Genomic DNA, 115,343 nt, shown 5'->3' on the forward strand with positions numbered 1-115,343 from the left:
GGACCCGGGACCGGTCGACCTCGGCGAGCACGTCCGGGAACCGGCCGCCCCAACCGAGGTGGGTCAACCGGAGGATCCGCAGGCGCTCGCGGGCGTCCGCGCCGACGAGGGTCATGGCCTCGTCGACGACGGTGAGCGCGAGGTCGACGTCGTCGTCGTGGAACTGGAGCAGGTTCGCGAGGACCTCCGCGGCCTCGACGACCAGCGCGTCCTCGACGGCCGGCGTGTCCTCGACGGTCCCGGCGGCGGACTGCGCCGCGGCGGCGCGGGCGACCCGCCAGGCCTCCTCGGCGTCGTGTCTGGCGGATTCCCGGCCGGAACTGAAGGTCAGCGCGACCGCCCGGGCGCACCGGGCCGCGACGGACACCCGGGTCGGGACGTCCACGCTCGACAACGCGGACGACGCCAGGGCGATGCCGCTCTCGTACTCCTGCATCCGGACGGCGGCCTGCGCGGCGTCGAGCAGCTGGTCCGCCGGCGGCAGCACGCCGCACTCGAGGGCCCACAGCGCGGCACGGAGCCGAGCGGCGGGTGGCGCGCCGACGGTGGAGTCGGCGCGGAACGCGTTCGCGCGCTCGAACAGCCGGCTCCGACGAGCGATCGGCACGAGCGTCCGGATCACCTCGCCGATGAGCGGGTGCGACGGGCGGACCATCGGCGTGCCGTCGCTGGCGGTCTCGACGTCGACGGTGACGAGTCCGAGCGCAGCGACCCGGTCGACGTCGCCGTCCCCCACGAGCCGGAGCAGTCGGGACAGCGGGATCGGGTCGGCGAGGGCGACGATGTCCACGACGTCGCGGAGGTCGCCGGGCAGCTTCGCGAGCTCCGTCCGGTACATGTCGGCGAGGCTGTTCGACGCACGGATCCTTCCGGGCCAGTACCAGCCCGAGGTGGTCCGGTCGAGGGCGCCGGACGCGATCGCGGCACGGACGACCTCGCGGAGGTAGAGCGGGTTGCCCTGGGTCGCGCGGTGCACCCGGTCGATCGACACGGACTCGACCGGGCCGTCGAGGGCGAGCACCAGGAGCTGCTCGGTCTCCGCCCGGTCGAGGGGCGCGAGGTCGATCCGTTCGAGCAGGTCGTCCTGCCAGAGGCGGCGGAGCGGCTCGGCGAGCGTGGTGAAGTCGCGACAGGTCACCACGATGCGGGTGCCCTGGGTCCGGACGAGCCGGGCCACCTCGTGCGCGGCCACGAGGTCGAGGCGGTCGGCGTCGTCGACGTGGAGGACGACGTCCGGGCCGACGTCCGCGCCGACCTCCGCGGCGTCGAACGGGGCCCCGGACCCGATGCCGGTCGCCGTGACGTGCAGCACGCGCGGTCGCTGGGGGTCGGTGCGGAGGACCCGCTCGACCACGCGGTCGGCCATGGTGCTCTTGCCGAGTCCCGGGGACCCGACGATCGCGACGCTCCATCGGTGCTCGGCGACGACGGCGACAGCTCGCCGTTCCTCGACACGGGCGACGACCGGCCACGCCAGACGGGCAGGGACGTGGTCCCGGTCGGCCTCGTCGAGGCGCGCGGACATGGCGTCACGGCGTGCTTCGTGCACCGGTTCGACCACGACCGCTCCTCCCTGTCAGCGCGGACCTGCATCCCGGTCGATTCTCCTCTGCGGATCGGGCCCGCGACAGGTCGGGGGACGTCCCAAGGTGGGGGACAATGGGAGCGTGAGCACCACCGATGGACCCGACCTCCCCGGCGCGGAGAACCGTCCCGTGACGCCTGCCCCTGCTCCGGCGGAGTCGGCGTCCGCACGCGAGATCTCGATCCGTCGTGCCCCGAAGTTCGGCGTGTTCATCCTGGGCGGTGGGGTGCTCGGCCTCGTCGCGACGATCGTCGTGGTCGCCGCCACGATGGACCTCGACCGTGGTGCCGCGGCGACGAACGACGGCACGACGACCTCGGCGGACGTCGGGTTCTGGGGTCTGGTGGGGTACTTCGGGCTCTACGGCGTCACGGCGGGACTGGTCGTCGGGGCGATCGTCGCGGTCGTCCTCGACTGGCGCCTCTCGAAGCGGGCGGCCCGCCTCACGGCCGAGCACCTCGACATCCAGATGCCGGGCGACACGGTCGACGGCGATGCCGATCCGGCGGACGACGACCGTCGGTAGGCCGGAGGTCGCCGGCGCGAATCCCTGACGGACTGGAGGCACGGCCCGACCTGGTGCCGCGCCTCCCGTCACCGGCATGGCCGGGCCAGCGCTGGCGCGTGGTCCCGGAACCGGCCGCGAGGGCCCGGCCCGGCGTCAGCTCAGCTGGTTCGCCTCGACCCAGGCGAGGTACTCCGGGCTCACCGTCCCGGTGACGTAGTCGCCCGTGAAGCAGCTCATCTCGAGCTCGGTGACGTCGGATCCCTCGCAGATGGCCGAGCGCATGTCCTCGACCTCCTGGTAGATCAGGTGGTCGCTCCCGAGCACCTGGTTGATCTCCGGGATCTTCCGGCCGTGCGCGATGAGCTCGGCGCGGGTCGGCATGTTGATGCCGTAGACGTGGGGGTAGCGGACCGGAGGCGCGGCGGAGGTGAAGGTGACCTCGTTCGCTCCGGCCGCGCGGGCCATCTCGACGATCTCCTTGCTCGTCGTGCCGCGCACGATCGAGTCGTCCACGATGAGGATGTTCTTGCCCTTGAACTCCGACGACATCGCGTTGAGCTTCTGCCGGACGCTCCGCTTGCGCTCCGCCTGCCCGGGCATGATGAAGGTGCGACCCACGTACCGGTTCTTGTAGAAGCCCTCGCGGTACTCGATGCCGAGCTTCTGCGCGACCTGCATCGCCGCCGGTCGTGAGGAGTCCGGGATCGGCATGACGACGTCGATGTCGCCGGCCGGTGCGTGCGTCGCGATGGTGTCGGCGAGACGGTTCCCGAGGCGCAGACGAGCGTCGTACACCGAGATGCCGTTCATGATCGAGTCCGGACGCGCCAGGTAGACGTACTCGAACGAGCACGGGATGAGGCGCGGGTCCGCCGCGCACTGCCGGCTGACGAGTTGTCCGTCGAGGGTGATGAACACGGCCTCGCCCGGGGCGATGTCGCGGACGATGTCGTAGCCGCCGGACTCGAGCACGAGCGACTCCGACGCGACGATCCACTCGCTCCGGTCCGGGTGGGACTCGGCGAACCGGTGTCCGAGGATGAGCGGCCGGATGCCGAACGGGTCGCGGAACGCCAGGAGCCCGTGCCCCGCGATCATCGCGATCGTCGCGTACGACCCCTCGACGCGCTCGTGCACGCGTTCGACGGCGTCGAACACCTGCTCGGGGTCGAGGTCGGTGCCGCGGACCTGCGCCTGCAGCTCGTGCGCGAGGACGTTCACGAGCAGCTCGGTGTCGGAGGACGTGTTGAGGTGCCGGCGATCGACGTCGAACAGTTCGCGCGTCAGTTCCCGCGTGTTCGTCAGGTTGCCGTTGTGCACGAGGACGATCCCGTACGGCGCGTTGACGTAGAACGGCTGCGCTTCTTCCTCGTTGCTCGCGACGCCCTTGGTGGCGTAGCGGACGTGTCCGAGGCCCATCGTGCCGAGGAGCGACCGCATGTCGCGCGTCCGGAAGGCCTCGCGCACGTGGCCACGGGTCTTGTGGGCGTGGAAGACATGGCCTTCGTTCGTGGCGATGCCGGTCGAGTCCTGTCCGCGGTGCTGCAGCAGGAGGAGCGCGTCGTAGATCGATTGGTTGGCGGGACCCTGCGAGACGAGACCGACGATGCCGCACATGCCGACGTGGCTCCAGACCGTAGAGTGTGGGGGTACCGAACAAGTCTGCCATGCCCGCGGAGGATGAACGAATGGTGAACCCGTACGCCGAGGCCGGCGTCGACACGGCGGCGGGCGACCTGGCGGTCGAGCTCATGAAGTCGGCGGTGTCCGCGACGCACAACCCGTCCGTCCTGGGCGGTGTGGGCGGGTTCGCCGGGCTCTACGACGTCTCGTTCCTGCGGGACTTCTCACACCCGCTGCTCGCCACCTCCACCGACGGGGTCGGCACGAAGGTCGCGATCGCACAGGCCATCGACAAGCACGACACCATCGGACTCGACCTCGTCGGCATGGTCGTCGACGACATCGTCGTGGTCGGCGCGACGCCGCTCTTCATGACGGACTACATCGCGTGCGGACGCGTCGTCCCGTCGCGGATCGCGGACATCGTCGCCGGCATCGCCCGTGGCTGCTCGGCGACCGGGACCGCGCTCGTCGGCGGCGAGACCGCCGAGCACCCGGGGCTCCTCGGCCCGGACGACTACGACGTCGCCGGTGCGGCCGTCGGCGTCGTGGAGGCCGACCTGCAGCTCGGTCCGCAGCTCGTCGAGGACGGCGACGTCGTGATCGCGATCGCCTCGTCCGGTCTGCACTCCAACGGGTACTCGCTCGTCCGGCACATCCTGAGCGGCCGCGGGATCGCCTTCACCGACCACTCGGACGACCTCGGCGGCGTCGTCGGCGAGGTCCTGCTCGAGCCGACCCGCCTGTACACGACGCCGCTCGTCGACCTGCTCGCCGACCCGGTGTTCGCGGGGCAGGTGCACGCACTCTCGCACGTCACCGGTGGCGGCATCGCGGCGAACCTGGCTCGGGTGCTGCCCATCGGGTCGTGGGTCGAGGTCGATCGTGCCTCGTGGACGCCGCTGCCGGTGTTCCAGGTGCTCGCGTCGATGAACGGCACCGCGATCCAGGACACCGAGGGCACCTGGAACCTCGGCATCGGGATGTTCGCCGTCGTCGCGCAGGGTGCTGCCGAGGCGGTGGTGGAGGCCCTCGGTCGCTCAGGGCTCGCCGCGTGGCCGGTCGGCGAGGTCTCGACGGCAGCGCACGACCTGACCGGGTTCGAGCAGGGTGCGAAGGGCGTCGACGGCGGGGCCGTGCGCCTCGTCGGGACCTACGCGGCGTAGCGCGGGCGCCGCGGCCGCGGCCGCGGGCGCGCCGCACGCGAGCGTGCGATTCCGCCCCGTCCGGACCGCAGGTACGGGGCGAAACTGCACTCTCGCGCCCGGCCGTCCGGCCGCTCGCCCGCGGGCCCGCGTCCCCCTTCGAGCACGCGAGCGTGCGATTCCGCGCTGTTCTCGGCGGAGATACGGGGCGGAACTGCACGGTCGCGGCCGCCCGGCCGCCCGGCCCCGGGCCGGCCGGGCGGCCCAGTGGCCCCGGGCCGGCCCGGGCGCAGGCCGGGCCCGCGCCCGCCCCGTCCTCCCTACGAGTTCGCGAGCGTGCGATTCCGCCCTGTTCTCGGCGCAGGTACGGGGCGGAACTGAACGCTCGCGTCCGCCCGGCCGCGGGCCGCTGTGCGGCCGCGCGGCCCAGCGGCTTCGGGCCGGCCGGGCGCGGGCCGGGCCCGCGTCCGCCCCGCCCGGAGTTCGCGAGCGTGCGATTCCGCCCTGTCGCTTGCCGAGGTACGGGGCGGAACTGCACGGTCGCGGCCGCCAGGCCGCGGGCGCGGGCTGCGGCCGGGGCCCCGCCCGGCCCCGCGCACGGCCGAAGGGCCCGGCGCGCGCCCAGCAGGAGGTCGAGCGTGCATTTTCGCCCCGTTCTCGCTCGGTCCACGGGGCGGAACTGCACGCTCGGGGGCCGGGGGGCGGGGGCCGGAGGCCGGGGCCGGCGCCCGACGCCGCGAACGCAGCAGAGCGCCGCGTGGACGATGTCCACGCGGCGTCGGCGCCGGGAACCGGCTGGGGAGTCCGCCTACGCGGACTTGTCGTGCTGGTCCACGTCGGACTCGTCGTCCTCGTACTGATCCGCCCACTTGTCCACGTAGTCGTTCTCCGACTCGTGACCGGTGGCCAGTTCGCGCTCGAGCGCACCGTAGTTCGTCTCCGGGCTGAAGTACTTCAGCTCCCGAGCGACCTTGGTGTGCTTCGCCTTCTGACGGCCGCGCCCCATGCGTGACCCCCTCGTGTGATCGGCCCGGCGGAACTGGCGAGTCCGAGCGAACGGGCTGGAGACAGGTCAACCGATGCGGTGCGTGGTTTGAAATCTGCCGATCACTTTACCATGTACCCCGATTCCCTCACGTCTAGAACGCTCCGCGCACAGCACAATTGCGAGCGTGTTGCACCCGACCGATGACACCCACGCGCGTGTCGTCGTCGTCGGTGCCGGTCAGGCGGGGTTGTCGGTCGCCTACGAACTGCAACGGAGGGGGCTCCGGACCGGTTCCGACGTGATCGTGCTCGACCGGGGACCGTCCACGGGCGGCGCCTGGCAGTTCCGGTGGGAGGCGCTCCGGCTCGGTCTCGCGCACCGGGTCCACGACCTCCCTGGGATGCACGCGCTCGGGCTGCGGTTCGACGACGCCGATCGGGACCGGCCGGCTCGGGAGGTCGTCGAGGAGTACTACCGCCGGTACGAGGAGGGCGCGGACATCGTCGTCGAACGACCGGTTGAGGCTGTAGCGGTCCGGGAGGACGGCGACGGCCTCGCGGTCGAGGTCCGGGTCGGCGACGACCGTCCGACACCGGCCGTTCCGCTGGTCCGGACGTCCGTGCTCGTCAGCGCCACCGGGACCTGGGGGATGCCCTTCGTACCGTGGTCGCCCGGCCACGACACGTTCGCAGGCCGTCAGCTCGACACCACCGGCTACCGGAGCGCGGAGGAGTTCCGCGGCCAGGACGTCGTCGTGGTGGGTGGGGGTACGAGCGCGATCGGCTTCGTGCTCGAACTCGAGGGCATCGCCGCCGCGGTCACGTGGGTCGCGCGCCGGCCGGTGCGGTGGCTCGACGAGTCCTCGCTCGACCTCGAGTCCGCAGTCGCTGCGGTCGCGGCGCAGGACGACGCCGCACGGGCTGGACTGCCCCTGCCGAGCATCGTCAGCGGGACGGGGGTGCCGATGACCCCGCGCATGCGGGCTGCCGAGGAACGTGGTGTGCTCGTCGCGCAGCCGATGTTCACCGCCGTGGAACGGGACGGGGTCCGGATGGCGGACGGCTCGCACCGGCAGGCGGATGCGATCATCTGGGCGACCGGGTTCCGGCCGGAGCTGCGCTTCCTGGCTCCGCTCGGGCTCCGCGAGCGGTCGGGCGGGTACCGCGTACACGACGGTGCGACCAATCGGGACCCGCGCGTGTTCCTGGCGGGCTACGGACCGCAGGCGTCCACGATCGGGGCGAACCGAGCGGGTCGGCTCATCGCGCGCCAGGTCGTCGAGCGCCTCCGCACTGGAGGGACGGCGCGCGATCCCGAATGAAGCGCACCTGTTCGTGGTGTCGGGACCGCGGCGCTGCGGCCCGGATCGAACCGGCTACGGGCGCATGCCGCGACACGGCCCGGGATGCGGGGACGAGGATCGGGCTGTCGGAGCAGGGCGCCGTGCCGTGACACGGGCCGGGTGTGCCGCGACAGACCACCGGCGCACCGCGGAGCCCGGGTCGGGACCGTGATGCGCCGGAGGTGCGGCGGTCGAGGCTCAGCCCTGGCCGCGGCCCGTCTTCGCCTGCAGTCGCTCGATGTGCTCGGACGCCTCGGCCTTGGTGAGGTCCGCGGACAACTCCTCGCCAGCCTCGCGCGCCAAGGTGTCGAGGTAGCTCCGCTGCGCACCGGTCATCGGCTCGTCACCGGTCACCCACTGCTCCGGGTCCTTGCTCGCCGAGGTCGACGGGTCCGGACGTGCACCGCCGAGGGTCTCCCCGGTCGGCTCACCGGTGGGCTCGTCGGGCGCGACACCGTTCGAGCCGGCGCCGTCGTTCGAGCCGGCGCCGTCGTTCGAGCCGGCGCCGTCGTTCGAGCCGGCACCGTCGTTCGAGCCGGCACCATCCGCTGCGCCGTCGTCCGAGCGGGCATCGTTGTCCGAGCCGCCGCCGGTGTCCGAGCCGGCGCCGTTCGCCGCACCGTCGTTCGACCCGGCAACCGTCGACCCGGCTCCACCCACGCCGAGCGGCTGGTCGTCCGCGGGCGCGTCCTCGGGCAGCACGTCGCTCGGACCCGCACCGGCCGGGTCGATGGTCTCGTCGAGGGGAGCCGCGCTGCCGTCGCTCGTCGGGAGCTGTTCGCTGTTCGTCATGTCCCGAACCGTACGCGGCAGCACCGACAGCCCCGGCCGTCACGGGGTACAGGTCGCCACTCAGCGCACAGCCGAGCGCACGACGGGAGCAGCAGTCGCCAGATCGACACGACCAGGTGCCAGATCGACACGACCAGGTGCCAGACCGACGCGGCCAGCCCTCAGACCGGCACGACGTCGTAGCGCACGAGGTCCGCGTCGATGCCGTTCGCAGCGACCGGCCGGAGCTCCGCCCCCGGGACCCCGACCCACGCGGTGTTCGCTGCGGCGTCGACCCGGTCGATCACCACGCGCTCTCCGTGCACGATCCACGAGGCCCGGACGACGACGCGCGCCCCGGTGTCCCGGGGTGGCAGCCCCACGACGTCGGCCGAACGGTCCGGGTGCTCGCCGGGAGCGAGGATCGGCAGCACCGGCACGGAGCGGATCGCGACCCCGGCGGCACCGGTGTCGGTCGTCGCGTCGGTGTCGACCTCGACCAGGCGGACGACCTCCTCCCGGGGGAGCGGTGCGTCGACCCGGACGTCGTCGGTGCCGACCAGCGTGCGGAACGCGGGTCGGCCGTCGGGCGCGATGTGGGCCTCCAGGCCGTCGATCCGGACCCGACCGCGGGTCCTGGTGTCCGCGTAGGTGCCGGCGGTGAGGCCGGCGACGCGGGCCTCCGAGCGGGGGACGACCACGCGGTCGGGTCGGTACCAGTCGCGCAGCTGGGCGGGGGAGACGTACCCGATGCTCTGGTCGCCGCGCGCCAGCGCAGCTCCGGAACCAGACCCATTACCTGAACCGGACGCAGCACCGGGGCCCGACGCAGCACCCGGGCCGTGCCGGGTGTCCGGACCGTCGTCGGGCCGCGGGTCGATCGCGCCGGTCGGGTGTTCGCCGCGGACGACCACCATGCCGTCGTACCGTCCGTCGGGAGTGCTCGGCGGATCGAGCGGGAGGACCTCGACACGTCGTGAGACCTTGCCGCCGTGACTGTCGATCGTCGCGAAGGTGCGGAGGTCCGCCGTGGCGGTCGTCGGGTCGTCGCTCATGTGGCGATCATCCTACGACCGGGGTCGGACACCGATCGCGACGACGGCGCAGGTCGGACCGCCGACACCGCCCGGCCGGACCCGCACGCGGCGGACGCCGCTTCCGCGGGCCCGCACATGGCGCAGGCCGCCGCCCCGGACCCGCACATGGCGCAGGCCGCCGCCGCCCCGGGCACTCAGTCGGCGGACGCCGTATCCCGCCCCGCTGCCCGCCCCGGCGCGGGAGTCGGCGTGAGCACCGGCACCGCCCCCGTGCACAGCGCCGGGTCCGACCCCTCGGCGGGGCCGGCCGGACGGGTCGCACGCCGTGGCTGCAGGCTGTTCCGCTGTGCCGAGCGGTACAACCGGTCCTCGGGGGTGTCCGGACCGGTGCGGCCCATCGCAGGACGCACCGGCTCGCCGCGCCGGTCCTGCCCGGGGAACGGTCGGGACCGGCGGCCGTACAGCAGCTCCGACGAGTCGAGGAGCCACGGCACGAGCGCGACCGTCACACCGTGCACGAGCAGCAGCTTCTTGCGGATCCGGCGTCCGCGGTGGTTGTGCAAGAGCGTCTCCCACCAGTGTCCGACGATGAACACCGGCGTGTACACCGTGACCACCTCGGACCCGTGGTCCATCCGGTGCGCCTTGATGTACTTGATGAGCGGCATCGAGATGTCGCGGTACGGGCTCGAGACGATGGTGAGTGGCACGTCGATCCCGTACTCGGCCCACTGGGTCCGGAGCGCGGCGGCGTCGGCTTCGTCGATCGCGACGTGCACCGCCTCGAACGATGCGTGCTTGGCGGCGATCGCGTAGTCGAGTGCCTTCAGCACCGGCTTCTGCAACTTGTTGACGAGCACGATCGCGTGGTCCCCGGTCGCGCCGAACTTGGTCGACGAGTCGGCCTCGATCTCGTGCGAGACGTCGCGGTAGTACCGGTTCACCCCGAGCATGAGGGTGAACAGGATCGGCATGATCACGAAGACGAGCCACGCGCCGTGGGTGAACTTGGTGATGGTGACGACGACGAGCACGACGAACGTGAACGACGCGCCGGTGGCGTTGATCGACAGGCTGCGCCAGACCTGCCCGCGGTTGACCGGTTCGGAACCGGGGTCCCTCGTGCCCTCGCGGTCGGCGCGGAGCAGCCCCAGCCAGTGCCGGACCATGCCCGTCTGCCCGAGCGTGAACGACACGAACACGCCGATGATGTAGAGCTGGATGAGGCTCGTGACGTTCGCTCGGTACACGATGAGCAGGGCCGCCGCGACGAGCGCCAGGACGATGACGCCGTTCGAGTAGATGAGCCGGTCGCCGCGGGTGGACAGCGACTTGGGTGCGTACGAGTCCCGCGACAGGATCGAGCCGAGGAGCGGGAACCCGTTGAACGCGGTGTTGGCGGCGAGGAGCAGGACCGCGGCCGTGGTCGCCTGGATCACGAAGAACAGGATCGTGTCGTTCCCGAACGTGGCCGCGGCGATCTGCGCGATGAGGGACCGCTGCGGCGTGGTGGTGCAGTCGGCGAACCCGCGGAGGTCGCACGGGAACTCGGCGTAGTGCACGCGGGCGATGAGCGCGACCGTGATGAGCCCGACGAACAGCACGATCGCGATGCCGCCCATCGCGACGAGTGTCAGCTGTGCGTTCCGGATCTTCGGGCGTCGGAACGCCTGGACGCCGTTCGCGATCGCCTCGACGCCGGTGAGCGCCGAGCACCCGGACGCGAACGCCCGCAGGAGCAGCAGGATGAACGCTGCGTGGGTCAGGTCGGACCCGTGCGTGACGAGGTACCCGGCGGACTCCGCGACGGGTGCGTGCCCGACGAACGTTCGGACGATCGCCGTGACGACCATCACGAACACGCTCGCGACGAACAGGTACGTCGGGATCGCGAACGCCTTGCTCGACTCGGCGACACCGCGCAGGTTGACGCCCGCCAGGACCACCACGAACAGCAGGGCGAGCTCGACGCGGAACTCGTTGAGGAACGGCAGCGCGGAGATGATGTTGTCGACGCCGGACGCGACGGACACCGCGACGGTCATGACGTAGTCGACGAGCAGGGCGGACGCGACGACGAGCCCGGCCTTCTCGCCGAGGTTCCGGTGGGCGACCTCGTAGTCGCCGCCGCCGGAGGGGTAGGCGCGGATGAGCTGGCGGTACGACGCGACGACGACGACGAGCAACAGGACGACGAGCGCCGCCACCCACGGCGCGAACGTCAGGAACGACATCCCGCCGAGCAGCAGGATCATGAGGAGCTCCTGCGGCGCGTACGCGACCGACGACAAGGGGTCGCTGGCGAAGATCGGGAGCGCCAGGTGCTTCGGCAGCAGTTGCCCCTCGAGCTTCTCCGACGGGAGGGGGTCCCCGATCAGGCGCGCCTTGAGCGACCGGATCTCGTTCGTCACGAGGGGCAAACCTACTCAGTTCGCGGCGCAGCGCAACACGGTGCACCAGCTCGGCATTCCCTGGACGTCGGATCGCGCCGGTCGTCGGGATCGCAGAACGCGCCGTCCCCGCGCCATCGAGAGCGCAGAACACGCCGCGTTCCGGGCGGGGGACGCGGCGTGTTCTGCGATCTCGGACGCTGCGGACGGGCGCGTGGAGCGGGCCGACGGCCTGGAGGCACGACCCGCGCCGTGCCTCCAGGCCGGCGTCCGTCAGGTGGTCGGGTCCTGCAGCGCGGCGCGCAGCGCGACGAGGCGCTCGCGGAGATCCGTGACGTGCTCGTCCGTGAGCCGGCCCCGGTTCGCGAGCCGGCGCATGTCGGTCCGGACGTCCTGCCGGAACCCGGCGAGGAGCATCTCGACCTCGCGGAGCTGCTTGCCGGCGTCCGTCGGGGTCGACGTGGGCGTCGGGCCGGGCCCCGCCGTGGCGTGTCGGGCGGAGGCGGCGAGGTCCGCGCGGAGCGTCCGCATCGCTTCGCCGACCGACGCTCGGACGCCGTCGGCGAGGGACCGGACCGAGTCGGACACCCCGGCCTCGAGGTCCGCGACGTCGTCCTGGCGCCGGGCGAGCTCGTCGCGGCCGGCGTCGGTGATCGCGTAGACGGTCTTGCGGCCGTCGGCGGTCTTGGTGACGAGCCCGTCGTCCTCGAGCTTCGCGAGGCGCGGGTAGACGGTGCCGGCACTCGGGACGTACGTGCCGCCGAAGCGGTCGCCGAGCGCCTGGATGATCTCGTACCCGTGCATCGGGTGGTCGGCGAGCAGGACGAGCAGGTACAGGCGGAGGTGCCCGTGGGCGAACACGGGGCTCACGAGATCACCTCGGTCGGGTTCACCGGCGCCGTGGGGGCCGTCGGCGAGGTCGGGCTCGACGTGTCGGCGGCCGGCGGTGTCGCGACCGGTCCGGCGTGCACGATGGCGACGTCGCCGGACACCGAGCTCGCCGCGACCTCGAGCCAACGCGAGTCGAGTGCGCCGAACCGCTTGGTGTGCTTGCCGTGGACGCCCGTGATCGTCTCGTCGTCGAACTGGAGCGTCCCGGAGGCGGTCGCGATCTCGCTCGAGTACGCGACGCCGTCCCCGAGCCGGATGCTGAGGTCGCCCGACACGGTCTTCGTCCGGATGCTGTCCGGGATCCCGCTGACGTCGAGGAGCACGTTCGCGGAGATGCTGTCGCAGGCGAACCGCTCGATCTCGCCGGTCGCGACGACGTCGCCGGACCCCGTGCGCACCGCGATCTCGCCGCGGTGGTCACGGACCGTGACGGTCCCGGACACCGCGTTGACCTGCAGGTCGCCGGCGATGCCGTCCGCGACGACGTCGCCGCTCAGGGTGTTCAGCGTGGCGTCCCGGACCAGACCCGAGACGAGTGCGCCCGCCGAGACAACCCCGAGGGTGACCGTGGCGTCGCGGGGGACCAGGATGCTGACGTCGGCCCTGGCGTTCCCGCGGAACGACTTGAGGAACCCGACGGGGTCGTCCCAGCGGATCTGCGGGTGGTCGACCGTCAGGGTGTCGCCGTCGATCTCGACCTTCAAGGGTCTGCCGGACACCGAGTGGATCTCGACCCGGGCGGTCGGCTCGTCGTGCGCGATGACGTCGACCTGGCCGCCGACCAGTCCGACGCGCAGTCGACGGACGATGCCGGTGTCGATCGTCTTGGGCTCCTCGACGAGCCACTTCTCCTGGGCCATGTCGTGCCTTCCTCGTCATGACGCGATCCATCGCGTCCTCACGAATCACGATATGTCGCGTTTGCCGTTCCCGCAAGTCCCTCCGCGAGTTCGACGACGCCCGGGACGGCGTCGACCGGGACGGCGTCGACCGGGCTGCCCTGCTACTGGACATGACGGGCTGATGCATCCGCCGAGAGTCTGATCTTCTTGCGGACGGATCGTGCGCACGCATCTACCGTGGAGGCATGGCCAGCACCCGCTCGACAGCCCTGATCGCTCTGATCGGTGTGCTCGCTCCGATCGTGGTCGTCGGGTCCGTCCTGTCGCTCGCCGACGGCGACTCCGGGACGGCGGCCCGGGCAGCGGTCGCGTCGGGCCCGTCGGCATCGGCGTCGACCCCGGTGCCCGAGACGAAGGTCGTGACGATCGGCGACTCGATCATGTCCGGCCACGGGCTCGGCAGCGAGAGCGAGGCATGGCCGACCCTGCTCGGCTTCTCCGGTCACGGCCCGGTGGTGAACCTGGGGTGCAGCGGTGCCGGGTTCATCGCGGTCGGTGACTGCGGAACGGACTACCAGGGGCTCATCAGCCAGGCGGTCGCCGCGCAGCCCACCCTGGTGATCATCCAGTCCTCGGACAACGACAACGGGGAGGACGCGGCGGAGCTCGACAGTGCGACCATGACGACGGTCCGAGCCCTGCGCGCCGCGCTGCCCTCGACCGAGATCGTCGGGTTCAGCACGCTCTGGGACCAGCCCGGCGCGGTCCCCGCCGAGGTCGCGCAGAGCTCGGACGACCTCCGCTCGGCGGTCGCGGTGGTGGGCGGCAAGTACATCGACGTCGGGCAGCCGATCGCCGGGCAGCCGGCACTGTTGCAGTCGGACAACGAGCACCCGACGGACGCGGGCCAGAGCGTCCTCGCGTTGGCCTTCGCCCGCGACCTGCATCGCGCCGGCGTCCACTACTGACCCGGCCCGCCCGGGACGGCCGCGAGCCGTCAGGAGGAGGCCGGGTGCGCCTCCAGTCCGTCCGTCGGGGTGGACCGGCCGTCCGCAGCGGCGTCCGCAGGTGCCGCGGTCCCCGTCGTCGGCCCGGGCGACCAGGGGAACCGCGCGAACCACGGCATCAGCCAGCCGACGATCGGTCCGATGAGGAACGCCGCAGCGACCGTGCCGACCCCGACGTCGCCGCCGAGCAACCAGCCGACCACCACCACCGTGACCTCGATGAGCGTGCGCGTGAGCCAGATCGGCCACCCGGTCCGCTCGTGCAGCCCGACCATGAGACCGTCCCGGGCGCCGGCACCGAACCGGGCCCCGATGTAGCACCCGGTCGCGATCCCGAGCAGGAGCATGCCCCCGACGAACACCAGGACCTGCACGACGAGCGACGACGGCGACGGCAGGACCCACAGCCCGAAGTCCGCCGCCGGACCGATCAGGAGTGCGTTCAGCAGCGTGCCGATCCCCGGCCGCTGGCGGAGCGGGATCCACAACAGCAGGATGACGCCACTCGACACCACGGTGACGACACCGAACGACCACGGGACGACGTTCTCGAGCCCCTCGGTCAGCACCGTCCACGACGACACACCGATCACGGCGCGCACCATCATGGCGGTCGCGAACCCGTAGAGGAAGAGGCCGACGAACAGCTGCACGAACCGGAGCAGCAGGGCGGTCGAGCGTGTCATGCTGCCATGGAACGGCCGAAGTGGACTGGTTGACAAGAGCCAATCCGTCTACGGTGGACCCATGACCCCCATCGTGCTCAGCGCCCGTGCCGCTGGAGTCCTCCTCGCCCACTGGCGTGACGGAGCCGGCGGGACGGCGTACGACGCGCTCGCGGACGCCCTCCGGATGCTCGTCATCGACGGACGCGTCACCATCGGCGCGCGGCTCCCCGCCGAACGTCGACTGGCGGAGACCCTCGGGATCAGCCGGACCACGGTCGCGACCGCGTACGCGACCCTCCGCGACGACGGGTTCATCGAGAGCATGCGGGGCTCGGGCAGCGTCGTGCGCCTGCCGCGGGGTCTCGACGGGCGGCCGGACCCGGAACGGCTCGCCGCCGTCGACCCCATCGGCCGCCACGACCCGTCCGGTGGTGTGCACGGGCCCGACGACGCCCGTGCGGGGACGAGGCCCCGTGCCGCGGCGGCCCCGGCGCCGCTCCTCGACCTCCGCAAGGCGGTCGTGCATGCCGCCCCCGGGATCGCGGAGGCCACCGAGCGCGCGATGCGGCACCTGCCGGCCGCGCTCGCCGAGGTCGGGTACGACACCGTCGGCGACCCGGGCCTCCGCGCGGCGATCGCGGATCGGTACGCGGAGCGCGGGCTCCCCACGCGTCCGGAGCAGATCCTCGTGACGCTCGGCGCCCAACACGCGATCGCGCTGCTCGCCCGCGTGCTCGTCGGCCGTGGCGACACCGTGCTCGTGGAGGCGCCGACCTACCCGCACGCGCACGAGGCGTTCCGTGCTGCGGGCGGTCGGCTGGTCCCCGTGCCGGTCGACGCCCGCGAGGGGTGGGACGTCACCGCGATGACGACCGCGATCCGCCGCACTGCACCAGCGGTCGCGTACGTGATGCCCGACCTCCACAACCCCACCGGGGCGACGATGTCCGGCCCGGCCCGTGACGCGCTCCTCACCGCGGCACGGGACGCCGGCACCGTCGTCGTGGCCGACGAGACGATGGGGGAGCTGCGGATCGACGGTCCGACCATCCCGCCGCTCGGCACGCGCGGTCCCGTCGTCCACATCGGCTCCGCGGGGAAGGTGTTCTGGGGTGCGCTCCGCATCGGGTGGATCCGCGCCGACGCCGACCTGCTGCAGCGGCTCGTGCTCGCGCGGCCGACGGGGGACCTCGGGACGCCGGTCATCGAGCAGATGGTGGTGCGGGAGCTCGTGCCGCACACCGCGAGCGTCCTGGAGGAGCGCCGTCGGCACCTCCGCGAGGGGCGCGACCACGTCGTCGCGGCGCTGCGGACGCGGATCCCGGAGTGGGACGTGCCCTCACCGGACGGCGGGCTCACCACGTGGATCGGTCTCGGCCGACCGGTGTCGAGCGCGCTCGTGCTCGCCGCACGGTCCGAGGGGGTCGCGCTGGCCTCCGGGGGCGTGTTCGGGCCGGACGGCGGGTTCGAGCGGTTCCTGCGTGTGCCGTTCTCGGGGGCGGCGGCGGACCGTACGCGGATGATCGACGTGCTCGCATCGGCCTGGCGTCGGGTCGGCGGGGTCGAGGCGGGTACGGTCCGGTCGATGGCCGCCGTCGTGTGACCGCTGCCGACTTCATCCGTGCGACGGATGCTTGCCGTCGGCGCGTGCGTCATGCTGTGAGCATGGAATCGCCCGTGCTCGACCGGTCCGCCTCGCCGCCGGTCCGTCCGACGCACACCGCGCATCGTGGCCTGCCGGTGCCCGCTGCGGTGTCGATCACCCTGCTCGGCGCGTTCCTCGTCGGGATCCTGACGAGCGTCGGACAGGGCGGACCGGACTTCCTGTCCTCGCTCTCCAACTCCGCGGGGTCCTGGTTCCTCGCCACCGTGCTGCTCTTGCTGGTCGTCCGACCGCGGATGCGCTGGGCACTGCCGCTCGGCGTCGTCGTGCTCGAGCTCATGCACGTCGGGTACACCGTGGCATCGAACCTCCGCGGGCACCCGGACTTCCTCGCGATCACGAACTTCTGGGTGCTGATGGCCGTCCCGGCGGGGTTGCTCGCCGGTGCGGTCGCGAACTGGGTCCTCCGCGGCGGGCCGCGACTGCGCGCGTTCGCGTCCGGGCTGGCCGGTGCGGTCCTCGTCGGTGAAGGCATCAGCGCCCTCCTCCGTGTCGCCGCGACCACGAGCGTCGCGTTCTGGATCGCGGAGATCGTCGTCGGCGTGCTGGTCGTCGTCACCGGTGTCGTCGCCGGACGCACCCCCGCCGGACGCGTGGTCGGTCTCGGCACCGGCGTGGTCGGTGCCGCCGCGGTGTTCACCGCGTACATGGTCGTCGGCTGAGCTCCTCCTCCCCAGACCGGTCGGACCTCGGTCCCGTCCCCATCCCGGCGCCGGGGTCATCCGACGTCAGACCGCCCTGCGATGCTTGACGCGTGTACCTCCTCTCGGTCTTCAGCCTCCGCAACCGCGCGCTCATCGCGCTCGTCACCGTCGTGGTGGCGATCTTCGGCGGGATCGCGCTGACGCACCTCAAGCAGGAGCTGATCCCGAGTGTCCAGTTCCCGCAGGTCGCGATCGTCAGCGTCTACCCCGGGGCCACCCCGCAGGTCGTGTCGAACGACGTCTCCACCAAGATCGAGCAGGGCATCCAGGCGGTCCCGGACCTCAAGTCGACGACCGCGACCTCCTCGACGGGGCAGAGCGTCGTGTCGGCCGAGTTCGACTACGGCTCGAACCTCGCGAGTGCCGAGGACAAGATCCAGACGGTCGTGAACGCGCTCACCCTGCCGGACTCGGTGCGCACGCAGATCGTCACCGGCTCGTTCGACGACATCCCCGTCCTGCAGCTCGCCGTGTCGGACCCGGGTGCCGACCAGGAACAGCTCGTCGACACGCTCGACCAGACCGCGGTGCCGGACCTCGAGAAGCTCGACGGCGTGCGGGCGGCCGACGTCTACGGCAACCCCGGTCGTCGCGTCGTCATCACCCCGAAATCCGGCGCCCTCGCGCAGCGCGGACTGTCGCAGACGGCGATCTCGGACGCCCTCGACGACAACGGCACGCTCATCCCCGGTGGCACCGTCACCCAGGACGGCAAGACACTGTCCATCCAGTCCGGTTCGCGCCTCACCTCGACGGACGACATCGCGAACCTCCCGCTCACGGGTGCCAAGGACGCCTCCGGCCGGCCGGAGACGACGACCATCGGCGACGTCGCCACGGTCCGGCTCACGGAGTCCCCGCGGACCTCGATCAGCCGCGTGGACGGCAAGCCGGCGCTCACCGTCGCCATCACGAAGACGCAGGAGTCGAACACCGTCGACGTCTCGAAGACGGTTCGCGACGCCCTGCCCGGCATCGAGTCCAAGGTCGGCGGTCACCTGACCTTCACCGTGGTGTTCGACCAGGCGCCGTACATCCAGCAGTCGATCGACTCCCTGGCAGAAGAAGGCCTGCTCGGTCTGCTGTTCGCCGTGATCGTCATCCTGGTCTTCCTGCTGTCCGTCCGGTCGACGATCGTCACGGCGATCTCGATCCCGGTCAGCGTGCTCCTGGCTGCGGTCGGCATGCAGGCGGCCGGGTACACGCTGAACGTCATCACCCTGGCCGGACTGACGATCGCGATCGGTCGGGTGGTGGACGACTCGATCGTCGTCGTCGAGAACATCAGGCGGCATCTGCAACCCGGGGTGGACCGACGCACAGCGGTGCTCGACGGCGTGCGGGAGGTCGCGGGGGCGGTGACGGCCTCCACCCTGACCACGGTCGTCGTGTTCCTGCCGGTGGCGTTCGTGCAGGAGCTCGTCGGCGAGCTGTTCCGACCGTTCGCGCTGACGGTGACCATGGCGCTCGTCGCGTCGCTCCTCGTGGCACTCACCATCGTGCCGGTGCTCGCCTACTGGCTGTTGCGCGCCCCGAAGCCGGCGCCACACCACGGGGCGCACCTCGCCGCGTCCGGCGGGGCAGGGTCGTCCGTCAGCTCCGGTCCCGGTCTGGAGGCCCGCGGTCCGTCCGCCTCGTCCGGTGCGCTCACGAGCGCGGCGGACCTGCACGACGCGTCCGCGCCCGACCGACTCCGCCGGGGGTACCTCCCGGTCCTCCTCTGGGTGCTCCGGTTCCCCTGGCTCGTGTTGGGGCTCGCCGTGCTCGTGCTCGGCGGGACCGCCGCTGCGGTGCCGTTCGTCAGCACGAACTACCTCGGCGACTCCGGACAGAACACGTTCACGGTGACGCAGACCCTGGCACCCGCGACGAGCCTCGCCGCACAGTCGACCGCCGCACGCACGGTCGAACGCACCCTCCGTGACGTCCCCGGGGTCGACACCGTGCAGGTGACCATCGGATCGACGGGCAACTCCCTCCAGGCCGCGTTCGCGGGCGGTGCCGGCGGGTCGATCACCTACTCGGTGACGACCGACCAGTCCCGCGACCAGACGGCGCTCCAGTCGACCGCACGCGCTCGCCTCAAGGCCCTCACCGGCAGCGGGGACATCGCGATGTCGTCGTCGTCGAGCTTCGGGTCGGACTCGAACATCGAGGTCGACGTCACCGCGCCGACGCAGGCGCAGCTCCGGACGGCGGCGCAGCAGGTCCTGACGGCGATGCGGGACGTCCCGAACACCATCGGGGCGACGAGCAACCTCTCCGCGGCGGAGCCGTACCTCGCCGTCGACGTCGACCGGGCCAAGGCCGCGGCCGTCGGCTTGACCGAGACCGAGGTCGGTGGGATCGTCGCGGCATCCGTGTCGCCGCAGGACAAGGGCACCGTGGAGTTCGGCGACGCTACGCTCGACATCTACATCGAGAACCCGGACCCGCCCACGACGGTCGATGCCCTGCGCGCGCTGTCGATCCCGACCGCGACCGGCTCGAAGCCGCTCTCCGACCTCGCCACCGTGCAGCAGTCGGACGGACCGACGACGGTCACCACCACGAACGCCGTGCGGACCGCGACGATCTCGGTCACGCCGTCGGCGACCAACCTCGGTGCGGCGACGACGTCGGTGACGAAGGCGGTCGACGACCTCGACCTGCCGCGGGGGGCCTCGGCGTCCATCGGCGGTGTCGCATCGAGTCAGACGAGTGCGTTCGGGCAGCTGGGACTCGCGGCGCTCATCGCGATCCTGATCGTCTACGTCGTCATGGTCGCGACGTTCAAGAGCCTCTACCAGCCGGTGATGCTCCTGATCTCGATCCCGTTCGCCGCCACCGGCGCCGTCATCCTGCAGATCGTCTCCGGGATCCCGGTCGGCGTCCCGTCGCTCATCGGTCTGCTCATGCTGGTCGGGATCGTGGTGACGAACGCGATCGTCCTCGTCGACCTCGTGAACCAGTACCGCCGTCGGGGACTCCGTGTGCGCGAGGCCCTCATCGAGGGAGCGACACGACGACTCCGACCGATCCTGATGACGGCGCTCGCGACGGTGTTCGCACTCGTGCCGATGGCGATCGGGCTGACCGGTCAGGGCGGGTTCATCTCGCAACCGCTCGCGTTGATCGTGATCGGCGGGCTCGCGTCGTCGACGCTGCTCACGCTGGTGGTGCTGCCGGCGCTCTACTTCGTGGTGGAGCGGCAGTTCGAGCGATGGGCAGACGGGCATGCTCCGGCGGCGGATGCGGCCTCCGGCCGGGCGGCGGACGCGTCGCCCGGGGTGTCGCCGTCGGCCGCAGCGTCGTCGGGAGGCGGCCTCGCAGAGCGCTGATCACGTCGGATGCCGCACGTCGCAACGGGTGCAGGTGTCGACCGATCCGGGACGTGCTGGATGCGGGGGTCCGACCTGCCGGTCAGGACTCCCAGCCGCGCCGGTGTTCGTCCGTGGCCGGTGCGGTGAACCAGTTGACGAGCACGCAGAGCAGCGAGCAGACGAACGCGATCGCACTGAGCTGCGCGACGATCGACGTCTCGCCCTGCACCGCACCGATCGCGCCGAACGCCATGGTCACGAAGAACGACAGCCCCAGCGTGAGTTCCGCGCCGGCCCGGAGCCAGGTCATGCCGCTCCATTCGGGCGCGACGGCCCGCTCGACGTCGTTCAGCTGCTGGATGCTCACGGTGATCAGTCTCCGGCGGTGGTCACGCCCGGGCCAGTCCCGAGTGTGGGTGCCGCCAGAACGGGGGTCCCGGACAGCACCACACCATCGTATCTGATATACGAGCCGACGACCAGTGGTCATCCGCGCGCGACGGTCCGCCTCGCCTCCGCGACGGCCTCCGCGACGGCCGCCTCGAACCCGGATGCGGGGTCGTCCATCAGCCGCGCGATCGCGAGCGCGTGTGCCCGGACCACGTCACCCGACGAGCGCGCCGCACGGTCGACGACGCCTCGTGCCGGCTGCCCGAGCACGGCGAACGCGCGTCCGAGGCTCACCTGAATGTCCGGGCCGCCCCTCCCGAGCTGCGACACCAGGAGTTCCGCGAGCGCGGACTCCTGACCGACGGGGACGAGACCGGCCGCGGCCCGCCACGCGGCGCGGGCCACCTCGTCGTCCTCGTCGCGGAGCAGCGCCGGTGTGATCGACCGCCAGACGGTGCGGTCGCCGATCTTCGTCAGGGTGTGGAGCGCCTGCGAGCGAGCCTGGGGGACGGCCGACCGCAGTTCGCGGAGGAGCCGATCGACAGTGGTCTCCGCGTCGTGCCGCGTGAGCGCCCAGGTGAGCATGTCGCGCACGAAGAAGTCCGGCTCGACGGCGCACCGACGGACGAGGACGTCGATGTACTCCGTCCGCGGCGTCGTGCCCGCCGCGAGTGCGGTCCGGAAGCGTGTGGAGGAGTTCGGGGCCTCGAAGGCGTCCCGCAGCTCGGTCGCCGACAGCTGCATGCTCATGGCGACCATCTCAGCATCATCACCGCAGCCGCGCGCGGAAGAACGCCACCACGCGCCTGCTCATCCCCTCGTCGAGCTGCGCGATCGAGTGCGCCGTGCCCCGCACCATGACCAGTGTCACGGGCACGTCGTGACGACGCAGTTCCGCCGCGAACCGACGGGACTCCCACTGCGGGATGAACTCGTGCGTCGACTGCCCGATGAAGAACGGCGGCGTGTCCTTCGTCACCTGGTGGACCGGGGACGCTCGTTCGGCGGCCGGGCAGTCGGCGTACGCGGTGCAGTCGAGGTAGCGCAGTTGCGTGCGCTGGAAGCGGGGTGTCACGCCACCGGCCTCGGTCGAGGCGGTCGTCAGGTCGGACGGGCCGCTCAGCTCGGCGACGGCCCGGATCCGGTCGCCGTCGGCGTAGGCCGCGGACTCGTGGTCCTCGAGCCCGAGCAGCGACGCGAGGTTCCCGCCCGCGCTCCCGCCGAACACCCCGACCCGCTGGGCGTCGACGTCGTACCGGTCGAGCGTCGATGTCCGGAACACCCAGTCGAGCGCGCGGCGGACGTCGTCCAGCCCCGCCGGGAACGGGTCCGTGGGCGCGAGCCGGTAGTCGACGTTGAACACGACGAACCCCTCGGACGCGAAGTACTGGCAGACCGCGTGGTACGCCGCCGTGGCCTTGTCCCCGTGGGTCCACGAACCGCCGTGGATCATCATGATGGCCGCACGCGTCCCTCGGGCACGTGGAGTCGCAGCACCTGACGGGACCGCGGCGGCGCCTCCGGACGTCTCCGGCGGGGTGGACGCCGATGTCGCGACCGACGCTCCGGCCGGCAGGCACACGTCGAGCTGCTGCAGTGGCGCCTGCCCGTACGGGACGTCCGACACCGTCCTGATGCCGCGGTACTGCAGGGAGAGGGGGTAGATGACGGGATCGGCGGACACGGTCGCGTCCGAGTCCCCGGTCGGCGTCGACGTGCACGACGCCACACCGACGACGAGCGCCGACGCCAGGACCGCGACGACGAGACGCCGGAGCGGCCTCGGGTCGAGTCGGCGCGGCGCGCTCCGCCGGCGCGGTGGTTCGGTCGTCATCGCCGACAAACCTAAACCGTCGGTCCGGGCGATCCGCTCGGAGTCCGTCGCGTGCCTCGGTCGGCGGCCCGGCGCGAACAGCGCTTCCGCCCGCGCGCGCCGGGTGGGAGGATCGAGCGGACATCGACGAGGAGGCGGCGTGAGCGGACGCGGTGCATGGTCGGAGGACCCGGAGCCGCTGCTCCGCGTGGGCGACGGCTTCCGGTTGGCCGACGTCGACCCGGACGGCACGCCGGGCTTCCGTGGTCGCAAGATAGACGGTCTCGAATCACTGGCATCGGGCGCGTCCCGTCTCAGCGCCATGCAGGAGCGGCTCTGGGCGGCCGCCACGGCGGGCGACGACCGTCGCGTGCTCCTCGTCCTCCAGGCGATGGACACGGCCGGCAAGGGCGGCATCGTGTCGCACGTGGTGGGCGCCGTCGACCCGAACGGTGTCCGGTACGCGGGGTTCAAGGCGCCCACGGCCGAGGAGCGCGAGCACGACTTCCTCTGGCGCATCGAGAAGGCGCTGCCCGGCGCGGGACAGCTCGGTGTCTTCGACCGGTCCCACTACGAGGACGTCCTCATCCAGCGCGTCCGGGCGTTCGCCCCGCCGGCGGAGATCGAGCGGCGATACGGCGCGATCGTCGCGTTCGAACGGGCGCTCGCCGCATCCGGGACCACGATCGTCAAGGTGATGCTGCACATCTCGACGGAGGAGCAACGTGAACGGCTCGGTGATCGACTCGACCGGCCGGACAAGCACTGGAAGTACAACCCCGGCGACATCGACGAACGGTTACTCTGGGACCAGTACCAGGACGCGTACCAGATCGTGTTCGACCGCACCTCGACCGACGTGGCACCGTGGTACGTCGTGCCCGCGAACCGCAAGTGGTACGCACGGCTGGCCGTCCAGCAGCTCCTGATCGGTGCACTGCAGGACATGCACCTGGAATGGCCCGCGGCGGACTTCGACGTGGCCGAGGAACGCCGGCGGCTCGCCGCCTCCTGACCCCGGGTCCCGGACTGGAGGCCCGGGGCTGGTGATCGCAGTGAGGGTCGCGTAAGGTGGGTCGGTCGGCTCTCGACACGCGGCAGGTGGCCGCGACAGGTGTGTGTGTCTCGAGGGCTGGAATCACGTCGACGTCCGACGGGAAGAACCCCCTCCGCATCGCACCCCGGCCGATGACTGCCCTGGGTGTGCAGCGGCATGTCTCCACACCGGAAAGAACCTCATGTCCTCGTTCAACAAGGGCGGGCCCTCGCGCGCCCGCACCGACCGTGCCCACACCGACCGTGCCCGCAACGACAACGGCACGCCCGCGTCCCGCAGCCCGAAGCACCGCGGCTACCGCGCCGAGGAGCCCGGTGCGGCACGGCCGAAGTCCCGATGGAACGCCTCCGAGCGTCGGGATCGTGCCGGTTCCGGTGAACAGCGCAGCGAGCGCCCGAACTGGGAGCCGCGCTCGAACAGCGACAGTCGCGGCCGTGGGCGCTTCGAGCGTGACGACCGCCGCGGTGGGCGTGACGACCGTGCACCGCGTTCGTTCGACCGCAACGACCGCAATGACCGGGGCCGCGACGACCGCGCTCCGCGTTCGTACGACCGGGGCCGCGACGACCGCGCTCCGCGTTCGTACGACCGGAGCCGCGACGACCGCGCTCCTCGTTCGTTCGGCCGGAACGACGGGAGGCGCGACGACCGCGCTCCGCGTTCGTTCGACCGCAACGACCGGAGCCGCGACGACCGCGCTCCCCGTTCGTTCGACCGCAACGACCGCAATGACCGGGGCCGCGACGACCGCGCTCCTCGTTCGTTCGACCGCAACGACCGGGGCCGCGACGACCGCGCTCCGCGTTCGTTCGACCGCAACGACCGCGCTCCGCGTTCGTTCGACCGCGACGACCGCGCTCCCCGGTCGTTCGACCGCAACGACCGCACCGACCGGGGCCGCGACGACCGCGCTCCCCGTTCGTTCGACCGCAACGACCGCAACGACCGCGGCCGCGACGACCGCACCCGCACCGACCGTGCACCCCGCCGCGACCACGACGACCGCAGCGGGTCGGGCCGGTACTTCGGCGACGCGCGCGAGGACCGTGCCCCCTTCAAGCCCGGCGACGACGTCAAGCTCGAGAAGCTCCAGGCCGAGGCCACCGTCGCCGCCGACGTCGAGGGCGTGACGTTCGCCGACCTCGGCATCGGCGGCAACATCTCTCGCGTCCTCGCCGAGATGGGTGCCTCGAGCCCGTTCCCGATCCAGGCGGCGACGATCCCCGACGTCCTCGCCGGCCGTGACGTCCTCGGCCGTGGCAGGACCGGCTCGGGCAAGACCATCGCGTTCGGTGCGCCCCTCGTCGAGAAGCTCATGGAGCACGGCGGCGGCAAGGACCGACGGATGGGCCGGAACCCCCGCGCCCTGATCGTCGCGCCGACCCGCGAACTCGCGCTCCAGATCGACCGCACCGTGCAGCCGATCGCCCGTGCCGTCGGCCTGTTCACCACCCAGATCTACGGCGGCGTCCCGCAGGGCCGACAGGTCGGGGCCCTCGAGCGCGGTGTCGACATCATCATCGGCACGCCGGGTCGCATCGAGGACCTGATGGCGCAGGGCCGACTCGACCTCAGTGAGGTGACCGTCACGGTCCTCGACGAGGCCGACCACATGTGCGACCTCGGGTTCCTGGAGCCCGTCGAGCGCATCCTCGAGGCCACCGCGACCGTCACCCCGCACGGCGACCGCGCGCAGAAGCTCCTCTTCAGCGCGACGCTCGACACGCAGGTCGCCTCGCTCGTGTCGAAGTTCCTCGTCGACCCCGCCGTGCACGAGGTCCTCGGCGAGGACCAGTCCTCCTCGACGATCGACCACCAGGTGCTCCTCATCGAGCAGCGGCAGAAGGACGAGATCATCGAGGAACTCGCGAGCGGCCCGGGCAAGACGCTCGTGTTCGCCCGGACCCGCGCCTACGCGGAGCGGATCGCCGACCAGCTCGAGGACGCCGGCATCCGTGCCACCAGCCTGCACGGCGACCTCAACCAGGCGCGTCGGACCCGGAACCTGTCGCTCCTGACGACCGGACGCGTGAACGTCCTCGTCGCCACGGACGTCGCAGCGCGCGGCATCCACGTCGACGACATCTCGCTCGTGATCCAGGCCGACCTGCCGGACGAGTACAAGACGTACACGCACCGCGCGGGTCGGACGGGTCGAGCGGGCAAGGAGGGCACCGTCGTCACGCTCATCACGGCGAACCGCCGCCGCAAGATGGAGGACATGCTCGGCCGTGCCGAGATCGAGGCGCCGATGGTGTCGGTCGCCCCCGGCGACTCGTTCCTCAAGGAACTCGCGAACCGGTAGTCCCGGACCGGACCGGACCGGACCGCGCGACGGACGGGAGGGGCGGTGCCAGCCGGCACCGCCCCTCCCGTCTGCTCGTGGTCGCCGACGCGCCCTAGAAGAACAGCAGCCCGCGGACGTAGCCGGCCTGCCCGGCGTGCTGCGTGCAGTCGTTCAGGATGCTGACGAGTCGGGCACCGGCGGTGACCGGCGGGTCCCAGGCGTCGTCCACGACCGCGTCCAGATCCGACTCGCCCATGCCGGCCAGCACCGCGACGGTGCGGGCGTGGACCGCGTCGAGGTACCCGGTCAGCAGCTCGGCGGACGCACGGACCCGGCCGACCTCGTCGCGGGACATCCCGTACCCGAGCGCGTCCGCGGGGAACGGCAGGTCGAACCGGTCGTACCAGCCGTCCGCCGTCCACACCTGCTCCGTGCCGGCGAGGTCGGCGACCTGCACGTCCTGGCCGCGGGCGATGTGCCACGCCAGCCACGCAAGGGTGTTCGCCCCGGCGGACGGACGCGTGGCGAGCTGGTCCTCGGAGAGCCCGGTGACGGCGCGCTCCACGGTCGACGGGATGCGGGAGAACGCTTCGGTGAGGAGCTCGCTGGGGGTCATGTGCCCACGCTAGACCCGTCCGTCACCCGCGGGTCAGTCCGTGCTGCGGGCCACGAGTGCGTCGTCCACCGCGGCGAGCATCGTGGTGAAGTCCTCCATGCGGTCGGCCGGGATCGCCGTCGCGAACGCGTCGCGGAACATGTCCTTGACGTCCGCGACCATGACGCTGCCGTCGTCCGTGATCGTGACGTAGACACTCCGCCGGTCGTCCGGGTTCGGGACGCGTCGGACGAGTCCGCGGTCCGCGAGTCGGTCGACGAGACTCGTCGTCGCGCCGGTGGACAGGCCGAGGTACCGGGTCGCCGTCTTCGGCAGGATCCCGCCGTCGGGCTGCACGGCCAGGTAGAAGAGGAACCGCAGGTCGGTGTGGTTCACGCCGCGGGCACTGGCCAGTTCGTGGGTCAGGCGTGCGTGATGCAGCTGCAGCCTGCGGTACACCTCGATCGCACGGTCGAGTGCGTCCTCGCTCACGGGAGCAGCGGCGCGGTGACCGTGACCCTGCTGAGCGCGGCGGACATCTTGTCGAAGCCCTGCGCGAGGGACAGCAGGTACTCGGCGGGGATCGACTCACGGAACACCGATCGGTAGACCGCCCCGATCGACGACGCGACCTCCATCCCGGACCCGGTGAGCCGCACGATGACGCTGCGCCGGTCGTCCGGGTTCGGGTGCCGTTCGATGTGGCCGCGGCGCTCGAGCCGGTCGATCAGGCTCGTGACCGCGCCGGTCGAGAGCTCGAGGTACTCGCCGGCCTGCTTCGGGGTGATCCCGGTGTCGTTGTTGACGGAGAGGAAGAACACCAGCCGGATGTCCGTCTCGTTGAGACCGCGGACGGCGGCCTCGTGGTGCAGGACGTGGGCGTGGTGCAGCTGCATCACCCGGAACGACTGCAGGAGGTGGTGCAGCGCGTCGAGTGTGGTGTCCTCAGCGGTGTCGGGGGCGAGCAGCGTGTCCGTCATGGGCATCTCTTCGGGTCGGATCGCATCCTGCGATCAGGTGGCGGGTGCAGCACAGCGTGGCGCACGGTCAACGTACTGCTCATTGAACAAGCAACTCGATCATGAAGATACCCCCACCAGTGGGGGTGTTGCACGTCTTGCGAGCAACTCGACCGAAAAGTAACTTGATCGTCGTAGCAACACCGGCTCTCGCCGCACGGCGCCGATCTGGACCGCCACCCGAGCAGCCCCACGATCCTCATCAACCCACCCCCTCTCGTCAGGAGTTCCGTCATGCCCCGTGTCACGCCCCGCGCCGCCAAGCTCGCCGCCTGGATCGCCATCCCCGCCGCGCTCATCGCGTCCGGCGTCGTCGTCTCCACCGCGTCCTACTCGGCGTTCTCGGCCACCACGGTGAACCCGACGAACAACTGGACCGCCGGCACGGTCGCGCTGACCGACGACGACTCGAACACCGCGATGTTCGCCGCGACCGGCCTCAAGCCCGGTTCGACCGGCTCGAACTGCATCACGGTCACCTCGACCGGCTCGCTCGCGTCGGCCGTCAAGCTGTACGGGACGAACTCGGCCACCACGAACGCCTTCAACACCTACATCAACGTCACGGTGAACCAGGGCACCGGCGGCGGCTTCGGCTCCTGCTCCGGCTTCACCCCGCTGTCGACCGGCGGCACGCTCTTCACCGGGACGCTCGCGAACTTCGCGTCCACGTACACGAACTACAGCAACGGCCTCGGCACCTGGGCCCCGACCGGCACCGCGTCGGAATCCCGCGTCTACCAGATCACCTACACGGTGTCCTCGACCGCGCCGAACTCGGCGCAGGCCGGCACCGCGGCCCTCGGCCTCACCTGGGAGGCCCAGAACAGCTGAGCCGTCCCCACCTGACCACCCCGCGTCGAGGAGACCGTCATGACCACGTCCCGCATCGAGTTCCCCACGGCATCGCCGTCGTCGAGCTCGATGCGGGACGTCGCCGACTGGGCGCGGATCGTCATCGGGACCCTCGCTCGTGGCGTGATCGCGACGATCCTCGGCCTGGCGCTCTGGGCCGCGGCGCCCGCCGTCATCGGATGGCACCCGACGACCGTGATGACCGGGTCGATGGAACCAAGGCTCACCCCCGGGGACGTCGTCGTGTCGCGGCCGGTGGCGGAGACGTCCCTGCACGTCGGTCAGGTCATCCTCTACGACGACCCGGACATGCCGGGCGAGCTCCGGCTGCACCGGTTCCACGCCGCCGGCGAGGACGGTCAGATCATCACCAAGGGCGACGCGAACCCCCAGCCGGACTCGACGCCGATCGTACGGAGCGCGGTCCACGGGGTCGCGTTCATCCGGGTGCCGTACGTCGGTACGCCGATCGTGTGGCTCCGCGAGGGGGAGTGGCAGAAGCTCGTCGCCCTCGTCGTCGCGCTCGCCGGCCTCGCGCTGCTCGCCACCGTCGACGCGTCGCTGCGCCGCGACCCGTCCGACCCGTCCGACCCGTCCGACCTGTCTGATCCATTGGACTCGGTGGGTCCATCGGGTGGGTCCGGCCCGTCCGACCCGGACGCGACCGGAGGCGGACAGGAGGCGCGGCCCGCGCTCGTGACGAGCCTCCCGTCCGTCGTCGTGGCCGTCGCGACGCGTGCCCAGGTCCGGCGCACGCGCCGCGCCCGGCGGCTCCGCACGACGGGAGTCGCGCTCACGGCGGTGCTCCTCGTCACCGGCGCCGGCCTCCTGCTCCCGGGCAGGGCCTCCGCGGCACCGTTCTCGGGCACGACGAAGACCACCACCTCCTTCGCCGCCACCTCGGCCGTCGCGCCGACGTCGTTGACGTGCACGACGAACACGAACAGGAGCGTCACCGTCGGGTGGTCGTACGGCAGCAGCGACACACCCGCGTCCTTCGACGTCCTGAGTGCCGGCAGCTCGGTCTCGAACGTCGCGGGGACGGCGCGGTCGGTCAACCTCACGGGCTCCGGGTCGGGGACCTACACGCTGTCCGTCCGGACGAACCTCACGACGTCGTGGACGGCGACGTCGTCGACCACGGTCACGGTGACCGTGACGAACTCCACGGCGCGCTGCTCCTGACGGAACTCCCGCACGGACGGACCTCCAGCCGTTCCCTCCACAGGGCGGGCGGGTCGACTCGGGATGTCCTCGGTGCGAGCTACCGTTGCTGTCGTCCGGGAGGTCCGGGCCTCGTCGAACGGGGGTGGTGCGGTGCGGATCCTGCACACGGGGGACTGGCACCTCGGCCGGACCCTGCTCGGCGCGGACCTCCTCGAGCACCAACGGGCGTTCCTCGACTTCCTCGTCGACACGGTGCGTGACCGGGCGGTCGACCTCGTCGTCGTCGCCGGGGACGTCTACGACCGCGCGATCCCCCCGGTCCCCGCGGTCCAGATGCTCTCCGACGCCCTCCGCCGCCTGGCCGAACTCGCTCCCGTCGTCATCACCCCCGGCAACCACGACTCCGCGGTGCGGCTGGGGTTCGGAGCGGGGGTGATGCTCGAGCGTGTGCGGATCCTCGCGGACGTCGCCGCGCTCCGGACACCGGTGCTCATCCCGGACGCCGACGGCCCCGTCGCGGTCTACGGCATCCCGTACCTCGCACCCGACATGGTCCGGCACGCGCTCGCGGACGACCCGGCAGCGCCGCTGGCTCGCTCGCACCAGGCGGTGATGAGTGCGGCGATGGACCGTGTCCGCGCCGATCTCGCAGCCCGACCGGGCACCAGGAGCATCGTCGTGGCGCACGCGTTCGTGGGTGGAGCCGAGCCGAGCGACAGCGAACAGGACATCCGGGTCGGGGGCGTCGACCGGGTCGCCGCCTCGGTGTTCGCCGGCGTCGACCTCGTCGCGCTCGGACACCTGCACGGCCCGCAGCGCGTCGGCGACGGCGATCGGATCCGGTACGCCGGATCACCCCTCGCGTTCTCGTTCGGTGAGCGGCACCAGCACAAGTCGGTCACGATCACCGAACTCGCCGCGGACGGCACCGTGACGGCAGCGCTCGTCCCGACACCGGTCCCGCGGCGACTCGCCGACGTCCGGGGCAGTCTCGCCGCGATCGAGCAGGGTGCGTTCGACGCCGACGCGGACGCCTGGGTGCGCGTCACCGTCACCGATCCGGTGCACCCGGACCGGATGTACGCCCGGGTCAAGGAGCGGTTCCCGTACGCGCTGTCGATCCTGCACGAGCCGGACGGCGGCAGTCGGACCGTCCTGGCGGCCGCGGTCACCGCGACGTCCGACCCCGTCGAGGTCGCTGCCGACTTCGTCGCGTACGCCACCGGCGGTGCGCCGTCCGGACTCGAGCTCGACATCCTCCGTGACGCCACGGAGTCGGCACAGGCACAGCTCGCGGAGTCGACGTCCGGCGGTGGGCGCTGATGTACCTCCATCACCTGACGCTCCAGGCGATCGGCCCGTTCGCCGACCGGGTCGACATCGACGTCGCGCAGCTCGGCGCTTCCGGGGTGTTCCTGCTCGAGGGCCCGACCGGCTCGGGCAAGTCCACCATCATCGACGCCGTCGTGTTCGCGCTGTACGGATCCCTCGCGGGGGACGCCGCCGGCACGAGCAAGGACCGTCTGCACAGCCACCATGCGGATGCTGCCACCGAACCCTTCGTCGAGCTCGTCTTCGAGACGGGTGCGGGCATCCACCGCGTCCGACGCACGCCGGCGTACGAGCGGCCGAAGCAGCGCGGCAGCGGCACGGTCAAGCAGCAGGCGTCCGCGCGACTCTGGCGACTCGCCGCGGTCGACGACCCGGTCGGTGAACCCCTGTCCGAGACGACCCAGGAGATCGGCGCCGAGATCGCGCGCGTCGTCGGGCTCGACCGCGCGCAGTTCGTCCAGACCGTCGTCCTGCCGCAGGGTGAGTTCGCGCGCTTCCTCCGTGCTCCGGGCGAGGTCCGGCGCGAACTCCTGCAGTCGTTGTTCGGCACCGAGGTCTACGTCCGCACCGCCGACGAGCTCGCCGCCCGCCGTCGTGCCGCGGTCGCGTCGGTGGAGCAGGCCGAGCGGGCGGTCGCCGACGCGCTCGGTCGGTTCGAGGAGGCCTCGGGGACGGCCGACCTCGCCGAGACCGACGCAGCCACGATCGTGGCGGGACTCGAGTCGGCGTCCGCGCTCGCCGAGCAGCAGCGGGCCGATGCCGTGGTCGCCCGTGCGCAGAGCGCCGACGCACTCGCCGACGCCGTCCGTCGCTCGGCGGCCCTCCGCCGCCGCGATCAGTTCGTCGCCCGGCAGGTCGCCCTCGCCGCGACGACGGACGACGTCGCCCGGACCAGGACCCGACTGGCCGATGCCGAACGTGCTGGGCGGGTGCTCGCACTGCTCGTGGGCCTCGACACCGCGCGTTCGAGCGCGACCCGCCACGACGACGCCCGGACGGCGGTCCTCGAGCAGCACGGGTCCTCGGTACGCCGGTTGGTCGACCGGGTCGTCGTCGGCGGGTCGGCCGGGGTTGCCGGTGCGTCCTGGCACGACGGTGTCGACCCGGCTGTGCTCCTCGACCGGGTCGACGGCCTCCGATCCGCGGCGTCCGGGGCGAGACACCTCGTCGACGCCGAACGACGACGAACCGAGCGGCTCCGAGCGTCCGAGCGGCTCGCCGATGAACTCCAGGACGGCCGCGATCGCCGTGCCGCGCTCGACCGGACGCTCGGGTCGCGGGATGCCGACCGCGGCGAACTCGTGGCGGCGGCGGAGCGGCTCGCCTCGGGCGCAGCCGACGCGGCGCCGGCCGATCGGGCCCTCGCGGACGCACAGGCCGCGGCACGACGGATCGTGGCACTCGACGCGGCACGGGAGCGTCTGGACCTGGCGGAGCGCGCTCGGACCGCGGCGGCGGACGCGGCCCGAGCAGCGATCGACCACGAGTCGGCCCTCCGTCGTCGTCGGACCGCCGGCCTCGCGGGTGAACTCGGAGCCGCGCTCGCCGCGGACGACGCCTGCCCGGTGTGCGGATCGCACGAGCACCCCGCGGTCGCACGCCCGCTCGACGACCATCCGGACGCCGACGCGGTCGACGCCGCAGCGGACGCCCGTGCGGCGGCGGACGTCGCCCTCGCACTGGCGGCGACGGAGCACGCCCTCGCTTCCGGCGACCGGGATCGTCTCGCGATCGACGTCGGCGACGCCACCGCGCAGTCGGTGCTCGACGAGATCGAACGGGCGGGCATGCGGGTCGACCGGGCACGGGCTGCCGAGTCGGAGCACGCGACCGCGATCACCGCCGTGTCCTCGTTCGACCGGCAGTCCGCGGCGCTCGAGTCCGAACGGACCGCCGTCATCGCTCGGGTCGCCGCGGCCGACGCGACCCTGCAGGCGGAGCGCGCCGCGATCGAGATCGAGGACCGCGCGATCAGCGAGTGCGTCGAGACGCTGCGGCGACTCCGAGCCGGAGACCCCGAGGCCGCTGTCGACGCCGCGGACGCCGCTGCCAGCGGTGCTGACGCGGTGCGGCCACTCGCGCACGTCGTCGAACTCGTCGAGGCCGATGCCGCCGTGCTGACGGCGGTCGCCGAGGTCCTCGCCGCCGCCCGGACTGCGGAGCACGAGTTCGAACGCCGGGCCATCGAGGTCGCCGACGCCCTCGCCGAGCAGGGGTTCGTCGACGCCGACGGCGCCCGGGCCGCAGCGCTCCGACCGGCGGACGGTGCTCGACTCCGGGAACTCGTCGCCGCGGCGGACCGGGAGTCCGCGGTCGTCGCAGCCGTCCTGCAGGAGCCCGAGATCGTCGCGGCGGCGGACGACACCCTGGCCCAGATCGACCACGACGGCGTCGAGGACCGCGACCGTGTCGCCGCGGAGTCCCTCGAACGGACCACCGCAGCAGCGGCGACGGCCGCCGAGCGGGCGGCCAAGAGCGTCGCGCGGGCCTCCGACCTCGCCCGGTCGATCGCCGCCCGGGAGTCGACCTCCGCCGCGAGCCGCGCCGTGGTCCGCCTCGCCGACATCGCCGCAGCGGCTCCGGGCGTCAACCCGACGGGGATCACCCTCGCGACGTACGTGCTCATGCGTCGGTTCGAGGACGTCGTCGCCGCCGCGAACAGTCGACTCGGGGCGATGCTCGGCGGCCGGTTCACCCTGCAGGCGTCGGACGAGCGGGAGTCGTCCTCGCGAGCTCGGCGGACGGGCCTGGCGCTCGCGGTCCTCGACCACGAGACCGGTCGGAGCCGCGACCCGAAGAGCCTGTCCGGCGGCGAGACCTTCACGACGTCGCTGTGTCTCGCGCTCGGCCTCGCGGACGTCGTCCAGGCCGAGGCCGGCGGCGTCGAGCTCGGGACGCTGTTCGTGGACGAGGGCTTCGGGACACTCGACTCGGAGACGCTCGACGGCGTGATCGGGCAGCTCGGGCAGCTCACGGCGGGCGGCCGGCAGGTGGGGATCGTCAGCCACGTCGAGGAGCTCAAGCAGCGAATCCCGGACCGCATCGAGGTCCGCCGGACCCCCGGCGGCGGCTCGCGCGTCACGACGACGCTCTGACCGGTCGCGGGCCGAGCCCGACCGGACACGACTGCCGAGCTAGCCGTCGAGGGACCCCCGCGTCCGCGCGAAGCGCCGGTTCAGCAGGCCGTTGAGCACCGCCACGACCAGCCCCACCACGAAGATGAGCGTCCCGAAGCACAGCACCTGCGGCGGCATGCCGGCCTTCGCCGCGCCGTAGACGAACAGCGGGAACGTCACCGAGGGCCCGGCCACGAACGATGTGATCACGTAGTCGTCAATGCTCATGGCGAGCGCCAGCAGCCCCGCGGCGAGCATGCCCGGGACGAGCAGGGGCAGCGTCACGAGCCGGAACGCCTGGAGCGGCGTCGCCCCGAGGTCGCTCGCCGCCTCCTCGAGCACGTGCCCCATGCCGGAGATCCGTGCCCGGAGCACGACCACCACGTAGGCGACGTCGAACGCGACGTGCACGATGAGGATCGTCAGGACGCCCGTCCCGACGCCGATCGACAGGAAGAACGACAGCGAGGCCGACCCGACCACGATCGACGGTGCGGCGATGTCGGCGAACACCATCGTCGACACCGCGCCCCGACCGAACCACCGGTACCGCTCGAGCGACAGTGCGAGCGGCAGCCCGATCGCCACGGAGACCACCGATGCGACGAGCGCGACGACGACGGAGGTCCCGAACGCGGATCCGAGCCCGCTGACCTGCGTCAGGTTCGCGTACCAGTAGGTCGTGAATCCGTTCCAGGCGAACGTCAGCCGGTTCGTCGGCGCGTCGTTGAACGAGTACACCACCATGTAGACGATCGGCACGAGGGTGATCCCGATGACGACCCAGTAGACCAGGGGGAGCACCCACCGTCGCCCGCCGCGACCGCGCCTGGCGGGGCCGGGGCGGCTCGTGCCTCCCGTCCGTGCGCTGCTCGACGCGTCGGCCGTCGCGACGGCGGCGGTCGTGGGCGGGGCCGTCGCGGTCATACGAGGTCCTCGATGTCGTCGGTGCCCGCGACCCGGGCGTAGAAGAACAGGATGATGCCGAGCACGACCATGAGCACCGTCGACAGGGCCGCCGCGACGTTGTACTGCTGGTTGCCGGAGTAGGTGTCCTGGATCGCCTGGCCGATCGTGTAGGTGTTCGTGCCGCCGAGGAGCGATGCGTTCACCGGATCGCCGACGGTGTCGATGAACACCAGGAGCACCCCGGCGAAGATCCCGGGGCGCGACAGCGGCAGCGTCGTGTGGAAGAAGACCCGGACCTTGTTCGCGTAGAGGTCCGACGCCGCCTCGGACAGCCGGGGATCGATCCGTTCGAGTGCCGCGTAGATCGGCAGGACCATGAACGCCAGGTCGTTGTAGGCGTCGCCGAACACGACCGCACCGGACGTGCCGAGGATGTGGAAGTCCTTCGACACCAGGTGCAGGGCGCGGAGCGTCGACACCACCGGTCCCTGCGAGGCGAGCACGAACGCCCACATGTCGGTCCGGATCACGAACGAGACGAGGAAGCTCACGAACACGAGCATGAGGAGCGGGCTCTTCCAGCGGTCGGACACCCGGAACGCGATGAAGGCGGCAACCGGGTAGCCGACGATGATCGTGATGGCGGTCGCCGCGGCCCCGTACCAGAGGGACCGCAGGAAGAACGTCAGGTACGGCACCTGCGGGTCGACGAACAGCGCCGAGTACACCCCCCAGTTCCACGTGAACGTGTAGCCGTCGTCGGGGTTGCCCGACATCAGCGACACGATGAGCCCGGAGACGAGCGGCACGACGAAGAACACGGCGAGCCACGCCGCGCCGACGACGGCGAGCAGGTACGGCGTGCCGCGACGCCGCGGCCGCCGGCCCGGCACCACCGGCGCCGTCCCGGCCACCCCCGTCGCGGCCGTCATGACTGGATCACCGCGTTGAACAGCGCGTTCCACTCGGCGTACTGGTCGTAGTTCCGGAACACCGGGAACTCGTGCGACGCCGCGAGGACCGCCTCGGACGGGAACACGAGCGGGCTGTCGGCGACCGTCGGGTCGCCGAGTTCGTCCCGCACGTAGTCCTGCGCGTCGGGGACCGGGCAGACGTAGTTGACGTAGTCCTCGATGATGCCGGCGATCTTCGGCGTGTAGGAGAAGTCCATCCAGGCGAGGGCGGCGAGGGGGTTCGCGGCCTGGCGTGGGATCATCATGTTGTCGTGCCAGGTCATCTGCCCCTCCGTCGGCGTCACGAACCGCAGGTGCGGGAACCCGGACTGCTGCGCCTGGAACACGTCCCCGGACCAGGCCTGCGTGATCCACGTGTCACCGTTCTCGAGCCGGTTGATGTAGCTCTGGTCGTAGTATCCGGCCACGAGCGGACGCTGCTTGCGGAGCCACGCCTGGGCCCTCCGCCAGTCGGCCGGGGTGGACGTCGACGGGCCGGCTCCGATGGCCAGGAGCGCCGCGCTCCCGAGTTCGGTGTTGTCGCTCATCATGCCGATCCGACCGCGGAACGCCGGGTCGAGCAGGTCCTCGAACGAAGTGATCTCGCGGTCGATGTACTTCGGGTTGTAGGCGATCCCGGTGAACCCGGTCTGCCACACCACGGAGTGCGCGTTGCCCGGGTCGTAGTTCGGGCTCGTGACGGCCGGCGACGCGTACTTCGCGAAGTTCGGCAGCCGGGAGTGGTCGAGTTCGGCGACGAACCCGTTCTTGATCATCTCGGTGAGCTCCCACCCGTTCGTCATGACGACGATGTCGTACCCGGTGGCGCCCTGGGCGCGGAGGATCGGGGACACGGTGGCGTAGAAGTTCGCGTTGTCCTGGATGACGGGCTGGTAGTCGACGTGGATCCCGGTCGCCTGCTCGAACAGCGCGATCGACTCCGACTTGCCGTGCGAGGAGTCGATGTAGAGCGGCCAGTTCGCGAAGCTCAGCGTCGTCGTCCGCTTCGCGTCGGCCCAGTAGGCGGTCCAGTCCACAGGGTGCTCGGCCAACGACGCGGCGGAGCCCTGGATGCTGCAGGCGCTGAGGAGTGCCGCCATCGCGGCGGCCCCACCGACGGCGGCGCCGGCCCGGAACAGCTGCCGCCGGCTCAGCCGGGCCTCGGTCGTCCCACGGACGAGGTCCGGCTGCCCGCCGGGACCTGGGGGACGGGCCGTGTCGGTCACGCGACGGCCCGCGCGGTCGCGTCGGCGCGCGCGGCCGGCTCGGCGGACGCGGTGACGGCTGTGTCGGACGGGAGGTCCGTGGCCGCGCGCTCCGGGACGGTCGCGTCCGTACCGGGCCCGGGTTGCGCCTCCAGGCCGAACCCGTGCTCGACCTGCCACGTGACCCAGACCTCGGCGCCCTGCTGGACCACCGGTCCGAACGCCAGGTTCTGGGCGAACACGACGACCTCGCCGACGCCTGGGACGGCGACGAGGTACTGGGTGCTGACCCCGGAGAACGCGACGTCGACGACTCGGCCGGGGCCGAGTGCGTTCCGGCCAGCGGTCGTGGACGGGGCCTCGGTCCAGAGCAGCAGCTTCTCCGGGCGGATGCCGACGGTGATCCCGGACCCGGGGGTCGTGCGGCCGGCCGCTGCCGCGCGGTCCGCGGGGATGCCGATGCTGCCGGCGGGGGTCTCGACGATGCGCAGGTCGCCGTCGTCCCCGCGGACGGTGCCTGGGATCAGGTTCGACTGGCCGAGGAAGTTCGCCACGAACGCGGTGCGGGGCAGTTCGTACAGTTCCTCGGGGGCACCCATCTGCTCGATCCGACCCCGGTTCATGACGGCGACCGTGTCGGCCATGGTCATCGCCTCCTCCTGGTCGTGCGTCACGTGCAGGAACGTCAGCCCCACCTCGCCCTGGATCGACTTGAGTTCCAGCTGCATCTGCCGCCGGAGCTTGAGGTCGAGCGCGCCGAGCGGCTCGTCGAGCAGGAGGAGCGCCGGACGGTTCACGACGGCACGCGCGAGGGCCACCCGCTGCTGCATGCCGCCGGAGAGCTGCGCCGGGCGTCGGTTCGCCACGTGTTCGAGTTCGACGAGCGCGAGTGCCTCGCGGGCCTTGCCCATCGGGTCGCTGATCCGTCGGCGTCGGAGACCGAAGGCGACGTTGTCGAGGACCGACATGTGCGGGAACAGCGCGTAGCTCTGGAACACGGTGTTGACCGGGCGCTGGTAGGGCTTCGTGTCGGTGACGTCGGTGCCGCCGATGAGGATGCGGCCCGCCGTCGGACCCTCGAGTCCGGCGACGAGTCGGAGCGTCGTGGTCTTGCCGCAGCCGGACGGGCCGAGCAGGGCGAAGAACGACCCGGCCGGGATCGTCAGGTCGAGCTCCTCGATCGCGGTGTAGGCGGCAGTCCTGCCGGAGCCGGGGAACTGCTTGCGGATCCCCTCGAGCCGGAGGTCGGCGCCGGACTCGGCGAAGGTCCCTGCTCCAGTCACGTTCGTCCTCCTCGTTCGGCGGACCGGGTGGTGCGCTCCGCGTTCGGTTGCCCGATACTGGCACTCCAGGCGACGAGATCGAAACCCCCGTACCGTGATGTTCGCGGAATCAGTCGTGCATGTACGCCCGGGCAACGGAATCCGTCGCGATGATCGAGACTCTGCTCGGCGCCGGGTGACGTCGCACATGACCCTGAACGAACGCGGAACGCAAACTGGGAATACGTTCGGTGTCAGGCCGCTCGCCCGGAGCGGCGCCGAAGGGGTTCCAGCATGAGCAGCAACACTGCATCCGGTCGTCCGACCACCGTCACCGTCTCGTTCATCATCTGGTTCGTGGTGGTGGTGGTGAACATCATCTCCGGCATCATCGGTCTCCTGAGCGGCAACAGCGCGGCCGCGCAGGACAACGTGGGCGTCGCGGTCGGCGGAGCCGTCGTCGCGTTCATCATCGCGATCCTCGAGCTCATCGTCGTCTTCAAGATGCGCGACGGCCGGAACTGGGCCCGGATCGTCCTGCTCGTCCTCGCGATCTTCCAGCTCATCGGCGTCGGCGTCGGCGCTGCGAGCGGTGGGAACGCCTTCGGGTGGATCGGCGCCGTCGCGGTGATCGTCGCGACCATCCTGATGTTCGTCGGCACCCGCGGGTACTTCACCCGCCGCTGACCCCGGCTCCGGCCGGTTCCGCCCCGGTGAGAATGCACGAACACGCAGTGCCGAACCCTCGGCACTGCGTGTTCGTGCATCCTCGGCAGCCCTCCCTCGCCGACGGGTGCCCCGGGGTGGCCCGGGTCAGCCGATGTAGGACATCACGTGCTTCAGGCGGGTGTAGTCCTCGAACCCGTAGGCCGACAGGTCCTTGCCGTAGCCGGAGTGCTTGAACCCGCCGTGCGGCATCTCCGCGACGAGCGGGATGTGCGTGTTGATCCACACGCACCCGAAGTCGAGGTCCCGCGCGAACCGCATCGCGCGACCGTGGTTCGTCGTCCACACCGAGCTCGCCAGCCCGTACTCGACGCCGTTCGCCCACCGGAGCGCCTCGGCCTCGTCCGTGAACCGCTGCACCGTGATGACCGGCCCGAAGATCTCCTCCTGCACGGCGTGGTCGTCCTGCCGCAGCCCGGAGACGATCGTCGCCTCGTGGAAGTAGCCGACGTCGCCCTGCCGGTGGCCGCCGAGCTGCACCGCGGCGTGGTCCGGCAGCGAGTCGATGAACGACGAGACCCGCGACAGCTGCGCAGCGTTGTTGACCGGGCCGAAGAGGACGTCGGGCTCGGACGGGGCACCGGTGCGCGCGTTCGTCGAGGCGTACGCCGTCAGGGCCGCGACGAACTCGTCGTGGATGCCGTCCTGGACGAGCAGCCTCGTGGCCGCGGTGCAGTCCTGGCCGGCGTTGAAGAACCCCGCGGCGACGATGCCCTCGACCGCGGCGTCGACGTCCGCGTCGTCGAACACGATCACCGGCGCCTTGCCGCCGAGTTCCAGGTGGACGCGCTTGAGGTCCGAACTCGCCGCGCGCGCGACCTCCATCCCGGCGCGCACCGAGCCCGTGATCGACACGAGCTGCGGCGTCCGGTGGTCGACCATCGCGGCGCCGGTCGAGCGGTCCCCGACGACGACGTTGAGCACGCCGGCAGGCAGGAACTCCGCGGCGACCTCGGCGAGCAGGAGGGTCGACTGCGGGGTGGTGTCGGACGGCTTCAGCACCGTGGTGTTCCCCGCGGCGATCGCCGGTGCGGCCTTCCACACGGCCATGTTGAGCGGGTAGTTCCACGGCGCGACCTGTCCGACGACGCCGATCGGTTCACGGCGGATGAACGAGGTGTGGTCCGCCATGTACTCGCCGGCGGACTTGCCCTCGAGGTTCCGTGCGGCGCCGGCGAAGAACCGGATCTGGTCGACCGACAGGAGGATCTCGTCCTCGACGAGTGACCCCCGCGGTTTGCCGGTGTCCTGGGATTCGAGGTCTGCGAACTCCTCGGCCCGTGCCTCCATGGCGTCGGCGATCCGGAACAGCGCGAGCTGCCGTTCGGCGGGCGTGGCCGATCGCCACGCGGGGAACGCGGCGGCGGCCGCGCCGTAGGCCGCGTCGACGTCCGCGGCGCTCGACACGGGGGAGGACGCGTACACCTCCTCGGTCGCGGGGTCGATGAGGTCGATGGCGGACGACGCGTCGGCGGCGACGGCAGCACCGCCGACGAAGTTCTGGAGAGTGCGCATGGCCGCGATCCTAGGTCCAGGAGCTTCGTGGACGCAGCCCTGACCACGAAATCCGTTGCCGGATGCTGGAATGGCAACGGATTCCCTTGCAGCGGTGCCCGAACACCTGTCATGCTGTCCGGCATGGCAGTGGCACCACGGCGACCCGGCCCGCTCGACGACATCTCGAAGCGCATCATCGAGCAGCTCCAGGCCGACGGCCGACGCTCCTACGGCGAGATCGGCCGGGCGGTCGGGCTGTCCGAGGCGGCGGTCCGGCAGCGCGTCCAGAAGCTCACCGACACCGGCGTGATGCAGATCGTCGCGGTCACGGACCCGATGCAGCTCGGGTTCAACCGTCAGGCGATGATCGGCATCCGGGTCAGCGGCGACACCCGGACCGTCGCGGACGCCCTGGAGCGGCTCCCGGCCGTGGACTACCTGGTCCTCACCGCGGGCAGCTTCGACATCATGATCGAGGTCGTCTGCGAGAGCGACGACGACCTCATCGAACTGCTCAACAGCCAGATCCGCGCACTCCCGGGCGTCGTCTCCACCGAGACGTTCGTCTACCTCCAACTCCGCAAACAGCTCTACGACTGGGGAACCAGATGACGATGCAGCAGCCCACCCGTCTCGGCTCGTACGACCCGTTCGCCGCCGTCGACAACGACGCGCTCCAGCAGAAGGCGCGCGATCACCTGTGGATGCACTTCGCCCGGCATGGCGGGGTGCAGGCCGGCGCCGAGGTGCCGATCATGGTGCGCGGCGAGGGCCACCACGTCTACGACTCCCACGGCAAGGAGTACATCGACGGCCTCGCGGGGCTGTTCGTCGTCGCCGCGGGGCACGGGCGGAAGCGGCTCGCCGAGCAGGCGGCCAAGCAGGCCGAGACCCTGAGCTTCTTCCCGATCTGGTCGTACGCGCACCCCGCGGCGATCGAGCTCGCGGACCGCCTGGCGGACCACGCTCCCGGCGACCTCGACAAGGTGTTCTTCTCCACGGGCGGTGGCGAGGCCGTCGAGACCGCGTTCAAGCTCGCGAAGCAGTACTGGAAGCTCCGCGGCATGCCGATGAAGCACAAGGTCATCTCCCGTGCGGTCGCGTACCACGGCACCCCGCAGGGCGCGCTCGCGATCACGGGCATCCCGGACATGAAGAAGGCGTTCGAGCCCCTCGTGCCCGGTGGCTTCCGCGTGCCGAACACGAACTGGTACCGCGCGGCCGAGATGGGCTTCGCGGGGGAGACCGAGGAGCAGTTCGGGCTCTGGGCCGCCGAGCGCATCCGCGAGATGATCGAGTTCGAGGGCCCGGAGACCGTCGCGGCGGTGTTCCTCGAGCCGGTGCAGAACTCCGGCGGCGCGTTCACCCCGCCGCCCGGGTACTTCCAGCGCGTCCGCGAGATCTGCGACGAGCACGACGTCCTGCTCGTGTCGGACGAGGTCATCTGCGCGTTCGGCCGCGTCGGCGAGATGTTCGCGTGCGACCGCTACGGCTTCGTGCCGGACATGATCACGTGCGCCAAGGCGATGACGAGCGGGTACTCGCCGATCGGCGCGACGATCATCTCCGACCGGATCTTCGAGCCGTTCGCCACGGGTGACACGACCTTCTACCACGGCTACACGTTCGGCGGGCACCCGGTGTCCGCCGCCGTGGCCATGGAGAACCTCGACATCTTCGAGGAGGAGGGCCTGCTCGAGAACGTGCGGACGAACGCCCCGCTCTTCAAGACCGAGTTGGAGACGCTCCTCGACCTGCCGATCGTCGGCGACGTCCGCGGCGACGGGTACTTCTACGGCATCGAGCTCGTCAAGGACAAGGCGACGAAGACGACCTTCGACGACGACGAGTCCGAGCGCCTGCTCCGGGGGTTCCTGTCGAAGGCGCTCTTCGACGCGGGCCTGTACTGCCGGGCCGACGACCGTGGCGACCCCGTCGTGCAGCTCGCCCCGCCGCTCACCGTCGGCCCCGCGGAGTTCCGCGAGATGACGAGCATCCTGCGGAGCGTCCTGTCCGAGGCCTGGACGAAGATCTGACCGTGGCGAGGCCCTACCGGGACCTCTCCTTCTGGTTCGACGCCCTCGTGACGGCCGGCCGCGACGACCTGACCCCGAGGCCGCCCCTCGACGGCGACACCACCGCCGACGTCTGCATCGTCGGAGCGGGACTCACCGGGCTCTGGACTGCCTACGCCCTGACGGAACGCGACCCGTCCCTGCGGATCGTCATCGTCGAGCAGGAGATCGCCGGCTTCGGCGCCTCGGGGCGGAACGGCGGCTGGTGCTCCGCCCTGTTCCCTCGGTCGGGAGCGGCGCTGGAACGCATGGCGGGCCTCCCGGCCGCGTCAGCGATGCGCGCTGCGATGCGCGACACGGTCGACGAGGTGGGTCGCGTCGTCGCTGTCGAGGGCATCGACTGCGACTTCGTCAAGGGCGGCACCGTGCTCTACGCACGGAGCGCGGTGCAGGACCGCGCCGCGCGCGCGGACGCCGACGGGGCCGCCCGGTACGGCGACCGCATCTCGTACCGCCCCGCGCGGGACGGGGACGCCGCCGGGAGCGTCGGGGTCGCGGTCGACCCGGACTGCGCACGGGTCCAGCCCGCCGCGCTGGCTCGCGGACTCGCGACCGTCCTGGAGGCACGGGGCGTCGTGATCGCGGAACGCACGCCCGCCTCGTCCTGGGCGGAGGCGTCTGCGGGGTCCGGTGCGCGCGTGGTCACCACGAACGGCGTGGTCACCGCGGGCGCGGTGGTGATCGCGGTCGAGGGGTACGGATCGCAGCTGCCGCAGATCCGCCGGAGCGTGCTCCCGCTGTACTCGCTGATGATCGCCACCGCACCGTTGCCGTCCGAGGTCTGGGACCGCATCGGACTCGAGCACGGGCAGACGTTCTCGGACTACCGGCACCTGCTCGTCTACGGGCAGCGGACGGCCGACGACCGCTTCGCGTTCGGTGGCCGTGGTGCCCGGTACCACTGGGGTTCCACGATCGACCCCGCGTACGACCGCGTCCCGCAGGTGTTCGCGCACCTGCGGCAGACCCTCGGCGAGATGTTCCCGCAGATCGGCGACGTCCCGGTGACGCACACGTGGGGCGGGCCGCTCGGCGTGCCGCGTGACTGGTGCGCCTCGGTGACGTGGGACGGCTCGGTCGGACGTGCCGGCGGCTACGTGGGTGACGGGCTGTCGACGACGAACCTCGCCGGGCGGACGCTCGCGGACCTCGTGCTCGGGGTCTCCTCGCCGCTGACCGGGCTGCCGTGGGTGCACCACCGGTCGCCGGAGTGGGAGCCCGAGCCGCTGCGGTTCCTCGGGGCGAACGCCGGACTCGTCGCGACGGGGATCGCCGACCGCGAGGAGTCGCTCACCGGCCGCCGGTCCGTGGCCGCGCGGCTGCTGGGCCCGCTGACCGGCCACTGATCCGCCGGCTCGGTCACAGCGCGCCGAACTGCGCCCGGAGCTCCGCCACGGTCAGGGTCCCCGGCGCCACGTGGTCCCGGGCAGCGACCCTGGCGAGCCGCTGGACGAGGGCGTTCCGCGGCGCGGCGACCCCTGCCGCCCGGGCGATCCGCACGATCTCGCCGTTGAGGTAGTCCGTCTCGATCGACCCGGATCCGCGCGCCATCGACTGCCACGACGACCCGCCGAGCTCGTGCCCGACACCCGGCACGGGCCGGCTGTCGAACATGTCCCCGCGGCGCGCCCGCTCGTCCTCCTCCGAGGTCCACACGATGCCGGCCGCCCGGTACACCGTGACCGCCTCGTCCCGGAGCGCTGCGGACAGGTCCCGGAACGACGCGTCGGGTCCGAGGAGCGCCTGGAGCCCGTTCGCCAGGTTCGACAGCAGCTTGAAGTACTTCCACGGCATGACGTCGTCCTCGAGGTACACGTCGATGCCCGCCGTCCCGAAGTCGTCGCGCAGCGTGCGGAGCAGCAGGTCGTCCCCGACCGACCCGGGGGACGCCGCGGGGACCGGCCCGATCGTCAGGATGCCGATCGTCGGCCCGATCCGGACCACCACCTCTCCGGGCTCGAGCGACACCGCCGGCATCCACACCGTCACGCCGAACACCCGGGCGAAGTAGCGCAGGGCGATCCGCTCCGCCTCGACCCCGTTGAGCGCCGTGAACACCGGCAGGAGGTCCCCGGCGTTCCCGACGACCGTTCCGGACCCGTCGCGGACCGGCGCGTCAGACCACTCGCGGAGGGCCTCGTCCGCCTGGTGGGTCTTCGTCGCGAGGAGGAGCACGTCGTCCGGACGGAGGCCCGCCTCCTCGGGAGCGGTCACGACGGTCAGTGGCACGGTGGTGTCCTCGTCGGGCGTCCGGAGGCGCAGGCCACGGGTCCGGAGGACGTCCGCGCGGTCACCCCTGGCGACGACGAGCGGCGCCTGCGGACCCCGCAGCGTGAGCCGGGCCGCGATGGCTCCGCCGATGGATCCTGCTCCGATGACCACGTACCGCATGCCGATCCTCATCGTGTTCCTGGTGTTCCTGGTGTTCCTGGTGTTCCAGCGGTTCTTCGTGCGGGGGTTCGCACACGGCGGCATCAAGTGACCGGGGGAGGCCCCACGCCGAGGCGGCCGCTGAGCCCGACGGTGGTCAGTCCCGCGCGTTGATGAGGTCGAGGTACCGACCGAAGTGGGGCGTCGGCTCGTCGCGCAGGGCTCGCTGCGCCGGCCAGCAGTCCTGCTCGTCGATGGTCGCGGATGCCCGGTCGAGATCGTGGCTCATGGGTTGCTCCTCCAGATGTGGTGAGGAGTACGACGCCGCCCAAGGCCCGGCCATTCCCGGCGCACCGGGACGAGCAGTCCGCGGCGCGGTCTCCGGCTAGCGTTGGACGATGGACCACGCCGACATCGCCCTCCGCACCTTCGAGCCCGACGACACCGAGTCCGTCGTCGCCCTCTGGACCGAGTGCGGTCTCGTCCGACCCTGGAACGACCCGCGCCGTGACATCGCGCGCAAGCTCACCGTGCAGCCGGACCTGTTCCTCGTGGCCACGCCGTCCGATGCCCCGGAGCGCATCATCGGCGCGGGCATGGCCGGCTTCGACGGGCACCGCGGCTGGGTGAACTACCTCGCCGTGTCGCCGTCGCTGCAGCGTTCGGGCCTCGGCCGCCGCTTCATGGCCGAGTTCGAGCGGCTCCTCACCGAACGGGGCTGCCCGAAGCTGAACCTCCAGGTGCGTGCGGGCAACGAGGCGGTGATCGCGTTCTACGAGACCCTCGGGTACGCCGACGACCGGACGGTGTCGATGGGCAAGCGGCTCATCTCCGATGGCGTCGACCGTCCGGCCTGACCTCGGATCACGACAGCGCGAGCCCGACCGACGCCGCGACGGCCAGGACGATCCCGGCGAGCTGCACCCGCGTCAGGCGCTCCCGGAGCACGACCCCGGCGAGCACGACGGTCCCGATCGGGTAGAGCGCATTGAGGACGCTCATCGTCGGCAGGGTCGACGGGTCGGTGCTCGAGTGCAGCCCGGCCTGGATGAACACGTTGGCGCCGGCGTCGCAGATCCCGCAGAGGGCGATCGACGCCACGAGGAGCGGCGCCCACCTCCGGCGGTCATCCCGCACACGGACTGGAGGCACGGCAGACCCCGGAACGGCACCCGGCATCGCGGGGTCTGCCGCGCCTCCCGACCGCCGGAGGCGTCCCGCGACCACCCCGGTGGCGATCGCCGCGCCGCCCATCAGCACCGCCTGCAGGACGCGCGCGACCACGAGCGGTGCCACGCCGGAGGACGCCGGCGTCTCGTTGAACGCGAGGACCAGTCCGCCGAACGCGGACCCGGCGGCGACGGCGCTGACGATCCCGCGCGCGGTCAGTCGCGCCCCGGAGGTGTCCCGGACCGCCGCGACGAGCACGACCGCGAGCACCGCCACCGCCACCGCGACGATGCCGAGCGCCGAGAGCGGGATGCCCCGCGCGAGACCGACGACCACCGGCACGATCGCGGAGAACACGGCGGTGAGGGGCGAGAGCACGCTCATCGGTCCGATCGCGAGCGCGGCGTAGAGCAGCAGGACGCCGACCGCTCCGCACGCGCCACCGACGAGGCCCCACGTCAGGGCCGACCGGGAGAACGCACTCGGCACCACCGCGAGGCCGACGAGGAGCGGCACGATGCCGACGACGGCGGCCAGCGCCGTGACGACGACCGGTCGGATCCGGCGCGAGGCGAGGCCGCCGAGGAAGTCGGCGAACCCGTAGACGAGCGCGCCGGAGAGTCCGAGGACGACCGTGAGCATGGCACCATCCTGCCGGAGTCGGCGCTCCGGCTCGGGGACCGCCCCCGAACTGGTTCAGGTGCTCCCGCCCGCACCCCGGTACGCTCCGACCGTGAGCGTTCCCTACCATCGCCTCTTCCGGGTCCATCCGCGCTGGCGATGGTGGCGCCCGCTCGTCGCGATCGCGATCTTCCTCGGGCTGTACCTCGTGTCGCAGGTGCTCGTGTCGGTCGGGTTCTTCGCGCCGATCGTCGCGACGTCGGGCATCGAGGGGCTGCGGAAGTTCTCCACGACGTTGCAGAAGGACGCGCTCACGTCGACCGACCCGGTCGTGATCGGTCTGACGCTCGCCTCCCTCGTGCTGCTGCTGCCGGCGATCATGTGGGCGGTGAAGCTGGCGCGGCTCGGCCCGTTCGGGCAGTTGTCCTCGATCCGGCTCCGGATCCGCTGGCGCTGGCTGGCCGCCTGCCTGCTGCCGCTCCTCGTCCTGGCGGTCGTCACGGTCGGGATCCAGTCGTTCGGGTACTTCGCGTTCGACGGCGGACTGCACTGGAACCACGCGGCGATCGGGCAGTCGACCGTCACCATGCAGACGCTCGTCGTCATGCTCGTGATGGTCATCGTGCTCGTGCCGTTCCAGGCCGCGGCCGAGGAGTACATATTCCGCGGGTTCGTCATGCAGGCCATCGGCTCGTGGACACGCACCCCGTGGGTCGGCATCGGCGTCTCGACGATCGTCTTCGCGCTCCTGCACCTGCCGAACGGGTACGACATCTGGGGCATCCTCGACGTCGGCTCCTTCGGGCTCATCGCAGCGCTCATCGTCTGGCGCACCGGCGGGCTCGAGGCGGGCATCCTCGCCCACGCCCTGAACAACACGGTGATCTTCGTCCTGCAGGCACCCGGGTGGTCGCGGGTCGACCGTTCGTCGAGCGACAGCACGTGGCAGGGCGTCCTCGTGACCGTCGGCACGCTCGCCCTCTACTGGCTGATGATCGAGGGCATGGCGCGGTGGACGAAGCTCGAGCGTCGTCGCCCCGGGACCGAGGCGCCGCGGTTCGTCGGACCCGTCCCGCCGTGGGCCGGATCGGCGACCGGCGAGACCCCCGCGGACGGCTGGGACGGCGCGCCCGAGGCCGCCGGTGCTCCCCGCCACGACGCCGGACCCCTGCAGGACGCCGGACCCGCGCGGACGGTCCACAGCGGTGCTCGGGCGGACGACGCGGTCGGCGGTCGCCCGTAGGCTCGGTGCATGAGCTCTCCGGTTCCTCCGACCACCGAGCCCGGCGGAGCCTCCGCGCTCGAGGTCCTGCACCGGGTCTTCGGGTACGACGCCTTCCGTGGGCAGCAGGCCGCGATCATCGACCAGGTCGTCGGTGGTGGTGACGCCCTCGTGCTCATGCCGACCGGTGGCGGCAAGTCCCTCTGCTACCAGATCCCGGCGCTCGTCCGGAGCGGCATCGGCGTCGTCGTCTCGCCGCTCATCGCCCTCATGCAGGACCAGGTCGACGCGCTCGCCGCGAACGGGGTCCGTGCCGAGTTCCTCAACTCCACGCAGGGGCCCGACGAACGACGCCGCGTCGAACAGGCCGTCGTCGCGGGGGACGTCGACATGCTCTACCTCGCCCCGGAGCGACTGCGGCTCGAGTCCACGCGCTCGTTGCTCGACCGGGCCCGGATCAGTCTCTTCGCGATCGACGAAGCCCATTGCGTCGCACAGTGGGGCCACGACTTCCGCCCGGACTACCTCGAGCTGAGCATCCTGCACGAGCGTTGGCCGAGCATCCCGCGCATCGCCCTCACCGCCACCGCGACACCGCAGACCCACCGCGAGATCGCCATGCGACTCGGGCTCGACGACGCCGCGCACTTCGTGGCGGACTTCGACCGACCGAACATCCAGTACCGGATCGAGCCGAAGGCCGCCGCGCTGCAGCAGCTCCTCAAGTTCATCCGGACCGAGCACGCCGGCGACGCGGGGATCGTCTACTGCCTGTCCCGCAACTCGGTCGAGCGGACCGCCGCTGCGCTCGTCGACCAGGGCATCGCCGCGCTCCCGTACCACGCGGGACTCGACGCCGCCGTCCGGGCCCGCAACCAGTCCCGGTTCCTGCGCGAGGACGGCATCGTGATGGTCGCGACGATCGCGTTCGGCATGGGGATCGACAAGCCCGACGTCCGGTTCGTCGCCCACCTCGACCTGCCGAAGTCGGTGGAGGGCTACTACCAGGAGACCGGACGGGCGGGCCGCGACGGTCTGCCGTCGACCGCGTGGTTGGCGTACGGCCTGAACGACGTCGTGCAGCAGCGCCGGCTGATCGACCAGTCCGAGGGCGACGCCGCCCACCGTCGCCAGCTGAGCGCACACCTCGACGCCATGCTGGCGCTCTGCGAGACCGTCGAGTGCCGACGGGTCCGACTCCTCGCGTACTTCGGGCAGCCGTACACCGGCGGGAACGCGACCGCCGGCAGGACCGCGCCTCCGGGCGAGCAGGATCCGCCGGCGTGCGGGAACTGCGACACGTGCATCGCGCCGCCGGAGTCCTGGGACGGCACCGTCCCCGCCCAGAAACTGCTCTCCACCATCGTGCGACTCGACCGTGAGCGCGGGCAGCGGTACGGCGCAGGACACCTCGTCGACATCCTCGTCGGCAAGCGGTCGCCGCGTGTGCAGGAGCTCGGGCACGACTCCCTGACCACGTTCGGGATCGGCGCCGACCTGAGCGAGAACGAGTGGCGCGGGGTCGTTCGGCAGGTGCTCGCCCAGGGCTTCGCGAACGTGTCCGGCGACGGCTACGGCACGCTCGTCCTCAGCCCGACGAGCCCCGACGTCCTGAGCGGTCGGACCACGGTCCGCATGCGCCGCGAACCGCTCCGCACCGACCGACCAGCCCGCGCGACCCGTCGAGCGGCGGCGCAGGTGGACATCCCGGCCGGAGCGCTCCCGGTGTTCGAGTCGCTCCGCGTCTGGCGGAGCGCGCAGGCCAAGGAGCAGAGCGTCCCCGCGTACGTCGTGTTCAGTGATGCGACCCTCCGGGGGATCGCCGCGACACGGCCGTCCTCCCTCGACGAGCTGTCCGAGGTCAGCGGTGTCGGTGCGGCCAAGCTCGAGGCGTACGGCGCCGCAGTGCTCGAGGTGGTCGCCGCGACCTGACCCCGTATGCCCATGCCGGCATGTGGTCGTCGGCCGCGTCGTACACTCGGAACACCCGTCGACCAGCCCGCGACGCGGCGCACGGAGGCAGGCACGGATGACCACGACGACGTTCCTCGGGCGGGCCGTGATCAGCCCGCTCGGCCGGGTGGTTTGGCGACCGGAAGTCATCGGGCGACGCAACGTCCCGACACATGGTCCGGTGATCTTGGCGAGCAACCACCTCTCGTTCATCGACAGCCCCGCGATCACGCTGGTGGCACCGCGCCAGGTGTCGTTCCTCGCGAAGAACGACTACTTCACCGGTACCGGCCTGCGGGGTGCCGTATCGCGGGCGTTCTTCGGCGGCATCGGTGCGATCGGCGTCGAACGCGGCGCCGGGGCTGCGGCCCAGCAGGCCCTGGACCTCGGCCTCGACCTGCTCCGGCGCGACGGCGCGTTCGCGGTCTACCCGGAGGGCACGCGGTCCCTCGACGGCCGGCTGTACAAGGGCAAGACCGGTGTCGCGTGGCTCGCGCTGACGAGTGGGGCACCGGTGGTCCCGGTCGCGGTCACGGGCACCCAGGACGTGCAGCCGGTCGGTGCCCGGTTCCCGAGGCTCGCCCGCGTCCGGATCGAGTTCGGCCGACCGATGGACCTGTCCTCGTTCGGGGAGGCGTCGTCCGGTCGGGCACGACGGCACGCGACGGACGCGGTGATGGCGGCGATCCGCGCGATGAGCGGGCAGGAACTCGCCGGGACGTACAACAACCCGCCGGCGACGTCGATCGTGGAGCGGGTGAAGCGGCTGCTGCCGCACGAGGAACGCGCCTGACGATCTGGAACATGTTCTGCTTGCGTGTGGAATATCAGTTGGGATAGGATCGATCCGAGCACACGACGCTCGCAATCCGACATCCGAAGGACCGTCCATGACCACCACACCGTTGTTCGACGCCATCGCCCGCCGCTCCGACCGCTCCGTCGTCCCCCCGATCGTCCCGTCCGGGTACCGGCCCGCACCGAAGGCGCTGGACGCACCAGCTCGCCCGTCCCGGCCAGCCCTGCTCGCGGCAGCAGTCCAAACCGCCGCCGCGCCGAGGTCACTCGCGCTCTCCGCGGCACTCGTCGCCGAGATCGACGCCATCCCCGCCGTGGTGCGGTGCCCGGATGCGCGGGCCTTCGACGCGGGCGAGGCGGACTCCGCGCGCTTCGCAGGTGCCCCAGGCTCCGCAGGTGCCGCCAGCACGCAAGCCGTGGCCCAGCCCCCGGCACCCGGGTCCGTGTCCACCTCGACCGAGCCCCTCATGCTCTCGAGTGCCGACCGGGTCGTCGTCGCCGCCGCCGGTGACGCCGTGATCCGCCGAGTCGTCCGCTGCATCGACGCCGAGCTCCTCGGTGTCCATCGTCGCCGGGCCGTCGTCGACGCGCTCGGCGATCGACTGACGCAACTCGTCGTCGACACGATCGCGGACGAACTCGACCGCATCGACGACGCCCGCGCCATCCGCCGGTCCTGACACCGACGCGGAGCAGCCGCATGTCGAATCGCCACGCGGCACCCGACCGCGCCCCGGGGAGGAGCGGACGCGACCTGAGAACCTCCGGACGCGCCGGTTCGGAGCGTCGCCGAGCCCTCGCGGCGGAACGACGACCCCGTCCCCGACGGCACCGTCCACGTCGTCGTCGTCCGGGGCTCGCCCCGACCCGGTCGGGTTCGGCTCTCCACGTCCGTCGTGTCCCGGGCACCCGCGGTCTGCCCGCGTCCTCCAGTCGTGGCCGAGCGCTGACCACGGCGGTCGTCACCGTGTGCCTCGTCGTCGGCACGGCATCGCCGCAGGCCGCCCTCGCAGCCCCGGTCCCGGACGTCGGTCCCGATGCCACCCGGCGAACCACCGTGGCGACCCAGTCGTTCACGTCGTCCGCGCCCGGTCCTGCCGCGCCCGACCGCGGCGCCTTCGGGATCGCGGTGCCCGTGGAGCGCCGAGCCGTGGTGCGTCCCGTCGACGGCGCCGTCCCGGACCAGGGCAACTTCGGCACGCGCATCGTCGTCGGCTGCGGCGCATGCTCGACCGACCACCAGGGGACCGACTTCGCCGCACCGACCGGCACCGCGATCCGGTCGGTGCTCGACGGCGTCGTCGTGTCCGCCGGACCGGCCGGTGGGTACGGCAATGCGGTCCTGGTCCGCCACACGAGCGGCCTCGAGACGCGCTACGGCCACATGTCGACGATCGACGTCGCTGTCGGCGAGCGGGTGCGCGCGGGGTCGCGGATCGGTGCGGTCGGCAGCACGGGGATCTCCACGGGCTCCCACCTGCACTTCGAGGTGATCGTCGAGGGCCGGCAGGTCGACCCCGCCCCGTGGCTGCGGGCGCGCGGGGTCGAGTGACCTGGCCGGTGCCGCGCGGGGTCGCGTGACCGGACCGGAGCCGCGCGGCTAGCGTTGTCCGTGACGAGCTCGCAGCGGCGCGCTCGACACGGATGAGAGGACGACGACGCATGCGCGTGACGGTGCTGGGAACTGGTGCGATGGGGACCGGCGTCGCCGGCTCACTCCTGCGGGAGGGGCACGACGTCACCGTCTGGAACCGGAGCACGGAGCGCGCTCGTCCACTTGGCGCGCACGGTGCCGTCCCCGCCGACACCCCGGCCACCGCCGTCGAGTCCGCCGAGGTCGTGCTCCTCACCCTCTTCGACACCGACGCGGTGGTCGACGTCCTCGAACAGGCCGCGGGCGACGCCCCGGAGTCGGCGATCTGGGTCCAGTGCTCCACGATCGGCCTCGAGGGGACCGCGACCGTCGTACAGCTCGCCGCCAAGTACGGCATCACCCTGGTCGAGGCGATGATGCTCGGCACGAAGGGCCCCGCCGAGCAGGGTGCACTCACGATGCTCGCTGCCGGCCCGGCCGAGACCGTCGACGCGATCGGCCCCGTGCTCGACGCGATCGGGGTCAAGACCGTCGTCGCGGGCGAGGAGGTCGGTCAGGGCACGGCGCTGAAGCTCGCCGCGAACGCGTGGATCGCGTCGATCACCGCCGCGACCGCGCAGTCGCTGACACTGGCCGGGGCGCTCGGCATCGACCCCGAGCTGTTCCTGCGCGCCATCGACGGCACCGCTTCGGACTCGCAGTACGCGCACATGAAGGGTGGCGCGATGCTCGCCGACCGGTTCGAGCCGCAGTTCGCACTCGACGGGGTCCGGAAGGACATCCGACTCATGGTCGAGGCGGCCTCGGGCGTCGGGGTGTCCACGACGCTCCTCGATGCCCTGACGACCGTCTACGGCTCCGCGAGTGCGGACGGTCACGGCGACGAGGACATCGCGGCGGTCGTCACGGCGTTCCGACCCGCACGCTGACGTGACGCCGGGGCGCGGGCACCCGACGCGCCAACAGAGCCCCGGTCGGCCGCGGACCACCGGACGGGTGGCCCCGCGCGGGTCGTCCCCGTCCGTCGCGGTGCGCGCTCAGTCGCGTCGGAACCACCGGATGATGGTGGCGCGGATGCGGGAGACGCTCTCGTCGGTGAACGCGTTCGCGAGGTCGAAGGCTTCACGGCCGGGATCGCTCCCCGCGGCGATGCGACGGATGGCGGCGTCGGCCCGTGCCCTCGCGTCGAGCTCGGCGAAGGGCATGCCGTCCTCCGGGTGCATCGACCCGGCGACGTCGGACGCGTCGGACGCGGCGGTGTCCTCAGCGGGTTCGTCCGGCATGCACCGACGATACCTCCGGACCTTCCGGCGTCGCTGACCGTGCCGGACGGGACCGGGGTCGAACGGGACGTCCGTGTCGGAGGTGCCGTGTCCCTCCGCTCCGGATCGGTCAGGCCTGTGGCGCGACGGCGTCGCCGGCGTCCTCGACGACCCGCGTCATCGTCTGCAGGAAGGCCACGACCACCTCGAGGGACTCCGGGGGCATCGCCGCGGCGGCGCGGAGGGTGCGTGTCTCGAGGTCGCGCATCGCGCGCAGGGCACGACGGACCGCGATGCCGCGGGTCGTCAGGGTGACGCCTCGGCGATCGTGCGGGTCGGGGTGGCGTACGACGTGTCCGGCGCGGACGAGGCGGTCGACGAGGGTCGAGGTGGACGCCGCCGTGATGCCGAGGTGCTCGGCCAGCTCCTTCGGAGCGACGCGGTGGCCGGTGCGTTCTCCGTCGCCGATGAGGCGCAGTGCCATGAGGGCCGACTCGCCGACCCCGAGGCTCGTCCTGGCGCGCAGGCGGGCCTCGGCCTCAGCTGCGCGGAACGCCCGCAGCGCGTCGAGGACGTCGGTCCCGGTCACGCGCGCACCCTGGTCGGACCAGTACCCCGGGACGGCGGTGACGGCCTCGGATGTCATGGATCCCATGGTAGACGATCTCGCTAGGCTGTCTAGCAATTCGGCGAACCGCCCCAGTCTCGCTGGAGGACGACGCCGTCAGCTGGTGCGGTCCGCGACCACCTCGTCGCGGGTCAGATCGGTACGGATCTCGGCGCGCGCCCGCCGGGTGCCGACGATGGGGATCGCGTGCGTGATCGCGAGGTGGAGCAGGGTGTCCGGCTCGTACCGGACCCGCAGGTGCTCCCAGCGCAGGAGCCACACGACCGCGATCGCGAGCGCCACGAAGCCCGAGGCCGCACCGACGCCGAGTGCCCAGCGCGGCCCGAACGAGTCCGCGACCCAGCCGACGATCGGCGCGCCGATGGGCGTCCCACCGGCGAAGATCGCCATGTACAGCGCCATCACCCGGCCGCGCATCGCTGCCGAGGTCGTCGTCTGCACCATCGCATTCGCCGTGGTCATGAACGTGAGCGAGCACAGCCCGACGAAGACCAGCACGACCGCGAACGACCAGTAGGTGGGCATCACGGCGGCGACGGCGCAGGCGACACCGAACCCGAGGGACGCGATCACGAGCAGCCGCATCCGGGGCTTGTCCCGGCGTGCGGACAGGAGCGCCCCGGCCACCGAACCGATCGCCATGACCGTGTTCAACAGCCCGAACTCGCCGGCACCGCGGTGGAACTCCACCCGCGCCATCGTCGAGGTGAAGATCGGGAAGTTCACCCCGAACGTGCCGACGACGAAGATCATGCAGAGGATCACGACGATGTCGGGGCGGCCCCGGACGTACCGGAAGCCGTCGCGGATCTGTCCCTTGGCACGGGGTGGGCGGACGCGTTGCCCGAGCTGCGCCGGGTCGACGAACTTGAGTGCGATGAGCACCGCCGCGAAGGTCAGCGCGTTGATGAAGAACACCCATCCGGTCCCCACCACGGTGATCAGGACGCCGGCGACGGCGGGTCCGATGAGCCGGGCTCCGTTGAACGAGGCGGAGTTCAGCGCGACCGCGTTCGAGACGTGCTCGCCGGTGACGACGTCGGACACGAACGACTGGCGGACCGGGGCGTCGAACGCGGCGACGACGCCGAGCGCGAGCGCGAACCCGTAGACGTTCCAGAGGTTCGCCTGTCCCACCAGCACGACGATGGCGAGCCCCATGCCGAGCAGGCCCATGAGCGTCTGCGTGAGCATCAGCATGCGACGGCGGTCGAACCGGTCGGCGACGAGTCCGGTCCACGGCATGAGGAGGAGCTGCGGACCGAACTGCAGGGCCATCGTCACGCCGACCGCGACGGCGTCGTCGTGGGTCAGCTGCGTCAGGACGATCCAGTCCTGTGCGGTCCGCTGCATCCATGTCCCGATGTTCGACACGAGGGCACCGGCGAACCAGATGCGGTAGTTGCGGCCCGAGAGGGACCTGAACATGGCGGTCACCGGTCGGTCAGCCCCCGCATGATCTCGGTGGCCTCGGCCAGGGTGCGACGCTCGGACGGGGTCAGCTCGGCCAGGCGCGGCGCGAGCCAGCCGTCACGTCGGCGTCGGGTCTCGAGCACGAACGCGCTCCCCGCCGCGGTGGCGCTCAGCAGTACCTTGCGCCGGTCGAGGTCATGGTCCGTCTTCACGACGAGGTCGCGGTCGAGGAGCACCGCGACCGTCTTCGTCATCGAGGGTGGGGTCACGCCCTCGGCGCTGCTGAGCTCGGCGAGCGACATCGGGCCCCGTCGGTGCAGCTGCGCGAGGGCGGCGAACTGCCCGTCGGTGACCGACGTGTCGGCTTTCTGGTTGCGGAGCGTCCGGGAGAGGCGGTTCACCGCGATCCGGAGGTCGGTGCTGAGGCTCGCGTGCGGGAGCGCGCGGTCTGTCCGCGCTCCGGCTCGCTGGTCAGTGGTGGACATATCGTTAGCCTAACAAATGAGTTGGGCGAACGACACCATGGCGGTCGTACGAGGTCGGGGGACCCGGGGAATGTCCGGATCCCCGGCGTCAGTGGAACTGCGGGATGGTCAGCCAGATGCCGAACAACACCGCCGCGGCACCGACGGCGAAGCAGAGCCCGGCACCCGCGAGGGCGATCGGTGGGGTCTTCCCGGTGCGGGCGGACTCCTCGGCGTACTGCGTGTGCTCCCCGTTCGGGTCCGCCGGCTGCCCGAGCCCGAGGAGCCGGAGGCCGAGCGTGTAGACCACCACGAGGCCGACGGCGGCGACGAACCCGACGAAGAACACCTCGGCGATCGCGCCCCAGTCGATGGTGAAGCCGTTCATGGTCAGCGCTCCTGTCCTGCCGCGGCGGTGCCGGTGGTGGCGCTGGCGGCGACGGGCTCGCGCTCGTCGTCCTGCGCCGCGACGTCTGCGCCCGTGATCGGCTTCCGGCGGGACAGCATCCAGAACGTCAGGCCCGCAGCGAGCGCGAGCACCGCGACGACGACGAGGCCGATGGTCGACCCGGAGGCGATCCACGTCGCGAGCCCGCCGACGAGCGCCGCGGCCGGCAGGGTGACCACCCAGGCCACGACGATCCGGCTCACGACGTTCCAGTGCACGTCCGCGAGCTTCTTGCCGAGTCCCGAGCCGATCACCGAACCGCTCGTGACGTGCGTGGTGCTGAGCGCGAAGCCGAGATGGCTCGAGATCAGGATGGTGGCGGCGCTCGACGTCTCCGCCGCGAAGCCCTGCGGGGACTGCACGTCGGAGATCCGCTTGCCGACGGTCTGCATGATGCGCCAGCCGCCGAGGTACGTGCCGAGGCCGATCGCGAGGCCGCATGCCAGGATCACCCAGAGGTCGGGACCCGTCCCGGACTTCTGGTAGCCCGCGGCGATCAACGTGAGGGTGATGACGCCCATGGTCTTCTGCGCGTCGTTCGTGCCGTGCGCCAGGGACACCAGCGACGCCGAGATCGTCTGCCCGTGCCGGAACCCCGTCGCGGCGCCGTGCGTCGTCGCGTTCCGGGTCATCCGGTAGGCCAGGTACGTCGCGACGAGGGCGATCACACCCGCGATGACCGGGGAGAACAGCGCCGGGAGCACGATCTTCGACAGCACCGTCGTCCAGGACACCGCCCCGAACCCGGACCCGATGATCGCGGCGCCGATGAGCCCGCCGAACAGCGCGTGCGTCGAACTCGACGGCAGGCCGAAGTACCAGGTCGCGAGGTTCCAGAGCACCGCTCCGACGAGCCCCGCGAAGATCATCGTCGGCGTGATCTGGACGCCGCTCCCGCCCTCCTTGATGATGCCCTGCGACACCGTGGACGCGACCTCCGTCGAGAGGAACGCACCGACGAGGTTGAGGACGGCCGAGATGAGGACGGCGGTGCGGGGCTTCAGGGCCCCGGTCGCGACGGACGTGGCCATCGCGTTGGCGGTGTCGTGGAACCCGTTCGTGAAGTCGAAGACCAGAGCGACGACGATCACGAGGGCCACGATGACGAACACGCTCATGCTGCCTCCGATCGGGTCCGGCGTCCGCGTGTCGGGCGGGTCGGCCGGTCGAGCGCCACGCTAGGCCGGTCGTCGGCCCGCCCGGGTGAACGGGGGATGAACAAGCCCGGGAGGCGCGGATCGCGACGTTCCCGTGCCGCGCGACCACGGGCCTCCAGTCCGGCGTGAGCCGTGCGATTGCCGGGCCGGGGTCGGGCTGCGAGGATGGCCGCGTGTCGACCTTCTCCGCCGCCCGAGGCGACTCTTCGTTCGTCGACGCCCACGGCGTCGAGATCGTCTACTCCACGTGGCGCGCCGCGGCGCCGCGGGCGATCGTGCAGATCGCGCACGGTGTCGGCGAGCACGGGCTGCGGTACGAGCCGCTCGCGCAGGACCTCGTGCGGGCCGGGTACACCGTGCACGCGAACGACCACCGCGGGCACGGGCGGACCGGGATGCGGCAGTTCTCGGACGATCGTTCGCAGCTCGGGCACCTCGGTCCGGGTGGGCTCCGAGCGGCGATCGACGCCGTGCGGATGATGTCCTCGGTCGCGCGGTCCGACGACCCGGGCGTGCCGCTCGTGCTGCTCGGACACTCGTGGGGCTCGCTCATGGCCCAGCGGATCGTGAACACGCACAGCGACGACTACGACGGTGTGGTGTTGTCCGGCTCTGCGTACCGGGTGCCGGGTTTCATGAACGGCGGTGACCTCAACAAGCGGCACGCGTCGCTCGGACCGACGAGGTTCGAGTGGCTGACGCGCGACCGGGCCGCGATCGAGCGGTTGGCCGCTGATCCGCTCGCGGTGGAGGCCGACGTCATCGGGCTGTTCGGGCTCGCCGACACGCTGCGGCTGCTCGGGGTGCCGCGCCGGGGGATCCCGCACGACGTCCCGATGCTGCTGCAGGTCGGTGGCGACGATCCCCTCGGCGGGCCCCGATCCGTGTCCCGGCTCGCACGTGCCTACCGGGGGCGCGGGGGGCTGTCGGACGTGACCGTCCGGGTGTACGAGGACGCCCGGCACGAGGTCTACAACGAGATCAACCGGGACGAGGTCGTCGGGGACCTGGTGGCCTGGCTCGGCGCCCGGTTCTGAGGCCGGTCCAGGGTCGGCGGTTCCGGGGCGGGTCGGCGGTTCCGCGGTTCGGCGGTTCGGCGGTTCCGCCGAGAATGCGCAAACCCGGAGTGGGACCGGCCCCGGACTCCTGGATTCTGCGTTCTCGGCGGGCACCGAGTCCTCCCCAGGGGCGTCCGAGGCAGTCGCCGTCCACAGCTCGAGCGGATCGCTCCCCACGGCGACCCGCGAACGTCCAGCCTGTCCGGATGAACACTCGACGACCCCTCCCGCCCCGACTCGCCGCGGAGCCGTTCCGTGTGGCCCGCGCACGAGACCTCGGGGTCCGACCGTGGCGGCTCGACGCCCTGGACCTCCGCGCACCGCATCACGGCGTCCGCGTCCCGGCCTCGATCTCGGACGATCGGGATCACCGACTCCGGTCCCTCCTGCCCGTGATGCGCGCCGACCAGTGCTTCTCGCACACGACCGCCGCGTGGGTGCTCGGGCTGCCGGTGCCCGAGCGCTGCCGCTCCGACCCCGCCGTCCACGTCTCGTCGATCGGTGCGACCAGCGCGATGCGGCGTCGGGGGGTCGTCGGGCACACCGCCACGGCGACGCGGATCGTGGTGCGTCGTGGCCTCCCGGTCAGTGCGCCGATCGACACCTGGCTGGCGCTCGGCAGCATGCTGTCGGTGACCGAACTCGTCGTGGTCGGGGACGCCCTCGTCGGGGACTCGATGGCGGTGGCCGAGCCGAGCGACCTCGCGGACGCCGTCGCGACCGGGAGTCCTCGTGGTGTGACCCGGTTGCGCGCTGCGGCCGACCAGGTGGTCAGCGGGTCCGAGTCGCCGAAGGAGACCGAACTCCGGCTGGCCCTGCCGGAGCACATCCGATCGCGGTTCGGGCCGAAGGTGCGGGTGTTCATGGCTGGCCGGTATCTCGGACGGCCCGATCTCGTGGCGGCGTCGGCGTTGCTCGCGATCGAGTACGAGGGCGACCACCACCGGACCGACACCGCGGTGTTCCGGCAGGACATCGCCCGGCGGGAGCGCTTCGAGGACGCGGGCTGGCGCGTCGTCCGGGCCACACAGCGGGACCTCGACGCGGGCAGGGCGGAGTTCATCGCCCGCGTGCGGTGGCTGCTGTCGACGAGATCGTCCGGGCACCGGCTGGCCGAGGAGCACCGTCGAGGCCGGCTGTGGGCCGTCCGGGGCTGACGTCCGTGGCGAACAACCGTGGCCGACGTCCGTGGCCGAGGACGCGCGATCTCGGGGTGGACCGGTCCCGTACGCCTCGAACGTGCAATCTCGAGGCACAGGCGGGCGGCGGGACGGCGGACTGGAGGGGCGGCCCGGGTCCGGCGGACCGGCCTAGGGTGGAGCGGTGCACGGTGAGTACAAGGTCCCAGGCGGCAAGCTCGTCGTCGTCGACCTCGACGTGGTGGACGGCCTGATCGCCGACTTCCACCTCGCGGGCGACTTCTTCCTCGAGCCGGACGACGCCCTCCCGCTGATCGACTCCGCGGTGAACGGCCTCCGCGCAGACACCGACGCGGCCGGGATCGCCGCCGCGGTCCGTCATGCGCTCCCCGAGGGAGCTCAGCTGCTCGGGTTCACGCCCGAGTCCGTCGGCATCGCAGTCCGCCGCTCCCTCGCGCGGGCGAGTTCGTGGAAGGACTACGACTGGGAGGTCGTCCATGAGGGCCCGATCAGCCCGAACGAGCACCTCGCGCTCGACCAGGTGCTGACCGAGGAGGTCGGTGCCGGCCGACGGGGTCCGACGCTCCGCATCTGGGAGTGGGACCAGTCCGCGGTCGTGATCGGCAGCTTCCAGTCCCTCAAGAACGAGGTCGACCCAGAAGGCGCCGCGAAGCACGGGGTCGAGATCGTCCGTCGCATCTCCGGCGGCGGAGCGATGTTCATGGAGGCCGGCGCGATCATCAGCTACTCGCTCTACGTGCCCGCCGACCTCGTGCAGGGCATGACGTTCGCGGATTCCTACGCCTATCTCGACGAGTGGGTCATCGAGGCACTGAAGTCACTCGGGATCGAGGCCTACTACCAGCCGCTCAACGACATCTCGTCGACCAAGGGCAAGATCGGCGGTGCTGCCCAGAAACGACTCGGCACCGGTGCGATCCTCCACCACGCGACGATGAGCTACGACATGGACGGCGAGAAGATGGTCCAGGTCCTCCGGATCGGCCGGGAGAAGATGAGCGACAAGGGCACCGTGTCGGCGGCCAAGCGTGTCGACGCGCTCCGATCGCAGACCGGCCTCAGCCGCGCCGAGATCATCGATCGACTCATCGCGACGTTCACTCGGCTCTACGGTGCGCACGAGGGGCACATCTCGACCGCGGAGCGGGAGAAGGCGCAGGACCTCGTCACGGCAAAGTTCGCGACGGAGGCATGGCTCGAACGCGTTCCCTGACGGATTAGTGCATCCCGCGCCGGAGCATGCCGGGACACGTCGGCATGCATCGAGGCAGGTCGGCGTGCATTGAGGCAGCCGGCGCGCCTTGCGGCACGTCGACGCGGGACGTTGGTCGGCGGCCGGAGAGGGGCGCTCCGACCGCCGCTCTTCCATGGTGATCGCCGAACCGATGAACAGCATCCGACCATCGTGAGAATCACCCGCGCGGATGATCCGGATCCGCGGTGAGCGACATAGCCTCGACGACGTGAACTGGTTGATCCTGCTCGGGGTGGTGGGCGCTGCGATCGTCGTGACGTGGGTGCTTGACCGTCTGGGGATCGTCGACCTCTCGAACAAGACCGATCGCGGCGGGTCCTCCGGTGGTGTGATCACCATGATGGACGAGGTGTTCGCGCCGACGCGCCAGGAGACCCAGGCCGAGTTCGACCGGCAGACGTCGCTCCCGGCACCGGCGCCGACCCCCGCCGACGTTGACCACGACCTGCTGAGCGGAGCGGTCCTCATCCGGGTGCCGACGACGCGGAACCAGGACCGGGGTCCGGCGCGCATTGGGACGCACGACCGCAGCTACTAGCTCCTCCGGTCACGCCTCCGGCTCAGCGCGAGACGAGTTCCTGGTAGTCCGGGTGGCGTTCGATCCACGCCTGCACGTAGGAGCACTGCGGTACGACCCGGCGCGAGGAGTTCGCCCGGACATCGTCGAGCGCGGCCTGCACGAGCATCGACGCGTGCCCCCCGCCCCGGTGCTCGGGGTCGACCTCGGTGTGGACGAACCGGATCTCCGCGTCGTCGAGTTCGTAGGCGGCGAACCCGATGACGGTGCCGTCTTCGACGAGGGAGTACTGGCGCTGGTCGGTGTCGTTGCTGACGTCGGTGCTCACGAGGCGAATGTACGCCCGCACATGAGGTTGCTCCTGCGAGCGCGCTGGGTGCCGGTGGCGGTCTGCCGGGAGGCTCGGTGTCTGTCGGCAATGCAGGACGGTGCAGTGCGGAGGGGCCTGGGTCCGGCAGTGCGGGGCGGTGTTCCTGCGGACCCGACGCGGTCTGCCGGGAGGGGCGGTGCCGGCCATGTTCGTGCCGTGAGGGGCGCGGTCGGCGCGGGACGAGCCTCCAGGCCGATGCGCGCGCCACAATGAGCGGGTGCACCCCGTTCCGCAAGTGGCGCCGAACCGCGTCGTGCACGGCGACAACCTCGACGTGCTCGCGACGCTCGACGACGGTTCGTTCACCCTGGTGTACCTCGACCCTCCGTTCAACACGGGCCGCGCGCAGACCCGCCGGAGTTCGACCGCCATCCGGGCCGTCAACGGCTCAGTCCTCGGGTTCAAAGGCCGGACCTACGAGCGGATCCGCGGGGACCTGATGCGGTACGACGACCGCTTCGAGGACTACTGGTCGTTCCTCGAGCCGCGGATCGTCGAGGCATGGCGGGTCCTCGCTCCCGACGGCACCCTCTACGTGCACCTCGACTACCGCGAATCGCACTACGCCAAGGTCCTGCTCGACGCACTCTTCGGTCGAGACTCGTTCCTCAACGAGATCGTCTGGGCCTACGACTACGGCGCGAAGTCCAGGACCCGTTGGCCGACGAAACACGACACGATCCTGGTGTACGTCAAGGACCCGGCGCGGTACCACTTCGATTCTGACGCTGTCGACCGCGAGCCCTACATGGCGCCGGGACTCGTGACACCGGAGAAGCGGGAGCGGGGCAAGCTGCCGACGGACGTCTGGTGGCACACCATCGTCTCGCCGACCGGACGTGAGAAGACCGGTTACCCGACCCAGAAGCCGGAGGGCGTGCTGCGGCGGATCGTGCAGGCGTCCTCGCGGGAGGGGGACTGGGTGCTCGACTTCTTCGCGGGGAGCGGGACGACCGGAGCCGTCGCGGGAGCGCTCGGGAGGCGGTACCTGCTCGTCGACGACAACCCCGACGCGATCCGGGTCATGCGGGGTCGACTGCCCGGGGCATCGTTCGAGCGCCTGGAGTCGGTGGCGGCCTCCGAGGAGCCCCCGGCCGTCTGACGGTGGCTGGTCTGCCCCACGCTGGACTCCCGGCCGCGCGCCGGTGCCGAGAATGCAGAGGTGCGGGGTCCCGGGAAATGCGGACTCCGAGACTGTGCATTCTCGATCAACCGGGGCGGGTGGGGCGGTCCGGGGCCGGTGGGGAGGACCGGGGCCGGTGGGGCAGACGGGGAGGACCGGGGCCAGCTGGGAGGAGCCCGGGACGGCTGGACACCGCCGGGCCGGAACGGACGACGCCCCCGGGATCGGATCCCAGGGGCGTCGGCCGTCGTGCCTCAGGAGGCGCTGTGCCTGCCGTGGTGCTCGACTGTCGTCGACGACGAGCCAGATCCGCCCGACGCGCCAGATCCGCCCGACGAGCCAGATCCGCCCGACGAGCCATGTCCGCCGGTTGAGCCGGACCCGTCGGCGGAGCCCGACGAGTCGGCCCTGCCCGCAGGTCGCTCGGCCTCGAGCACCGGCGCAGCATGCTTCGGCTGCTCCGAGGCGGTCTGGACCGAGCTCGGGGAGTCGATCATCGCCGCCGCCGAGTGGGCGCCGTGCGTCGGGGCGTCGTTCAGCGGGGCACGGGTTTCCCCGGTGTCCACGGAGACGTCCGGGGAGGTCGGCGCGACGGCCCGCATCGAGCCGGTGTCGGGTCCGACGAGCGACCCCGAGTTCGCGGCTGCCCGGCCTGCGTCGGCGACGAGACGGTCCTCGTCGGCATCCGATGCAGCCGCCGCCGAGGCGCGACCGGCATCGGCCTGCTCCTGCAGCGCCGACGTCTTGCGGAGCGGCGGGGTGCGGAAGAACCACGTCAGGATGAACGCGAGCAGCAGCACGCCGAGGCCGACGTAGTAGATCCCCACCGCCGACTGGTTGAAGCCGGTCAGGAACGCCTTGGACAACCGCGGGTCGGCACCCTTCAGGAACGAGGTGTCCGTCGTGTCGCTCGCCGACGCGCTGGCCTTCGAGGAGCCCTTGTCGAGCTCCTTGATGATGGTCGGCGCGACCTCGTTCACGACGTTCTCGCGCTGGGTGGCGTTCGAGTAGTCGACGGACACCGTGTCGCCGTTCACCGACGCCTTGGCCTTCTTCGCGACGGCCTCGAGCACCTGCGTGCGGGCCAACGCCGGAGCGCCCTCGGTCGCCTGCGCGACGGCCTGGTCGAGCCCGTTCTGGACGTTCTTCTTGATCGGGGTGACGATCGGCGTCCAGATCTGCTTCATGATGCCGGCGTTCGCGGAGGCGTTCGCCACCGACGGGGTGAGCGCGGCGTTGAGTCCGTCGGTGAGGTCGTCCTTGTTCTTCATCGCGGTGGAGATGTTCGTCGGCATGCTCGCGAAGAGGACGGACAGCAGGATCGCGGTGCCGAGCGTGCCACCGATCTGCCGGAAGAACGTCGAGGCGCTCGTGGCCACACCGATGTCGCGCGGGCCGACGGAGTTCTGCGACGCGAGGGTGAGCGTCTGCATGAGCTGCCCGAGCCCGAGGCCGATGAAGAACATCGCGAGGAGCAGGAACCAGAGCGGCTTGTCGATCGTGATGAAGGTCAGGACGACGAAGCCGATGGACGTGATCGCGGTGCCGGTGACCGGGAAGATCCGGTACTTGCCCGTGCGCGAGATGATCTGACCCGAGGCGATCGAGGCGATCATCAGGCCGAGCACCATCGGGAGCGTGGCGAAGCCGGACTCGGTCGGGCTCAGGCCCTTGACGATCTGCAGGTAGAGCGGCAGGGTCAGCATCGCGCCGAACATGCCGAACCCGACGAGCACGCCGAGGACGGTCGACATCGAGAACACCGGCGAGCGGAACAGCTTCATCGGGATGATCGCGTCGTCCTTCATCGCGCGCTCCACGAGGATGAACGCGACGAGCCCCACGGCGCCGATCAGGTAGCAGGCCCACGAGCCCACCGAGGTCCATCCCCAGTCACGACCCTGCTCGGCGACGAGCAGCAACGGGCCGAGCGTGATGATGACGAGCGCTGCGCCCCAGTAGTCGATCTTGACCGCGCGCTTCTCGCCGACCTTCGGCAGGTGGAGGAACGTGACGACCATGATGAGCGCTGCGACGCCGATCGGGACGTTGATCAGGAAGACCCAGCGCCATCCGGTGATGAACAGGATCTGGTTCGCGCCGGCGAACAGGCCGCCGACGAGCGGACCGATGACCGACGAGATGCCGAAGACGGCCAGGAAGTACCCCTGGTACTTGGCGCGCTGGCGGGGCGCGAGCATGTCGCCCATGATCGCCAGCGGCAGGGACATCAGACCACCGGCGCCGAGGCCCTGCAGACCGCGGAACCCGGCGAGCATGATCATCGACGTGGAGAACGACGCCGCGAACGACCCGCCGATGAAGATGATGATCGCGATCAGGAACAGTGGTCGGCGACCGAAGATGTCGGACAGCTTGCCGTAGATCGGCGTCATGATGGTCGACGCGATGAGGTACGCGGTCGTGACCCAGGCCTGCTGGTTCAGACCGTGGAGGTCGTCACCGATGGTGCGGATCGCCGTCCCGACGATGGTCTGGTCGAGCGCACCGAGGAACATGCCGGCCATCAGGCCGTAGATGACGAGCAGGATCTGCTTGTGGCTCATCACCGCGTTCGAGGACGTCGTCGGGTTCGCCGAAGCGGTCACCGATCGTGTCGCAGTCTGTGTCATGAGGGTGGTTCTCCGTCTGGGGTGCCGGTGATGCGCGGCATGATGAGATCGTGAGGGAACCTGCCGCCGCAGCCGACGGTGGCTGAAAACTTTGCGTTGCGTGCAAAGTTACACGTCGCGCAACCCTCGTGACAAGTTGCGACCCCGTCAGGGTATTCCCTCGCAGCAAGGCTTGAACAAGGAGGGTGCTTCCTGTGGAGAACGCCAGGAACGGCGCGGTGCTCGAGGGCCTGACGGACGGGAGGCGCGCCTCCCGTCCGGTTCGTCGGTGACCGCCCGGACGACGCGACGGCTAGGCGCCGAGGGCGGCGTCCACGATCTCCTTCGCCTCGCGCTGCACCTGCTCGAGGTGCTCCTGCGAGACGAACGACTCCGCGTAGATCTTGTAGACGTCCTCGGTGCCGGAGGGGCGGGCGGCGAACCAGGCCCTGTCGGTGACGACCTTGACGCCGCCGACCGCCGCGTCGTTCCCCGGTGCCTTCGAGAGCTTCGCGGTGATCGGGTCCCCGGCGAGCGTGTCCGCGGTGATGGCCGAGCCGTCGAGCTTGCCGAGGGCGGCCTTCTGGGCCTTGCTGGCGGCCGCGTCGACGCGCTGGTACACCGGCGCGCCGAACCGTTCGGTCAGCGCGTCGTAGAGCTTCGACGGCGTCGTGCCGGTCACGGCGACGATCTCGGACGCGAGGAGCGCGAGGATGATGCCGTCCTTGTCGGTCGTCCACGCGGTGCCGTCCATCCGGAGGAACGAGGCGCCCGCGGACTCCTCGCCGCCGAACGCGACAGAGCCGTCGATGAGCCCGGGGACGAACCACTTGAAGCCGACCGGGACCTCCCAGAGGCGGCGGCCGAGGGACTCCGCGACCCGGTCGATGATGCTCGAGGACACCAGGGTCTTGCCGATCGCAGCGTCCTCGCGCCAGTGCGGGCGGTGCGCGTAGAGGTACTCGATGGCGACCGCGAGGTAGTGGTTCGGGTTCATCAGGCCGCCGTCCGGCGTGACGATGCCGTGGCGGTCGGCGTCGGCGTCGTTGCCGGTCAGGACGTCGAACTCGTCCTTGTGCGCCACGACGGACGCCATGGCCGACGGACTCGACGGGTCCATCCGGATCTTGCCGTCCCAGTCGAGCGTCATGAAGGACCAGGTCGGGTCGACGTCCGGGTTCACGACGGTGAGGTCGAGGCCGTAGGTGTCGCGGATGGCGTTCCAGTAGGGGAGGGACGCCCCGCCGAGCGGATCGGCGCCGATCCGCACACCGGCACGCTTGATCGCCGGGATGTCGATGATGTTCACGAGGTCGTCGACGTAGTTGTGGAGGAAGTCGTACCGGCCGGGGGTCGCCTGCTCCTGACGCCGGACGTCCGCGTTGCCGCCGGCGATGATCGCGTTCGCGCGGTCCGCGATCCACTTCGTGGCGTCGCTGTCGGCGGGGCCGCCGTGCGGCGGGTTGTACTTGAAGCCGCCGTCACGGGGCGGGTTGTGACTCGGGGTGATGACGATGCCGTCGGCGGTGTCGTCGTGGCCCTCGCGGTTGTACTTGATGATCGCGTGGCTGAGCGCCGGCGTCGGGACGTAGCCGTTCTCGGCGTCGGCGAGGACGGTGACCCCGTTCGCGGCGAGGACCTCGAGCGCCGTGCGCTCGGCCGGGCCGGAGAGCGCGTGCGTGTCGCGGCCGATGAACAGCGGACCGTCGAAGCCCTGCGCGGTGCGGTACTCGACGATCGCCTGGGTGATCGCGGCGATGTGGGTGTCGTTGAACGCCGAGTCGAGCGAGGACCCTCGGTGACCGGACGTGCCGAAGACGACCATCTGCTCCGGGATGCCGACGTCCGGGGTCCGGTCGTAGTAGGCCTGCGTCAGTTCTTCGAGGTCGACGAGGTCGGAGTCCTGGGCGGGGGTGCCTGCACGGTCGTTCATGGACCCATCCTGGCACCGGCACGTCGTCGCGTCCCGGCCGTTCAGTGGTTGCAGCGACAACTTCTCCGTAGGATCGGAGCATGACCGACGACGCGCCGTGGCTCACCCGGCCGCAGCTGCGCGCCTGGCTGAAGCTCGTATCGGTGATCGAGCTCCTGCCGGCGACGCTCGACGCGCAGCTCCAACGCGACTCCGACCTGACCCACTTCGACTACATGGTCGTGGCGATGCTCTCCGAGGCGCCGGACCGCACCCTGCGGATGTCTGCGCTCGCCGGGACCACGAACGCCTCGCTGCCCCGTCTGTCGCACGTGGTGTCCCGCCTCGAACGACGCGGACTCGTCGAGCGCACCCCGGCACCGGAGGACCGACGCGCCACGGACGTCCGGCTCACCGACGCCGGGTGGGCGGCGATCACCGCGGCGGCGCCCGGGCACGTCCGGACCGCACGGCACCACGTCATCGACGCGCTCAGTGAGGAGCAGGTCGGGCAGCTCGACGAGATCATGCGGGCGATGCTCGAACGGCTCGACCCGGATGGTCGTCTCGCAGCGCTGACCGGACCGACAGCGAGGGCCGCGGCGTGCGACGGCGCCACCCTCCGAGCCGCCTCCGCCGAGGACCTGCCGACGTTCCGCCGGGCGAGTCTCCTCGCGCTGAACTGGACTCCGGGCGACGACGGCGGCGACCGGTTCGCGGACGCCGACCTCGACCGCCCTGAGTTCGCTCATGCGTTCGCCGCGTTCGACCCCGCCCGCGACCGGGGCGTCGTGGCACTCGACGGCGAGGGGCCGGTCGGTGCGGCGTGGGCCGTGTTCCGTGCTGCCGCGGACGCCGGCTACGGGTTCGTGGCCGAGGACGTCCCGGAGCTCACGCTCGCGGTCGAGTGCCGAGGTCGTCGACGGGGTGTCGGGACGGCATTGCTCACGCGGCTGCTCGACGAGGGGAGCGCGGCGGGCTGGCGGGGCGTCAGCCTCAGTGTCGAGGACGGCAATGACGGCGCTCGGCGACTGTACGAGGGCGCGGGGTTCCGGGTCGTCGGGCGGAACGGCGGGAGCGACACCATGCTCCTGTCCTTCTGAGCGATGTCGGTGGCATCTGGAACACTGGATGCCACGGGCCGGGAACCGGTTCGCTGACGCGACGTCCGGATGATCCGCAACGGCGTGTACCTCACCGCGGCGATCGGGCTCGGCGTCCTCGGGCTCCTCGGACTCCTCGCGCTCGTGGTCCCGGGACCTGACCGCGTCCCGGCCCGACACCCCGCCGACCGGGCAGTGCCGGTGCAATAGGCTCTGGCGCATGTCCAGCCCCGCCACGCCGTCCGACACCTACAGCTACCTCGGACCGGCGGGCACCTTCACCGAGGCAGCGCTGAAGCAGGTGACGGCGGCGGTCGGCAAGCCGTGGCGGAGCGTCAACAACGTCGGCGAGGCACTCGAGGACGTCGTGAGCGGGCGGAGCGTCGGCGCGGTGATCGCGATCGAGAACAGCGTCGACGGCGGCGTGAGCGCCACCCAGGATGCCCTCGCTCGGATCCCCGGTGTCCGGATCATCGGCGAGTACCTGGTGCCGGTGGCCTTCGTCCTCGTCGCTCGGCACGGCACGGAGCTCAGCGACGTCAAGACCATCAACGCGCACCCCGTGGCGTACGCGCAGAGCCACACGTGGCTCGAGGCGAACGTCCGCGGGCACGGCCACATCCCGTCCTCCTCGAACGTCGCCGCCGCCGCTGCGCTGCTCGACGACGCCGGCGGGGCGATCGCTGACGCGGCCGTCGCGCCGCCCGGGATCACCGACCACTACGACCTCGCGGTGCTCGCCACCGACATCGGCGACAACGCGTCCGCCGTCACCCGGTTCGTCCTCGTCTCGAAGGACCTCAGCATCCCGGAGCGGACGGGCGCCGACAAGACGAGCGTCGTCGTGGAACTGCCCGATGACCGGGCCGGCGCGCTCGTCGACATGCTCGAGCAGTTCGCGACGCGGGGCATCAACATGGGGCTGCTGTCCTCGCGGCCGATCGGCGACGAGCTCGGTCGCTACCGGTTCGTCATCGACCTCGATGGGCACATCCACGACGAACGTGTCGCGGACGCGCTGCTCGGGCTCCGCCGGTTCAGCCCGCGCGTGACGTTCCTCGGCTCCTACCCCCGCGCCGACGGGGTGTCGTCGGTGGTGCGGAACCGGTACCGCGACGAGGACTTCATCGAGGCGCGGGACTGGCTCCGGGCGATCCTGGCGGGCGAACCGAGGGAGTAGGCCGGGTCGCAGGACACCGCCGTCCGGACACGGCACCGCACCGCACGGCGGCGTCGTCCGCGGAGAGCGCTGCGGACGCCGGCGTCCGTCAGAGGTGCAGGACGTGCCCCACCGGCACCCGCACCCGGAGGGATCCCGGGTCGATGCGCGCCCGGAACGCGCTGATCCTCCCGATCGAGTCGCCGTCGATCTCGAACTCGTCGGGCTTGTCCAACCGCACCGTGATCTCCGCGCCCCGCATGTACCGCAGCGGCCGCTCCTCGCCCGCACGGGAGATGATCCGTTTGCCGACGACGGTGTTCCCGAGCTTCGTCCGCTTCGCCCGACGCAGGATCGCGTTCTCCCAGAACAACCGCGCCCCGATCCGCATCCACCCCCACACGCTCCGGGGCCGCATGGCGACGATGTCGAACACGCCGTCGTCGATCACCGCGTCGGGGATGAGCAGGATGTTCGCCTGCAGGGTGCCGCAGTTGCCGACGATGAGGGCGTGGGCGTGCAGGGTCTTCGCACCGTCGTCGTCGAGCCGGTACCGGAAGTCCACGCCGTCGAGATCGCGGAGCGACCGGGCGACGGCGTCGACGTACGCGAGCCACCCGACGCGCGCCTTGAGCCGCGGCCGGGTCTTCGCGAGCATCCGGGCGTCGAGGCCGAGGCCCGCCATGACGAGGAACCCGAAGTGTTCGCGGTCGCCGTCCTCGCGTTCGACGCCGAGGACGCCGAAGTCGATCGCACGGTCCTCGCCGCCGAACACCGCACGGACGCTCGCGTCGAGGTCGTCGATCGGGAGGCGCATGTTCCGTGCGAGCAGGTTGCCGGTCCCGGACGGCAGCAGCGCGAGGGCCGCGTCGGAACCGTGCACGACCTCGGCGACGACACGCGTGGTGCCGTCACCACCGGCCGCCGCGACGACGTCGGCGCCGGCGTCGAGCGCCTGCCGGGCCATCCCGGCACCCGGGTCCTCCGCGGTGGTCGCGAACCAGAGGCTCTCGTTCCAGCCGGTGTCCTGCTCGTGCCGCGCCACCGTCTGCCGGAGGGTCGGCAGGTGCACCTTGGTGGGGTTGTACACGATCGCCGCGGTGCGGTGGCGGGTCGCCGGAGCACCCCCGCCGGAGGTGGTGTCCGAGGGCGTCGTCATGGTCCCCACGGTACCGGGCGTGACCACGAGACGGATCGGAGGGGCGGGGCGGGCCCGGCCCGCGCCTCCCGTCCGTCCGGTGGCCGGGTCGCGTCGGACCGGGCGCCGATAGGATGACGCAGTGATCGACCCACAGCTCCTCCGCGACCACCCGGACGTCATCAAGGCATCGCAGGCTGCGCGAGGCGACTCCGTCGATCTCGTCGACCAGGCGCTCGCGGCGGACACCGCCCGCCGGACGGCGCTCACCGCATTCGAGTCGCTCCGCGCCCAGCAGAACGCGTTCAGCCGCACCGTCGCGACGGCGCCCAAGGACCAGAAGAAGGCGCTGGTGATGCAGGCCCAGGCGCTCGCCGCCCAGGTGAAGGCCGCGCAGGCCGGCGTGACCGACGCCGAGGACTCCTTCCGTGCGGTGGTCGGCGCGCTCGCGAACCCGATCATCGACGGCGTGCCGGCCGGCGGCGAGGAGTCGTTCGACACCCTGCGGACGATCGGCACGAAGCCGACGTTCGACTTCGTGCCGAAGGACCACGCCGACCTCGGCGACCACCTCGGCATCATCGACATCCCGCGCGGGACCAAGGTCTCCGGCTCGCGGTTCTACTTCCTCCGGGGTCTCGGCGCGCGGCTCGAGATCGCCCTCATGAACCTCGGACTCGACCGTGCGATCGAGTTCGGGTTCGAGCCGCTCATCACCCCGACCCTCGTCCGCCCCGAGACCATGGCGGGGACCGGGTTCCTCGGCGAGCACGCCGACGAGATCTACCACCTGCCGGCGGACGACCTCTACCTGACCGGTACGAGCGAGGTCGCGCTCGCCGGGTTCCACAGCGACGAGATCCTCGACGTGTCCGACGGGCCCATCCGGTACGCGGGATGGTCGACCTGCTACCGCCGGGAGGCCGGATCGGCGGGCAAGGACAACCGTGGCATCCTGCGTGTCCACCAGTTCAACAAGCTCGAGATGTTCTCCTACGTCCACCCGGACCAGGCGACCCAGGAGCACGAGAAGCTCGTCTCCTACCAGGAGAGCATGCTCGGCGACCTCGGCCTCCACTACCGGGTGATCGACGTCGCCGCGGGGGACCTCGGCCAGAGCGCCGCCCGGAAGTTCGACATCGAGGCCTGGGTGCCGACGCAGGAGACGTTCCGCGAGCTCACCTCGACCTCGAACTGCACGACGTTCCAGGCTCGTCGCCTCGACATCCGGTACCGCACGGAGTCGGGCAAGACGGCGCCGGTGGCGACGTTGAACGGCACCCTGGCGACCACGCGGTGGCTGGTGGCGATCCTCGAGACGCACCAGCAGGCCGACGGCTCGGTCGTGGTGCCGGACGTGCTGCGGCCGTACCTCGGTGGCGTCGAGGTGATCGAGCCCCGATGAGCGCTCCTGCCGCAGGTGCCGCAGGTGCCGCCGGGGCTGCCGGGGCCCCGTCGGCGTCGGGTGTTCCGGCCCTCCGCGCGAAACGGTGGCTCGTCGCCCTGGACGTCGACGGCACCGTGATGCGGGAGGACGGCATCATCACCGACCCCGTGATCGCCGCCGTCCGTGACGTGGCCGACGCCGGGCACGACATCATGCTCTCGACCGGACGCAGCGCCTCGATGACGACGCCGGTGCTCCGCCGGCTCGGGATCCGGCCGCGGTTCCTCGTGTGCGCGAACGGCGCGATCACCCTCGAGCGCGTCGACGGATCGGACGGTCCGCTCGGTGCGCCGGGAGTCGCCGCGGACGCGCAGGCGAACGCGGACGACCTGCTCGACGGGTACCGTCGTGCGTTCGTCGAGACGTTCGACCCGACCGAGGTGCTCCAGACGATCCGCGACGAGGTCAGCGGCGCGGCGTTCGGGGTCGAGGACGAGACCGGGCACTACCGCGTCCACGGGGCGTTCCCGGAGGACACCCTGAACGCGTCGATCGACCACGTCGAGTTCGACGACCTGTTCGGCGTCCGCGCGTGCCGCGTCGTGGTGATCTCGCCGGACTACGGGCTCGAGGACTTCCTCGGTGTCGTCGAGCAGATGGGTCTGTCGAAGGTGTCCTACAACGTCGGCTGGACCGCGTGGCTCGACATCGCACCGGAGGGCGTCACGAAGGCGACCGCGATGGAACGTGTCCGCGAGGTGCTCGACATCCCGCGGTCACGGGTGTTCGCCGCGGGCGACGGCCGGAACGACATCGAGATGCTGCGTTGGGCGTCGACGTCCGGTCGGGGTGTCGCGATGGGGCAGGCACCGGAGGACGTCATCGAGGCGGCGAGCGAGTACACCGGTCCGGTGCTCGAGGACGGTCTCGTCGACGCGCTGCGCACGCTCGAACGCTGAGGACCGACGCCCGGTCCGGCGCAGCAGGGCTCAGTGCCGCCTGGCCCGGGCGGCTGCAGTCGGCCGCCCGGTAGACTGCTGCTCGGTCCGACGGGTGCCCCGGCGCCGGTCGATCGGGAGGGTTGTCCGAGTGGCCGATGGAGCTTGTCTTGAAAACAAGTGGGCAGCGATGTCTCAAGGGTTCGAATCCCTTACCCTCCGCCAGCGGGCGACGGTGATCGCCCGGACCGGCTGTCCGCTGTCGCCCGGACTGGCTGTCCGCTGTCGCCCGGACTGGGGCGCGCGGACCCGGGCCGCCTGCGCGAAGATCTGAGCACCCCCCACGGAAGGACCGCAGTGCTCTCGATCACCTATCTCAGCGACGCGACGACCCCGTTCGACGACGACCAGCTCGCCGTCCTGCTCCTCGGGAGCCGGGCGAACAACACCCGCGATGGTCTCTCCGGGGTCCTCCTCCACCGGCAGGGTCGGTTCATGCAGGTGCTCGAGGGACCCGAGGCCGTCGTCCGCCGCCGGTACGCGGTGATCGAGCGCGATCCGCGGCATGCCCGGATCGAGGTGCTCAGCACCGAGATCATCGACGCACCTCGCTTCGGGCAGTGGTCGATGGGGTACCAACCACTGACCGACGACCTGGCGCACGAGCTCCCTGGGTTCACCGACTTCTTCTCGGACGCTCGGTCGCTGCCCACCGCCGAACGGTCGTCGAACGTCGCGGCGCTCCTCATGTGGTTCCGGAACCACCCGGTGGCAGCTGCCCAGCACTGACGGCCGCCCGGCCGGCCCGGCCCAGCCCGGCGGCGTCGAGAATGCACGGACCAGGAGCGCCGACGGCTCAGCACCCCGGGTTCGTGCATCCTCACCGGGGCGGGTGACCCCTGCTGCGCCCGTAGGCTGACCGCCATGGCCACTCTCATCCTCGTCCGGCACGGCCGCACCACTGCGAACGCCACCGGGGTCCTCGCCGGCCGCACTGCCGGGGTCCGACTCGACGAGGTCGGGCGGCAGCAGGCGACCCGCACGGCGGAGCGTCTGGCCGTCGTCCCGCTCGTCGAGGTGGTGTCGAGTCCGCTCGAACGGTGTCGGCAGACGTCGAAGGCGATCATCGACCGACAGCCAGCCGGCACCGCGACGAGCATCGACCGGGCGATCACGGAGTGCGACTACGGGGAGTGGCAGGGCCGCCTGCTGCGGGACCTCGCGCCGGAGCCGATGTGGAAGGTCGTGCAGTCGCAGCCCTCGGCGGCGGTGTTCCCCGGAGGCGAGTCCATGCAGGCCATGCAATCGAGAGCGGTCGCCGCGATCCGTCGACACGACGCCGCCGTCGAGGCCGAGCACGGACCGGCTGCGGTGTGGGCCGCGGTGAGTCACGGGGACGTCATCAAGGCGGTCCTCGCGGATGCGCTCGGGATGCACCTCGACCTGTTCCAGCGCATCACCGTCGGTCCGGCGAGCGTGTCGATCATCCGGTACGGGGAGCACCGGCCGGACGTCGTCGCGACCAACACGGACTCCGGGGACCTGTCGTGGCTGCGCACGGCCCCCGTCGAGTCGGACGCCGCGGTGGGTGGCGGCGCAGGGCACGCGCCCGCCTGACGGCATCGCTGTCCGGCCGATCCCGACGATCCCGCCGCCGGGAGGAGTGCACTGCCGGTCCGTCGGGGAGTGCGGGAACCGCACGCGTCTGGACCGCGCCCAGATCGGCGAACCTAGGATGGGAGCATGCCCACCATCGTCCACGGGTTCGACTGGCCGGATCGGGTCGTCGTCGGCACCGTCGGCCAGCCAGGATCGCGTTCGTTCTACCTCCAGGCACGCGACGGCCGCCGTGTCGTCAGTGTCGGCCTCGAGAAACAGCAGTCCGCCGCCCTCGCCGAGAAGGTCGAGGAGATCCTCGACCAGCTCATGCAGGAGGACGGCAACCCTGCGCACGTCCCGACCAGCACCCCGATCGAGCTCGTCGACAACGACCCGCTCGACCAGCCCGTCGCCGAGGAGTTCCGCACCGGCGCGATGAGCCTCGGCTGGGACCCCTCGACTGCGCAGGTCGTCATCGAGGCGTTCCCCTGGGCGGACGAGGACGACGTCTCCGAGTCGGACGACGATCCCGAGGCGCTCACCTGGGAGCCGCCGGAGATGCTCGTGGTGCGGATCCCCGTCGGGACGGCACGCGCGTTCGCGAAGCGGACCCTCGAGGTCGTCGGCGCCGGACGTCCGATCTGTGCGACGTGCGGCGAGCCGATCGACCCCGACGGCCACGAGCACGCGTTCCCGGACGACATCAGCCCCGACGACTTCCGATGACGGTGCTCGCCCGATGACGCAGCTCGCCCGATGACGGAGGTCGCCCGATGACGGCGGGCCCCAGACGATGACGGACGCGACCGACGACCTCGACGGCGAGCTCGTCGTCGAGGGACGCATCACCACCGCGTCGAACGCCACCTTCCTCGCCGCCGTCGGCGACACGGCGGTCGTCTACAAGCCCGTCGCGGGCGAGCAGCCGCTCTGGGACTTCCCGGACGGCCGTCTGGCCGACCGGGAGGTCGCCGCCCACCTGCTCTCCGAGGTCCTCGGCTGGAACGTCGTCCCGCGGACCTGGCTCCGCGACGGCCCCTACGGCGAGGGGATGGTGCAGCTCTGGCAGGACATCGACGAGGACCAGGACCCGGTCGACCTGCTCCCGGTGGGCGAGGTGCCGGACGAGGGCTGGCTCCAGGTGCTCGAGGGCGAGGACGAGCGGAACCGCCCGGTGGCGCTGGTGCACGAGGACACCGACGTCCTCCGCCGGATGGCCGTGTTCGACGTGCTCGCGAACAACGCCGACCGCAAGGGTGCGCACGTGCTCGCGATGGAGGACGGGCACCGTTTCGGCGTCGACCACGGACTCACGTTCCACACCGATCACAAGCTGCGGACGGTGCTGTGGGGCTGGGTCGGGTCACCCCTGTCGCAGCAGGAGCTCGCGGGCGTCGACCGGGTGCGGACCGCGCTGGACACCGGGTTCGCGGACGACCTCGCCCCCCTCCTGACCGACGTCGAGATCGTCGCACTCATGGAGCGTGCGGAGGTCCTGTACGCCGAGGCCCGGTTCCCGGCTCCGCGTGGCCGGATGCCGGCCGTCCCCTGGCCGCTCTTCTGACCGTCCCCGTCCCTCCAGCACCTGCAGAACGCCACCTTGGCCGCATCGCGCAGACCTACCGCTCTGCGCCGTGCGGCCACCTCGGTGTTCCGCGGAAGGGGTAGGTCAGTACCATCCGCGGCCGAACATGCCGTCGTGGTCGTCGGCTGCGCCGCCGAAGGCGGCTCCGCCGCGTCGGGAGCCGAGGTAGGAGCCGACGACGGCAGCACCGAGGTCGTCGGCCTCCGGGGCGACGACGGTGCCGCCGACCCGTCGGGCCATGCCGTCGATGAAGCGGGCGAGCCCCGGATCGTCTCCGAGCCGGAAGAAGCTCGTGTGCGCCCCGAGCCGCATCGACGTGTCGAGCTCCCGGATGGCGTGCGCGATGGTCAAGGGGTGCGGCGGGTAGCTGAAGAAGACCTCGCCGTCGGACTCGATGTGCGAGGTGGGTTCGCCGTCGGTGACGATGAGCAGCACCGGCTGCGCGTTCGGGTGCTTCCGGAAGTGTCGGTTCGCGAGGAGCAGAGCGTGGTGGAGGTTCGTGCCCTTGTCCCACTGCGCGTCGAGACCGACCAGCTGCTCGATGTCCATGACCGACGCGGACCGGCCGAACTCGATCAGTTGCAGCTCGTCGCCGCGGAACCGGCTCGTGATGAGGGTGTGGAGGGCGAGGGCAGTCCGTTTCATCGGCACCCAACGGTCCTCCATCGCCATCGAGAACGACGTGTCGACCAGCAGTGCCACGCACGCCTGGGTGCGGGCCTCGGTCTCCTGGACCTCGACGTCACGGATCTCGACCCGGACGCCGCCGGCCGTCTGACCACCGGCGCCGGCCGTCCGGACGATCGCGTTCGTGATGCTCCGCGTGACGTCCCACGGCTCGGTGTCGCCGAACGCCCACTCCCGGGTGGCTCCGGACAGTTCGCCGGCGGCACCCGCCGCTCGGAGCTCCCGGGCGCCCTGACGGCCGGACATCTTCTCGGCGACGTCGCGGAGCAGGCTCTTGCCGAGCTGGCGCATCGCCTTCGGGGTCAGCTTGAGTTGGCCGTCGGCACTGCGGCGGACCGCGCCGGTGTCGCGCAGGGCCTTCTCGAGCTGCTGGAGGGTCCGGGCATCGACCGCGGCCTGGTCGCCGAGTTGCTTCGCGAGGGCATCGAGGTCGAGATCGTCGAGCTGCGACCCCGGGGTGGCCTGGGCGAGTTGCTCCGCCAGGGCGTCGAGGTCGGCGATGTCCTGGAACACCCCGGTGCCGTCGCCGAGCCCGAGCCCCTGCTCACCGCCCATCGACTCCGAGCCGCCCCAGTCCTGGCCGGGTCGGAGTTCGCGGAGCGTCTGGTCGAGCTGGCCGAGGGAGCTCATGAGGTCCGGCGACCCGAAGGCCTGTTGCGCGAGGGCGTCGAGCTCGTCGCGTTGTTCCCGGGTCATCGAGTTCCGCATCCGCTGCGCTGCCGCGGACCGCTCGGCGAGGGCGTCGATGAGTTCGTCGACGTTCGCGGGACCCTCGGGGAAGAACTCCCCGTGCTTCTCCATGAAGTCGTCGAACTGCTCCTGGGTGTCCGTCCCGGCGCGATGTGCGTCGAGGAGTTCGTTGAGGTCCTGGAGCATGCCGTTGATCGCGGCTCGGTCGGCGTCCGTCGCCCCTTCGAGCGCCTGCTTCATCCCGGCGAACCGCTGGTCGAGCATCTCGCGGCCGAGAAGGTCCTTGATCTTGTCGAAGTCCTGCTGCGCCGTCGGGCTCTGCCAGCGGTAGTCGTTGAGTTCGCTGACGGCGGCGGCGGGCGACGGCGGGAGACTGTCGAGTTGCATCTGTGCGAGTGCGCGGTCGCCCTCGTCCATCTCGGCGTCGCGGGCGAGCTGTCCGCGTTCCGCGAGGACCGCGTGGTCGAGCAGCTCGCGGACCTCCTGCAGGGTGCCGTCGAGGTTGTGCTCCTCGGCCAGCTGGCGGCGCTTCTCCGCGACGCGCCGTGCGAGGTCGTCGAGGCCCTGCTGGTCGCGGCCGCCACGGCGGAGGAACTCCCGGAGCGCTCGCTCCGGGGAGTAGCCCGCCATGACGTCCTCGCCGATGGCGTCGAGCGCCTCGGCGACGTCGACCGGCGGCGCGAGCGGGTCGGGTCCGCCGGCGTACTTGGCGTACCGGGAGTCGCGGTGCAGGCGGCGGTTCGTCCTAGCCACGGCGCTGCTCAGATCCCGTACGCTGCTTCGCCATCGCCGCTCTCCTTGCTGATCCGACGCGCGAGGAACAGGCCTTCGAGTGCGAGTTCGATGGCGCCTGCCCGCTGACCGTCCGTGGTGGCGTCGAGGCGGTCGGCGATCTCGTCGTACAGCTCCGACTCGCCGAGGGACGGCAGCCCCGCCAGGAAGTCCCGCGCAGCGACCTGCTCGCCCGTCGTCACCATGACCCCGCCTTCCATCGCGTCGACGAGCACACCGAAGTCGAGTCCGCGGAAGTGCGCGCGCACCGTCTCGGCGGTCGCGGTGCGGAGCAGGTGCTCGAGGATGTCGTCCGCGCGGTCTTCCTCACCGGACTCGAACTCGATCTTGCCGCCCAGGACGTCCACCGCGGTCTCGAGGTCGATCGGCCGCGCGACGGCGTGCTCTTCGCCCTGTCGAGTCGCCCGGTGGATGGCCGCCGCAGCGATCGTCTCGGCGCCGGCGATCGAGAACCGGGCACTGACACCGCTCCGCTGGTCGACCGAACTCGATTCGCGGAGCGCACGGGTGAACCGGGCGAGGACCTCGACGAGCGCGTCCGGGACCTCCGCCACGAGGTCGGCCTCCTGGCGGATGACCGCGATCTCGTCGGCGAGCTCGGTGGGGTAGTGCGTGCGGATCTCGGCGCCGAAGCGGTCCTTGAGGGGCGTGATGATGCGGCCGCGGTTCGTGTAGTCCTCGGGGTTGGCGCTCGCCACGACCAGGACGTCGAGCGGCAGACGGAGGACGTACCCGCGGATCTGGATGTCCCGCTCCTCCATCACGTTGAGCATCGCGACCTGGATCCGCTCGGCGAGGTCCGGCAGCTCGTTGATCGCGACGATGCCGCGGTGGCTCCGGGGGATGAGGCCGAAGTGGATCGTGTCGGGATCGCCGAGGCTCCGGCCCTCGGCGACCTTCATCGGGTCGACGTCGCCGATCAGGTCGGCGACGGACGTGTCCGGGGTCGCGAGCTTCTCGACGTACCGTTCCGACCGGTGCTTCCAGTCGATCGGCATCGCATCGCCGAGGTCCGCCGCGCGCCGGATGCTCGCCGCGGTGACCGGCTCGAACGGGTGCTCGCCGAGTTCGGACCCCGTGATCACGGGCGACCATTCGTCGAGCAGCCCCGCGAGCGTGCGGAGGATGCGGGTCTTGCCCTGGCCGCGTTCGCCGAGCAGGACGATGTCGTGGCCGGCGATGAGCGCCCGCTCGAGCTGCGGGATGACGGTGGTCTCGAAACCGTGCAGACCGGGCCAGGGGTCACGGCCGTCACGGAGTGCGTCGAGCAGGTTGTCGCGGATCTCCGCGCGCAGGGTCTTCTGGACGTGCCCCGACGCGCGGAGTTCGCCGACGGTCGAGATGGAGGGTCGAGTCACGGGCGCAACGGTACGCCCGGGGGCCGACACCGAGAAGGGGCGCCGACCGCGTCGGGGATCGCCCTGGGCGAACACGACCGCGGACCCGGGACTACCGTCCACCGGTGTGCGGCGCTCGGGCGTCGTCAGGCGCCGAGGGGGCGTCGCTGTGCGAGAGGAACCACGATGAGCAGTGCAGTCGGCGGGCAGTCGGTGAAGAGTCTCGTCCCGGCGCGGATGGACCGACTGCCGTGGACGAAGTTCCACTGGTCGGTGGTCGTCGGCCTCGGGGTCTCCTGGATCCTCGACGGCCTCGAGATCCAGATCGTGTCGAACGCCGGGTTCCAGAAGGACCTCGGGCTCGTCACGCAGCAGGTCGTGAGCCTCGGCACCATCTACCTCGTCGGGCAGGTCCTCGGTGCGCTCGTGTTCGGTCGGCTCTCCGACCGGCTCGGTCGACGCAGGCTCTTCATCCTGACGCTCGTCATCTACCTGGTCGGTTCCGGTGTGGCCGGGTTCGCCCAGGACTTCTGGTTCCTCGCCGTCTTCCGGTTCATCGCCGGGTTGGGCATCGGGGGCGAGTACGCGGCGATCAACTCCGCGATCGACGAGCTCATCCCGTCGAGGTACCGCGGGCACGTCGACATCGCGATCAACGGCACGTACTGGGGCGGTGCCGCACTCGGTGCCTTCGCGAACGTGTTCCTGCTGAACACCGACTACTTCGCCGAGGACATCGGGTGGCGCATCGGGTTCTTCCTCGGCCCGGTGCTCGGCATCGCGATCATCTTCCTGCGGCGGCACATCCCGGAGAGTCCGCGCTGGCTGATGACCCACGGGTACGAGCAGCAGGCGGAGGCGACGGTCTCGGAGATCGAGGCGAAGGTCGAGAAGGACACCGGACAGCGGCTCCCGGACGTCGACGAGTCCCTCGCCATGTCGGTGACGCCGACGGACCGCGTCGGGTTCGTCCAGATCGTCAGGGTCCTGTTCTCGCAGTACCCGACCAGGACGCTCGTCGGCGCCACGATGATGATCACGCAGTCGTTCCTGTACAACGCGATCTTCTTCACCTACGCCCTGGTGCTCACGAACTTCTACGGGCTGAGCACCGCCCAGACGTCGATCTACTTCTTCCCGTTCGCGATCGGCAACCTCCTCGGTCCGCTCGTCCTCGGGCGGTTCTTCGACACCTGGGGTCGTCGGCAGATGATCTTCCTGACGTACCTGGTGTCGGGTCTCGTGCTCGCGGTCTCGGCGTTCCTGTTCCAGGCGGACGTGCTCTCCGCGACGACGCAGACCGTGTTCTGGTGCGTCTCGTTCTTCTTCGCCTCGGCGGGTGCGTCGTCGGCCTACCTGACGGTGAGCGAGATCTTCCCGCTCGAGATGCGGTCCCAGGCGATCTCGTACTTCTTCGCGCTCGGGCAGGTCTTCGGGGCTGTCGCACCGCTCATCTACGGCGCGTTCATCGGTGATGGGTCGAGCCGCGAGCCGCTGTTCTGGGGGTACCTGATGGGCGCCGCGATCATGGTCGGCGGTGGGGTGGTCGCCCTGGTCTTCGGCGTCGATGCCGCGCGCAAGGGCCTGGAGTCCGTCACCCAGCCGCTCTCGGTCCTCGCCGGCGGGAGCCGCACGCCGTCACGTCGGTCATCGAGCAGAATACTGGATTGAACATGTTCAGCGCCTGACGGCGCCCTCTGTCACAGTCTCCGAGCGGGCGTCCCACCACGTCGCCCGATCCGGATCGAACGGGAGGCCCGTATGGACACAGCAGGCACGGCACGCGAACGGCATGGTCACCCACTCCTCCCCAGTCGGGTGCGTCGGCGATCCATCCCGAGGGACCCGGCACCGGCCGCCGGCTTCGCCTGGGCCGGGGTGACCCTGTGGTGATGCGCATCGCCGACACCTCGACCGACCCCCTCGCCGACGACGGTCTGGTCCGCCGTGACCTGCTCCGGGACGCCGTGTTCGAGCGGCTGCTCGTACGGATCCTCCGGCTCGACTACCGTCGCGGTCAGCGGTTGCGCCTCGACGCGATCGCCCAGGACATGGGCGTGTCCCGGACGCCGGTCCGCGAAGCGCTCGTCCCGCTCGAGACCCTCCGTCTCGTCAACGTGCAGCGGTACGTCGGCGTCGTCATCGCGCAGTGGGGTGCCGAGAACATGGTCGAGCGGCTCCGGATCGTGCAGAGCATGCTCGATGCGTCGCCGACCCCGGCCGCGGCGATGACGCAGCCCGTGGCCGGCCCGGCGTCGACGGGAGGCACGGTGGCGGGCGCGGTGCCGGTGGCGGGCGCGGTGCCGGGCGCGGCACCCGGTGTGGTGACCGTGCTCGGACCACCGTCCCCGCCGACGGGTGTGCCCGCGTCCGATGCAGCTGCACCCGCGTCGAAGGCGGCGTCGGCACCCCGCTCCGAGCCCGTCTGGGACCAGGAGCCTGGGCGTGCCTCGGAGCGTGTGCCGTCCCGATCGTCCTCGCCGCTGTCGATGCGGGCGTCGATGCCGCGATTCGCCGACGCCGGTCGCGTCGGCACCGTCGTGTCGTGGGATCCGGCGGCCCTCGTCGGGTGCGCGTCCCAGGCCGGCGCGTTCGCGGTCCTCGGGGAGTGGGTCCTCCGGCACCGAGGGCATCCGGTGAGCGCCGACTGGCTCGCCGCGCAGCGACCGGTCCTCGATCGCTTCTACTCACCGGACGTCGCACCGGTCCACGGCATCGACATCGCGGTCGGTTCGGCGGAGCGCGCGGAGCTGCTGTCCGAGGCGCAAGCCGCCGCGGTCGCGCTCGACCTCCGACGAGCCAGCATCGCGCTCGACGCCTTCGCGGACCGGCTGGCCGACGTCGGTGAGCGCTTCGTGCACCGCCGCCGGGAGTGAACACATCGCCGCGACGGATGCAGCATTGCTATCGTGATCGCGATCCGCGATGGGAGTGTCATGTTCGAGACCGCACTGCTCACGAGTTTCCTGGCGGTCGAGCGGACCGGCGGGTTCACCGCGGCGGCGAAGGACCTCGACCTGCGGCAGTCGACGGTGAGCGGTCACGTGGCCCGGCTCGAACGACAGACCGGACGGCTGCTGTTCCGTCGCGACACGCACGCCGTCGCGCTGACACCCGACGGGCAGGCCATGGTCCGGTTCGCGCGCGAGATCCTGGCGGCCCAGGGACAGGCTGCCGCGTACTTCACGGACACCGGTCTCGCCGGGCACATCCGGTTCGGAGCGTCCGAGGACATCGTCGCGACCGGGCTCCCGGAGATCCTCCTCGACTTCCGGAACGCCTACCCCGCCGTCGATCTCGACCTGCGGGTCGGGCTGACCATGGAACTGCGCGAGGAAGTCCGGAGCAACCGGCTCGATCTCGCCCTCGTCAAGCGCCGTCCGACGGAGGACGTGGGCGACCTGGTGTTCCGTGACCCCCTCGTCTGGGCCGGGCGTGCCGGGCAGGTCGTCGTGCCGGGGGAGCCGGTGCACCTCGTGACCTACCCCGGCACCAGCGTGACCCGGGACGCGGCGGTCGCCGCGCTCGAGGGTGCCGGCCTCCCGTACCGGATCACCTGTGTCTCCGCGAGCCAGCAGGGCATCCGGGCGGCGGTGTACGCGGGGCTCGGGGTGACCGTGCACCCCGGGTCGATCCTGCCCGCGGGACTCGTGCCGATCGGCGGGCTGCCGGACCCCGGGCCGACGGAGTTCACGCTGGTGTCCCGCGCCGGTCCGCCGAGCGTCGCGATGACCGAGCTGATCGGTGCGATCCGCGCCGGGGCCGACCGCATCCAGCAGCGTCGCCCGATCGGTTCTCCCGACAACTGACCTCCGCGCCGCGGGCGCGCGCTGGCCACCGACCGTCCCGACCCGTCGCCGCTCCATCGCCGATCACCCGGCACCCCCCCGAACGGGGGACGGCGCGCCAGTGGCACGTCCTCCCCGGAGTGCGGCCCGACCTCGGGTATCGTCCCCGCGACGGCCGAAGCCCGCGGTCGTCGGAAGGGGCAGGTGGTGGCCGAGTTCGACGAACTGACCGACCCGCGACGCGAGCCGACGATCTTCGCCGGCCCCGGACACCGCGTCAGCGGTGGACGCCACGGTCGGCGCAGCCGCGACCTCGGACTGCACCGCATCGTGGCCGGTGTCGGGATCGCCGTCGCCGTCGCGCTGGTGAGTGCCTCGTCGTTGACCGCCTACGCCGCGTACGACGTCGGTCACGGTCTGGCGCAGAACGCCGTCGACGTGGGCGGGAACGCGGACTCGATCGACGGTGCGTTCAACGTGCTCGCCGTCACCGCGGACAACGACCCGAAGCAGGGGGACGAGTACGGCGTCCGCGGCGCCACGCTCAACGACTCGAACGTCCTCCTGCACGTGTCGGCGGACCACACGCAGGCCACCGCGGTGAGCTTCCCGCGCGACCTCGTCATCGACCAGCCGGCGTGCGGCTCGGGCGGTTCGACGAGTCCCGCGGTCCAGAACGAGCCGCTCAACCAGGCCTACGGGCGTGGTGGGCTGGCCTGCGTCGTCAAGACGGTCGAGCACGTCAGCGGCCTGCGGATCCCGTTCGCGGTGCAGATGAGCTTCGACGGCATCATCGGGCTGTCGGACGCGATCGGCGGCGTCCCGGTCTGCGTCACCGGGAGCGTCGACGACCCGTACACGGGCCTGAAGCTCAAGGCAGGCAACCACACGGTCTCGGGGTCGACGGCGCTCGCGTTCCTGCGGGACCGGCACGGCGTCGGTGACGGCAGCGACCTCGCACGCATCTCGAGCCTGCAGCAGTTCCTGTCGTCGCTCGTCCGCAAGGTGAAGGACGACGGGACACTCGGCGACCCCGCCAAGCTGTACCGGCTCGCGTCCGTGGCGTCGCGGACGGTGACGCTGTCCACCTCGCTCGCCAAGCCGGACACGATGGTCGGGATCGCGCGGACGTTCGAGGGCATCGGGCTCGACCGGATCACGTTCGTGCAGTACCCCGGCTCGACGACGGACCCGCGTTGGCCGGGCAAGGTCGTGCCGATCCCCTCGACGGCCGACCAGCTCATGCACGCGATCGCGGCGGACCGCCCGTTCACGCTCGGCGGCGACTCGATCGGTCGGGGTTCGGAGAGCCAGGCGTCGGGAACCACTGCCGGGGGCACGGGCGGCGGCGCGAGCCGCGGCTCGACGAGCAAGGGCACCGCGAGCAGCTCGGGCGACCAGCGACCGGACGGGGGTGGCGCGGCCGGCGCGGGCAGTGCCTCCAGGGCGACCGCGACGGGACCGGAGACGATCGCGGGCGTGACCGGCCAGACGGCCGCCGAGAAGACGTGCGCGGTGGCAGCCGCAGGCTGACCCCCAGGACGCGGCCCCAGCGACCCCCGTTCTCGGGCTTCCGTGACCACCGACATGTCGAACACACTGGGTCTCCAGGCACATCTGTGGCACCCTGTTGCAGTTGCCACGCAGCCGGTCCTGGCCCGGACCGACCGACTGCGCGAGACCGACACGACGCGGCCCGATCAGCCGCGTCGTCCGCCCGGAAGCCCGTAGGGGAGCTTCCCGGGCCCGTGTCCACCGAAGCGAGGAGCGCCCGTGACCGACGTGCGAGACCGATCACACCGGATGAACCGCGTGGCAGGCATCGCCCGCCACGGACGGCTCACCCGGAAGCACCCGGTCCGCGCGGCGGTCAAGGTCGTCGCCGGGGTCGCAGCCGTCGCACTCGCGAGCTCCGCCTCCATCGCCGCGATCGCCGCGGGGCAGGTCACCACCGACCTCGGTCCCGGTGTCCGGATCCAGGGGCAGCCGCAGGGCACCGCGAACCGGGTGTCGCTCGCGGACTACCAGGGCGGCTTCAACATGCTCGTCGTCGGGACGGACAACGACCCCGACCAGGGCGACACGTTCGGTGTGCGGGACGCGACCCTGAACGACGTCAACATCCTCATCCACGTCTCCGCGGACCACACCAACGCCACCGCGGTGAGCATCCCCCGCGACCTCGTCGTGCCGATCCCGGCCTGCGAGAAGCCGGACGGCTCCGGCTCCTTCCCGGCGATGTCGGCGCAGCCGTTCAACAACGCGTGGTCGTACGGCGGCCTGAGCTGCGTCGTGCAGACCGCCCAGGCGCTCACCGGTCTCGACGTCCAGTACTCGGCCGCGGTGTCGTTCAACGGCGTCATCGAGATGTCGAACGCCATCGGTGGTGTGCCCGTCTGCGTGGCATCGCCGATCCACGACCGGTACACGGGCCTCGACCTGCCGGCCGGGACCTCGACGTTGCAGGGTGACGAGGCCCTCGCGTTCCTCCGGACCCGGCACGGTGTCGGGGACGGCAGCGACCTCGGGCGCATCTCGAGCCAGCAGGTGTTCCTGTCGTCGATGCTCCGCACGATCAAGAGCAACGACACCCTCGGATCGCTGCCGCGGCTCTACAAGCTCGCGCGTGCGGCGACGTCGAACATGAAGCTCTCGGAGAGCCTCAACAACGTCCAGACGATGGTGCAGATGGGCCGGGCGCTGCAGGACCTGTCGCTCGAACAGGTGAACTTCGTGCAGTACCCCGGGTCGACCGACGGCCGGGGCGTCTACGCCGGCAAGGTGCGGCCGTCGACCGCGCTCGCCGATCAGCTGTTCGACCGGATCAAGGGCGACCAGTCGTTCAGCCTCGCCGCGGGCAGCACCGGGATCGGGTCGGAGAGCGGCGGTTCCGCAGCCGGCGGGTCGTCGTCCCAGGCGCCGAGCTCCGGGACGCCGGACACCGGCGCGCCGAGTGGCGCGACATCGAGTTCCGGCACCCCCGGTTCCGATGCGACGGACGGGGTCGGCGCGCCGAGCGGCGCGGCGACCACGGACACCATCGCCGGGTTGCAGGGCCAGTCGGCCTCCGAGCAGACGTGCAGCGTGGCGTTCCGGTACTGAGCCCGCCGCGGCGCGACACCCAACCGACCCCGTGGGACCAGGAGGAGGCGCGGGGCTCGGCCGCCGCGCCTCCTCGAGTCACTCTCCGACCGACGCTCGATCGGGTACGGGTCACCGGGCGGGTGTTCGGAGAGCGACGCCTCTGCTGCGAGGAACGCGGCCCCGACGAGAGCGTCGGGGCTGTGATCTGCGTCGACCGCAACGATACGGGGTCCCCCGAAAGGAGGACACCGCAGCGATGCCCCCACTTCGGGGGTCATGTGCGGATCACGCTCACGCGCGGCACGCCGGACTGGAGGCGGTGGTTCCGGCCCGCCCCGTGCCTCCCGTATGATGGTGGTCGCGTGTTCGCCTGGCGGGTGCGCGAGGAGACGTCGCATAGTTCGGCCGAGTGCACCACCCTGCTAAGGTGGAGTTCCCTTTCTGGGAACCGTGGGTTCAAATCCCACCGTCTCCGCAGTTCTCCCAGCCCTTCCGATCCGCAGTCCTGCGAGCCGGAGGGGCTTCGTCGTGTTCGGGGTGCGCGCGGCCGCCCGGTAGTTGCTTTCCAATCTGGAAACAGTTAGTGTTTCCGACATGGAAAGCATCTATGACGACCAGTCCGACCCGTCCATCGGAGCGCGCGCCGCCCGCGACGCCGTCCACGCCGCACAGCAGCGACTCGCGAACCGCCTCCGGTCCCCGTGGTGGTTCCACGCGCTCATCGGCCTCGCCGTCGCGGCCGTCGTGTTCGGGATCACCGGGCGCACCCCGTGGGGCATCATCGTGCTCGTCGCAGGCATCGTCGGGTACGTCGTCCTCGGTCGGTGGCGCGCCCGGAGCATCGGGTTCTCCCGCGCGGACCCCGAGCGCTGGGCGTTCCTCCGGACCGGCGCGCCGTGGTCGGTCGTGTCGCTCGTGGTGGTCGTCGCAGCGATCGCGGCGGTGCTGTTCGTCCGGCAGCTCTCCCTGCCCGAGGTCGGGGCCGTGGCCGTCGCCGCCGGGTTCGTGACCGCCGTCCTCGGCCCGCTCGCCGATCGTGCCGGCCGCGCAGCCCTCGGCCGGGACGGACGCTGATGGCGCCGGCCGCGCCAGTGTTCGACGCGCTCGTGCACGCCCCGCAACGACTGCAGATCTGCGCGATCCTGGCCCGGGGTGGCGAGGTCGAGTTCGGGACCCTCCGGGACGCGCTCGACGTCTCGGACGCCACGCTGAGCAAGCACCTCAAGCTGCTGACCGACGCGGCCTACGTCGAGCTCCGGCGGGTGGCGCGCGATCGTGGCCACGCCCGGACCTGGGTCGCCCTGAGTCGATCCGGCCGACGCGCGCTCGACGGTCACTTCGCGTTCCTGCAGTCCCTGGCACCGGACGGCGAGACCCCGTCCTGACGGATCAGGACGTCGGTCGATGACACATCCTCCGGCTGTGTCCACCCCGCCGTTGTAGCATTCGCGGACACGTCCCCGTGCGACACCCGTGCCGCGCGATCCCCATCCCGGAGGTCCTTCGGTGCCCGACTCCCCGACACCGTTCCCGATCGAGCCAGCACCGTTCCCGATCGAGCAGATCCGCGCAGTCGGGGCCGACATCGTCGCCGCCGTCGGGACGGTGATCGACGGCAAGACCGACGCGATCCGCACCGCCCTCACGGTCATGCTCGCCGAGGGCCACCTGCTCGTCGAGGACGTCCCCGGGGTGGGCAAGACGGTCCTCGCCAAGTCGATCGCGGCGTCCGTGGGCGGATCGGTGAGCCGCATCCAGTTCACGAGCGACATGCTCCCGTCGGACGTCACGGGCGTGAACATCTACGACCAGGCGACGTCCTCGTTCCGGTTCTCCCCGGGACCGGTGTTCGCGAACGTCGTCATCGGCGACGAGATCAACCGGACGAGCCCGAAGACCCAGTCGGCGCTCCTCGAGGCGATGGCGGAGTCCCAGGTCACCGTCGACGGCGTCACGCGTCGTCTCGAGCCGCCGTTCATGATCGTCGCGACGCAGAACCCGATCGACATGGAGGGGACGTACCCGCTCCCGGAGGCGCAGCGCGACCGCTTCATGGCCCGGATCGCGATGGGGTACCCGAGCGTCGACGCCGAGCGGGCCATGCTCTCCACGCGCGGCACCGGCGACCCGCTGTCCGCGGTCCGGCCGATCGTCGACGTCGGCACCCTCACCGCCATGATCGCCGCGGTCCGGAGCGTGCACGTCGCCCCTGACGTCGAGGCGTACGTCGTCGCGCTCGTCCGCGCGACGCGGACCCACCCGGACCTCGTGCTCGGCGCCAGCCCCCGGGCGACCCTGCACCTCGCGAGCGCCGCACGGGCCCGGGCCGCCCTCGAGGGTCGGTCCTTCGTCACCCCGGACGACGTCGCCGCGCTCGCGCCGGTCGTCCTCGCGCACCGACTGGTCCCGCTCGCCCGCGGACTCGGCGGCAGCGCGGACGAGACGGCCCGCGAGATCGTGGTCCGCCTCGTCGGCGACACCGCCGTGCCGTTCACGCCCGCACCGATCCGCTCCTGAGCGAACGATGTCCGTCCCGGGTGCCGACGTCGCAGGACGGGTGTGGCGTGTCGTCCGCACGACCCCGTTCCCTCGACCGACGACCCGCGGCTGGACCGTCGTGTCCGTCGGGATCGGCCTCGTCGGGGCCGGGCTCGTCGCCACGACGAGCATCGCCGTCACGGCGGGACTCCTGCTCCTCGTGGTGTTCCTGCTCGGGATCGTCGTGGCCCTGATCGGGGCGGCTCCGATCCGAGCGCGACGACTCGGCGGACGGACGATCGTGCAGACCGGCGAGGCGTTCCGGGCGACGATCGAGGTGACGGGACGCACCTCCGGCCCGGCCGTCTCGTCGCGCCTGCTCGTACGGGAGCGCTTCGACGAGCACTTCGCGGCGATGACCGACCCGGTGGCCCTCGTCGAGGTCGGCCCGGGGCGCCCACCGGGACGACTCGAGGTCGAGGCGATCGCGGTCCGACGCGGCCGGCCGGTGATCGGTCCGACCACGGTCCGGGTGGAGGACCCGTTCGGGCTGCTCCGCATCGACCGGACCGTCGCACCGGCCGAGCAGATCGTCATCGTGCCGCGGACGACCCCGCTCGCGGCGATCGACACCGGCGTGCTCGCGGGCGCGGTCTCGGCCGAGGAGGGGCGGACGGGCCAGGGCGGGTCGGCGGACGACAGCGAGCTCCGCGTGTACCGCCCGGGCGACCCGATGCGTCGCGTGCACTGGGGGCAGAGCGCGCGCCGCGGGGAGCTCCACGTGCGCCAGACGACGCAGGCGCAGCCACCGGAGGCGACGGTGCTGCTCGACGTCCGCCGGGAGTCGTACCAGGGGCTCGGCCGCGAGACACTCGCGGAACTGTCCGACCTCGGCGGCGACGCCGCCTTCGAGCACGCCGTCGTCGTCGCGGCGAGTGTCGCCCGGGTCCTGGCCGCCCGGACGTCCCGCGTCGCGCTCGTGACGGACCGGCCCGCCGCGAGCAGGACGACGTCCGCGACCGGTCCGGCGCGGACCCCGGGCCGCACGTCCGACCAGGACCGCACGCCGCCGCCGGCACCCGTCGCCGGGGAGCTCGCCGACGTCCTCGTCGGTCTCGCCGACGTCCGCGTCCGCTCCGACGCCCGCCCGGTCGCCGAGGTCCTCCCGGACGTCCGGGGCCGCGACGCGCACGGCATGACCGCCGTCGTCACCGGACGGAGCACCGCAGAGCAGGCCGCCGAGCTCGTCGCCCGGATGCCCGGTGCCACGCGCGGCCTGTTCGTCGCGATCGTGCCGCCGGACGCGACGACCCGCGGCATCCTCGACCGTGCCGGCTGGCGCATCCTGGTGATGCCCGCGCCGGGCGTGGTCGGAACCGCGTCGACCGGAGCCACCCGATGAGCACGACGCAACGCCCGCCGCACGCCGCCTCCCAGCCACCGCGGGTGACGGGCCGGATGGTCCTCGAACGTGACGACCGGGCGGACGGCGACCCGGGCCTCCCGTCCGCCTGGCTGGTCGTGGCGGCTCCGGTCCCGGTGCTCGTGGCGTCGCTCGCCCTCCGGCCGCTCGTGCAGGGCATCGCGTGGTGGATGTCGGCGCTCGTGGTCACGGTGGTCGTCGTCGCGGTGATGCTGGCGTTCCGGCAGCGCAGCCGTCTCGCCCGGTTCGTCGCCCTCGTCGTGACGCTCGTGGCCGGCTCGTCGGCCGCAGCACTCCTCAACGACGTCCAGCCGTTCGGGTGGCTCGACCGGAACGGTGCGCTCGGGGCGATGCTCGAGGCGATCCGGGTGAACCCCGCACCGCTCCCGGAGACCGACGCGATCCGGCTCGAGATGACGGTGCTCATCGTCTGGGTGGCCGGGGTGTCGGTGTTCCTCGCCGTGATCGCCCCGACCGCGGCGCTCGCGGCGGTCCCGGCGCTGGTCATCCTCGTCGTGCCCGGGGTCATCACGGGCAGCCCGGCCGGGTCCGTGCTCGTCGTGCTGACCGGCATCGCGTTCCTCCTGCTCCTGTGGTTGTCGGTCCGGCCGATCCAGCATGCGTTCCCGGCGGTCGTGATCGGCGTGCTCGGACTCGTCGTCGCCGTCGGGCTCCCGAGCGTGGTCCCGCTCAACGCGAGCTGGCTGTCCGGGGTCACCGGGGCGATCCAGGCACCGCTGCAGCCCGGCCGTCCGGGAACGCTCCTGAAGCTCGGCGACGACCTGCGCCGCCCGACCGAGATCGAGGTGTTCCGGTACCGGACGTCGAGCGGGTCGGCGGAGTACCTGAAGCTCGCGGACCTCGACGAGTTCGGCACGGGCGACTGGGTGCCGACGGTCGTCGACGCCAGCAGCGCACCGACGGCCGACCAGGGGCAGTCCGCCGTCGGCGTCAACCCGCGGCTGGCGACCCGGGGCGACGCCGAGATCCGGATCACCGGTCTCTCGAGCCAGTACCTGCCCGTGCCGTCCGGTGCGGTCGCCGTGCAGTCGCAGTCGACGACGCTCGACCTCGCCAACTGGCGCTGGATGGGCGACTCGAACACGATCCGCTCGACCGGCCCGGTGACCCGTCGTGCTGACCTGTACTCCGTGTACGGCGGGGCGACGTTCGCGAACCCCTACCTCGACGCCATCGCGGCCCGCGGTCGACTCGACGCGGCCGGGCGCGGTGCCGACTGGGTCCAGCCGTCGAAGGCGCAGCTGCGGACCGACCTGCAGCTCCCGAGGGACCTCCCGGCGAGCATCCGGAACGCCGCCGAACGTGTCGCCGGGAACGCCGGGGACGAGTACGAGCAGGGCCGCGCGCTCGAGGACTGGTTCCGGGGCGGCCGGTTCACCTACTCCGAGACGGCACCGGTCGAGCAGGGCTACGACGGCGACAGCATGGCCGTCATCGCGAAGTTCCTGCAGGTGCGCGCCGGGTACTGCGTGCACTTCGCGTCGTCGATGGCGGTGATGGCCCGGGTGCTCGGGATCCCGTCGCGGATCGCGGTCGGCTACCGTCCGGGCGGCACCGACCAGAACGGCGAGTTCAGCGTCTCGAACCGCCAGCTGCACTCCTGGCCGGAGCTGTACATCCAGGGCGCGGGCTGGGTCGGCTTCGAGCCCACGCCCGTCGACGAGACCGGTGCGTCGAACACCCAGCCCTCGTCCGCGGCGACGCCGTCCGCGTTGAACACCCCGTCCGCGCTGCCGTCGGCGAACGACTCGGTGCCGAGCCCGACCGCGGCGACCCCGACCCCGACGGTCGAACCGCAGTCCGGGGGCGCGACCGGTGGTCCGGGCGACTCCGGGGCCGGCTGGGGGATCGGGCTCGGGATCCTCGCCCTCGCGCTCGTGCTGGTCGGGCCGGGACTCGTGCGCGCGGTGCGACGGCAGCGGCGACTCGGCATGCTCGGGGCGGGTCGCGAGCCGGCGCTGCACGCCTGGCGTGAACTCCTCGACGACGTCGCCGACCACGGGTTCTCGCCCGGGATCGCACCGCCGGACGACGCCGCAGCCGCCGCCCGGACGGCACGCGCGGTCCTCGGGAGGCTGCGCACCACCCTGCCGCCCGCGGTGCTGCCGCACCTGGGGCTCGTCGTCGACGCGGTGGACCAGGAGCGGTACGGACCGGCCGGATCGGCGGGCGTCGATCCCGGAGTCCTGCTGGCAGCGGTCCGGGAGGCCCGTGGTGCGCTGGACGCGGCCGTCCCGACCCGCAGGCTGGTGCTGTCCCGGATCTTCCCGCCGAGTCTCGCGCCGTCCGCGGCGTGGTCGCCCGGGGGCCCGCGCCGGCCGCGGCGCGTGTAGCGCTCGGCGCGTGGAGCGCTCGGCGCGTGGTGCGTTCGGCGGGGGTTCCGGACAGTCGTCGCCGGATCCACGCACGACCGCGTACACATGACGGATGGACGCACTCGAGCTCGTGGTCGTGCTCGGGGCGACGATCCTCGTGGGTGGTGTCGTCGCGCAGCGCATCCGGGTCGCGTCCCCGCTCGTGCTCCTGGTCCTCGGCGCCCTCGTCGGCTTCGTCCCCGGGCTCGGCGAGGTGCAACTGTCGTCCGACGTCGTGCTGCTGCTGTTCCTCCCCGCGCTGCTCTACTGGGAGTCGCTGAACACCTCACTCCGGGAGATCCGCAGCAACCTCCGGACGATATCCCTGCTCGCGGTCGGTCTCGTGCTCGCCACCGCTGCGGTCGTCGCGGTGATCGCGCACGCGTTCGGGCTGTCCTGGGCGCTCGCGATCGTCCTCGGCGCGGTCATCGCCCCGACCGACCCGACAGCCGTCGCGTCGGTGGCCGGTCGGCTCCCGCGCCGGGTCATCACGACGCTCCGCGCGGAGAGCCTCGTCAACGACGGCACCGCGCTCGTCCTCTACGGCGTCGCCGTCACCGCGGTGGTCTCCGGTTCCGGGATCGACGTCGGAGCCGCCGTCGTGCGGTTCTTCGCGTCGTACGGGCTCGGCATCGCAGTGGGACTCGCGGTCGGCTACGGCGTGTTCGTGGTCCGCCGGTACATCGGCAACCGACTGCTCGAGAACACCCTCAGCGTGCTCACGCCCTTCCTCGCCTACTTGCCGGCCGAGGCGCTCGGCGTCTCCGGCGTCGTCGCGGTCGTCACGGCCGGGCTCCTCCTCACCCAGCTCGGCCCGAGCGTCATCGACGCGCACGCGCGGGTGCAGGGCGCCGGGTTCTGGCAGGTGACGACCTACCTGCTGAACGGCACCCTGTTCGTCCTCGTCGGGCTCGAGTTCCACCGGACGCTCCGGGTCGTGCTGCACGACGACTGGGTGACGGCCGTCGGGCTCGCCCTGCTCTGCACCCTCGCGGTGATCGGGGTGCGGATCGTCTGGGTGAACACGACGCCGTACGCGAGCCGGCTGCTCGATCGTCGGGAGTCGCAGCGCGGCACCCTCATGCCGTTCCGGGCACGCCTGCCGATCGCCTGGGCCGGGTTCCGTGGCGCGGTGTCGCTCGCCGCGGCGCTCGGCGTGCCGACGATGACCACGGCGGGGCACGCCGTCGACGACCGCGATCTCGTCATCTTCGCGACGTTCACGGTCATCGCCGTGACCCTGGTGCTCGAGGGGCTGACCATGCCGGCGGTGGTGCGGTGGGCGGACCTGCCGGACGACCCCCGCGAGGCGCGGGAGGAGATCTCGGCGGAACGCGCCGCACTCCACGGCGCGCTCGACGTGCTCGACGAGACGGCGTCCCGGATCGGGTCGCCGGACGGGGTCCGCAGCGATCTGCAGCACGACATGGAGCGTCGGCTGCAGCGCCTCGAACGCGATGCCCGCGAGCACGACGAGTCGGCGGAGCACGACCCGAGCATCCACGGGAACCCGGCCGGCACCGACGTGCTCGACGACGTCGGGGACACGGACGCCGGCGGGAGCGGCGGGGGACCGGTCGACGAGTCGAGCGCCGCCGACGCCACGGCATCGGACCGCACGCACGGGGCCGACCTGCTCGACGACGAGGCCGCGGAGCTGCAGCGGGAACGCGACGACGAGCAGGCGGAGATCGCGCTCCGGCTCGAGCTGCTCGGGGCGAAGCGGCGGGCGGTGCTCGACCTGCGGAAGCGCCGGGCGATCGACGACGAGGTGGTCCGTCGCATCCAGACCCGGTTCGACGTCGAGGAGATCCGGCTCGCGGCGATCGTCGAGGACGACTGAGGCGCTCAGCCCTCGGGGCCGTCCGGTGCGTCCTGGACCGGGAACGAACCCGTCGCGGTCGGCGGTTGCACCACGTCGCGGTGGGCTGACCCCGGGCGGGCACCGCTCCGTCGGAGGAGCCGGGTCGCCTCCGGACGGAGGCCGCGCGGACGCCGGATGCCGCGTCCGCGCCGGAGGAGGCTCGCGAGCGCGGACTGCGGCTGCCAGTTCGGGCTGTTCGGCAGCCCCCAGCCCCAGCGGACGGCCGCGACCCGGAGCCCGACCGAGAGGAGCACCGCGACCACGATGCCGATCGTCGGGACGCGGACCGCTGATGCGACGACCATGACGACGGACGCCGCGACCGCGACCGAGGCGTACAGGGCGTTCCCGCCGAACACGGCCGGGACGCGTCGGAGGAGCAGGTCCCGGATGGCACCGCCGCCGACAGCGGTGATCGTGCCCATGATGATCGCGGGGCCCCAGCCGAGACCCGCCTCGAACGTGCGTTGCACGCCGACGACCGCCCAGAAGCCGATCACCGCGGCGTCCAGGACGGTGAACAGCCGGTCCCAGGCGACCTCGGAGATCGACACGAAGAACGCCAGCAGCACACCGACGATCGCGGCCGGGACGTAGAGCGGATCGGTGAGGGCGACGGGGGGACCGTTCTGCAGGAGCACGTCGCGGAGCATCCCGCCGCCGAGCCCGGACACGACGCCGACGACCAGGAACCCGAACAGGTCGAACCCCATCGTGCGGGCGATCGCGCCGCCGAGCATCGCCGACGCGAACACCCCGGCGAGGTCGAGGACGTTCGTGACGACGCGCAGCGCGTCGGGGTCGAGCAGGTTCACCCGCCCAGTCTCGCAGGCGACCGGGGGACGCACTGCCCGGATGGACGTCGGCGCGACGTTAGGTTAGCCTTACCAATGTTCCGCCCCGCGCGAACGAGTCCCCGCCCGAACCGCGCCCCCAGAGAGACCCATGCTCGCCACGCTCGTGATCGGCCTCCGTGAAGGCCTCGAAGCGACGCTCATCGTCGGCATCATCGCCGCGTTCCTCCGCCGCAACCGGATCCCGCTCGCGCCGATGTGGCTCGGCGTCGGCGTCGCGGTCCTGCTGAGCATCGGGGTGGGCGTCGGACTGCAGGTGGTGGAGCAGGCGCTCCCGCAGGCGCAGCAGGAGGCCATGGAGGCGGTCATCGGCGTCGTTGCGGTGGTCTTCGTCACCGGGATGATCCTCTGGATGCGCGGCCACGCACGTTCGATGCGCGCCGAGCTCGAGTCGAGCGCGTCCGCGGCGGTGGGCACCGGGACCGCCTGGGCGCTCGCGGGGATGGCGTTCCTCGCCGTCCTCAAGGAGGGCTTCGAGACGTCGGTGTTCCTGCTCGCCACCTTCCAGGCCTCGTCGGACACCGCGCTCGCGGCCCTCGGTGCGGTGGTCGGCGTGCTCGTCGCGGTCGGCATCGGCTACGGCATCTACACCGGCGGCGTGCGCCTGGACCTGTCGCGGTTCTTCGCCGGCACCGGGGTCTTCCTGGTGTTCGTCGCCGGCGGACTCGTCCTCACCGTCCTCCGCCGCGCCCACGAGGCCGGCTGGATCGTCATCGGGCAGCAGGGCACGGTCGACCTGTCGTGGCTCGCTCCGAACGGGTCGGTGCAGGGCGCGCTCGTCACGGGTGTCCTCGGCATCCCACCGGACCCGCGGGTCATCGAGGTCCTCGGCTGGCTCGCCTACGTCGTCCCCGTCCTGCTCATCACCGTGTGGCCGAACTCCCGCCGTCCGAGCGCCGCGGCACTCCCGCGGATCCGCATCGGGTTCGCGGCGGTGTTCGCCCTCGCGGCCGTGGTCCTGGCAGTCGCCGTACCGACCGGTCACGCCGACGTCCCGACGACGGTCGCCGTCCGTCCGGGTGCGGGTGACGGCGGCTCGACCGACCCGTTCCGTGTCCGTGCCGAGGTCGACGGCGACAGCGCGACACTCGTCGCCCGGGGGCGCACCACGACACTGCCCGCTTCGGCACACATGACCACGGTGCACGACGGCGTCGAGGCCGATCGCTGGCGGACCTCGGCGGCCTCGTCGACGGCCGGTCGTCCGACCACCATGAGCGTCGACGACCTCGCGACGCTGTTCGGACGCGTCCCGGTCGGGGTGTCGCCGAGCCAGAACCCCGGACCCTACGCGGCGCGGTGGTCGAGCCGTGCGACGACGACGCTGTGGTCCGTCGACGGCGGGGTCCTCGACGCGCAGCGTGTCGACCGCACCGTGCTGACGCTCTCCGGCGGCGGTCTCCCGACCACGCGGACCTACTCCGTCACGGCGACGGACTGGGCGGTTCCCAGCGCGACCGCTCAGCGGACCGCAGCGGCCGTGGCGGACGCAGCCCGTGCCTCCCGGGAGGCCGTCCTCTGGAGGACCTGGCTCCCGCTCGCCCTCGGCGTCGCCGCCGTCACCCAGCTCGTGCTCACGCTCCGCGACCGACGCCGTGCGCGACGCCCGGTGGCCGCACCCACGACCCCCACCACACCCGAGCCGCACCTGGCCCGGGTCGACACAAGGAGCCCCACACATGCCGTTCGGTGATCGCCGCGCGCTTTCCGTCCTCGTCCTCGGTGCCACCGTCACGGCGGCCGCCCTCGCCCTCACCGGGTGCGCGACGTCCTCGTCCTCGGCGACCGACGACGCCAGCAGCGCCGGCAAGGTGTCCCGGGTCTCGGTGACGCTGACGAACGACGGGTCGGACAAGTGCGCCGTCTCGACGGACTCCGTGCCCGCGGGCCCCGTGACCTTCACCGTCGAGAACAAGTCCTCGACCGCGATCACCGAGGTCGAGCTGCTGCAGGACCAACGGATCTTCGGCGAGAAGGAGAACCTCGCGCCGGGCCTCGACCCCGTGCAGTTCACCGCGACGCTCGGCGGTGGGGAGTACCAGGTGTACTGCCCCGGTGCCACGAAGGAGCTCACCGACCTGACCGTCACCGGGAAGGTCGCGTCGACGGCGAACAGCAGTGCGGCGACGCTCCTGCAGAGCGGGAGCAAGGGCTACTCGGAGTACGTCGACGCGCAGGTGGACGACATGGTCACGGCCGTCAAGCAGCTGCAGACCGACATCGACGCGGGGAACCTCGAGGCCGCGAAGACCGACTACGCGAACGCGCGCCCCTACTACGAGCACGTCGAGAGCGACGTCGACGGGTTCGTCAAGAAGGGGTTCAAGGCCACCGACAACGCGGGGAACCTCGACTACCTCATCGACATGCGGGAGTCGAACCTCGACCCCGCGGTCGGCTGGCACGGGTTCCACGCCGTCGAACGCGACCTGTTCCAGAACGGCGCGATCACTGCCGACACCAAGACCCTCGCCGCCGAGCTCACGACGAACGTCGAGCTCTTGGACGAGCTCGTGCCGACGCTCCACTACAAGCCCGAGGACCTGGCGAACGGTGCGGCCGGGCTCCTCGAGGAGGTCCAGTCCAACAAGATCACGGGCGAGGAGGAGCTCTACAGCCACATCGACATCGTCGACCTCGCGGCGAACGTCGAGGGCGCGCGGCAGGCGTTCGCCTACCTGAAGCCCGGCATGCAGAAGCTCGACCCGACCATCACCAAGCAGATCGCGTCGGAGTTCGACACGACGAACGCGATGATGGACAGCTTCCGGGACGCGAACTCGATCGGCGGGTTCGTCACGTGGGACGCCGCCGCGAAGGCCGCGGACGCCAACAAGATCTCGCAGCAGATCCAGGCGCTGCAGGACCCGCTGTCCCGGCTCGCCGAGAAGGTCGCGACCGCGTGACCGCACGGGAGGCGCAGGAGACGCCCGCAGACGGCTCGAACCCCCGGGACGGCGCGTCCGGTGTCTCCCGCCGTGGACTCTTCGGCGCGGGCCTCGTCGCCGCCGGCGCGGGGGCCGGCGCGATGGCCGGCATCGGCGGGACGCTCGGGGCCGAGGCCGCGACGGCCCCGCCCGGCGACGAGTCGATCGACCTGTCCCGGAGCCACCCGTTCTACGCCGTCGCCGCTGGCGACCCGCAGGGCGGCATCCGCACCCAACCCCAGCGGTACTGCGTGTTCATGACGTTCGACCTGTCGTCATCGGTCGCGACGGACCTGCAGGTGCTCCTCGCCCGCTGGTCCGCGTCCATCGCGCAGCTCCAGGCCGGTGCGACCGTCGGCGCGGTGGTCCCCCCGCACGGCGACGGCGTCGGCGCGGACACGGGGGAGGCGCTCGACCTCGGGCCGGCGTCGCTCACGGTCACCGTCGGGCTCGGTCCGGGCGTCTTCGACGAGCGCTTCGGCCTCGCCGACCGCCGACCGGCGGGACTCGCCCCGATCCCGGCGCTCCCGAGCGACCGGCTCGACGACGCGCTCTCCGGCGGCGACCTGTCCCTGCAGGCGTGCGCGGACGATCCGCAGGTGGCGTACCACGCGGTGCGGGACCTGGCCCGGATCGCTCGGGGAACCGCGACCGTCCGGTGGACCGTGCTCGGGTTCGGCCGAGCGTCGGCAGGGCGGAACCAGTCGACGCCGCGGAACCTCCTCGGGTTCAAGGACGGCACCAGGAACATCGAGACGGACGCCGACCACGACGAGTTCGTGTGGATGCCCCGCTCCCGCGCGACGGGCAGCACGGCCTGGATGCGCGGCGGGACGTTCCAGGTGGTCCGGAAGATCCAGATGAACATCGAGATCTGGGACGCCGACGGGATCAGCGACCAGCAGCGGATCTTCGGGCGGACGAAGGTCGAGGGCGGACCGCTCTCGGGCGGCTCGGAGCACACGACGCCGGACTTCGCGGCGAAGCACGCGGGCGGCGAGACGAAGATCGACCCGACGTCGCACATCGCGCTCGCGGCGCACGAGAACAACGGCGGGGTGAAGATCCTCCGCCGCCCGTACAACTACACGGACGGCCTCAACACCTACGGGCAGCTCGACGCCGGGCTGCTGTTCCTGGCGTACATGAACGAGCCGGAGCACTTCACCCGGCTGCAGCGGCGGCTCGGTGCGTCCGACCGCCTGAACGAGTACGTCTCGCACATCGGCTCCGGGGTGTTCGCGGTCCCGCCGGCACCGCGCAAGGGGTCGTACATCGGCGAACAGCTCTTCCGCTGACGTCGCGCGGGTCGGCCCGCCTGTGCGGTCGGGGTCGGTCGGCCTGCGCGTGTCGGATCGCAGGACACGCCGCGTGCTGCTGGTGCCACGCGGCGCGTTGTGCGATCTCGATGCGAGGGTGGCGGCGCGTTGTGCGATCCCCGAGAAGACACCCGGGGAAGCGAGAGTGGGTGCTCTCCGCCGTTTCCCTGGAGGCGGAGAGCACCCGCGCCACCGGGTCTCGTCAGGCGGAACCACCGCCCGGAATGAGAGGTGACCACGGCGGCGCTGTCGCGATGCGACGGTCCAGGGTACCGCTCGCACCTCCGATTGCACAGTGCGCGCAGCGCCGACACGGGGTGCCGCGATCCCGCGTCGCGCTGCCGGGCGGTGCTGCGGGACGGCGCAGACCGGCCGGGTCCGCAAGATGGTCGGATCCGGCCGGTCTGGAGGCACTGGCTCAGTCCCCGAGGAGCGCTCGGCGCCGGCGGAGCTGGAGCAGGATGCCCGCAGTGAGCAGCACCCCGGCGGCGACGGCCGGCGCGAGCACCGAGCCGCCCGTGAACGCGAGGGCGTCCGTGCCGGTGCGCCCCGCCGTCGAGCGGACACCCGTGACGGATCCATCGGCACCGGAGCCGACGACACCGGACCCGCCGGCACCGGGGTCGCCCGCTCCGGGAACGTCGTCCCCGGGGTCGGTCGGGTCGACAGCCGGCACGGCGACGACGAGGGGCAGGGCGATCTGCTGCCCGGTGGACGCGATGGTCACCACGAACGTCCGCGGCGCGGCGACGGCGGCGACCACGTCCGCGGCGCGGGTGGTGTCTGTGACCGGCACCGTGCCTCCCGTCCGTGCCGCGGCAGCGGCCGCCTCCGGCACCGTGAACGTCAGCGACGCGCGCCCCTGTTCGTCGGTGGTGTCGACGATCCGGGGGTCGATCTCGGCCGAGGCGAGCTCCTGGCCGTCGAAGCCGACCGACACCGTGCCGCCCTGCTCGCCCGCGGTGCTGAACGTCAGCGAGGACAGGTCGATCGTCACGCTGTCGCCCACCGCGAAGCCCTCGGCGGGTGCCGGCGTCGTGCTGACACCGACGGCGCGCTGGGTGAGCGCGGGGGAGACCACCGGGTTGCTCGCGAAGTAGTCGACCTGGGCCTGCAGGTCGACCTGGCCGCTGTCCGCCTTCGCCGCGGCACCGTCGAACGCGGTGAAGTTGTCGCCGCCGGACGCGAGGAACGAGTTGACCGTGACCTTGTACGTGGTGCCGGCGTCGATGGCGGTGTCGTCGAGGGTCATGCCGGTGATGCGCGAGCCCGCTGCGGCGTCCGGGTCGTACGTGGACGAGAACCCGTCGGAGACGCCGAGCTTCAGGAACGGGCGCCCGGCTCCGGCCGGCTGCCACTGCTGCTCGAGCGCCGCCTTGATCTGCGCGCCCGTCAGGTCGAGCACCACGAGGGTGTTCGCGAACGGCTGGACCGCCGCGGCCTCCTGGTACGTGACGTTCCCCGTCGGGTCGTCGGCACCCGTCGAGGCGGCGAGCATGTCCGCGCGGAGCCCGCCGGGGTTCATGAACGCGATCTGCGCACCGTTCCGCTCGGTCGCGGTCCGCTGCACCTCGGCGACGAAGTTGCCGAGGGTGGACTCCCCACCGCGGTTCTCGTCCCCGTTGGTCTGCGTCGCCCGGCGGAGGTCGTCGGTGATCTCGCCGACCTTCACCTTGCCCTTGACCGCGGCGACGGCCTTGGCGGCGTCGACGATCGGGGTGACGGCGGGGTCGGCCGTGAAGCCGTTGCGGGCGAGGGGGACGTTCTCGGCCGTGACGGACGCGACGGACATGTCCGCCGTGTCGACCTGGAGCCGCAGGTGCCCGAGGTACCCGCCGTACGAGCCGGTCTGGATCACCGGGCGGGCGACGGTGCCGTCCGTCGGGATGATCTCGTGGTCGTACAGCTGGTGGGTGTGGCCCGAGAGGATCGCGGACACCTTGCTCGTGACACCCCTGGCGATGTCCGCGAAGTCCGATCCGTCCGTCGCCGAGGTGATCGCGGGGGTGGCGGCACCCTCGTGCAGGAGGAGCACGAGCACGTCCGCCTCACCGTTGGTGTCGACACCGTCGGTCAGGTCGGTCGCGACGGCGTTCACCGAGTCGACGACGTCGGTCATCTCGAGGCCCTCGATCCCGGCGGGGCTGACGAGCTCCGGGATGAGCTCGGTCGTCGCGCCGATGAACCCGACACGGACCCCGCCGACCTCCTTGACCGAGTACGCGTCGAAGGCCGGTTCGCCCGTGGCGCTGACGACGAGGTTCGCGGAGACGTAGTCGAAGTCGGCGTTCCGGCTGCCGTCCGCGCCGATGATCCGGTCGCGGAGGTCGGCCTGGCCGCGGTCGAGCTCGTGGTTGCCGATCGCGCTGACGGCGAGGCCCGCGGCGCCGGCCGGGTCACCCTGCTTCGGCGACGGGCTGCTCGGCACGGGCTCGATCCGTCCGTGGAAGTCGTTGATGTCGAGCAGGTCGATCGTCGCGAGGTCGGCGGCGGCTGCTGGAGCGGCGGTCGGAGCAGCCCTGACGGGTGTCGCTCCCGCGTCCTCGACCGCGCTGGCGGGTGTGCCGAGCACGGTGACGAGCCCGATCGTGCCGAGGGCCACCGTGGCGAGTGCGGCTCGACGGAACCGCGTCCGTCCGGGTGTCGTGGTGGAGGATCGGGCGGGGTGACGGCGCGCTGGCATCGGTCTGGGGACTCCTGGTGGCTGCATGACGACCCCCGAGCGGGGGTCATCGGGAACCTATGAGATCACTCAGGAACACGCAACCGGGACGCGCCCTCGTCACACAGAGTTCACGTGCCCGAGCAGGAGGTCGATCGTGTCGGCGAGCCGGTCGCGGTGCTCTGCAGCGTTCTCCACCTGTTCCTTGAGCCCGATCGACGTGCTGATCAGCGTCGCCGCGATCCGCACACCGAGTGACTGTCCGACGACCCGGGTGATCGCGGTCTCGATCACCATGGCGAAGCGTGCGGAGGCCGTCGCGGGGAGTGACCCGAGGAGCTGCGGATTGCCGTTGACGAGCGCGGTGAGTGCTCGACCGTCCGGACTGACGTAGCGTCCGGCCCACTGCTCGAAGGCGCGGCTGAGCCGGGCGGGGAGCGGCACGGTGTCGTCGGCCATCACGTGGCCGATCACGGCGAGGTCCCGCTCGAGCGCCTCCGTGACGGCCGCCCGGAAGAGCGTCTCCTTCGACGCGAACAGGAAGTAGAGCCCCGGCCGTGAGATGTCCGCGGCCTGGGCGACGGCGTCCATCGAGGTCTTCCGGTACCCGAACCGGGCGAACGTGGTGACCGCGGACTCGAGCACGCGGTCTCGTCGTGTCGGTTCCGTCGTCGAGCTCATGCAACGACCATACCAACTGTACGACAGCCATCAAACGTGTATAGTGTTCCCATGACTGATCGCGTCCGCATCACCACTCCGTTCTCGGCGACGTCGACCGCCGAGGACGTCGTCCGCGGCGTCGACCTCCATGGCGTCCGGGCGGTCGTCACCGGCGCGACGTCGGGGCTCGGCGTCGAGACCGCGAGGGTCCTCGCCGCCGCCGGTGCCGCCGTGACGCTCGCGGTGCGGAACGTGGCCCTCGGCGAGGACATCGCCGCGACGATCGCCAGGACACCCGGCGCGGTCCGTCCGCAGGTGGCGCACCTCGACCTGGCGGACCCGGGGTCGGTCACGCGGTTCCTCCAGGGGTGGGACGGTCCGCTGCACCTCCTCGTGGCGAACGCCGGCCTCGTCACCGCCGGCCTCGAGCGCACCGCGGCCGGGTGGGAGCTGCAGTTCGCCACGAACCACCTCGGGCACCACGCCCTCGCCACGGGGCTCCACCCGGCGCTGGCGCGCGGCGCGATCGACCGTGACGGAGCCCGCGTCGTGGTCCTCAGCTCGACCGCCCACATGCGCGCCGACGTCGACTTCGCCGACCTGCAGTTCGAGCGACGACCGTACGACCCGCAGATCGCGTACGCGCAGTCGAAGACCGCGAACTCGCTGTTCTCGGTCGAGGCGTCCCGACGGTGGGCGGACGACGGCATCGTGGCGAACACCGTCAACCCCGGCGGCATCGCGACCGGCCTGCAGCGGAACTTCTCCGCGGCGCAGCGGGCATCGCTCGACGCTGCCGAGGCCGCCGGTGCCTTCTCGTACAAGACCGTCGAGCAGGGAGCCGCGACGACGCTCGTCGCCGCGGTCCGGCCGGAGTTCGCCCGGACCGGCGGGCACTACCTCGACGACGGCCAGGAGGCGTACACGGTCGGGAACGACGCCACGCTCCTCGAGCACCCGCACGGGGTCAAGGAGTGGGCCCTCGACCCGGCTGCCGCCGAGCGCCTCTGGGACGTCTCCGACCACCTCATCGGTCGCTGAGCGAGCGGGCACGGTCGCTGATGCGGAGAGCCGGTCCCCGTTCCGGGGTGGTGGCCGCCTACTTGCGGTCGCCGATGTGCAGCGCGCCCTTGACGCGCTCGACGCCCTCGGCGGCCATCGCCTTGGCGGAGTCCACGACGACCGAGACCTCCTCGGGGTCGCCCTTGAGGAGCGACTTCGCGGTGTTGACCGCGTACTCGGCGGTGATGTGCGGCGGGAGCGGCGGGACGTTCCGCGACACGTAGGCGTCGATGAGCGTCACACCGTCGTGGGCGAACGCAGCGGCGACGGCGGCATCGACCTCGTCGTCGGAGTGCACCGCGACGCCCCGGAACCCGAGGAGCTCGGCGTACCCGGCGTAGTCCATCGTCTCGACGTCCTGGGAGCCCCGCCACATCGGGTTGCCGTCCTCGGTGCGCATCTCCCACGAGACCTGGCCGAGGTCGTCGTTGTGCATGACGACGATGACGAGCTGCTTGTTCTCCCACTGGTGCATGTACTTCTTGACGGTGATGAGTTCGTTCATCCCGAGCATCTGGAACGCACCGTCGCCGATCGTGCAGACCGCGGGCCTGTCCGGGAACGCGAACTTGGCGGCGACCGCGTACGGCATCGCCGCGAGCATCGTCGCGAGACGCCCGGACATGTCGCCGTGCATGCCGCGGCGGAGGCGGATGTGGTGGCCGTACCAGTCCGCGGTGGTGCCGGCGTCGCAGGTGACGGTGACGCCCTCCGGGAGGTGCTCGTTGACGGCGTGGATCACCCGGCGCGGGTTCACGCCGTCGCTGTAGGACACCTCGGCCTGGGCGTCCATCTCGTGCTCCCAGTCGACCATCTCGGCCGCGACCTGCTCCTGCCAACGCTTGTTCGGGGTGCCGGACGCGCTCTTGTCGGTGAGGAGCGGCAGCACGGCCTCGAGGGTCGCGCCGACGTCGCCCCAGAGGTTCAGCTCGGTGGGGTAGCGGAGGCCGAGCATCTCGGGCTTGATGTCGACCTGGATGCCACGGGCGCTCCCGGTCTTCGGCAGGTACTCGCCGTAGGGGTAGTTCGACCCGAGCAGGACGATGGTGTCGCACCGCTTGATCTGGTGGAGGCTCGGCAGCGACCCGAGGAGCCCGACCTGCTGGGTGTGGAACGGGACGTCGGACGGGATCACGTCCTTGCCGCGGAGGGCCGTGATGATGCCGGCGCCGGACTTCTCGGCCGCCTCGAGCACCAGGTCGGTCGCGCCCCGGGCACCGGCGCCGACGAGGAACGTGACCCTCTCGCCGGCGTTGATGATGTCCGCCATCTTCCGGATCTCCTCCGCGGGCGGCGTCACGCGGAGCGAGGGGGCGGCGTCGCTCGACCGGGAGACCCAGTGCTCGGCGCCCGGCTCCTTCCACGGCAGCGACTGCACGTCGTGCGGCATGATGACGACCGCGGGCTGCTTGCGGAGCATCGCGGTCTTGAACGCCGTGTCGATGACGACCTGCGCCTGGTCCGGGGTCGTGATCGTCTCGGTGTAGCAGGACACGTCGGCGAACACCCGCTCGAGGTCCGAGACCTGCTGCGTGAACGTCCCGATGGACGCGAGCCCCTGCTGACCGAGGATCGCGACGACGGGCTGGTTGTCCATCTGCGCGTCGTACAGCCCGTTCAGCATGTGGAACGCGCCGGGGCTCGAGGTGGCGACGCAGACCCCGACCTCGCCGGTGAACTTGGCGTGCGCCGTCGCCATGAGGGAGCAGATCTCCTCGTGCGTCGGCCGGACGTACTCGATCCCGGTGCCGTCGTCCTGGGTCGCGCCGAGCGCCCCGTCGAACGCACCGATGCCGTCGCCCGGGTACCCGAAGATCCGGCTCACGCCCCAGTCCTGGATGCGGTGGATGACGAACTCGCTGACGGTCTGGCTCATGCGGCAAGCCTGCCCGGGGTCGCTCACAGGAAACTCAGGCGGGTCGGGCCGCGCGGGGTACGGCAGGATCGGTGCATGGAGACGGTGTCGATCGACCTCAACGCGGACCTCGGCGAGGGCTTCGGCCGGTGGACGCTCGGCGACGACGACGCGATGCTCGACGTGGTGACGAGCGCGAACGTCGCGTGCGGGTTCCACGCCGGCGACCCGCTGTCCCTCCGTGGCGTGCTCGCATCCGCCGCCGGACGCGGCGTGGCCGTCGGCGCGCACGTCGCCTACCGCGACCTCGCGGGCTTCGGCCGCCGGTACGTCGACGCGTCCGCGGACGAGCTCGCCGCCGACGTCGTCTACCAGATCGGCGCCCTGCAGGCGCTCGCCGCGGCCGCCGGCACCGCCGTCCGGTACGTCAAACCGCACGGTGCGCTGTACAACGAGATCGCGTCCGGTGGACCCCACGCCGACGCCGTCCTGGAGGCGGTGCTCGCGGTGGACCCGCGGCTCCCGCTGGTCGTCCTGGCCGGTTCGCGCCTCGAGTCCCTCGCCGAGCGGGCCGGGGTGACCGTCGTGGCCGAGGCCTTCGCCGATCGGGCGTACGAACCGGGCGGCGCGCTCGTCTCGCGGCGCGCACCGGGTGCGGTGCTGTCCGACCCGGACGCGATCGCCGCGCGCGTGGTCGACCTCGTGACGACGGGGTCCGTCGAGGCGGTCGACGGTTCACGGGTGGCGGTGCGGGCGCGGTCGATCTGCCTGCACGGCGACTCGCCGGGCGCGGTGCACTCGGCACGGGCGGTCCGGGCGGCGCTCGAGTCCGCCGGCTGCTCGATCGAGTCCTTCGTCTGAGCCCGGGCATGTCCGCACGTCCCAGGTCCGTCCGTGTGCGGCCCGTCCATGTGCTGCCCGTCGGGCGTGACGCGGTGCTCCTCGAGCTCGAGGACGGTCCCGCCACGCTCGCCCTGTTCGACGCGCTCACGTCGGCGGTGTCGAGTGCTGCCGACCGGGGCGACTGGTCGGCGTCGATCGTCGAGGTGGTCCCGGCCGCACGGACCGTGCTCGTCCGGGTGCGCCCGGGGACCGGCGGCGTCGCACGGGTCGTGGCCGGGATCCGTGCGCTGCCGGTCGGTGCGGGGGAGCGGCCCCCGGGTGCGGTCGTCACGATCCCGGTGGTGTACGACGGCGCGGACCTGGCCGAGGTCGCCGAGCGGACCGGCCTGACCGTGGAGGAGGTCGTCCGTCGGCACACGGCCGCGGAGTACGACGTGGCGTTCACCGGCTTCGCACCCGGGTTCGCGTACCTGTCCGGTGGGGATCCGACGCTCGTCGTCCGGCGGCGATCGACCCCGCGGACGACGATCCCGGCCGGTGCGGTCGGGCTCGCCGGCCCGTTCAGCGGTGTCTACCCACGGTCGAGTCCCGGTGGCTGGCAGCTCGTCGGGCGGACGGCGCTGTCGATGTGGGACCTCGACCGGACCCCGCCCGCGCTGCTCCGTCCGGGCATGCGCGTGCGGTTCACGCGCGAGGACCCCGTGGCGCGACGACCCTCGCGCACCGGGACGGCGGTGGACGCCGTCGCGATGCGTGGAGACCGCTGCGATCCGTCGGCGATCGCGGAGCCACGCGGGAACGGGTCCTGGCTCGAGGTGCTCGACCCCGGGCTGCTCAGCCTCGTCGAGGACCTCGGGCGACCCGGGCAGAGCGCCCTCGGTGTCTCGGGCTCCGGTGCCGCCGACCGGGCCGCGTCCCGCCGCGCGAACCGGTTGCTCGGGAACGCGACCGGTGCCGCGCTCATCGAGCACGTCGGCGGCGGGCTCGTGCTCCGCGCGCACGGCGGGGTCGTCGTCGCGGTGACCGGAGCGTCGGGCCCGCTCACCATCGCGCGGCCGGCACCCGCGCGGGACGGGGCGGCGGACGCGGGCGACACTGCGCGGCTCGACGCCGTGCCGCTCGATGCCGAGCTGCTCGACGCCGAGCGGGATCGTCCGCTGCTCCTCCGCGACGGCGACGTGCTGGTCCTCGGCGCACCGACGACCGGCACGACCGCCTCCGTCGCCGTGCTCGGCGGGCTCGCCGTCCCGCCCGTGCTCGGATCGCGGTCGACGGACGTCCTCTCCGGGCTCGGACCCGCACCGCTCCGGGCCGGGTCCGTCCTGCCGCTCGGGACCGCGACCACCGGATCGGTGGCGGACGCGCCGGAACCCGGGCCACGCCTCCCGTCCGTCGGTGACGTGGTGACCGTCGACGTGACGCCCGGTCCACGCGACGACTGGTTCGGGGACGCGGCGCTCGCCGCGTTCCGGACGACCGACTGGCTCGTCACGCCGAGGTCGAACCGCGTCGGGTCCCGGCTCGCCGGACCGGCCCTGTCGCGCGTCGTCGACCACGAGCTGCCGAGCGAGGCGACGGTGGCCGGTGCCGTGCAGGTGCCGGCGGACGGCCAGCCCGTGGTGTTCCTCGCCGACCACCCGGTGACCGGCGGCTACCCGGTGATCGCCGTGGTCGTGCCGGAGCACCTCGGACTCGTCGCCCAGACGCCCCCGGGTGCGCGCCTGCGGTTCCGGGGGGTGTGAGCCGGCTCACACCGGGTCGGACGACTCCTCGGCGATGAGCGGGCGGAGGGTCCGATGGGCGATGCGGAGGCCCTCGAGGACCTTCTCGTCGGTCCCGCCCCAGAGCGGGTCCTCGTGCTCCACCGACAGCGTGCCGGTGAACCCCGCCTCGTACAGGCGGTCGACGACGTGCGGCCAGTCGACCACACCGCGCCCGGGGACCCGGAACCGCCACCAGCCCATGTCCCACGGATCGTCGCCCTTGTCGACCTTGCCGAAGAACCCGTACTCGTTGCGGCGGTCGGGGAACAGCTCGAGGTCCTTCGCCTGCGCATGGACGATGTGCTCCGCGAACGGCAGGATCGTGGTGACCGGGTCGATCCCGATCCACGTCAGGTGCGACGGGTCCCAGTTCAGGCCGAACCCGAGCCCCGTGACCCACCCCCAGAGCTCCGGCGAGTACGCGATGTTGCCCGGCGCCCCGTCCGGGTGCCAGCCCTCCATCACGCAGTTCTCGATGATCAACCGGACGCCGCGCTCCCCGGCGTAGTCGACCAGCTCGGGCAGGACCCGGTCGCCGAGCGCCATGTTCTCGCGGATCGACAGGGTGGTGTCGCGCCCGATGAACGTGCCGACGTACGGCACACCGAGCGTCGCAGCGGTGTCCACGGCGTGCCGCAGGTGCTCGTGCGTGGCCGCGCGGCGGTCGAGGTCGTGGTGCAGGTTGTTCTCGTAGTACGCGAGCGCCGAGATGTCGAGGCCGGTGCGGGCGAACAGGTCCTGGGTCCGCTCGGCGTCCTCGTCCGTGAACGTCGCGACCGGCAGGTGCGCCGCCTCGAACTCGCGGCCACCGACCTCCGGCCACACCGCGACCTCGAGCCGCTCGAACCCCTGGCCCGCCGCGAAGTCCGCGATCCGGTCGAGCGACCACCCCGGCAGGCACGCGGTCAGCATCCCGAGCTTCACGCGATCTCCCCCCACGAGGTCCCCGTGCCGTGCGATGCGGCGGCCGAGGCGACGACGGCGTCGACGATGCGGGCCGATCGTGCGCCGTCCGCGAAGGTCGGGAGTCCCTCGGGGACGTCCCCGCCGGTCCGACGGGCCCGCACGGCCGCGTACGTGTCGGCGACGAAGGCGGCGAACGCGTCGAGGTAGCCCTGCGGGTGCCCGGACGGCACGATCGCGAGACGACGTTGTTCCGGCGAGCCCTGCGACGGGTCCCGCACGACGATCGTCGCCCCGGTCTCCGTCCCGAACCACGCCGACTCCGGCTGCTCCTGGTCGAACGCGGCGCTGCCGCGCGAGCCGTCCACCTCGAACCACAGCCGGTTCTTGCGGCCGGAGGAGACCTGGGAGATGACGACGTTGCCGATCCGGCCGGCCTCGGTGCGGAAGGTCGCGACGGCGGTGTCCTCGGTCGTGACGGGCTCCTGTGGGACCGCGACCGGGCCTCCCGTCCGGACGTCGACGGCGGGAGGGTCCGGGACCGGCGCCCCGGAGAACGACGGCCCCGACGCCGCCGGACGCGTCGGGTGGACGATGTCGGTGACCGCGCTCACCGACGCGAACCGCTCCCCGGTGACGAACTCGACGAGGTCGCACCAGTGCGACCCGATGTCCGCGAACGCCCGCGACGCCCCACCGGCACCGGCGTCGACCCGCCAGCTCGACGATCCCTCGTCGAGCATCCAGTCCTGGAGGTACGAGCCGTGCACCGCGAGCACCCGCCCGAGTTCGCCAGCGGCGATCCGTGCCCGGATCTCCCGCACCATGGGGTGGTACCGGTACGCGAACGGCACGGTCGCGACGACGCCGGCAGCATCGGCCGCGGCGACGAGCTCGTCGGCCTGCGCAGCCCCGATCGCCAGGGGCTTCTCGCACACGACGTCGATCCCGGCGTCGATCACCGCGAGGGCCTGCGGGTGGTGCTGGTCGTTCGGCGTGCAGATGTGCACCACGTCCGGACGGTCCGCGAGCAGCTCGTCCATCGAGGCGTACCCCTGCTCGACGCCGAGGGACGCGGCGACCTCGGAGGACCGGTCCGCCGTCCGCCCGAGGATCCCGATGACCGTGGCACCGGCCGCGCGCGCGGACCGAGCGTGCACGCCCGCGATCATGCCCGTGCCGACGATGGCGACGCGCAGTGGTTCAAGAGTGTTCATGCTTCCCTCATGGTGTCGGGCCTCCGGCCGATCGGCACTGATCGATGCCACCCCATGGAGCCGAGCGTAACGTCTCGGCCATGCCTGAGACGAGCCGCGACACCGAGACCCCGTTCCACCCCGTCGGCCGCTACGGGCTCGACGGCCGCACCGTCGTCGTCACCGGCGCGGGCTCCGGGATCGGCCGGGCGATCGCCCGCGCGTTCCTCGACCAGGGCTGCAACGTCGTCCTCGCCGGCCGCCGCGAGGACGCCCTCGCCGAGACCGCCGAGGGTGCGCACGCCGACCACGTCATCGCCGTGCCGACCGACGTCGCCGACCGGGAGAGCGTCGCGGACCTCGTCGCGATCGCCGCCGACCGGTTCGGCGCGATCGACGTCGTCGTCAGCAACGCCGCCGCGTACGCGCAGGGTGAGATCGACGCGCTGAGCGACGACGACCTCCGCGCGATGACCGGGACGAACATCGACGGCTCGGTGTTCCTCGCCCAGGCGGCGATACCGCACCTCGAACGCTCGAAGGGCGTCCTCCTGTTCACCACGAGCGCGTCCGGGGTCCGGGGGGACTGGGGTCAGGCCGTCTACAACGCGACGAAGGGTGCGGTGACGATGCTGATGCAGTCGCTCGCCCTCGACCTCGGGGCGCGCGGCATCCGGGTGAACGCGGTCGCACCGGCGTTCACCCCCGGGCCGGCGCTCGCCGAGTCGCTCGCGGCGCCGGGCGCTGCGGCACCGTTCGAGAACCGGGTCGCGCTCGGCCGCCTCGGCCGCCCCGAGGACATCGCGCCGGCGTTCCTGTTCCTGGCGTCGGACGACGCTCGCTACATCACCGGGGTCACGCTGCCGGTGGACGGCGGGACGACCGCGTCGACGGGGCAGGCGCACGTCGGCTGAGCGCCTGTGTGTCCCCGCCCCCCCCCGCGCATCCGGGCCGCGGAGGCCGGTCCGTGAGTACGTTCTGGGTATGGGAATCCAGACGACACTCCTGATCCTCGGCGCGAGCGGCGACCTGTCGAAGCGGCTGTTGCTGCCCGGACTCGCGACGCTGCTCGACGTCAAGGAGGACTTCGACGTCCAGCTCATCGGCGCCGGGGTGGAGGACCTCTCCGAGGACGACTGGCGCGGCATCGTCCGCGATGCCTTCAGGTCCGCGGACTGCAGCGGCGGCCGCTTCGACGAGGTCGCCGCGAAGAGCACGTACACGAAGGCCGACGTCACGAGCGCGGACGACCTGACGGCTCTGCTCGGCGCCTGCGACCACGACCCCGCGATCTACTTCGCCCTGCCGCCCGCCATCACCGAGCAGGCGTGCGCGGTCCTGGCGAAGCTCGACCTGCCGCCGCAGACCAGGCTCGCCATGGAGAAGCCGTTCGGCACCGATGCCGACAGCGCCACGAAGCTCAACGAGCTCCTCCACACGTTCATCCCCGAGCAGCGGATCCACCGCGTCGACCACTTCCTCGGCCGGTCCACCGTGTTGAACCTGCTCGGCCTGCGGTTCTCGAACCGGATCATCGAGCCGCTGCTCTCCTCGACCCACGTGGAGAGCGTCGACATCGTCTACGACGAGACGCTCGGCCTCGAGAACCGCGCCCGCTACTACGACCACGCCGGCGCACTCACCGACATGATCCAGAGCCACCTCCTGCAGGTGCTCGCCGTCGTCGCGATGGAGGCGCCCGCGTCGCTCAGCGCCGACGACCTGCAGTCGCAGAAGGAGCTGGTGTTCCGGGCGGTCAAGCCATGGGGAGGCGACCCCGCGACCGCCGGCAAGCGCGCCCGGTACACGGCCGGCACGGTCGGTGACCGGACGCTGCCGTCCTACGTCGACGAGGACGGCGTCGACCCCGACAACGAGACCGAGACGCTGGCGCAGGTCACCGTCGAGGTCGCGAACTGGCGCTGGGCGGGCGTGCCGTTCACGATGCGCTCCGGCAAGGCCCTCGGGCAACAGCGCCGCGAGATCATCATCACCTTCAAGCCGTCACCGCACGTGCCGGACGGGGTGAAGGGGCACCACGAGCAGGACAAGCTCCGGATCTGGATCGCCCCGGACGAGATGAGTCTCGAACTCAACGTGAACGGGCCGGGCGACCCGTACGAGATCGACCGGGCGAAGCTCGAGACGAAGTTCAACCCCGGGCGGCTCTCCGCGTACGGCGAGGTCCTCGCGGGCGTGCTCGAGGGCGACTCCACCCTCTCGGTGCGCGGCGACAGCGCTGTGCAGTGCTGGAAGATCGTCCAGCCGGTGATCGACGCCTGGAAGCACGACGAGTCCCCGCTCGACGAGTACCCCGCCGGCTCCTCCGGTCCCGAGAGCTGGGACAACCTGCTGCGCTGAGGTCGTCCGGGGTGGTATGGCGCTCCCGTCCTGCGGTGCCGACCGAGACCCGAGGCCCCCCGCCCGCCCCGAGGTGCCCCGCGTACGGTCGGTCACGTGACCACCATCGAAGACATCCTGCAGACCGTCCCGGCACCGGCGGGCGCCGACATCCACCTCGAGACCGTCGACTACGACCAGGACGGGACACCGCTCCAGGGGATCCTCGCGAAGGACACCGCCATCGGGGAACGCCGCCCGGCCGTGCTCGTCGTCCACGACTGGTTCGGCGTCAACGAGCACATGGAGGCGCGCGTCACGATGCTCGCCCGGCTCGGGTACGTCGCCTTCGCCGCGGACATCTACGGCACGGGGGTCCGTCCCGGCCCGGACGAGGCGGGACAGGTCGCCGGGAGCTTCTACCAGGACCTGCCGCTGCTCCGCGCGCGTGCTCGGGCCGGCCTCGACCGGCTCCTCGCGGACCCGGACGTCGACCCCGCGAAGGTCGCGGTGATGGGCTACTGCTTCGGTGGTTCGACGTCGCTCGAACTCGCCCGGAGCGGCGCTCCGCTCGTCGGCGCGCTCTCGTTCCACGGCGGCCTCATCACGCACGAGCCCGTGGACGTCGACGCCATCGAGGCCAAGCTCCTCGTCATGACGGGGGCTGCGGACCCGATGGTCACCGACGACAAGGTGTCGGCGTGGCAGGACGAGATGCGCACCGACCCGTCGGTCGACTGGGAGGTCGTGTCATACTCCGGCGCGATGCACGCCTTCGCGGTCCCCGGCACCGACTCGCCGGAGCACGGCGCGCAGTACCAGGCGCGTGCCGACCGTCGGTCCTGGCGGGCGATGGAGGACTTCTTCGCGGAGGTCTTCGACGAGGAGCCCGCGTCCTGAGCTGACACCGTCCCGCGCCGGACCGGCGCGCCGCCGATTGGCGTGCCACGACCAGCGCTGGTAGAGTCTTCCTCGGTCGCAAGGCCATGCGCTCGTAGCTCAATGGATAGAGCATCTGACTACGGATCAGAAGGTTGGGGGTTCGAGTCCCTTCGAGCGCACACAGCAATGACAGAACTGTGTTGAGACAGTAGCCGCAGCAGTGCGGCACGGAGCAGGGCCCTGGCGGACAGCCGGGGCCCTGTTTCGTTGTGCCGACTCTCGAACGCTCGTTGCATCAGCCCCGAACGCCCCACCGCGCCCGGATCGCCAACACGCCTCGCCGCCGGCGTGCCGCCGCCGGGCCTGTGCCACCGACGAGCCTGTGCTACCGACGAGCCTGTGCTGCGGACCCCGGCCGGCACCGAACGGGAGGCGCGACGCGGGCTGGCGCCGTGCCTCCCGTCCGACGGGGACGCAGGACTCCACCGCGATCGCAGGCCCCGCTGTCGCACCGTCGGCGTGCGTTCCTGAACCGCCACGAGCCATGCGGCGGGACGGGAGCCGCGCATCAGTGCGCCGGTGCGTGCCGCGCGAACAGGCCGGGCAGCAGGCCGCCGATCTTCGTGCCGACGCACAGGCTCACGAAGGTCGCGACGGGCGTCGCGAGGGACTGCGCGTCGAAGGTCGCGACCGCGACGAGCCCGACCGTGCCCGGCACGAGCAGCAGGAACGCCGGGAGGAACGACACCGTCGCGGGGACCGCCGGGACGAGCCGTTCGAGCAGCCGGGTCGCGACGAAGAGCACGGCGGCCGCAG

General features: G+C 71.7%; 99 protein-coding genes, 3 tRNA genes and 1 pseudogene (2 of these 103 running past the window's edge). 61 read left to right on the forward strand and 42 right to left on the reverse strand.

Annotated elements, in window-relative coordinates:
* Positions 1-1,561 carry the 5' portion of a LuxR C-terminal-related transcriptional regulator gene (locus ACO0E0_RS01345; protein ID WP_422869603.1) on the reverse strand. Its footprint begins 1,019 nt before the window's first position, so the window shows 1,561 of its 2,580 coding nt (coding positions 1-1,561); it begins with the start codon at positions 1,559-1,561; its stop codon lies off the left edge, out of view.
* A gap of 106 nt (positions 1,562-1,667) precedes the next feature.
* On the opposite strand from ACO0E0_RS01345, the gene ACO0E0_RS01350 reads away from it, so the two are divergent.
* Positions 1,668-2,111 (forward strand): hypothetical protein, encoded by a 444-nt coding sequence (locus ACO0E0_RS01350; protein WP_422869604.1) that lies wholly within the window; start codon positions 1,668-1,670, stop codon positions 2,109-2,111.
* A 135-nt stretch (positions 2,112-2,246) separates the two neighbouring features.
* Here ACO0E0_RS01350 and purF read toward each other — a convergent pair whose 3' ends face one another.
* The gene (gene purF, locus ACO0E0_RS01355; RefSeq protein ID WP_422869605.1) at positions 2,247-3,710 is read right to left on the reverse strand and encodes an amidophosphoribosyltransferase; all 1,464 of its coding nucleotides are present in this window, start codon (positions 3,708-3,710) and stop codon (positions 2,247-2,249) included.
* Between the two features lie 71 nt (positions 3,711-3,781).
* Between purF and purM the strand changes: the two genes are divergently transcribed.
* Positions 3,782-4,882, forward strand: a complete 1,101-nt coding sequence (purM, locus tag ACO0E0_RS01360; RefSeq protein ID WP_422869606.1) for a phosphoribosylformylglycinamidine cyclo-ligase — start codon at positions 3,782-3,784, stop codon at positions 4,880-4,882.
* A gap of 787 nt (positions 4,883-5,669) precedes the next feature.
* Here purM and ACO0E0_RS01365 read toward each other — a convergent pair.
* Positions 5,670-5,867 (reverse strand): DUF3073 domain-containing protein, encoded by a 198-nt coding sequence (locus ACO0E0_RS01365; protein WP_422869607.1) that lies wholly within the window; start codon positions 5,865-5,867, stop codon positions 5,670-5,672.
* A 166-nt stretch (positions 5,868-6,033) separates the two neighbouring features.
* Between ACO0E0_RS01365 and ACO0E0_RS01370 the strand changes: the two genes are divergently transcribed.
* A complete protein-coding gene (locus ACO0E0_RS01370) occupies positions 6,034-7,170 on the forward strand; it encodes an FAD-dependent oxidoreductase (RefSeq protein ID WP_422869608.1) in 1,137 nt (378 codons plus the stop codon).
* A 219-nt stretch (positions 7,171-7,389) separates the two neighbouring features.
* Here the strand turns inward: ACO0E0_RS01370 and ACO0E0_RS01375 are convergent.
* The 5 genes and pseudogenes from ACO0E0_RS01375 to ACO0E0_RS01395 all read right to left on the reverse strand — a co-directional run.
* Positions 7,390-7,608, reverse strand: a pseudogene (locus ACO0E0_RS01375) (DUF3072 domain-containing protein); the annotation flags it as partial.
* 536 nt (positions 7,609-8,144) lie between these two features.
* Entirely contained in the window at positions 8,145-9,017 is an 873-nt protein-coding gene (locus tag ACO0E0_RS01380) for a hypothetical protein (protein ID WP_422869609.1), read from the reverse strand.
* A 176-nt stretch (positions 9,018-9,193) separates the two neighbouring features.
* The gene (locus ACO0E0_RS01385; RefSeq protein WP_422869610.1) at positions 9,194-11,419 is read right to left on the reverse strand and encodes an APC family permease; all 2,226 of its coding nucleotides are present in this window, start codon (positions 11,417-11,419) and stop codon (positions 9,194-9,196) included.
* Between the two features lie 243 nt (positions 11,420-11,662).
* Positions 11,663-12,259 carry a PadR family transcriptional regulator gene (locus ACO0E0_RS01390; RefSeq protein ID WP_422869611.1) on the reverse strand — a complete coding sequence of 199 codons (597 nt, stop codon included), beginning with the start codon at positions 12,257-12,259 and terminating at the stop codon, positions 11,663-11,665.
* Positions 12,256-13,140, reverse strand: a complete 885-nt coding sequence (locus ACO0E0_RS01395; RefSeq protein WP_422869612.1) for a DUF4097 family beta strand repeat-containing protein — start codon at positions 13,138-13,140, stop codon at positions 12,256-12,258. Before ACO0E0_RS01395 ends, ACO0E0_RS01390 begins: the two co-directional genes overlap by 4 nt.
* 227 nt (positions 13,141-13,367) lie before the next feature.
* On the opposite strand from ACO0E0_RS01395, the gene ACO0E0_RS01400 reads away from it, so the two are divergent.
* A complete protein-coding gene (locus ACO0E0_RS01400) occupies positions 13,368-14,090 on the forward strand; it encodes an SGNH/GDSL hydrolase family protein (RefSeq protein WP_422869613.1) in 723 nt (240 codons plus the stop codon).
* A gap of 29 nt (positions 14,091-14,119) precedes the next feature.
* On the opposite strand, the gene yczE is transcribed toward ACO0E0_RS01400, so the two are convergent.
* Complete coding sequence (gene yczE / locus ACO0E0_RS01405) at positions 14,120-14,815, reverse strand: membrane protein YczE (protein WP_422869614.1); 696 nt, start codon at positions 14,813-14,815, stop codon at positions 14,120-14,122.
* Between the two features lie 61 nt (positions 14,816-14,876).
* Between yczE and yczR the strand changes: the two genes are divergently transcribed.
* The 3 genes from yczR to ACO0E0_RS01420 all read left to right on the forward strand — a co-directional run bounded on the left by yczR (position 14,877) and on the right by ACO0E0_RS01420 (position 20,484).
* Complete coding sequence (yczR, locus tag ACO0E0_RS01410; protein ID WP_422869615.1) at positions 14,877-16,400, forward strand: MocR-like transcription factor YczR; 1,524 nt, start codon at positions 14,877-14,879, stop codon at positions 16,398-16,400.
* Between the two features lie 62 nt (positions 16,401-16,462).
* Positions 16,463-17,122: a DUF6518 family protein gene (locus ACO0E0_RS01415; RefSeq protein WP_422869616.1), complete on the forward strand. Its 660-nt coding sequence runs from the start codon at positions 16,463-16,465 to the stop codon at positions 17,120-17,122.
* Positions 17,123-17,214: 92 nt separating this feature from the next.
* Positions 17,215-20,484, forward strand: coding sequence for an efflux RND transporter permease subunit (locus ACO0E0_RS01420; protein WP_422869617.1), 3,270 nt, complete (start codon positions 17,215-17,217; stop codon positions 20,482-20,484).
* A gap of 82 nt (positions 20,485-20,566) precedes the next feature.
* Here ACO0E0_RS01420 and ACO0E0_RS01425 read toward each other — a convergent pair whose 3' ends face one another.
* The 3 genes from ACO0E0_RS01425 to ACO0E0_RS01435 form a co-directional block, all read right to left on the reverse strand.
* Complete coding sequence (locus ACO0E0_RS01425; RefSeq protein WP_422869618.1) at positions 20,567-20,833, reverse strand: hypothetical protein; 267 nt, start codon at positions 20,831-20,833, stop codon at positions 20,567-20,569.
* 119 nt (positions 20,834-20,952) lie between these two features.
* On the reverse strand, positions 20,953-21,606 hold the full coding sequence (locus ACO0E0_RS01430; RefSeq protein ID WP_422869619.1) for a HEAT repeat domain-containing protein: 654 nt from the start codon (positions 21,604-21,606) through the stop codon (positions 20,953-20,955).
* A gap of 19 nt (positions 21,607-21,625) precedes the next feature.
* Complete coding sequence (locus tag ACO0E0_RS01435; protein ID WP_422869620.1) at positions 21,626-22,690, reverse strand: alpha/beta hydrolase; 1,065 nt, start codon at positions 22,688-22,690, stop codon at positions 21,626-21,628.
* A gap of 139 nt (positions 22,691-22,829) precedes the next feature.
* Between ACO0E0_RS01435 and ACO0E0_RS01440 the strand changes: the two genes are divergently transcribed.
* Together ACO0E0_RS01440 and ACO0E0_RS01445 are read left to right on the forward strand one after the other, a co-directional pair.
* The gene (locus tag ACO0E0_RS01440; RefSeq protein ID WP_422869621.1) at positions 22,830-23,684 is read left to right on the forward strand and encodes a PPK2 family polyphosphate kinase; all 855 of its coding nucleotides are present in this window, start codon (positions 22,830-22,832) and stop codon (positions 23,682-23,684) included.
* Between the two features lie 223 nt (positions 23,685-23,907).
* Positions 23,908-26,031: a DEAD/DEAH box helicase gene (locus tag ACO0E0_RS01445; RefSeq protein WP_422869622.1), complete on the forward strand. Its 2,124-nt coding sequence runs from the start codon at positions 23,908-23,910 to the stop codon at positions 26,029-26,031.
* Positions 26,032-26,125: 94 nt separating this feature from the next.
* On the opposite strand, the gene ACO0E0_RS01450 is transcribed toward ACO0E0_RS01445, so the two are convergent.
* Genes ACO0E0_RS01450 through ACO0E0_RS01460 form a run of 3 tightly spaced genes read right to left on the reverse strand, consistent with a single transcriptional unit; the run spans position 26,126 to position 27,588 of the window.
* The gene (locus ACO0E0_RS01450) at positions 26,126-26,629 is read right to left on the reverse strand and encodes a mycothiol transferase (protein ID WP_422869623.1); all 504 of its coding nucleotides are present in this window, start codon (positions 26,627-26,629) and stop codon (positions 26,126-26,128) included.
* Between the two features lie 33 nt (positions 26,630-26,662).
* The gene (locus tag ACO0E0_RS01455) at positions 26,663-27,100 is read right to left on the reverse strand and encodes a MarR family winged helix-turn-helix transcriptional regulator (protein ID WP_422869624.1); all 438 of its coding nucleotides are present in this window, start codon (positions 27,098-27,100) and stop codon (positions 26,663-26,665) included.
* Complete coding sequence (locus ACO0E0_RS01460) at positions 27,097-27,588, reverse strand: MarR family winged helix-turn-helix transcriptional regulator (RefSeq protein WP_422869625.1); 492 nt, start codon at positions 27,586-27,588, stop codon at positions 27,097-27,099. Before ACO0E0_RS01460 ends, ACO0E0_RS01455 begins: the two co-directional genes overlap by 4 nt.
* Positions 27,589-27,861: 273 nt before the next feature.
* Here ACO0E0_RS01460 and ACO0E0_RS01465 point away from each other — a divergent pair, with 273 nt between their 5' ends.
* The 4 genes from ACO0E0_RS01465 to ACO0E0_RS01480 all read left to right on the forward strand — a co-directional run bounded on the left by ACO0E0_RS01465 (position 27,862) and on the right by ACO0E0_RS01480 (position 34,076).
* On the forward strand, positions 27,862-28,461 hold the full coding sequence (locus tag ACO0E0_RS01465; RefSeq protein WP_422869626.1) for a hypothetical protein: 600 nt from the start codon (positions 27,862-27,864) through the stop codon (positions 28,459-28,461).
* 39 nt (positions 28,462-28,500) lie between these two features.
* Entirely contained in the window at positions 28,501-29,667 is a 1,167-nt protein-coding gene (locus tag ACO0E0_RS01470; protein ID WP_422869627.1) for a signal peptidase I, read from the forward strand.
* A gap of 132 nt (positions 29,668-29,799) precedes the next feature.
* The gene (locus ACO0E0_RS01475) at positions 29,800-30,972 is read left to right on the forward strand and encodes an exonuclease SbcCD subunit D (RefSeq protein WP_422869930.1); all 1,173 of its coding nucleotides are present in this window, start codon (positions 29,800-29,802) and stop codon (positions 30,970-30,972) included.
* Positions 30,972-34,076, forward strand: a complete 3,105-nt coding sequence (locus ACO0E0_RS01480) for an AAA family ATPase (RefSeq protein WP_422869628.1) — start codon at positions 30,972-30,974, stop codon at positions 34,074-34,076. Before ACO0E0_RS01475 ends, ACO0E0_RS01480 begins: the two co-directional genes overlap by 1 nt.
* Positions 34,077-34,115: 39 nt before the next feature.
* Here ACO0E0_RS01480 and ACO0E0_RS01485 read toward each other — a convergent pair whose 3' ends face one another.
* Genes ACO0E0_RS01485 through ACO0E0_RS01500 form a run of 4 tightly spaced genes read right to left on the reverse strand, consistent with a single transcriptional unit; the run spans position 34,116 to position 38,447 of the window.
* Entirely contained in the window at positions 34,116-35,024 is a 909-nt protein-coding gene (locus tag ACO0E0_RS01485) for an ABC transporter permease (protein ID WP_422869629.1), read from the reverse strand.
* Complete coding sequence (locus ACO0E0_RS01490) at positions 35,021-35,938, reverse strand: ABC transporter permease (RefSeq protein ID WP_422869630.1); 918 nt, start codon at positions 35,936-35,938, stop codon at positions 35,021-35,023. The genes ACO0E0_RS01485 and ACO0E0_RS01490 overlap by 4 nt, the downstream gene beginning before the upstream one ends.
* On the reverse strand, positions 35,935-37,185 hold the full coding sequence (locus ACO0E0_RS01495; protein ID WP_422869631.1) for a polyamine ABC transporter substrate-binding protein: 1,251 nt from the start codon (positions 37,183-37,185) through the stop codon (positions 35,935-35,937). The genes ACO0E0_RS01490 and ACO0E0_RS01495 overlap by 4 nt, the downstream gene beginning before the upstream one ends.
* A complete protein-coding gene (locus tag ACO0E0_RS01500) occupies positions 37,182-38,447 on the reverse strand; it encodes an ABC transporter ATP-binding protein (RefSeq protein ID WP_422869632.1) in 1,266 nt (421 codons plus the stop codon). Before ACO0E0_RS01500 ends, ACO0E0_RS01495 begins: the two co-directional genes overlap by 4 nt.
* A 273-nt stretch (positions 38,448-38,720) precedes the next feature.
* Here ACO0E0_RS01500 and ACO0E0_RS01505 point away from each other — a divergent pair, with 273 nt between their 5' ends.
* The gene (locus ACO0E0_RS01505) at positions 38,721-39,113 is read left to right on the forward strand and encodes a hypothetical protein (protein WP_422869633.1); all 393 of its coding nucleotides are present in this window, start codon (positions 38,721-38,723) and stop codon (positions 39,111-39,113) included.
* A 126-nt stretch (positions 39,114-39,239) separates the two neighbouring features.
* Here the strand turns inward: ACO0E0_RS01505 and ACO0E0_RS01510 are convergent, their stop codons facing one another.
* Positions 39,240-40,667, reverse strand: a complete 1,428-nt coding sequence (locus ACO0E0_RS01510; RefSeq protein WP_422869634.1) for an aminobutyraldehyde dehydrogenase — start codon at positions 40,665-40,667, stop codon at positions 39,240-39,242.
* A 123-nt stretch (positions 40,668-40,790) separates the two neighbouring features.
* Between ACO0E0_RS01510 and ACO0E0_RS01515 the strand changes: the two genes are divergently transcribed.
* The 3 genes from ACO0E0_RS01515 to ACO0E0_RS01525 are packed head-to-tail and all read left to right on the forward strand — an operon-like array spanning position 40,791 to position 44,070.
* Positions 40,791-41,261: an Lrp/AsnC family transcriptional regulator gene (locus tag ACO0E0_RS01515; protein ID WP_422869635.1), complete on the forward strand. Its 471-nt coding sequence runs from the start codon at positions 40,791-40,793 to the stop codon at positions 41,259-41,261.
* A 2-nt stretch (positions 41,262-41,263) separates the two neighbouring features.
* On the forward strand, positions 41,264-42,685 hold the full coding sequence (locus ACO0E0_RS01520) for an aspartate aminotransferase family protein (RefSeq protein ID WP_422869636.1): 1,422 nt from the start codon (positions 41,264-41,266) through the stop codon (positions 42,683-42,685).
* Positions 42,686-42,687: 2 nt separating this feature from the next.
* Positions 42,688-44,070 (forward strand): NAD(P)/FAD-dependent oxidoreductase, encoded by a 1,383-nt coding sequence (locus ACO0E0_RS01525; RefSeq protein WP_422869637.1) that lies wholly within the window; start codon positions 42,688-42,690, stop codon positions 44,068-44,070.
* A 13-nt stretch (positions 44,071-44,083) separates the two neighbouring features.
* On the opposite strand, the gene ACO0E0_RS01530 is transcribed toward ACO0E0_RS01525, so the two are convergent.
* Together ACO0E0_RS01530 and ACO0E0_RS01535 are read right to left on the reverse strand one after the other, a co-directional pair.
* Positions 44,084-45,115: a ketopantoate reductase family protein gene (locus tag ACO0E0_RS01530; RefSeq protein WP_422869638.1), complete on the reverse strand. Its 1,032-nt coding sequence runs from the start codon at positions 45,113-45,115 to the stop codon at positions 44,084-44,086.
* A 136-nt stretch (positions 45,116-45,251) separates the two neighbouring features.
* Positions 45,252-45,383, reverse strand: coding sequence for a hypothetical protein (locus ACO0E0_RS01535; RefSeq protein WP_422869639.1), 132 nt, complete (start codon positions 45,381-45,383; stop codon positions 45,252-45,254).
* Positions 45,384-45,492: 109 nt separating this feature from the next.
* On the opposite strand from ACO0E0_RS01535, the gene ACO0E0_RS01540 reads away from it, so the two are divergent.
* Entirely contained in the window at positions 45,493-45,951 is a 459-nt protein-coding gene (locus tag ACO0E0_RS01540; RefSeq protein WP_422869640.1) for a GNAT family acetyltransferase, read from the forward strand.
* 7 nt (positions 45,952-45,958) lie between these two features.
* Here ACO0E0_RS01540 and ACO0E0_RS01545 read toward each other — a convergent pair whose 3' ends face one another.
* Positions 45,959-46,906 (reverse strand): EamA family transporter, encoded by a 948-nt coding sequence (locus ACO0E0_RS01545; RefSeq protein WP_422869641.1) that lies wholly within the window; start codon positions 46,904-46,906, stop codon positions 45,959-45,961.
* 91 nt (positions 46,907-46,997) lie between these two features.
* Between ACO0E0_RS01545 and ACO0E0_RS01550 the strand changes: the two genes are divergently transcribed.
* The 6 genes from ACO0E0_RS01550 (at position 46,998) to ACO0E0_RS01575 (ending at position 53,381) form a co-directional block, all read left to right on the forward strand.
* Complete coding sequence (locus tag ACO0E0_RS01550; RefSeq protein WP_422869642.1) at positions 46,998-48,128, forward strand: CPBP family intramembrane glutamic endopeptidase; 1,131 nt, start codon at positions 46,998-47,000, stop codon at positions 48,126-48,128.
* A 9-nt stretch (positions 48,129-48,137) separates the two neighbouring features.
* Entirely contained in the window at positions 48,138-50,039 is a 1,902-nt protein-coding gene (recQ, locus tag ACO0E0_RS01555; RefSeq protein WP_422869643.1) for a DNA helicase RecQ, read from the forward strand.
* A 97-nt stretch (positions 50,040-50,136) separates the two neighbouring features.
* Positions 50,137-50,853: a lysophospholipid acyltransferase family protein gene (locus ACO0E0_RS01560; protein WP_422869644.1), complete on the forward strand. Its 717-nt coding sequence runs from the start codon at positions 50,137-50,139 to the stop codon at positions 50,851-50,853.
* 97 nt (positions 50,854-50,950) lie between these two features.
* Positions 50,951-51,538 carry a hypothetical protein gene (locus ACO0E0_RS01565; protein ID WP_422869645.1) on the forward strand — a complete coding sequence of 196 codons (588 nt, stop codon included), beginning with the start codon at positions 50,951-50,953 and terminating at the stop codon, positions 51,536-51,538.
* 287 nt (positions 51,539-51,825) lie between these two features.
* On the forward strand, positions 51,826-52,410 hold the full coding sequence (locus ACO0E0_RS01570; RefSeq protein WP_422869646.1) for a M23 family metallopeptidase: 585 nt from the start codon (positions 51,826-51,828) through the stop codon (positions 52,408-52,410).
* 110 nt (positions 52,411-52,520) lie between these two features.
* A complete protein-coding gene (locus ACO0E0_RS01575) occupies positions 52,521-53,381 on the forward strand; it encodes an NAD(P)-dependent oxidoreductase (RefSeq protein ID WP_422869647.1) in 861 nt (286 codons plus the stop codon).
* A 108-nt stretch (positions 53,382-53,489) separates the two neighbouring features.
* On the opposite strand, the gene ACO0E0_RS01580 is transcribed toward ACO0E0_RS01575, so the two are convergent.
* The 6 genes from ACO0E0_RS01580 to ACO0E0_RS01605 all read right to left on the reverse strand — a co-directional run bounded on the left by ACO0E0_RS01580 (position 53,490) and on the right by ACO0E0_RS01605 (position 57,785).
* Positions 53,490-53,735, reverse strand: coding sequence for a hypothetical protein (locus tag ACO0E0_RS01580; RefSeq protein WP_422869648.1), 246 nt, complete (start codon positions 53,733-53,735; stop codon positions 53,490-53,492).
* A gap of 109 nt (positions 53,736-53,844) precedes the next feature.
* Positions 53,845-54,360 carry a MarR family winged helix-turn-helix transcriptional regulator gene (locus ACO0E0_RS01585; RefSeq protein WP_422869649.1) on the reverse strand — a complete coding sequence of 172 codons (516 nt, stop codon included), beginning with the start codon at positions 54,358-54,360 and terminating at the stop codon, positions 53,845-53,847.
* 78 nt (positions 54,361-54,438) lie between these two features.
* The gene (locus ACO0E0_RS01590) at positions 54,439-55,779 is read right to left on the reverse strand and encodes an MFS transporter (protein WP_422869650.1); all 1,341 of its coding nucleotides are present in this window, start codon (positions 55,777-55,779) and stop codon (positions 54,439-54,441) included.
* The gene (locus ACO0E0_RS01595; RefSeq protein WP_422869651.1) at positions 55,776-56,240 is read right to left on the reverse strand and encodes a MarR family winged helix-turn-helix transcriptional regulator; all 465 of its coding nucleotides are present in this window, start codon (positions 56,238-56,240) and stop codon (positions 55,776-55,778) included. Before ACO0E0_RS01595 ends, ACO0E0_RS01590 begins: the two co-directional genes overlap by 4 nt.
* 88 nt (positions 56,241-56,328) lie before the next feature.
* Complete coding sequence (locus ACO0E0_RS01600) at positions 56,329-56,607, reverse strand: hypothetical protein (protein ID WP_422869652.1); 279 nt, start codon at positions 56,605-56,607, stop codon at positions 56,329-56,331.
* A gap of 2 nt (positions 56,608-56,609) precedes the next feature.
* Positions 56,610-57,785, reverse strand: a complete 1,176-nt coding sequence (locus ACO0E0_RS01605) for an inorganic phosphate transporter (RefSeq protein ID WP_422869653.1) — start codon at positions 57,783-57,785, stop codon at positions 56,610-56,612.
* A gap of 212 nt (positions 57,786-57,997) precedes the next feature.
* Between ACO0E0_RS01605 and ACO0E0_RS01610 the strand changes: the two genes are divergently transcribed.
* The 4 genes from ACO0E0_RS01610 to ACO0E0_RS01625 all read left to right on the forward strand — a co-directional run bounded on the left by ACO0E0_RS01610 (position 57,998) and on the right by ACO0E0_RS01625 (position 61,835).
* The gene (locus tag ACO0E0_RS01610; protein ID WP_422869654.1) at positions 57,998-58,861 is read left to right on the forward strand and encodes an alpha/beta fold hydrolase; all 864 of its coding nucleotides are present in this window, start codon (positions 57,998-58,000) and stop codon (positions 58,859-58,861) included.
* Between the two features lie 227 nt (positions 58,862-59,088).
* Entirely contained in the window at positions 59,089-60,039 is a 951-nt protein-coding gene (locus ACO0E0_RS01615) for a hypothetical protein (protein ID WP_422869655.1), read from the forward strand.
* Positions 60,040-60,205: 166 nt separating this feature from the next.
* Positions 60,206-61,255 carry a lipoate-protein ligase LplAB gene (lplAB, locus tag ACO0E0_RS01620; protein WP_422869656.1) on the forward strand — a complete coding sequence of 350 codons (1,050 nt, stop codon included), beginning with the start codon at positions 60,206-60,208 and terminating at the stop codon, positions 61,253-61,255.
* 250 nt (positions 61,256-61,505) lie between these two features.
* On the forward strand, positions 61,506-61,835 hold the full coding sequence (locus ACO0E0_RS01625; protein WP_422869657.1) for a hypothetical protein: 330 nt from the start codon (positions 61,506-61,508) through the stop codon (positions 61,833-61,835).
* Between the two features lie 22 nt (positions 61,836-61,857).
* Here ACO0E0_RS01625 and ACO0E0_RS01630 read toward each other — a convergent pair whose 3' ends face one another.
* Complete coding sequence (locus ACO0E0_RS01630) at positions 61,858-62,142, reverse strand: GNAT family N-acetyltransferase (RefSeq protein WP_422869658.1); 285 nt, start codon at positions 62,140-62,142, stop codon at positions 61,858-61,860.
* 277 nt (positions 62,143-62,419) lie between these two features.
* Between ACO0E0_RS01630 and ACO0E0_RS01635 the strand changes: the two genes are divergently transcribed.
* A complete protein-coding gene (locus tag ACO0E0_RS01635) occupies positions 62,420-63,286 on the forward strand; it encodes a DNA-methyltransferase (protein WP_422869659.1) in 867 nt (288 codons plus the stop codon).
* A 275-nt stretch (positions 63,287-63,561) separates the two neighbouring features.
* Here ACO0E0_RS01635 and ACO0E0_RS01640 read toward each other — a convergent pair whose 3' ends face one another.
* Both ACO0E0_RS01640 and pgm read right to left on the reverse strand, forming a co-directional pair.
* The gene (locus ACO0E0_RS01640) at positions 63,562-65,940 is read right to left on the reverse strand and encodes an MDR family MFS transporter (RefSeq protein ID WP_422869660.1); all 2,379 of its coding nucleotides are present in this window, start codon (positions 65,938-65,940) and stop codon (positions 63,562-63,564) included.
* A 292-nt stretch (positions 65,941-66,232) separates the two neighbouring features.
* Positions 66,233-67,852, reverse strand: a complete 1,620-nt coding sequence (gene pgm, locus ACO0E0_RS01645) for a phosphoglucomutase (alpha-D-glucose-1,6-bisphosphate-dependent) (RefSeq protein WP_422869661.1) — start codon at positions 67,850-67,852, stop codon at positions 66,233-66,235.
* Between the two features lie 80 nt (positions 67,853-67,932).
* On the opposite strand from pgm, the gene ACO0E0_RS01650 reads away from it, so the two are divergent.
* The 3 genes from ACO0E0_RS01650 (at position 67,933) to pheA (ending at position 70,114) form a co-directional block, all read left to right on the forward strand.
* On the forward strand, positions 67,933-68,934 hold the full coding sequence (locus ACO0E0_RS01650) for a GNAT family N-acetyltransferase (protein WP_422869662.1): 1,002 nt from the start codon (positions 67,933-67,935) through the stop codon (positions 68,932-68,934).
* A 69-nt stretch (positions 68,935-69,003) separates the two neighbouring features.
* Positions 69,004-69,144 carry a hypothetical protein gene (locus tag ACO0E0_RS01655; protein ID WP_422869663.1) on the forward strand — a complete coding sequence of 47 codons (141 nt, stop codon included), beginning with the start codon at positions 69,004-69,006 and terminating at the stop codon, positions 69,142-69,144.
* A gap of 10 nt (positions 69,145-69,154) precedes the next feature.
* Positions 69,155-70,114 carry a prephenate dehydratase gene (gene pheA, locus ACO0E0_RS01660; protein ID WP_422869664.1) on the forward strand — a complete coding sequence of 320 codons (960 nt, stop codon included), beginning with the start codon at positions 69,155-69,157 and terminating at the stop codon, positions 70,112-70,114.
* 88 nt (positions 70,115-70,202) lie between these two features.
* Here the strand turns inward: pheA and ACO0E0_RS01665 are convergent, their stop codons facing one another.
* Positions 70,203-71,252, reverse strand: a complete 1,050-nt coding sequence (locus ACO0E0_RS01665) for a diacylglycerol/lipid kinase family protein (RefSeq protein ID WP_422869665.1) — start codon at positions 71,250-71,252, stop codon at positions 70,203-70,205.
* A gap of 121 nt (positions 71,253-71,373) precedes the next feature.
* On the opposite strand from ACO0E0_RS01665, the gene serS reads away from it, so the two are divergent.
* The 7 genes from serS (at position 71,374) to ACO0E0_RS01700 (ending at position 76,719) form a co-directional block, all read left to right on the forward strand.
* Complete coding sequence (gene serS / locus ACO0E0_RS01670; protein ID WP_422869666.1) at positions 71,374-72,636, forward strand: serine--tRNA ligase; 1,263 nt, start codon at positions 71,374-71,376, stop codon at positions 72,634-72,636.
* Positions 72,633-73,577 (forward strand): HAD family hydrolase, encoded by a 945-nt coding sequence (locus tag ACO0E0_RS01675; protein ID WP_422869667.1) that lies wholly within the window; start codon positions 72,633-72,635, stop codon positions 73,575-73,577. The genes serS and ACO0E0_RS01675 overlap by 4 nt, the downstream gene beginning before the upstream one ends.
* A 116-nt stretch (positions 73,578-73,693) precedes the next feature.
* Positions 73,694-73,781 (forward strand) — tRNA-Ser (locus ACO0E0_RS01680).
* A 132-nt stretch (positions 73,782-73,913) separates the two neighbouring features.
* On the forward strand, positions 73,914-74,345 hold the full coding sequence (locus ACO0E0_RS01685) for a BLUF domain-containing protein (protein WP_422869668.1): 432 nt from the start codon (positions 73,914-73,916) through the stop codon (positions 74,343-74,345).
* Positions 74,346-74,480: 135 nt separating this feature from the next.
* On the forward strand, positions 74,481-75,173 hold the full coding sequence (locus ACO0E0_RS01690) for a histidine phosphatase family protein (protein ID WP_422869669.1): 693 nt from the start codon (positions 74,481-74,483) through the stop codon (positions 75,171-75,173).
* A 126-nt stretch (positions 75,174-75,299) separates the two neighbouring features.
* Positions 75,300-75,881 (forward strand): DUF3090 domain-containing protein, encoded by a 582-nt coding sequence (locus ACO0E0_RS01695; protein ID WP_422869670.1) that lies wholly within the window; start codon positions 75,300-75,302, stop codon positions 75,879-75,881.
* 67 nt (positions 75,882-75,948) lie between these two features.
* Complete coding sequence (locus ACO0E0_RS01700) at positions 75,949-76,719, forward strand: SCO1664 family protein (protein ID WP_422869671.1); 771 nt, start codon at positions 75,949-75,951, stop codon at positions 76,717-76,719.
* A 105-nt stretch (positions 76,720-76,824) separates the two neighbouring features.
* Here the strand turns inward: ACO0E0_RS01700 and ACO0E0_RS01705 are convergent, their stop codons facing one another.
* A complete protein-coding gene (locus ACO0E0_RS01705; protein ID WP_422869672.1) occupies positions 76,825-78,870 on the reverse strand; it encodes a vWA domain-containing protein in 2,046 nt (681 codons plus the stop codon).
* An 8-nt stretch (positions 78,871-78,878) separates the two neighbouring features.
* Positions 78,879-80,267 carry a MoxR family ATPase gene (locus ACO0E0_RS01710; protein WP_422869673.1) on the reverse strand — a complete coding sequence of 463 codons (1,389 nt, stop codon included), beginning with the start codon at positions 80,265-80,267 and terminating at the stop codon, positions 78,879-78,881.
* Positions 80,268-80,432: 165 nt separating this feature from the next.
* On the opposite strand from ACO0E0_RS01710, the gene ACO0E0_RS01715 reads away from it, so the two are divergent.
* The 12 genes from ACO0E0_RS01715 to ACO0E0_RS01770 all read left to right on the forward strand — a co-directional run bounded on the left by ACO0E0_RS01715 (position 80,433) and on the right by ACO0E0_RS01770 (position 95,237).
* Complete coding sequence (locus tag ACO0E0_RS01715) at positions 80,433-81,917, forward strand: MFS transporter (RefSeq protein ID WP_422869674.1); 1,485 nt, start codon at positions 80,433-80,435, stop codon at positions 81,915-81,917.
* A gap of 221 nt (positions 81,918-82,138) precedes the next feature.
* Entirely contained in the window at positions 82,139-83,122 is a 984-nt protein-coding gene (locus ACO0E0_RS01720) for a GntR family transcriptional regulator (protein ID WP_422869675.1), read from the forward strand.
* A 60-nt stretch (positions 83,123-83,182) separates the two neighbouring features.
* The gene (locus ACO0E0_RS01725) at positions 83,183-84,055 is read left to right on the forward strand and encodes a LysR substrate-binding domain-containing protein (protein ID WP_422869676.1); all 873 of its coding nucleotides are present in this window, start codon (positions 83,183-83,185) and stop codon (positions 84,053-84,055) included.
* A 186-nt stretch (positions 84,056-84,241) separates the two neighbouring features.
* Positions 84,242-85,567: an LCP family protein gene (locus ACO0E0_RS01730; protein ID WP_422869677.1), complete on the forward strand. Its 1,326-nt coding sequence runs from the start codon at positions 84,242-84,244 to the stop codon at positions 85,565-85,567.
* Positions 85,568-85,807: 240 nt separating this feature from the next.
* Positions 85,808-87,136 (forward strand): LCP family protein, encoded by a 1,329-nt coding sequence (locus ACO0E0_RS01735; RefSeq protein ID WP_422869678.1) that lies wholly within the window; start codon positions 85,808-85,810, stop codon positions 87,134-87,136.
* A 367-nt stretch (positions 87,137-87,503) separates the two neighbouring features.
* Positions 87,504-87,593: transfer RNA gene (locus ACO0E0_RS01740), tRNA-Ser, on the forward strand.
* Positions 87,594-87,712: 119 nt separating this feature from the next.
* Positions 87,713-88,192, forward strand: coding sequence for a hypothetical protein (locus ACO0E0_RS01745; RefSeq protein ID WP_422869679.1), 480 nt, complete (start codon positions 87,713-87,715; stop codon positions 88,190-88,192).
* Positions 88,192-88,503, forward strand: coding sequence for a transcriptional regulator (locus tag ACO0E0_RS01750; RefSeq protein ID WP_422869680.1), 312 nt, complete (start codon positions 88,192-88,194; stop codon positions 88,501-88,503). Before ACO0E0_RS01745 ends, ACO0E0_RS01750 begins: the two co-directional genes overlap by 1 nt.
* A gap of 121 nt (positions 88,504-88,624) precedes the next feature.
* On the forward strand, positions 88,625-89,635 hold the full coding sequence (locus tag ACO0E0_RS01755; RefSeq protein ID WP_422869681.1) for an AAA family ATPase: 1,011 nt from the start codon (positions 88,625-88,627) through the stop codon (positions 89,633-89,635).
* Between the two features lie 7 nt (positions 89,636-89,642).
* Complete coding sequence (locus ACO0E0_RS01760) at positions 89,643-90,998, forward strand: DUF58 domain-containing protein (protein ID WP_422869682.1); 1,356 nt, start codon at positions 89,643-89,645, stop codon at positions 90,996-90,998.
* Positions 90,995-93,373, forward strand: a complete 2,379-nt coding sequence (locus ACO0E0_RS01765) for a transglutaminase TgpA family protein (RefSeq protein ID WP_422869683.1) — start codon at positions 90,995-90,997, stop codon at positions 93,371-93,373. Before ACO0E0_RS01760 ends, ACO0E0_RS01765 begins: the two co-directional genes overlap by 4 nt.
* Positions 93,374-93,467: 94 nt before the next feature.
* A complete protein-coding gene (locus tag ACO0E0_RS01770; protein WP_422869684.1) occupies positions 93,468-95,237 on the forward strand; it encodes a Na+/H+ antiporter in 1,770 nt (589 codons plus the stop codon).
* Positions 95,238-95,242: 5 nt separating this feature from the next.
* Here the strand turns inward: ACO0E0_RS01770 and ACO0E0_RS01775 are convergent, their stop codons facing one another.
* Positions 95,243-96,073: a trimeric intracellular cation channel family protein gene (locus ACO0E0_RS01775; protein WP_422869685.1), complete on the reverse strand. Its 831-nt coding sequence runs from the start codon at positions 96,071-96,073 to the stop codon at positions 95,243-95,245.
* 130 nt (positions 96,074-96,203) lie between these two features.
* On the opposite strand from ACO0E0_RS01775, the gene efeU reads away from it, so the two are divergent.
* The 3 genes from efeU to ACO0E0_RS01790 are packed head-to-tail and all read left to right on the forward strand — an operon-like array spanning position 96,204 to position 100,337.
* Positions 96,204-97,805, forward strand: a complete 1,602-nt coding sequence (efeU, locus tag ACO0E0_RS01780; RefSeq protein WP_422869686.1) for an iron uptake transporter permease EfeU — start codon at positions 96,204-96,206, stop codon at positions 97,803-97,805.
* Positions 97,792-99,018 (forward strand): iron uptake system protein EfeO, encoded by a 1,227-nt coding sequence (gene efeO, locus ACO0E0_RS01785; RefSeq protein WP_422869687.1) that lies wholly within the window; start codon positions 97,792-97,794, stop codon positions 99,016-99,018. Before efeU ends, efeO begins: the two co-directional genes overlap by 14 nt.
* Complete coding sequence (locus ACO0E0_RS01790) at positions 99,015-100,337, forward strand: Dyp-type peroxidase (protein WP_422869688.1); 1,323 nt, start codon at positions 99,015-99,017, stop codon at positions 100,335-100,337. Before efeO ends, ACO0E0_RS01790 begins: the two co-directional genes overlap by 4 nt.
* A 439-nt stretch (positions 100,338-100,776) precedes the next feature.
* On the opposite strand, the gene ACO0E0_RS01795 is transcribed toward ACO0E0_RS01790, so the two are convergent.
* Positions 100,777-103,041 carry a bifunctional metallophosphatase/5'-nucleotidase gene (locus tag ACO0E0_RS01795; RefSeq protein ID WP_422869689.1) on the reverse strand — a complete coding sequence of 755 codons (2,265 nt, stop codon included), beginning with the start codon at positions 103,039-103,041 and terminating at the stop codon, positions 100,777-100,779.
* A gap of 99 nt (positions 103,042-103,140) precedes the next feature.
* Positions 103,141-103,701, reverse strand: a complete 561-nt coding sequence (locus ACO0E0_RS01800) for a TetR/AcrR family transcriptional regulator (protein WP_422869690.1) — start codon at positions 103,699-103,701, stop codon at positions 103,141-103,143.
* Between the two features lie 51 nt (positions 103,702-103,752).
* On the opposite strand from ACO0E0_RS01800, the gene ACO0E0_RS01805 reads away from it, so the two are divergent.
* Positions 103,753-104,724 carry an SDR family NAD(P)-dependent oxidoreductase gene (locus ACO0E0_RS01805; protein WP_422869691.1) on the forward strand — a complete coding sequence of 324 codons (972 nt, stop codon included), beginning with the start codon at positions 103,753-103,755 and terminating at the stop codon, positions 104,722-104,724.
* 58 nt (positions 104,725-104,782) lie between these two features.
* On the opposite strand, the gene ACO0E0_RS01810 is transcribed toward ACO0E0_RS01805, so the two are convergent.
* A complete protein-coding gene (locus tag ACO0E0_RS01810) occupies positions 104,783-106,621 on the reverse strand; it encodes a thiamine pyrophosphate-requiring protein (protein WP_422869692.1) in 1,839 nt (612 codons plus the stop codon).
* 75 nt (positions 106,622-106,696) lie between these two features.
* Here ACO0E0_RS01810 and ACO0E0_RS01815 point away from each other — a divergent pair, with 75 nt between their 5' ends.
* Both ACO0E0_RS01815 and ACO0E0_RS01820 read left to right on the forward strand, forming a co-directional pair.
* On the forward strand, positions 106,697-107,461 hold the full coding sequence (locus ACO0E0_RS01815; RefSeq protein ID WP_422869693.1) for a LamB/YcsF family protein: 765 nt from the start codon (positions 106,697-106,699) through the stop codon (positions 107,459-107,461).
* Positions 107,462-107,469: 8 nt separating this feature from the next.
* Positions 107,470-109,185, forward strand: a complete 1,716-nt coding sequence (locus ACO0E0_RS01820; protein WP_422869694.1) for a 5-oxoprolinase subunit B/C family protein — start codon at positions 107,470-107,472, stop codon at positions 109,183-109,185.
* A gap of 6 nt (positions 109,186-109,191) precedes the next feature.
* Here ACO0E0_RS01820 and ACO0E0_RS01825 read toward each other — a convergent pair whose 3' ends face one another.
* A complete protein-coding gene (locus ACO0E0_RS01825) occupies positions 109,192-110,130 on the reverse strand; it encodes a sugar phosphate isomerase/epimerase family protein (protein ID WP_422869695.1) in 939 nt (312 codons plus the stop codon).
* Entirely contained in the window at positions 110,127-111,326 is a 1,200-nt protein-coding gene (locus ACO0E0_RS01830) for a Gfo/Idh/MocA family protein (RefSeq protein WP_422869696.1), read from the reverse strand. Before ACO0E0_RS01830 ends, ACO0E0_RS01825 begins: the two co-directional genes overlap by 4 nt.
* An 80-nt stretch (positions 111,327-111,406) precedes the next feature.
* Between ACO0E0_RS01830 and budC the strand changes: the two genes are divergently transcribed.
* The 4 genes from budC to ACO0E0_RS01850 all read left to right on the forward strand — a co-directional run bounded on the left by budC (position 111,407) and on the right by ACO0E0_RS01850 (position 114,706).
* The gene (budC, locus tag ACO0E0_RS01835; RefSeq protein WP_422869697.1) at positions 111,407-112,219 is read left to right on the forward strand and encodes a meso-2,3-butanediol dehydrogenase; all 813 of its coding nucleotides are present in this window, start codon (positions 111,407-111,409) and stop codon (positions 112,217-112,219) included.
* Positions 112,220-112,289: 70 nt separating this feature from the next.
* A complete protein-coding gene (locus ACO0E0_RS01840; RefSeq protein ID WP_422869698.1) occupies positions 112,290-113,666 on the forward strand; it encodes a glucose-6-phosphate dehydrogenase in 1,377 nt (458 codons plus the stop codon).
* Between the two features lie 96 nt (positions 113,667-113,762).
* Positions 113,763-114,545 carry a dienelactone hydrolase family protein gene (locus ACO0E0_RS01845; protein WP_422869699.1) on the forward strand — a complete coding sequence of 261 codons (783 nt, stop codon included), beginning with the start codon at positions 113,763-113,765 and terminating at the stop codon, positions 114,543-114,545.
* Positions 114,546-114,633: 88 nt separating this feature from the next.
* Positions 114,634-114,706 (forward strand) — tRNA-Arg (locus tag ACO0E0_RS01850).
* Positions 114,707-115,095: 389 nt separating this feature from the next.
* On the opposite strand, the gene ACO0E0_RS01855 is transcribed toward ACO0E0_RS01850, so the two are convergent.
* A protein-coding gene (locus ACO0E0_RS01855) for a threonine/serine exporter family protein (RefSeq protein WP_422869700.1) crosses the window boundary here: on the reverse strand, positions 115,096-115,343 show its final stretch. Its footprint extends 1,066 nt past the window's final position; only the last 248 of its 1,314 coding nucleotides appear in the window; the start codon falls outside the window, past its right edge; the stop codon is at positions 115,096-115,098.

The organism is Curtobacterium phyllosphaerae, from assembly GCF_049341865.1.
GTDB classification, from domain to species: Bacteria; Actinomycetota; Actinomycetes; order Actinomycetales; family Microbacteriaceae; genus Curtobacterium; species Curtobacterium phyllosphaerae.

Bases quoted from the DNA above. Each gene is read 5' to 3' on its own strand.
- purF (WP_422869605.1), bottom strand. From the start codon at position 3,710: ATGTGCGGCATCGTCGGTCTCGTCTCGCAGGGTCCCGCCAACCAATCG.
- purM (WP_422869606.1), top strand. From the start codon at position 3,782: ATGGTGAACCCGTACGCCGAGGCCGGCGTCGACACGGCGGCGGGCGAC.
- ACO0E0_RS01365 (WP_422869607.1), bottom strand. From the start codon at position 5,867: ATGGGGCGCGGCCGTCAGAAGGCGAAGCACACCAAGGTCGCTCGGGAG.
- ACO0E0_RS01380 (WP_422869609.1), bottom strand. From the start codon at position 9,017: ATGAGCGACGACCCGACGACCGCCACGGCGGACCTCCGCACCTTCGCG.
- ACO0E0_RS01395 (WP_422869612.1), bottom strand. From the start codon at position 13,140: ATGGCCCAGGAGAAGTGGCTCGTCGAGGAGCCCAAGACGATCGACACC.
- ACO0E0_RS01400 (WP_422869613.1), top strand. From the start codon at position 13,368: ATGGCCAGCACCCGCTCGACAGCCCTGATCGCTCTGATCGGTGTGCTC.
- yczE (WP_422869614.1), bottom strand. From the start codon at position 14,815: ATGACACGCTCGACCGCCCTGCTGCTCCGGTTCGTGCAGCTGTTCGTC.
- yczR (WP_422869615.1), top strand. From the start codon at position 14,877: ATGACCCCCATCGTGCTCAGCGCCCGTGCCGCTGGAGTCCTCCTCGCC.
- ACO0E0_RS01415 (WP_422869616.1), top strand. From the start codon at position 16,463: ATGGAATCGCCCGTGCTCGACCGGTCCGCCTCGCCGCCGGTCCGTCCG.
- ACO0E0_RS01430 (WP_422869619.1), bottom strand. From the start codon at position 21,606: ATGAGCATGCAGCTGTCGGCGACCGAGCTGCGGGACGCCTTCGAGGCC.
- ACO0E0_RS01435 (WP_422869620.1), bottom strand. From the start codon at position 22,690: ATGACGACCGAACCACCGCGCCGGCGGAGCGCGCCGCGCCGACTCGAC.
- ACO0E0_RS01445 (WP_422869622.1), top strand. From the start codon at position 23,908: ATGTCCTCGTTCAACAAGGGCGGGCCCTCGCGCGCCCGCACCGACCGT.
- ACO0E0_RS01450 (WP_422869623.1), bottom strand. From the start codon at position 26,629: ATGACCCCCAGCGAGCTCCTCACCGAAGCGTTCTCCCGCATCCCGTCG.
- ACO0E0_RS01460 (WP_422869625.1), bottom strand. From the start codon at position 27,588: ATGACGGACACGCTGCTCGCCCCCGACACCGCTGAGGACACCACACTC.
- ACO0E0_RS01465 (WP_422869626.1), top strand. From the start codon at position 27,862: ATGCCCCGTGTCACGCCCCGCGCCGCCAAGCTCGCCGCCTGGATCGCC.
- ACO0E0_RS01470 (WP_422869627.1), top strand. From the start codon at position 28,501: ATGACCACGTCCCGCATCGAGTTCCCCACGGCATCGCCGTCGTCGAGC.
- ACO0E0_RS01480 (WP_422869628.1), top strand. From the start codon at position 30,972: ATGTACCTCCATCACCTGACGCTCCAGGCGATCGGCCCGTTCGCCGAC.
- ACO0E0_RS01485 (WP_422869629.1), bottom strand. From the start codon at position 35,024: ATGACCGCGACGGCCCCGCCCACGACCGCCGCCGTCGCGACGGCCGAC.
- ACO0E0_RS01490 (WP_422869630.1), bottom strand. From the start codon at position 35,938: ATGACGGCCGCGACGGGGGTGGCCGGGACGGCGCCGGTGGTGCCGGGC.
- ACO0E0_RS01505 (WP_422869633.1), top strand. From the start codon at position 38,721: ATGAGCAGCAACACTGCATCCGGTCGTCCGACCACCGTCACCGTCTCG.
- ACO0E0_RS01510 (WP_422869634.1), bottom strand. From the start codon at position 40,667: ATGCGCACTCTCCAGAACTTCGTCGGCGGTGCTGCCGTCGCCGCCGAC.
- ACO0E0_RS01515 (WP_422869635.1), top strand. From the start codon at position 40,791: ATGGCAGTGGCACCACGGCGACCCGGCCCGCTCGACGACATCTCGAAG.
- ACO0E0_RS01520 (WP_422869636.1), top strand. From the start codon at position 41,264: ATGCAGCAGCCCACCCGTCTCGGCTCGTACGACCCGTTCGCCGCCGTC.
- ACO0E0_RS01530 (WP_422869638.1), bottom strand. From the start codon at position 45,115: ATGCGGTACGTGGTCATCGGAGCAGGATCCATCGGCGGAGCCATCGCG.
- ACO0E0_RS01535 (WP_422869639.1), bottom strand. From the start codon at position 45,383: ATGAGCCACGATCTCGACCGGGCATCCGCGACCATCGACGAGCAGGAC.
- ACO0E0_RS01540 (WP_422869640.1), top strand. From the start codon at position 45,493: ATGGACCACGCCGACATCGCCCTCCGCACCTTCGAGCCCGACGACACC.
- ACO0E0_RS01545 (WP_422869641.1), bottom strand. From the start codon at position 46,906: ATGCTCACGGTCGTCCTCGGACTCTCCGGCGCGCTCGTCTACGGGTTC.
- recQ (WP_422869643.1), top strand. From the start codon at position 48,138: ATGAGCTCTCCGGTTCCTCCGACCACCGAGCCCGGCGGAGCCTCCGCG.
- ACO0E0_RS01560 (WP_422869644.1), top strand. From the start codon at position 50,137: ATGACCACGACGACGTTCCTCGGGCGGGCCGTGATCAGCCCGCTCGGC.
- ACO0E0_RS01565 (WP_422869645.1), top strand. From the start codon at position 50,951: ATGACCACCACACCGTTGTTCGACGCCATCGCCCGCCGCTCCGACCGC.
- ACO0E0_RS01575 (WP_422869647.1), top strand. From the start codon at position 52,521: ATGCGCGTGACGGTGCTGGGAACTGGTGCGATGGGGACCGGCGTCGCC.
- ACO0E0_RS01580 (WP_422869648.1), bottom strand. From the start codon at position 53,735: ATGCCGGACGAACCCGCTGAGGACACCGCCGCGTCCGACGCGTCCGAC.
- ACO0E0_RS01585 (WP_422869649.1), bottom strand. From the start codon at position 54,360: ATGACATCCGAGGCCGTCACCGCCGTCCCGGGGTACTGGTCCGACCAG.
- ACO0E0_RS01595 (WP_422869651.1), bottom strand. From the start codon at position 56,240: ATGTCCACCACTGACCAGCGAGCCGGAGCGCGGACAGACCGCGCGCTC.
- ACO0E0_RS01600 (WP_422869652.1), bottom strand. From the start codon at position 56,607: ATGAACGGCTTCACCATCGACTGGGGCGCGATCGCCGAGGTGTTCTTC.
- ACO0E0_RS01605 (WP_422869653.1), bottom strand. From the start codon at position 57,785: ATGAGCGTGTTCGTCATCGTGGCCCTCGTGATCGTCGTCGCTCTGGTC.
- ACO0E0_RS01615 (WP_422869655.1), top strand. From the start codon at position 59,089: ATGAACACTCGACGACCCCTCCCGCCCCGACTCGCCGCGGAGCCGTTC.
- ACO0E0_RS01640 (WP_422869660.1), bottom strand. From the start codon at position 65,940: ATGACACAGACTGCGACACGATCGGTGACCGCTTCGGCGAACCCGACG.
- pgm (WP_422869661.1), bottom strand. From the start codon at position 67,852: ATGAACGACCGTGCAGGCACCCCCGCCCAGGACTCCGACCTCGTCGAC.
- ACO0E0_RS01650 (WP_422869662.1), top strand. From the start codon at position 67,933: ATGACCGACGACGCGCCGTGGCTCACCCGGCCGCAGCTGCGCGCCTGG.
- ACO0E0_RS01655 (WP_422869663.1), top strand. From the start codon at position 69,004: ATGATCCGCAACGGCGTGTACCTCACCGCGGCGATCGGGCTCGGCGTC.
- pheA (WP_422869664.1), top strand. From the start codon at position 69,155: ATGTCCAGCCCCGCCACGCCGTCCGACACCTACAGCTACCTCGGACCG.
- ACO0E0_RS01665 (WP_422869665.1), bottom strand. From the start codon at position 71,252: ATGACGACGCCCTCGGACACCACCTCCGGCGGGGGTGCTCCGGCGACC.
- ACO0E0_RS01675 (WP_422869667.1), top strand. From the start codon at position 72,633: ATGAGCGCTCCTGCCGCAGGTGCCGCAGGTGCCGCCGGGGCTGCCGGG.
- ACO0E0_RS01690 (WP_422869669.1), top strand. From the start codon at position 74,481: ATGGCCACTCTCATCCTCGTCCGGCACGGCCGCACCACTGCGAACGCC.
- ACO0E0_RS01695 (WP_422869670.1), top strand. From the start codon at position 75,300: ATGCCCACCATCGTCCACGGGTTCGACTGGCCGGATCGGGTCGTCGTC.
- ACO0E0_RS01700 (WP_422869671.1), top strand. From the start codon at position 75,949: ATGACGGACGCGACCGACGACCTCGACGGCGAGCTCGTCGTCGAGGGA.
- ACO0E0_RS01715 (WP_422869674.1), top strand. From the start codon at position 80,433: ATGAGCAGTGCAGTCGGCGGGCAGTCGGTGAAGAGTCTCGTCCCGGCG.
- ACO0E0_RS01720 (WP_422869675.1), top strand. From the start codon at position 82,139: ATGCGCATCGCCGACACCTCGACCGACCCCCTCGCCGACGACGGTCTG.
- ACO0E0_RS01725 (WP_422869676.1), top strand. From the start codon at position 83,183: ATGTTCGAGACCGCACTGCTCACGAGTTTCCTGGCGGTCGAGCGGACC.
- ACO0E0_RS01745 (WP_422869679.1), top strand. From the start codon at position 87,713: ATGGAAAGCATCTATGACGACCAGTCCGACCCGTCCATCGGAGCGCGC.
- ACO0E0_RS01750 (WP_422869680.1), top strand. From the start codon at position 88,192: ATGGCGCCGGCCGCGCCAGTGTTCGACGCGCTCGTGCACGCCCCGCAA.
- ACO0E0_RS01760 (WP_422869682.1), top strand. From the start codon at position 89,643: ATGTCCGTCCCGGGTGCCGACGTCGCAGGACGGGTGTGGCGTGTCGTC.
- ACO0E0_RS01765 (WP_422869683.1), top strand. From the start codon at position 90,995: ATGAGCACGACGCAACGCCCGCCGCACGCCGCCTCCCAGCCACCGCGG.
- ACO0E0_RS01770 (WP_422869684.1), top strand. From the start codon at position 93,468: ATGGACGCACTCGAGCTCGTGGTCGTGCTCGGGGCGACGATCCTCGTG.
- efeU (WP_422869686.1), top strand. From the start codon at position 96,204: ATGCTCGCCACGCTCGTGATCGGCCTCCGTGAAGGCCTCGAAGCGACG.
- efeO (WP_422869687.1), top strand. From the start codon at position 97,792: ATGCCGTTCGGTGATCGCCGCGCGCTTTCCGTCCTCGTCCTCGGTGCC.
- ACO0E0_RS01795 (WP_422869689.1), bottom strand. From the start codon at position 103,041: ATGCCAGCGCGCCGTCACCCCGCCCGATCCTCCACCACGACACCCGGA.
- ACO0E0_RS01800 (WP_422869690.1), bottom strand. From the start codon at position 103,701: ATGAGCTCGACGACGGAACCGACACGACGAGACCGCGTGCTCGAGTCC.
- ACO0E0_RS01805 (WP_422869691.1), top strand. From the start codon at position 103,753: ATGACTGATCGCGTCCGCATCACCACTCCGTTCTCGGCGACGTCGACC.
- ACO0E0_RS01810 (WP_422869692.1), bottom strand. From the start codon at position 106,621: ATGAGCCAGACCGTCAGCGAGTTCGTCATCCACCGCATCCAGGACTGG.
- ACO0E0_RS01815 (WP_422869693.1), top strand. From the start codon at position 106,697: ATGGAGACGGTGTCGATCGACCTCAACGCGGACCTCGGCGAGGGCTTC.
- ACO0E0_RS01820 (WP_422869694.1), top strand. From the start codon at position 107,470: ATGTCCGCACGTCCCAGGTCCGTCCGTGTGCGGCCCGTCCATGTGCTG.
- ACO0E0_RS01830 (WP_422869696.1), bottom strand. From the start codon at position 111,326: ATGAACACTCTTGAACCACTGCGCGTCGCCATCGTCGGCACGGGCATG.
- budC (WP_422869697.1), top strand. From the start codon at position 111,407: ATGCCTGAGACGAGCCGCGACACCGAGACCCCGTTCCACCCCGTCGGC.
- ACO0E0_RS01840 (WP_422869698.1), top strand. From the start codon at position 112,290: ATGGGAATCCAGACGACACTCCTGATCCTCGGCGCGAGCGGCGACCTG.